This is a genomic window from Streptomyces sp. G45, from assembly GCF_049542095.1.
Lineage (GTDB): Bacteria > Actinomycetota > Actinomycetes > Streptomycetales > Streptomycetaceae > Streptomyces.
In genome coordinates this window covers 1,141,224-1,256,566 of record NZ_JBMUZU010000001.1, presented here as the reverse complement: position 1 = coordinate 1,256,566, position 115,343 = coordinate 1,141,224, and the positions used below count along the sequence as shown (strand labels likewise).

The window sequence follows — 115,343 nt, the reverse complement described above, 5'->3', positions numbered from 1 at the left end:
TCGCGGGCGTCCTCGACCTGGCGGACGCCGCCCGGCTCGTCGTGGCGCGCGGCAAGCTGATGCAGGCGCTGCCCGAGGGCGGCGCGATGATGGCCATCGAGGCCACCGAGGACGAGATCACTCCCCTGCTCACCGACCAGGCGGGCCTCGCCGCGGTCAACGGGCCCACCTCCGTGGTCGTGTCCGGCACCGAGGACGCCGTCGCCCAGGTCGCCGCGCACTTCACGGGCCGCAGGACCACCCAGCTCAAGGTGTCCCACGCCTTCCACTCTCCGCTGATGGACCCCATGCTCGACGACTTCCGCGAAGTCGCCGAGTCCGTCACCTACCACCAGCCGACGATCCGGTTCGTGAAGGACGTCGCGAACGCCGAGTACTGGGTGCGGCACGTGCGCGACGCCGTGCGGTTCGCCGACGACGTCCAGCGCCTGTACGAGGACGGGGCGACCCGCTTCCTGGAGATCGGACCCGACGGCGTCCTCACCGCCATGGCCCGGCAGACCGTGCCGGACGTCACGACGGCCGCCGCGCGGCGCCGCGAGCGCCCCGAGGTGGCGAGCCTGTTCACGGCGGTGGGACGGCTGTTCGTCACCGGCGTGCGCGTCGACTGGGCGGCCGTCCTCGGCGGGCGCGGTGCCCGCCGCGTCGACCTGCCGACCTACCCGTTCGAGCGGCAGTCGTTCTGGCTGGAGTCGGGGCGCGACGCGCAGGGCGCGGGGCACCCGCTGCTCGACGACGTCGTGTCCGTCGCCGGTGCGGACCAGACCGTCCTGACCGGGCGGCTCTCGGTGGGGGCGCAGCCGTGGCTCGCCGACCACGTGGTGGCCGACGCGATCGTCTTCCCCGGCGCCGGGTTCGTGGAACTCGCCGTGCGCGCGGGTGACGAGGTCGGGTGCGGGCGCGTCGAGGAGCTGACCATCGAGGCGCCGCTGGTCCTCAGCGAGCGGACCGCGACGGCCGTGCAGATCGTCGTCGGCGCGGACGACGGGTCGGGCCGCCGACCGGTCGAGGTGTACGCGCGCGGCGACGGCGAGTCGTACCAGGCCTGGATCCGGCACGCCGCGGGCCTGCTGGCCCCCGCCACCGGCGGCGCGACGGCGACGGCCGGGCAGTGGCCGCCGGTGGACGCGGAACCCGTCGACGTCACGGGCCTGTACGGGGGCCTGGCCCAGGCCGGAGTGGAGTACGGGCCGGTGTTCCAGGGCCTGAAGGCCGCCTGGCGGCGCGGCGACGAGGTGTTCGCCGAGGTCGAACTGCCCGGCGGCGCCGACCAGTTCGGCATCCACCCGGCGCTCCTCGACGCGGCCCTGCATGCCATCCCGCTGCTCCTCGACGGCGAGCGCGTGGTCCTGCCGTTCTCGTGGGCGGGCGTCGAACTGCACGCCACCGGCGCGACCGCCGTGCGCGTACGGGTGGCGGCGAGCGGCCACGACCAGGTGACGCTCGACCTGCTCGACCTCGCGGGGCAGCCCGTGGCGTCCGTGGAGACGCTGGCGCTGCGCGAGCTGTCGGCGCGGTCGCTGGCCCGCGTCGACTCGCTGTTCCAGGTCGACTGGACGGTGACCGCGGCCACCGGCACCCCGGCCCGCGACGTGACGGTGTGGCGCGCCGAGGGCGGCGACGTGCTCCCCCGGCTCACCTCCCTGCTTGAAGCGCTCCAGACCAGCGGCGGCACGCTGGCCGTGGTGACGCGCGGCGCGGTGTCCGTGGCCGGGGAGGACGTCACCGACCTCGCCGGAGCCGCCGCGTGGGGCCTGGCCCGCAGCGCCCAGTCGGAGGACCCGTCCAGCGTCGTCCTGATCGACCTGGGCGCCGACGGCGACGAGACCGCCGTCAAGCTGGCCCTGGCCACCGGCGAACCCCAGGTCGCGGTCCGCGACGGCAGGTGCCATGTGCCGCGGCTGCGGCCCGCCGCGGTCACCGAGGCCGAGCCGTCGACCGTGTTCGGCGACGAGGTGCTGGTCACCGGCGCGTCCGGCGCGCTCGGCGGGCTCGTCGCCCGCCACCTGGTGACCGCGCACGGCGTGAAGAGGCTGCTCCTCGCCAGCCGCCGGGGCCCCGACGCGCCCGGCGCCACCGAACTGGCCGACGAACTGACCGGCCTGGGCGCCCAGGTGGAGCTGGCGGCCTGCGACGTCGCCGACCGCGACGCGCTGGCGGCACTCCTCACGGGACGCACCCTGACCGGTGTCGTCCACGCGGCGGGAGTGCTCGACGACGGCGTGATCGCCTCCCTGACACCGGAGCGCCTGGAGAAGGTCCTCGCCCCGAAGGCGCTCGCCGCCCTGCACCTGCACGAGCTGACGCGCGACATGGACCTGTCGGCGTTCGTGCTGTTCTCGTCCATCGCCGGTGTGCTCGGCGGCCCCGGCCAGGGCAACTACGCCGCGGCCAACGCCGTCCTGGACGGCCTCGCCGTCCACCGCCGCGCCCAGGGCCTCGCCGCGCAGTCCCTGGCCTGGGGCCTGTGGGCCACCGCCGACGGCATGGGCGGCGCCCTGGACGACGGCGACCGGGAGCGCATGAGCCGCGCGGGCATCGAAGGGCTCACGCCCGAGCACGGCCTGGAGCTGCTGGACGCGGCGGGCGCGCTCGGCGCCCCGGTCCTCGTACCGATGAACCTGGACGTCACGGCCGCCCAGACGGGCGAGGTGCCGCCGCTGCTGCGGGGCCTCGTGCGCGGGCCCGCCGCCCGGCGCGTGGCGTCGGCCGTGGCCGACGGCGGCGCGGACGCGCTGCGCCAGCGCCTGTCCGCACTCACGGCCGACGAGCGCCTTGAGGAACTCCTCACGCTCGTACGGGCGCACGCCGCCGCCGTCCTCGGCCACGCCGGCCCGGAAGCCGTCGAGCCGGACCGGGCCTTCAAGGACCTGGGCTTCGACTCGCTCGGCGCGGTGGAGTTCCGCAACACCCTGAACGCCGCCACGGGCCTGCGCCTGCCGCCCACCCTCATCTTCGACTACCCCAACGCCCGGGGCCTCGCCGACCACCTGGCCGCCGAAGTCGCCCCCGCCGACGGAGACGGCTCCACCGGCGACGACGAGGACACCATCCGCCGCCTGCTGACGAGGATCCCGCTGACCCGACTGCGCGACGCGGGCGTCATGGACACCCTGCTCTCCCTCGCCGGGGTCGCCCCCGCCGAGGCCGACGCCGCGCCCGCGGCGGAGCCGGACTCCATCGACGAGATGGACGCCGACGCGTTGATCAGCATGGCCCTGCACGACACCGACCCGGACGACGCCGCGCGAAACGCCTGAGGACACGATGCCGGACACCGACCAGAAACTCGTGGCGGCGCTGCGCGCGTCGCTCAAGGAGACCGAGAGCCTCCGCGCGCGCAACCGCGCCCTGCAGGCCGCCGCCAGCGAGCCCATCGCGATCGTCGCGATGAGCTGCCGCTACCCCGGTGCGACATCACCGGAGGAGCTGTGGCGCCTGGTCGCCGACGGCGTCGACGCCATCTCCTGGTTCCCCACCAACCGGGGCTGGGACGAGGCGAACATCTACGACCCCGAGCCCGGAACGTTCGGCAAGACGTACGCCCGCGAGGGCGGATTCCTCTACGACGCTGACCAGTTCGACCCCGGCTTCTTCGGGATCGCGCCCAACGAGGCGCTGGTCATGGACCCCCAGCAGCGCCTCCTCCTCCAGATGTCGTGGGAGGTCCTGGAGCGCGCCGGGATCGACCCGGCGACGCTGAAGGGCAGCGCCACCGGCGTGTTCGCCGGGATGATGTACCACGACTACACGTACAACAACAGCACCGGCGCCATCGCCTCCGGCCGGGTGGCCTACACCCTCGGCCTCGAAGGCCCGGCCGTCACCGTCGACACCGCCTGCTCCTCCTCGCTGGTCGCGCTCCAGCAGGCCATCCAGGCCCTGCGGTCCGGCGAGTGCACCCTCGCCCTCGCGGGCGGCGTGACCGTGATGGCCACGCCCGAGGCGCTGATCGAGATGAGCCACCAGCGCGGCCTGTCCGCCGACGGCCGCTGCAAGTCGTACGCCGCCGCCGCGGACGGCACCGGCTGGGGCGAGGGCGTCGGCATGCTGCTCGTCGAACGGCTCTCCGACGCCCGCCGCAACGGCCACCCCGTGCTCGCCGTGGTGCGGGGTATCGCCGTCAACCAGGACGGCGCCAGCAACGGCCTCACCGCGCCCAACGGGCCCGCCCAGCGCCGCGTGATCCGCCAGGCCCTCGCCAACGCCCGCGTGTCCGCCGACCAGATCGACCTCGTCGAGGGCCACGGCACCGGCACCACCCTCGGCGACCCCATCGAGGCGCAGGCCCTCCTCGCCACCTACGGCCAGGACCGCTCGGACGGCCGACCCCTGTGGCTGGGCTCGATCAAGTCGAACATCGGGCACACGCAGGCCGCCGCCGGTGTCGCGGGCATCATCAAGGTCGTGGAGGCGATGCGCCACGGCGTGATGCCGCGCACCCTGCACGTGGACGAGCCGACGCCGCAGGTGGACTGGGAGGCGGGCGAGGTCCGCCTGCTCACCGAGCCCCGCCAGTGGCCCAGCGACGGCGGCCCGCGCCGGGCGGCGGTCTCGTCGTTCGGGATCAGCGGCACCAACGCCCACGTCATCATCGAGGAGGCGCCGCCCGCCGAGGACGAGACGCCCGAGGAGCGGCGCGAACTGCCGGTCGTCCCGCTGGTCGTGTCGGCCCGGACGCGCACCGCGCTGGACGCCCAGATCGAGCAGTACGCGTCCCTGGACCTGGACCCGCTGGACGTGGCGTACTCGGCCGCGACCGGCCGCGCCGCCCTGGAGCACCGGGCCGTGGTCGTCGGCACCGAGACCGTCACCGGCTCCGTCGCCGAGGGCAAGGCCGCGTTCCTCTTCACCGGCCAGGGCAGTCAGCGCCTGGGCATGGGCCGTGAGCTGTACGAGCACTTCCCCGTCTTCGCGGCGGCCCTCGACGAGGCCTGCGAGGCGACCGGGCTGCCCCTGAGGGACGTCATGTGGGGCGACGAAGACGCCCTGCACCGCACCGAGTTCACCCAGCCCGCCCTCTTCGCCCTGGAAGTCGCCCTGTTCCGGCTCGTCGAGAGCTGGGGCGTGAAGCCGGACTTCGTCGCCGGGCACTCGATCGGCGAGCTGGCCGCCGCGCACGTCGCGGGCGTGCTCAGCCTCGCGGACGCCGGTCGGCTCGTGGCCGCGCGCGGGAAGCTGATGCAGGCCCTGCCGGAAGGCGGGGCGATGCTGGCCCTCCAGGCGACCGAGGACGAGGTCGCGCCGCTGCTGACGGCCGACGTCAGCGTCGCAGCCGTCAACACGCCCACCTCCGTGGTGGTGTCGGGAGCCGAGGCCGCTGTTGAGGCCGTCGCGGAGCACTTCGGGGACCGTAAGAAGACCCGGTTGAAGGTGTCGCACGCCTTCCACTCGCCGCTGATGGACCCGATGCTCGACGACTTCCGCAAGGTCGCGGAGTCCGTCACCTACCAGCAGCCGACGATCCGGTTCGCGAAGGACGTGACGAACGCCGAGTACTGGGTGCGGCATGTGCGCGAGGCCGTGCGGTTCGCCGACGATGTACAGCGTCTGTACGAGGACGGGGTGACCCGCTTCCTGGAGATCGGGCCCGACGGCGTCCTCACCGGCATGGTGCGGCAGTTCGCCGAGGACGCGGTGGCCGCCCCCACGCTGCGGCGCGAGCGCCCCGAGACGGCGAGCCTGTTCGCGGGCGTGGGGCGGCTGCACGTCGCGGGCGTGCGCGTCGACTGGGCGGCCGTGCTCGGCGGGCGCGGCGCCCGCCGGGTCGACCTGCCGACCTACCCGTTCGAGCGGCAGTCGTTCTGGCTGGAGTCGGCGCGCGACGGGCAGGGCGCGGGGCACCCGCTGCTCGACGACGTGGTGGCGGTGGCCGGGACGGACCAGGTCGTGCTGTCCGGGCGGCTGTCCGTGGGGGCGCAGCCGTGGCTCGCCGACCACGTGGTGGCGGGCGCGGTCGTCTTCCCCGGCGCCGGGTTCGTCGACCTGGCCGTGCGCGCGGGTGACGAGGTCGGGTGCGGGCGCGTCGAGGAGCTGACCATCGAGGCGCCGCTGGTCCTGGCGGAGCGCGGGGCCACGCTCGTCCAGGTCGTCGTCGGCACGGACGACGGGACCGGGCGGCGGCCGGTGGAGGTGTACGCGCGCGGCGAGCACGAGCTGTACCAGTCCTGGGTGCGGCACGCGGCCGGAACGCTCACGGCGAGCACCGGCGCCGCCCCCGCAGGCGACGCGGCGCAGTGGCCGCCCACGGGCGCCGAGGCCGTCGACCTGGACGGCTACTACGACCTGCTCGGCGGCGCGGGCCTGGCCTACGGGCCGGTGTTCCAGGGCCTGAAGGCCGCCTGGCGGCGCGGCGACGAGGTGTTCGCCGAGGTCGAACTCCCCGAGCAGCCCGGGACGTTCGGCATCCACCCGGCACTCCTGGACGCCGCCCTGCACACGATTCCGCTGCTGCTCGACGGCGAGCGCGTGGTGCTTCCGTTCTCGTGGACGGGCGTCGAACTGCACGCCACCGGCGCCGCCGCCCTGCGGGTGCGGGCGGCCTCCGTGGGCCGCGACCAGGTGTCCCTCGACCTGATGGACGGCGCGGGGCAGCCCGTGGTGTCCGTGGGGGCGCTGGCGCTGCGCGAGCTGTCGGCGCGGTCGCTGGCCCGCGTCGACGCGCTGTTCCAGGTCGACTGGACGCCGGTGCCCGCGACGGGCGCCCCCGCGCGGGACGCGAAGGTGTGGCACGCCGAGGGCGACGAGGCGCTGCCCGCGCTGACGTCCCTCCTCGAAGAACTCCAGGCGGACAGCGGCCCGTTGGTCGTGGTCACGCGCGGCGCGGTGTCGATCGCGGGGGAGGACGTCACCGACCTGGCGGGCGCCGCCCTGTGGGGCCTGGCGCGCAGCGCCCAGTCGGAGGACCCGGGGCGGGTCGTGCTGGTGGACCTGCCCGACGCCGACGCGGATGCCGCCGAGGGCGTGGCGCGGGCCTTGGCGACCGGCGAGCCGCAGGTCGCCGTGCGCGGCGGGGAGTGCTTCGCACCGCGCCTCGCCCGGTTCGCGACCCCGGACGCGGAGTCCGAGCCGTCGACCGTGTTCGGTGACAGCGTGCTGGTGACGGGCGCGTCCGGTGCGCTCGGCGGGCTGGTCGCCCGCCACCTGGTCACCGCTCACGGCGTGCGGGAGCTGCTGCTGGTGAGCCGTCGTGGCGCGGACGCGCCCGGCGCCGCCGACCTGGTGGACGAACTCACCGCTCTGGGTGCCCAGGTGGAGCTGGCGGCCTGCGACGTCGCCGACCGTGACGCGCTGGCCGCGCTGCTCGCCGACCGGCGGCTCACCGGTGTCGTGCACGCCGCCGGTGTCCTCGACGACGCGCTGATCGGCTCGCTGACGCCCGACCGCCTCGCGAAGGTGTTCACACCGAAGGCGCTGGCCGCCCGGCACCTGCACGAGCTGACGCGCGACATGGACCTGACCGCGTTCGTGCTGTTCTCCTCGGCCGCCGGAGTCATCGGCGGCCCCGGCCAGGGCAACTACGCGGCCGCCAACACCTACCTCGACGCGCTCGCCGCGCACCGCCGCGCCCAGGGTCTCGCCGCGCAGTCCCTGGCCTGGGGCCTGTGGGCCACCGCCGACGGCATGGGCGGCGACCTGGTCGACGGCGACCGGCAGCGGCTGGACCGCGCGGGCATCGCGGGCCTCACGCCCAGCCAGGGCCTCGAACTGCTCGACGTGGCGGCCGCGTCCGCCACGCCCCTCCTGATCCCGATGCACCTGGACGCCGGGGCGTTCCACGGCGACGACGTGCCGCCGCTGCTGCGCGGCCTGGTGCGCGGCGCCACGCGGCGCACCGCGTCGGCGGCGCGCGGCGACGGCGCGGACGCGCTGCGCCAGCGCCTCGCCGGGCTGTCCGCCGCCGAGCGGCACGAGGAACTCCTCACGCTCGTACGGACGCACGCGGCAGCCGTGCTCGGCCACGCGGGCCCGGAGGCGATCGAACCCGAGCGGGCCTTCAGGGACCTGGGCTTCGACTCGCTCGGCGCGGTGGAGTTCCGCAACACCCTGAACGCCGCCACGGGTCTGCGCCTGCCGCCCACCCTCATCTTCGACTACCCCAACGCCCGGGGCCTCGCCGACCACCTGGTCACCGAGGTCGCCCCCGAGCCCCAGCGCTCCGCGACCGCCGCCCTCGACCGGCGCGCGCCGCAGGCCGCCGCCGACGAGCCGATCGCGATCGTCGCGATGAGCTGCCGCTACCCGGGAGCCGCCTCTCCGGAGGAGCTGTGGCGCCTTGTCGCGGACGGCGTCGACGCCGTCTCCTGGTTCCCCACCGACCGGGGCTGGGACGAGGCCGCCCTCTACGACCCCGAGCCCGGACGCCTCGGCAAGACGTACACGCGAGAGGGCGGATTCCTCTACGACGCCGCCGAGTTCGACCCCGCCTTCTTCGGGATCGCGCCCAACGAGGCCCTGGTCATGGACCCCCAGCAGCGCCTCCTCCTGGAAGCGTCCTGGGAGGTCCTGGAGCGGGCCGGGATCGACCCGACGACCCTCAGGGGCACCCCCACCGGTGTCTTCGCGGGGATGATGTACCACGACTACACGTACAACAGCGCCACCGGCGCCATCGCCTCCGGCCGGGTGTCGTACACCCTCGGCCTCGAAGGCCCGGCCGTCACCGTCGACACCGCCTGCTCGTCGTCGCTTGTCGCCCTGCACCAGGCCGTCCAGGCCCTGCGGTCGGGGGAGTGCACCCTCGCCCTCGCCGGTGGTGTGACCGTGATGGCCACGCCCGAGACGCTCATAGAGTTCAGCCGCCAGCGCGGCCTCGCGGCAGACGGCCGCTGCAAGTCGTACGCCGCCGCCGCGGACGGCACCGGCTGGGGCGAGGGCGTCGGCATGCTGCTCGTGGAGCGCCTGTCGGACGCCCGCCGCAACGGCCACCCGGTGCTCGCGGTCGTGCGGGGCATGGCCGTCAACCAGGACGGCGCCAGCAACGGCCTCACCGCGCCGAACGGGCCCGCCCAGCAGCGTGTCATCCGCCAGGCCCTCGCCAACGCCCGCCTGTCCGCCGACCAGATCGACCTCGTCGAGGGCCACGGCACCGGCACCACCCTCGGCGACCCCATCGAAGCGCAGGCCCTCCTCGCCACGTACGGCCAGGAGCGCCCCGCCGACCGGCCGCTGTGGCTCGGCTCCATCAAGTCCAACATCGGGCACACCCAGGCCGCCGCCGGGGTCGCGGGCATCATCAAACTCGTCCAGGCCATGCGCCACGGCGAGATGCCCCGCACGCTCCACGTCGACGAGCCCACCCCGCAGGTGGACTGGGAGGCGGGCGAGGTCCGCCTCCTCACCGAGCCCCGCCAGTGGCCGAGCGACGGCGGCCCGCGCCGCGCCGCCGTGTCGTCGTTCGGCATCAGCGGCACCAACGCCCACGTCATCCTCGAAGAGGCCCCACCCGCCGAGGCCACCGCCAAGGACGACGAGCCCACGCCACCGGCCGCACCCACCGGCGCCCCCGTGCTGTGGCCCCTGTCCGCCAGGACCCCGGAGGCGCTCCGCGCCCAGGCCGCACGGCTCCGCTCCCACCTCGCGGACACCCCGGACACCAGCGCCGTGGACGTGGCCCTGTCCCTGGCGACCGGACGCGCCCTCCTGGAGCACCGCGCGGTGATCGTCGGCGACGACCGCACGACCCTCGACGCGGGCCTCGCCGCCCTGGCCGAGGGCGGCGACTCCCCGGCACTCGTGACCGGCGAACGCCGCGAGGGCAAGCTCGCCTTCCTCTTCACGGGTCAGGGCAGTCAGCGCCTGGGCATGGGCCGTGAGTTGTACGAGCAGTTCCCCGTGTTCGCGGCGGCTTTTGACGAGGTGTGTGCTGAGCTGGATGTGCGTGAGGTCATGTGGGGTGATGAGGACGCCCTGAACCGGACGGAGTTCACGCAGCCCGCGATCTTCGCGCTTGAGGTGGCGTTGTTCCGGCTGGTGGAGAGCTGGGGTGTGACACCGGACTTCGTCGCCGGGCACTCGATTGGTGAGTTGGCTGCCGCGCATGTGGCGGGGGTGCTCAGCTTGGCGGATGCGTCGCGGTTGATCGCGGCGCGGGGAAGCTGATGCAGGCCCTGCCGGAAGGCGGGGCGATGGTGGCGATCCAAGCGACCGAGGACGAGGTCACCCCGCTGCTGAGCGCAGACGTCAGTATCGCCGCCGTCAACACGCCCACGTCGGTGGTGGTTTCGGGTGCGGAGGACGCTGTTGAGGCGATCGTTGAGCACTTCGGGGACCGTAAGAAGACGCGTCTGAAGGTGTCGCACGCCTTCCACTCGCCGCTGATGGACCCGATGCTGGACGACTTCCGGAAGGTCGCCGAGTCCGTCACCTACCACCAGCCGTCGATCCGGTTCGTCAAGGACGTGGCGAACGCGGAGTACTGGGTGCGGCATGTGCGCGACGCCGTGCGGTTCGCCGATGACGTTCAGCGTCTGTACGACGACGGGGTGACGCGTTTCCTGGAGATCGGGCCCGACGGTGTCCTCGCCGCCATGGCCCGGCAGACCGTCGGTGACGTCACCGCCGCCGCCGCGCTGCGCCGGGAGCGGGCGGAGGGCGTCACGCTGTTCACGGCGGTGGCGCGGCTGCACGTCGCCGGGGTCTCGCCGGACTGGGCGGCCGTCTTCGCCGGGCGCGGGGCCCGCCGGGTCGACCTGCCGACGTACCCCTTCCAGCGCAAGCGGTTCTGGCTGTCGGGGCCGGTGACCGGGACCGGCGGCGACGCCGCGTCCATGGGGCTCGCCGCGCTCGAACACCCGCTGCTGAGCGCGGAGATCGCGGTGCCCGGCGCGGAGACGGTCGTGTTCGCGGGCCGTCTGTCGACGGATACCCAGCCGTGGCTCGCCGACCACGCGGTGCTCGGCGCGACGCTGCTGCCCGGCACGGCCTTCGTCGAACTCGCCGTCAGCGCCGGTGACCGGCTCGGCTGCCCCGTCCTGGACGAACTGACGCTGCGCGCGCCACTGGTGCTGCCCGAAGCGGGCGGCGTACGGCTGCGCCTGACCGTCGACGCCCCGGCCGACGACACCGGCCGCCGCCCCCTCGCGCTGCACTCGCGCCCCGAGAACGCCGCCGACGACACTCCCTGGACCCTGCACGCCGAGGGCCTGCTGGCGCCCGGGGAGCCCGGCGCGGACACGCCGTTCGACCTGGCGGCGTGGCCGCCGCCGGAGTCGGCGCGGATCGCCACCGACGGCGCGTACGCGCACCTGCGGGACCTCGGCTACCTGTACGGCCCGGCGTTCCAGGGGCTCAGGGCGGCCTGGCGGGTCGGTGAGGAGACGTTCGCGGAGCTGGCGCTCGACGAGGCCGCCGGTGCCGACGGCTTCGCCCTGCACCCGGCGCTGCTCGACTCCGCCCTGCACGCCACGATGCTCGGTGCGAGTGACGACGACACGGCGGCGCTGCCGTTCGCCTGGAAGGGCGTACGCCTGCACGCCCACGGCGCCACCGCCGCGCGCGTCCGGCTCGCCCCGGCGGACGGCGGCGGCCTGGAGATCCGCCTCGCCGACGCCCAGGGGCGGCCGGTGGCGTCCGTGCAGTCGCTCATCAGCCGGGAGGTGTCCGCCGCGCACCTCGCGGCGGCGCGCACCGGCCTGGACGACTTCCTGTTCCACGTCGCGTGGCGGCCCGCCGAGGAACCCGCCGCGCCCGCCGCCGACACCGACTGGACCCTGGTCGGCGACCTCGCCGAGCTGGCCGACCTGGGCGGCCCGGTGCCCGCGACCGTCGTACTGCGGCTGCCCGCCGGAAGCGGCGACACCGCCGCGGACGTCAGTGCCGTCACCGGCCGGGCGCTGCGGGCCCTCCAGGCGTGGCTCGCCGACGAGCGGTTCGCCGACCGCAGGCTCATGGTGGTCACCCGCGACGACGAACTGGCGCACGCCGCCGTATGGGGGCTGATCCGCGCCGCCCAGACCGAGGTGCCCGGACGGTTCGCCACGCTCGGCGTGGACGGCGCCGACATCGACCCGCGGGACCTGGCCCGGGCCGTCGCGCACGGCGAACCCGAACTGCGGATCGCCGACGGGCGGCTCCTGGTGCGCCGCGTGGGACGCACCCCCGCCGTGCCGGAAGGACCCTCCCCGTGGGGACGGCCCGGAACCGTGCTGATCACCGGCGGCACCGGCGGCCTCGGCGCGCTCTTCGCCCGCCACCTGATCACCGAGCACGGCGTCCGCGACCTGCTCCTCACCGGCCGCCGCGGCATGGCCGCGCCCGGCGCCACCGCACTCCACGCCGAGCTGACCGGCCTCGGCGCACACGTCGAGATCGCCGCCTGCGACGTCACCGACCGGGACGCGCTGCGGGCCCTGCTCGACGGCCGGACGCTCAGCGCGGTCGTGCACACCGCCGGAGTGCTCGCCGACGGCAGCATCGCCCACCTGACACAGGACCAGCTCGACCGGGTCCTGCGCCCCAAGGTCGCCGGAGCGGTGCACCTGCACGAGCTGACCCGCGGCCACGACCTCGGCGCCTTCGTGCTGTTCTCGTCGGCGGCCGGTGTCTCCGGCGCACCCGGGCAGGGCAACTATGCCGCCGCCAACACGTTCCTCGACGCGCTCGCCGAGCGGCGCCGCGCCGAAGGGCTGCCCGGACAGTCCCTCGCGTGGGGGCTGTGGGACGTCGGCGGCATGGCGGACAACCTGACCGAGGCCGACCTGCTGCGGCTGCGCCGCCAGGGCACCCTCGCCCTGACCGCCGACGACGGGCGCGCCCTGTTCGACGCCGCGACCGCCCGCACCGAACCGCTGCTCGCCCCCATGGGCCTGGACCTCAAGGCGCTGCGGAACACCCTGGGCGGCCAGCTGCCGCCGCTGCTGCACGACCTGATGCCGCCCGCCCGCGGCGGCGCGCCGAGCCGCGGCGCCAGCGTCGACCCGGGGGCGCTGCGCCGGAACCTCGCGGCACTGCCCGCCGAGCGGCGCGAGGACACCGTGCGCGACCTCGTGCTGCGCCTCGCCGCCACCCAGCTCGGCTACGAGAGCCTCGACGAGGTCGACGCCGAACGGGACTTCCTGGAGTCCGGATTCGACTCGCTGTCCGCGATGGAGCTGCGTACGGCGCTGAACGCCGCCACCGGCCTGACGCTGCCCACCATGGCGGTGTTCGACAGCAAGAACCCGGCGAACCTGGCCCGGCTCATCACGGCCGACCTCGAAGCGGACCTCGCCGCGGCACCCGCCGCGGACGGCGCCACCGACCCCGCCGACCCCGCCCAGGACCCGGCGCGGTCGGCGCGGGACGAGACCGTCACCGAGCTGTTCCGGCAGGCCGTGCGGGCCGACGACTCGACCGGCGCGCTGCGGCTGATGTCGGCGGTCGCCGCGCTGCGGCCCCGGTTCACCTCGCCCGCCGACCTCGACCGCGCCCCGCGCGCGGTACGGCTCGCCGACGGACCCGGCCGCCCCCGGCTGATCTGCCTCGCCACGCCCATGGCGGGCGGCGGAGTGCACCAGCACGCCCGGCTCGGCTCCGAGTTCCGCGACCTGCGGCACGTGGCGGCGCTGCCGCTGCCCGGCTTCCAGCGCGGCGAGGCCCTGCCCGACACCGTCGACGCGCTCACCCAGGTCCTCGCCGACGCCGTGCTCACCGCGGCCGAGGGCGAGCCGTTCGCGCTGCTCGGCTACTCCTCCGGCGGGCTCATCGGCCACGTCCTCGCCCGGCACCTGGAGGCGGCCGGGACCCCGGCCGCCGGGCTTGTCCTCGTCGACACCTTCCGCGTCGACGACACCGCGATGGACGTCGGCTTCGGCCGCCTCATGGGCGAGGTCATGGCGATGGAGACGACGTTCGGCCGCTACGACGCGGCCCGCCTGTCCGCCATGCCGCACTACTTCGACGTACTCGAAGGCTTCACCCCGGTGCCGCTGGCCGCGCCCACCCTGTTCCTCCAGGCGGCCGAGCCGTTCGTCGAACCGCCCGAGGGCGTCGACCCGGCGACGATGCTCGCCCGGCCCTGGGACCCCGCGCACACCCTGCGCACCGTGCCGGGCCACCACTTCACGCTCGGCATGGAGCACGCCCCGACCACGGCACGGGCCATCGAGGAGTGGCTGGTGAGCATCGCATGACCAGCTGACCGACGTGACAGCTCCCCCACCCATCCCCTCGGATGTGCACGCCGCGCGCGGGGGACGCGGCACCGCAGTGAGAACGACCTGAAACTGAGGCGGTTGAGAAATGGCGTCCACGCCCACGGCCAAGGGAACCGTTCCCTTCCGGGAGTACAAGACCTGGTACCGCGTCACGGGGCGGCCGGGAACGGGCCGCCCGGCGCTCGTCGTCGTGCACGGCGGCCCCGGCTCCACCCACGACTACCTGCTCGGCCTGACCGCCTTCGCCGAGCAGGGCTGGCCCGTGGTGCACTACGACCAGATCGGCAACGGCGGCTCCACCCACCTGCCCGACGCCGACCCCGGCTTCTGGACCCCCGAGCTGTTCCGCGACGAACTGGACAACCTGCTCAACCGGCTCGGCATCGCCGACGACTACGTTCTGTTCGGGCAGTCCTGGGGCGGGATGCTCGCCGCGTGGCACGCCTCCGACCGGCCCGCGGGCCTGCGCGGCCTGGTCATCGCCAACTCCCCGGCCTCCTACCCGCTGTGGCTCGCCGAGATGGACGTGCTGCGCGCCCAACTGCCGCCCGGCGTCGACGAGACGCTGCGCAAGCACGAGGCCGCGGGCACCACCGACAGCGACGAGTACATCCAGGCGATGCTCGTCTTCTACGCCCGCCACGTCTGCCGCCTCGACCCCTGGCCCGGCGAGCTGATGGCCTCGTACATGGAGGCCGTCACCGACCCGACGGTCTACCACACCATGAACGGGCCCAACGAGTTCCACGTCATCGGCAGCCTGCGCGACTGGTCCGTGATCGACGGGCTGCCCCGCATCGACGTGCCCACCCTGATCCTGTCGGGCCGCCACGACGAGGCCACCCCCGTCACCGTGCAGCCCTTCCAGGACCTGATCCCCGGCGCCCGCTGGGAGATCTTCGAGGAGTCGAGCCACTCCCCGCACTTCGAGGAGCCGGAGCGGTTCTACGAGGTGCTCGGCGGGTTCCTCGACACGCTCCGCGCGACCGGCGCGCGGACCACGACGGTGAGCGGAGGCTGAGACGACCGTGGATGCCAAGGTCGAGGAGATCGTCGAGGCGCTGCGCGGCTCGCTCATCGAGAACGAGAAGCTGCGCCAGGACAACGAACAGCTGCGGGCCACCGCGGACGCGGCCGCCGAACCCATCGCCATCGTCGGCATGGCCTGCCGCTACCCCGGCGGCGTCACCACCCCCGAGGGCCTGTGGGCCCTGGTCGACGAGGGGCGCGACGCCATCGGCCCGTTCCCCGCCGACCGCGGCTGGGACCTGAGCGCGCTGTACGACCCCGAGCCGGGCAAGCCCGGCAAAACGTACGTCCGCGACGGCGGGTTCCTGCACGACGCGGCACAGTTCGACCCCGAGTTCTTCGGGATCAGCCCGCGCGAGGCCCTCACCATGGACCCCCAGCAGCGGATCCTCCTGGAGATCACCTGGGAGGCCCTGGAGCGGGCGGGCCTCGACCCGGTGGCGCTGCGCGGCAGCCGCACCGGCGTGTTCGCCGGGGCCATGTACCACGACTACGGCATCACCAGCAGCGACGGCAGCCTGGTGTCCGGCCGCGTCGCCTACACCCTCGGCCTTGAGGGCCCGGCCGTCACCGTCGACACCGCCTGCTCGTCGTCGCTCGTCGCGCTCCAGTTCGCCGCGCAGGCCCTGCGCACGGGGGAGTGCACGCTGGCGCTGGCCGGGGGCGTCAGCGTCATGGCGACACCCGAGACGTTCATCGAGTTCAGCGAGCAGCGCGGCCTGTCGCCCGACGGCCGCTGCCGCTCCTTCGCCGCGTCCGCCGACGGCACCGGCTGGAGCGAGGGCGCGGGCGTCCTGCTCCTGGAGAAACTGTCCGACGCCCGCCGCAACGGCCACCCGGTCCTCGCCGTCGTCCGCGGTACGGCGGTCAACCAGGACGGCGCGTCCAACGGGTTCAGCGCGCCCAACGGCCCCTCCCAGCGCCGCGTGATCCAGCAGGCCCTCGCCGCCGCCGGGCTCACCCCCGCCGACGTCGACGCCATGGAGGGCCACGGCACCGGCACCTCGCTCGGCGACCCCATCGAGGCGCAGGCCCTCCTCGCCACGTACGGACAGGGCCGCACCGAGCCGCTGTGGCTCGGCTCCGTCAAGTCGAACCTCGGGCACACCCAGGCCGCCGCCGGTGTCGCGGGCATCATCAAGATGGTCGAGGCCATGCGGCACGGCACGCTGCCCCGCACCCTGCACGTCGACGCGGCGTCCCCGCAGGTCGACTGGGACGCCGGGAACGTACGGCTGCTCACCGAGGCCCGGGCCTGGCCCGACACCGGCAGGCCGCGCCGCGCCGCGGTGTCGTCGTTCGGCGTCAGCGGCACCAACGCCCACGTGATCATCGAGCAGGCGGAGCCCCTTGAGACCACCGGGACCGACGACGACGCCGGGCCCGCCGCGCGCACGTCACCGGACGTGCCCGTGCCCCTGCCGCTGTCCGCGAAGTCCGAGGCCGCGCTGCGCGCCCAGGCCCGGCAGGTGGCCGACCACCTGCGGGCGGCGCCCGGCCTCGACCCCGTGGACGTCGGCTACTCCCTCGCCGTGTCCCGGGCCGCGCTCACCCGCCGCGCCGTCGTCGTCGGCCACGACCGCGACGAACTCCTCGGCCAGCTCGACGCGCTGGCCGCCGACGCGCCCCTCGGCGGCGCCGCCCGGTCCAGCGGCCTGACCGCGTTCCTGTTCACCGGGCAGGGCAGCCAGCGCCTCGGCATGGGCCGCGAGCTGCACGCGGCGTTCCCCGTGTTCGCGCGCGCCTTCGACGAGGTGTGCGCGCTGCTCGACCCGGACGTGCGCCGCGTCGTGTGGGAGGACGAACCGGCCCTGATGCGCACGGAGTTCACTCAGCCCGCGATCTTCGCGGTGCAGGTGGCGCTGTTCCGGCTGTGGGAGTCCTGGGGCGTCGCGCCGGACTTCGTCGCCGGGCACTCCATCGGCGAGGTGGCCGCCGCCCACGTCGCCGGGGTGTTCTCCCTGGAGGACGCCGCCGCGCTCATCACGGCCCGGGGGCGCCTGATGGGGGCGCTGCCGCCCGGCGGCGCCATGGTGGCCGTCGAGGCCACCGAGGACGAGGTGACGCCGCTGCTCGGCGACGGCGTCGGCATCGCCGCCGTCAACGGCCCCTCCGCCGTGGTGCTCTCCGGCACTGAGGACGCCGTCACCGCCGCCGTGGAGCGCCTGCCCGGGCGCAGGACGAGCCGCCTGAAGGTGTCCCACGCCTTCCACTCGCCGCTGATGGACCCCATGCTCGACGACTTCCGCCGCGTCGCGCGCACCGTGGCGTACGCCGAGCCCCGCGTCCCCGTCGTCGCGGCGGGCGACGTGACGGACCCCGAGCACTGGGTGCGGCACGTCCGCGAGCCCGTGCGGTTCCTGGACGCCGTGACCCGCCTGGAGGCCGAGGGCGTCACCCGCTACCTGGAGCTGGGCCCCGACGGCGTCCTGACCGCCATGGCCCGCGGCTGCCTCACCACCACCGCCGACACCGCGACCCTCGCCCCGACGCTGCGCCGCCGCGAGCCGGAGCCCGCCGCCGCCCTCGCCGCCCTCGGCCAGCTGCACGCGGCGGGCCTGCGCGTCGACTGGGCGGGTGTCTTCGACGGGCGCGGCGCCCGCCGCGTCGACCTGCCCACCTACCCCTTCCAGCGGGCCCGCTACTGGCTGGACAAGCGCGGACTCGGCGGCGACGTCGGCACCGCCGGGCTCGACCGGGCCGACCACCCGCTGCTGGGCGCGCTGGTGCCGCTGCCCGGCTCCGACGGCGTCGTGTTCACCGGCCGCCTGTCCACCGGGGCCCAGCCCTGGCTGGCCGACCACACCGTGGCCGGGACCGTCCTGCTGCCCGGCACCGCCTACGTGGAACTCGCCGTCCGCGCCGGTGACCAGGTGGGCTGCCGCCGCGTCGAAGACCTCGTCCTCGGCGTGCCGCTGATCCTGCCCGCGCACGGCGGCGTGCACATCCAGGTGGCCGTCGACGCCCCCGACGCCTCCGGGCGCCGCCCCGTCGCCGTCTACTCCCGCGCCGACGACGCCCCCCTCGACCGCGAGTGGATCCAGCACGCCGAGGGCACCCTCGCCCCCGACGCCACCACCCCCTCCGGCGACCTCACCGCCTGGCCGCCGCGCGACGCGACGCCGCTTCCGGCCGACGCGCTGTACGAGCGCCTGGAGTACGGGCCGACGTTCCGCGGCCTGCGCGCGGCCTGGCGGCGCGGCGACGAGCTGTTCGCCGAGATCAGCCTCCCCGAGGGCGTCGACGCCGGGGGCTTCGGCCTGCACCCGGCGCTGCTCGACGCCGCGCTGCACGCCCTGGACCTGACCGAGCAGGACGCCACGGTCCTGCCGTTCTCCTGGTCGGACGTCACGCTGCACGCCGAGGGCGCGACGGCCGCCCGGGTGCGCCTCGCGGTCCGCGCCGACGGCTCCGTCGCCCTGGACCTCGCCGACGCCCTGGGGCGGCCCGTGGCGTCGGTCGGCTCGGTGACGCTGCGGCCGGTCACCGCGGACGCGCTGGCGTCGGCGTCGGCCCGCGCGGCGGACGCCCTGTACCGCGTGGAGTGGGTCCCCGCCACCGACGGGCGGCCCGCGGCCGGTGCCGCCGCGGTGAGCGTCCACCACTGCCCGCCCACCACCGGCGCCACGCCGTCCGCGGTGCGCGCGGTGACCGCCGACGCGCTGGCGGCGGCGCAGGCCGCGCTCGACGGGGACGCGACGCTCGTCGTCGTCACCCGCGGCGCCACCGACGGCACCGACCTGGGCCACGCCGCCGTGCAGGGCCTGATCCGCGCCGCCGAGAGCGAGAACCCCGGGCGCTTCGTCCTGGTCGACACCGACGCCCCCGACGGTGACCCGGACAGCGGCCCCGACGGCGCGTTCGACGCCGAGGCCCTGCTGGCGTACGGCGAGCCCGAACTGCGGGTCCGGGGCGGCGAGGTGCTGGTGCCGCGCCTGGCGCGGGCGGACACCCCGCCCGGCGGCCCCGAGACCCCCGCCTGGGGCCCCGACCGCCCCGTCCTCATCACCGGCGGCACCGGCGCCCTCGGCGCCCTCGTCGCCCGGCACCTCGCCACTCGGCACGGCGTCCGCCGCCTGCTGCTGACCAGCCGCCGCGGCCCCCAGGCGCCCGGAGCGGCCGAACTCGTCGAGGAACTGGACGCGTCGGGCGCCCAGGCCGAGGTCGTCGCCTGCGACGCCGCGGACCGCGACGCGCTCGCCGCGCTCCTCGACGGACGGGACATCGGCGCCGTCGTGCACGCCGCGGGCGTCCTCGACGACGGCGTGCTGGCGTCGCAGACCCCCGAGCGGATCGAGGCGGTGCTGCGCGCCAAGGCCGACGCCGCCTGGCACCTGCACGAGCTGACCCGCGGCCTCGACCTCGGCGCGTTCGTGCTCTTCTCGTCCGTCGCCGGAGTCATCGGCGCCCCCGGACAGGCCAACTACGCCGCCGCCAACGCCTTCCTCGACGCCCTCGCCCGCCACCGGCACGCCCAGGGGCTGCCCGCCCAGGCCCTCGCCTGGGGCCCGTGGGCCGGGGCGGGGATGGCCGAGGGGCTCGACCAGGGCGGCCTTCGCGCCCTGACGGCGGAGGACGGCCTCGCGCTGCTGGACGCCGCCGTCGCAGCCGCCGCCGAACCCGCCCTCGTACCCGCCCGGTTCGACACGGCCGCCCTGGAGACGCCCCCGGCGATCCTGCGCGGCATCGTGCGCGGCCGGGCCCGCCGCGTCGTCGACGCCACCGCGTCCACCACCGACGCGCTGCTGGCCCGCCTCACCGGGCTCAGCGACGAGGAGCGCGCCGCCGAACTCGTCGCCCTGGTCCGCACCCAGGCCGCCGCCGTCCTGCGGCACACCGGCGCCGACGCCGTCGACGCCGACCGGGCCTTCCGGGACCTCGGCTTCGACTCGCTGACCGCGATCGAGCTGCGCAACCTCCTCGGCTCCGTCACCGGCCTGCGCCTGCCCGCCACCCTCGTCTTCGACTACCCGACCCCCAACGACCTGGCCCGGCACCTCCTGGACGAGCTGTCCGGCGCCGTCGGCGCCGCGCCCGCCGCCGCCGTCGCGGCCCCGGCCGACGACGAGCCCCTCGCCATCGTCGCCATGGCCTGCCGCTACCCCGGCGGCGTCGACTCGCCCGAAGCGCTGTGGAAGCTGGTCGCCGACGGCGTCGACGCCATCTCCGAGTTCCCCACCGACCGCGGCTGGGACGTCGAGGGCATCTACGACCCCGAGCCGGGCGCGCCCGGCAAGTCGTACGTGCGCGACGGCGGGTTCCTGCACGAGGCCGCCGCGTTCGACGCGGACTTCTTCGGCATCAGCCCCCGCGAGGCCAAGGACATGGACCCGCAGCAGCGGCTCCTCCTGGAAGTGTCCTGGGAGGCCCTGGAGCGGGCCGGGATCGTCCCCGCCACCCTCAAGGGCAGCCCGACCGGCGTGTTCGCCGGAGTGATGTACCACGACTACCCGGGCGGCACCGGCGGCGGCAGCCTCGTCTCCGGCCGCGTCGCCTACACCCTCGGCCTTGAGGGCCCCGCGGTCACCGTGGACACCGCCTGCTCGTCGTCCCTGGTGGCGCTGCACTGGGCGGCGCAGGCGCTGCGCACCGGCGAGTGCTCCCTCGCCCTCGTCGGCGGCGTCACCGTCATGGGAACCCCGCAGACGTTCATCGACTTCAGCGCCCAGCGGGGCCTCGCCCCCGACGGCCGCTGCAAGTCCTTCTCCGACACCACCGACGGCACCGCCTGGGGCGAGGGCGTCGGCGTCCTCGTCGTCGAGCGCCTCTCCCAGGCGCGGCGCGCCGGGCACCCCGTCCTCGCCGTGCTGCGCGGCAGCGCCCTGAACCAGGACGGCGCCAGCAACGGCCTCACCGCGCCCAACGGCCCCTCCCAGCAGCGCGTCATCCGCCAGGCCCTCGCCAACGCGGGCCTCACCGCCGCCGACGTGGACGCCGTCGAGGCCCACGGCACGGGCACCACCCTCGGCGACCCCATCGAGGCGCAGGCGCTGCTCGCCACGTACGGCCAGGACCGGCCCGAGGGACGGCCGCTGTGGCTCGGGTCGATCAAGTCGAACATGGGCCACACCCAGGCCGCGGCCGGGGTGGCGGGCGTCATCAAGATGGTCGAGGCCATGCGGCACGGCACGCTCCCCAGGACCCTGCACGTCGACGAGCCCACCCGGCAGGTCGACTGGGCGGCGGGCGACGTCCGGCTGCTCACCGAGGCGCTTGACTGGCCGCGCGACGGCCGCCCGCGCCGCGCGGGCGTCTCCTCGTTCGGCATCAGCGGCACCAACGCCCACGTGATCATCGAGGAGGCACCGGAGTTCGAGGCGCCCGCCGAGGAGCGGCGCGAGCTGCCCGTCGTCCCGATCGCCGTGTCCGCGAGGACGCCCGCGGCGCTCCAGGCCCAGATCCGCCGGATCGGCGCGCTCGTCGACGGCGGCAACGCCCTCGACGTGGCGTACACGGCGGCCACCGGCCGCGCCGCCCTGGAGCGCCGCGCCGTGCTCCTCGGCCCGGAGACGGTCACGGGGGAGCCCGGCACCGGAAAGGTCGGCTTCCTCTTCACCGGCCAGGGCAGCCAGCGCCTCGGCATGGGCCGCGAGCTGTACGAGCACTTCCCCGCCTTCGCGGCGGCCTTCGACGAGGTGTGCGCGGCCACCGGGCTGCCCCTGAAGGACGTCATGTGGGGCGACGAACAGGCCCTGAACCGCACCGAGTTCACCCAGCCCGCGATCTTCGCCCTGGAGGTGGCCCTCTTCCGCCTCGTCCGCTCGTGGGGCATCGCCCCCGACATGCTGGCCGGGCACTCCATCGGCGAACTCGCCGCCGCCCACGCCGCGGGCGTCCTCGACCTCGCGGACGCCGCGCACCTCGTCGTGGAGCGCGGACGGCTCATGCAGACGCTGCCCGAGGGCGGGGCGATGGTGGCCCTCCAGGCCACCGAGGAGGAGGTCGCGCCGCTGCTCACCGACGGCGTGGGCATCGCCGCCGTCAACGGCCCCTCCGCCGTGGTCGTCTCCGGTGCCGAGGACGCGGTGACGGCCCTCGTCGCGCACTTCGCCGACCGCAAGACGAGCCGCCTCACCGTGTCGCACGCCTTCCACTCGCCCCTGATGGACCCGATCCTCGACGACTTCCGCAAGGTCGCCGAGTCCGTCACCTACCACGAGCCCCGCATCCGGCTCACCAAGGACATGGGGTCGGCCGACTACTGGGTGCGGCACGTCCGCGACGCGGTCCGTTTCGCCGACGACGTACGCCGGTTGGCCGACGACGGCGTGACCCGCTTCCTGGAGATCGGCCCCGACGGTGTCCTGACCGCGATGGCGCAGCAGACCGCCGACGGCACCATGGCCGCCACCCTGCGGCGGGCGCACCCGGAGACGGAGAGCCTGTTCACCGGGGTCGCGCGGCTGTACGCCGCGGGCGTGCCGGTCGCCTGGGACGCGGTCCTCGCCGGGCGCGGCGCGCACCGCGTCGACCTGCCCACCTACCCCTTCCAGCACACCTCGTACTGGATGGCGGAGCAGCCCAGGGACGTCGCCGGGCTCGACCTGGTGGAGCACCCGCTGCTCACCGCGCACGTCGCGCTGCCCGACACCGGCGGCGCCGTGTTCACCGGACGCCTGTCCACCGACGCGCAGCCCTGGCTCGCCGACCACGACGTCCTCGGGACGCTGCTGCTGCCCGGCACCGGCCTGGTCGAACTGGCGCTGCGGGCCGCCGAGCGGGTGGGCTGCGCGACGGTCGACGAACTGACCCTCCAGGCGCCCCTCGTGGTGCCCGAGAAGGGCGGCGTCGCCGTCCGCGTCGTCGTCGGCGGCCCCGACGACTCCGGCGCGCGCACCGTCGAGATCTACTCCGCCCCCGACGACGGAGCGGACGACCCGGCCTGGGCGCGGCACGCCACCGGAACCCTCACCCCGGCGGCCGCCCCGGCGCCGTCCGACCTGACCGCCTGGCCGCCCAGCGACGCCACACCGCTGCCCGTCGAGGGCGCCTACGAGCGGCTGCTCGCCCGCGGCTACGACTACGGGCCGGTCTTCCAGGGCCTGACGGCGGCCTGGCGGCGCGGCGCCGACGAGGTGTTCGCCGAGGTCGCCCTCCCCGAGGGCGCGGAGGCCGCCCCGTACGGCATCCACCCGGCGCTGCTCGACGCGGCCATGCACGCGGGCCTCATCGAAGACGGCGGCGACGGCGAGGGCGGCGAGGCGGGCGGCGCGGTCCTGCCGTTCTCCTGGAACGGGGTGACGCTCCATCAGGCCGGTGCGTCCGCGCTGCGGGTACGGCTGACGCGCCGCGACGGCGAGGACGGCTCCTCGGTGCTGGTCGCCGACGAGACCGGCGCGCCCGTCCTGACCGTCGACACCCTCGCCGCCCGGCCCGTCTCGCCCGAGCAGCTGCGCTCCGGCGGCGACCGCGAGTCGCTGTTCACCCTCGACTGGACCCCGGCCCCGGCCGGTTCCGCGCCGCGGGCGCCCCTCACGGTGTACGAGGTGCCGCGGGCCGAGGGCGCCACGCCCGACGCCGTGCGCGCCGTCGTCGACCAGGTCCTGGCCCGCCTCCAGGCGGGGCTCGCCGAGGACGGCAAGGGCGAGGGCGGGCTCCTGGTGGTCACCCGCGGCGCGGTGCCGGTCGGCGGCAGCGGTGTCGACCTCGGGCAGGCACCCGTGTGGGGCCTGGTGCGGGCCGCCGCCGCGGAGAACCCCGGCCGGTTCGCGCTGCTCGACCTCGACGCCGACACCGCCGTCGCGGACCTGCCCGACCTGCCGGACGAGCCCGAACTCGCCCTGAGGGGCGGTGAGTTGTACGTGCCGCGGCTCGCCCGCGTGCCCGCGGCGGCCGTCGACACGGACCGCGCCCCCTGGGACCCGGCGGCCACGGTGCTCGTCACCGGCGGCACCAGCGGCCTGGGCGCCCTGGTCGCCCGGTACCTGGTGACCGCCCACGGCGTCCGGCGGCTCGTCCTGACCAGCCGCCGCGGCGAGGCCGCCCCGGGCGCCGCCGACCTGCGTGCCGAACTGGCGGCGCACGGGGCCCGCGTCGACGTCGAGGCGTGCGACGTGGCCGACCGCGCCGCCCTCGCCCGGGTCCTCGACCGGCACCCCGTGGACGCGGTCGTGCACGCCGCCGGAGTCGTCGACAACGGCCTGGTGCGGGGCCTCACCCCGGAGCGCCTGGCGACGGTCCTGAAGCCCAAGGTGGACGGCGCCTGGCACCTGCACGAGCTGACGGCCGACCGCGACCTGTCGGCGTTCGTGCTGTTCTCCTCCATCGGCGGCCATCTGCTGGCCGCGGGGCAGGGCAACTACGCGGCCGCCAACGTCTACCTGGACGCGCTCGCCGAGCACCGCCACCGCGCCGGACTGCCCGCGACGTCCCTGGCGTTCGGCCTGTGGGCCGCCCGCACCGGGCTCGGGGAGCTGGACGAGGCCGACCTGCGCCGCATGCGCCGCATGGGCCTGCCCGCGCTCGACGAGGACGAGGGCCTGGCCCTCCTGGACGACGCGCTGCGCACCGGCGCCCCCGCCCTCGCGCCGTTCCGCCTGGACACCGCCGCCCTGCGCGGCCGCGACGCCGCCAAGCTGCCCGCCGTCCTGCGCGGCCTGGTGCCGACGCCGCGCCGCCGCACCGGCGGCCCCGGCACGGCCGCCGCCCAGGACGGCGGCGCGGAGCTGCGGCGGCGCCTCGCGGCCGAGGCCGACGCCGCCGCCCGCGAACGCCTGCTGCTCGACCTGGTGCGGGCGCAGGTCGCGGCGGTCCTCGGGCACGACGACGTGGACGCCGTCCGGCCCGACCGGGCGTTCAAGGACCTCGGCTTCGACTCGCTCACCGCCGTGGAACTGCGCAACGGCCTGCGCGCGGCGACCGGCCTCAAGCTGCCCGCCACCCTCGTCTTCGACCACCCGACGCCCGTCGCGGTGACCGGGGAACTGCGGGACCTCCTGGGCGCCGACGACCAGCGGCCGACGGGGGCGTCCGTCGAGGCGGAACTGTCCCGCCTGGAGGCGGCGCTGGCCGCGGCGGCGCCCGACGCGGAGGCGTACACGCGCGTGGCCGACCGGCTGCGCGCCCTGACGGCCGGATGGATCGAGACCCACCGGCCCCATGAGAGCGACGGCGACGAGAGCGACGCGACCGACCTGGACGCGCTCTCCGCCGACGAGCTGTTCGACGTCCTCGACGGCGAACTCGATCCGCGGTCCACGCCCTGACGGCGACCGGTCCGCACCCGCGGCACACCGACACCCTGCCGATGACACACCGATTAATACCTGCCAAGAACCGACGGAAGACGACAAGGGGGGCCACCTCATGGCCACCGACACATCTGGCATAGACGACGCGAACCAGCGGGCGGAGGACGCGCTGATGGCGCTCCTCATGCCGCCGCACCCCATCGACCCGTTCCCGCACTACGAGACGCTGCGGTCGGTGAACCGGGTGCACCAGAGCAAGACCCTCGGGGTGTGGGCGCTGAGCGGGCACGCCGAGGCCACCGAGTTCCTGAAGCGGCCCGACGTGCACAGCGGCGCCCGCGTCGCGGGCCAGATGCGCCCCGACTGGGCCGACCACTCGTCCCTGCGCCTGTACCTGAACTCGATGGTCGCCCTGAACCAGCCCGACCACAGCCGGGTCCGCGTCCTGGCCAGCCGGGTCTTTACGCCCAGCAAGATCAAGTCGATGCAGCCCGTGGTGGAGCGCCTCACCCGCGGTCTCGTCGACGGCCTCGCCGAGAAGGCCGCCGGTGGCGAGCCGGTCGACCTCGTGGAGGCGCTGGCCACGCCGTTCCCCGTCGCCGTCATCTGCGAGATGCTCGGCATGCCGTTCTCGGACGGCGAGCGCCTGTGGGAGCTGTCCGACGACTGGTCCCGGGTGTTCGCGGGGATGTTCTCCGACGAGGACCTGGAGCGCGCCAACACCGCGGCCGACGAGCTGTCCTCGTACTTCAAGAACGCCATCCACGAGCGCCGCGCCACCCCGCGCGAGGACCTGCTGACCTCGTTCGTCAAGGAGGCCGACGGCGGCCGCCTCGACGAGGAGGAGCTGATCGCGCTCATCCTGTTCCTGTTCACGGCGGGCTTCTCGGCCACCACCAACCTCATCGCCGCGGGCATGGCCGCGCTCCTCGACCACCCCGACGAGCTGGCCCTGTGGCGCAAGGACAAGAGCATCACCGCGTCGGCCGTCGAGGAACTGCTGCGCTACAGCACCCACAACACCGCCTCCAGCCGCCTCACCACCCAGCCCGTCACCGTCGGCGGCACCGAGATCCCCGAGGGCGTCCTCGTGCTCGCCCTGCTCGCCGCCGCCAACCGCGACCCGGAGCGGTTCCCCGACCCGCACCGCCTGATCCTCACCCGCGACGACGGCCCGCACCTGAGCCTCAGCGCGGGGGCGCACTTCTGCTTCGGCGGCACCCTCGCCCGCATGGAGGCCGCCGAGCTGTTCCCGGCGCTGATCGACACGTTCTCCGAGATCGAACTGGCCAAGGAGCCCGAGCGCCGCGGCGTGATGGGCATCACCAGCTACGCCACGCTGCCGCTCGCCTTGCGGCGCTGACTCACCGCGCGATCAGCGAGGGTCCCCGTGCTGACACCAGCACGGGGACCCTCGTCATAGGCGGTACGGGTAGCGCCCCGAAGGGGCGCGGGGAACTGCGCGACAAGCCACGCCGAACCGGCAGCCCCGAAACGACGTCGTGGGGCAGGAGGTCGGGGTGGTGACCCTCAGTCCGAGGAGCCGACGGCGGTCTGCTCCGGCTCGGGCGCCAGGGTGTCCGCCGGGGCAGCCGTCGCACCCGGCGGTGCGATGTGCCGCATGAGCGCCGCCGCCACGACCGCGCTGACCAGCATCAGCGCGCCGCCGACCACCGCGGCGACGTTCATGCCGCGGGTGAACGCCTCCGCCGCGCTGTCGAGCAGCGGGCGGCTGACGTCGGCGGGCAGATGGCGGGCCACCTCCGCCGCGCCGCCGAGCGACCCCTCGGCGGCCTCGGCGGCCTCCGGCTTCAGGCCGCCCGTCGCGTCGGAGACGTCACGGGTGTAGACGGCGGCACCGATGCTGCCGAGGACGGCGACGCCCAGCGCGCCGCCCAGCTGGTTGCTGGTCTCCGGGAGCGCGGCGGCCGCGCCCACGCTCTCCGGCGGTGCCGAGGACACGATCAGGTCGGCCGTCAGCGGCATCGCGAGACCCACCCCGGCCGACAGCACCGAGGAGCCCACGATGGCGACGGCCAGGGGGGAGTCGGGGCGCAGCTGCGTCATGATCGCGAAGCCCGCCGCGGCGATGACGAGGCCGGTCGCGATGAGGTAGCCGGGGCGGACCGTCTTGGCGAGCACGGCGGCGGTCGACGATGTCACCGCCACCGCCAGCGGCGCGGGCAGCGTCCACAGACCGGCCTCCAACGGGCTGAGCCCGTGCACGATCTGCACCCACTGGGTGGCGAACAGCAGGATGCCGACCAGCGCGAACAGCGCCACCAGGTTGACGCCGACGGACGCGCTGAAGCCCCGGTCGCGGAACATGCCGAGGTCGATCAGCGGGCTGGCGGCGGCGCGCTGCCGCAGCAGGAACAGCACGCCGACGGCGACCCCGGCCGCCGTGACGCCCACGTACGTCCAGGCGAACCCGTCGTCGGCCAGCTCCTTGACGCCGTAGATGACCGGGATCACGGCACCGAGCGAGAGCACCGCGCCGAGCAGGTCGAAGCGGCCGGGCTTCGGGGCCCGGTACTCCGGCAGCAGCCAGGGCCCCAGGAAGAGGATCAGCACCGCCATCGGCACGTTGATCAGGAAGACGGAGCCCCACCAGAACTTCTCCAACAGCAGCCCCGACACGATCGGCCCGAGGGCGGCGCCGCCGGACAGCCCGGCCGTCCACACCGCGATGGCGGTGCGGCGCTGGCCGGGGTCGTGGAACATGTCGCGGATCAGCGCCAGCGTCGACGGCGCGAGCACGGCACCGGACACCCCCAGCACGGCCCGCGCCACGATCAGCAGCTCGGAGCTGTCGGCGTAGGCCGCCGCCAGCGACGAGGCACCGAACACGCCCGCGCCGATCATCAGCAGCAGCCGACGGCCGATGCGGTCGCCGAGCGTGCCCATCGTGATCAGCAGCCCGGCGAGCATGAACGCGTAGATGTCCACGATCCACAACTGCTGGGTGGCGCTCGGCTCCAGGGTCGCGCTGAGGAACGGCAGCGCGAAGTACAGCACGGTCATGTCCATCGACATCAACAGGACCGGCAGGACGAGGACGGCGAGGCCGATCCACTCCTTCAGGCCCGCGCGGTCGTGACGCATGGTCTCGGCTCCCAGCTCTCGTCAGGCGTCGGTCTGTATCGCCTCGCGGGCAAGCCGCGCCCGGTCGACCTTGTGGTTGGCGTTCAACGGGAACTCGTTCACGTGCCGGAACGCCTTGGGCACCATCGGGTCGGGCAGGTGCGCGGACAGCTCGCGGCGCAGCGCCGCCGCGGGGATCCGCTCGCCCGTGTAGTACAGGACGAGTTCGAGGCCGCCGCCGGGCGCCGGGCGGGTCACGGTTGCGGCGTTCTGGACGCCCGTGCACTGCCGTACGACGTGGTCGACCTCGGCCAGCTCGACGCGGAAGCCCTGGATCTGCACCTGGGCGTCCAGGCGGCCCAGGTAGACCAGTTCGCCGTCGTCCAGGCGCCGCACCCGGTCGCCGGTGCGGTACCAGCGGCGGCCGTCGCGCTCCAGGAAGCGGCCGTCGTTGTCGGCGGGATCCAGGTAGCCGGGCGTCATCTGCGGCCCGGCGACGCACAGTTCGCCCTCCGTCGGCGACACGGCGCCCGTGCCGTCCGCACCGCCCTCGTCGAGCAGCAGGTGGTCGTGGCCCGGGTGCACCCGGCCGATGGGCACGACGCCGTTGACGGCCTGCTTCGGCGAGGTCTCCGGGGACCAGCGGTGGCCGGTGATGGTGACGGTCAGCTCGGTCGGCCCGTACAGGTTCTCGATCTTCGACTGGGGTGCCGCGGCCGCCCAGTCGGCGGCGTCGTCGCACAGCAGCGCCTCACCCGCGAAGAAGCTCCACCGCAGCGTGGGCATCGAACCCGGCGTCAGACCGCCCATCTTGCGGATGAACGAGATGCCGCTCGGCGTGGAGAACCACACCGTCATGCCCCGCTCGGCGAAGAACGCGGGCAGGTCCCGGTGGGCGGCGGGCGGGATCGCGTGCACCGGCGCGCCCCGGCCCCAGGCGCAGAACAGCTCGAACATCGCGCAGTCGAAGTTCAGGCCGACGTTCTGGCAGAACACGTCGGCGGGCCCGAAGTCATAGCGCCGGTCGAGCAGCGTGAAGTAGTGCCGGTTGGCCTCGTGGGTGATCGGCACGCCCTTGGGTCGGCCCGTCGACCCCGAGGTGAACAGCACATACGCGACGTCCGACGGCCGCACCGCGACCGGCGCGGCCAGTGCGGGCCCGGCCGCGTCCTCGTCCAGGACCGGCAGGTCCAGCTCGGTCGCCGCGAGCGCGGCCCGGCCCACCGGGTCGGCGATGACCGTGGAGACGCCCGCGGCGGTCAGCATGCGGCGGGTGCGCTCCGCCGGGAAGCGGGGGTTGAGCGGGACGACGGTGGCGCCCGCGTACAGCGCCGCGAGGATGCCGACGTACGCCGTGAGGCTCTTGTCGGCGAGGACGGCCACCGCGTGCGGCCCCCGCGGGGCCCGGGCGAGCAGCGCGCCCGCCCGGCGCAGCGCCAGGTCGTGCATCTCCTCGTACGTCAGGGTGTCGGCGTCCACCCGCACCGCGGGCCGGTTCGGGGACAGGGCGAGACCGCGCAGAAAGCGTTCGTGCAGACCCGGTCCTGGGGCGGTGGTTTCGATCATTTGCGGTCCTCCGCGGAGAGAAGAAGGGGTGGATAGGGGTGGCCGGTCCACGGGGTGGGGGATTTAGGGTGGCGGCGACGCCGACTATTGGGTAAACGCCGGAAAACACGGGAGCGCGCCATGTGGGACGAGTCCTTCGAGAACCTTGTCAGGAAGCACCTTCCCTTGCTGGAATCGGGCGACGAGCTCACCACTGACCTGAGCCTCGGCGATCACGGCCTGGATTCCATGGGAATGGTCGCGCTGCTGTCGTCACTGGAGAGCGAGTACGACGTCCGGTTCGTCGACGACGCGCTCGACCTCGCCAACTTCGCCACCCCCGGGACCCTCTGGAAGACCCTGTCGGCCATGCGCTGACCCGCTCCCGCCCGCTATGCGATCGTGCTGCGCCGGCGCGGTCGCATAGCCGTGTCCGGCTTCACCGCCACCACGTCGAACGCCTCGGTCATCACGTCCACCCGGCCCCACAGCGCGTCAAGCCCGGTCACGTGCACCCGCTCGACCCCCAGCTCCCGCAGCGAGCCGACCACCGCGGGCCAGGACACCGGGCGCGTCACCGCGTCGAGCAGCATCGTCCGCACGCCGTCCGCCGTACGCACCAACGACCCGTCGTGGTCGGACACGACGGGGATCTCCGGGTCGAGGAACGGCACGTCCGCGGCGACCTCGGCGGCCAGCTCCGCGCGCAGCGGCGCGAAGAGCGGCGCGTGCATCGGCGGGCGCATCACATACAGCGGGAGGCCACCGGCCGAGCGCAGCCGCGCCTGGAGGTGCTCCACACTGCTCTCGCGCACCGACAGCATGTGGAAGTCGTGGTCGACCTGGCAGCCCAGCTCGTTCCACTCGCCGCGCTCGTCCAGCTCCGCGCGGATCTCGGCGAGCCGGTCGGCGGGCACGCGGGCGAAGGACTGGGTGACGACGTCCTGGTGCTCGCGGGCGAAGTAGGCGTCCACCCGGCGGCCCCACCGCGCGGTCATCGTCACGGCGTCGGCGAACGGCAGCGCGCCCGCCCGCACCGCCGCCGCGGTGCCGCCGAAGCTGGCACCGGCGCAGGCCACCGGCGTCAGCCCGTACTCGGTGACCGCGTAGTCGGCGAGCGCCACGCAGGAGACCAGGAAGGCGAGCCGGATCGGCTCGGGGAAGGCCCCCTGGTCGTCCCGGGCCTCGGCCTCGCGGCACGCGTCGACCAGGGAGTGGCCAAGGGCCCGGTCCGCCTCGGCGACGTAGCGGCGCCCCACCGGGTGCACCGTCAGGAATCGCGCCAGGTCCGCGAAACGCGTCGGGCCGATTCCGGGAAAGACAATCGCCGACATATTCTCGCTCTCCGTTTTCGCCGCACCCACCGAGAGGCCTTTGCGGGCACGGAAGTTCGATCCTAGTGTTTCCCGTCAGTCTGGTTGTGGCCGAGCAGGTGGCAATACCCCTAGTACCCCCTAGTTCAGGGGTCGTGGGGCAGGGGTTCTTGTGGGCGGTAAAAGCCCCCTGTTAGAAACAGCCTGGTATTGGCTGGGAAAGCCGAATGGGGAGGGTGGCGCATGAGCCTGAATGGAGCGCGTCCGGCTCGGGCGCACGCATCGGTGGACAACCTGCGGACGTATCTGCTGGCCGCGGCCCGGCGGGCCCCTCAGCGGCCCGCGGTCATCCAGGCCGCACCGGGCGGCGGCATCGAGACCGTGACCTACGGGGAGCTGGAGCGGCGCGTCGACCACATCGCCGAGGCCCTTGACGCGCTCGGCCTTGAGGTCGGCGACCGGGTCATCCTGGAGTCCGACACCAACGCCGACGCCATCGCGACGCTCCTGGCCTGCGCCACGCTCGGCCTGCCGTTCGTGCCGACCAGCCCCGAAGTCCCCGACGAGCGGCTCCAGACGATCATCTCGCTCGCCGAGCCCGCGCTGCACCTGCAGTCCGCGCACGGCAAGCGCACCGGCATCCCCGAGACGGTCGGCACCGCCCGGTTCGGCCCCGACGGACTCACCGTGGAGCGCGCGCCCGCCGCGCGGGTGCGCCGCCGCCGCACGGTGACGCCCACCGACACCGCGTACATCACCTTCACCTCGGGCACCACCGGCAGGCCCAAGGGCGTGGTGATGAGCCACCGCGGCGTCATCGCGTTCCTGCGCGGCGCCGAGGCCGAGGAGCTGATCACCGCCGACGACCGCGTCGCGGGCACCTCCCCGCTCCAGTTCGACTTCGCCCTGTTCGACATCGGGTTCGCCCTCAGCCACGGCGCCGCCCTCGTGCCCGTGCCGCGCGACCGGCTCGGCTGGCCCCGCCGCTTCCTGTCGTTCCTGCGCGAGACCGGCGCCACCCAGGTCGACGCCGTCCCCTCCGCCTGGCGCCCCGCGCTGCGCCACGAGCCGGAACTGCTCGCTGAGATCGGCGACGAGGGCACCCTGCGCCGCGTCACGTTCTCCGGCGAGAACTTCCCCCTGGACGAGCTGCGGCGCCTCCAGGAACTGCTGCCGAAGGCCCGCTTCACCAACGGCTACGGCGCCACCGAGACCATGGCCGCGTCCATCACCGACGTACCCAACCCGCTGCCCGCCGACGTCGAGCGGCTGTCCATCGGGCACGCCGTCGCGGGCGCCGAGATGATGCTCATCGGACCCGACGGCACCCCCGTCGACGAGCCCGGCGTCCTCGGCGAGATCTATCTGCGCACCCCCTCGCTGTTCTCCGGCTACTGGGGCGACCCGGAGGCCACCCGCGCCGTCGTCGTGCCCGACCCGCTGAACCCCCGGTCGGGGCAGGTGGTCTTCAAGACCGGCGACCTGGCCACCATGGGACCCGAGGGCGAGCTGTACTTCCACGGCCGCGTCGACCACCAGGTGCAGATCCGCGGCAACCGCGTCGAGCTGGGCGAAGTGGAGCGCCGCGTCGGCGAGTTCCCCGGCATCACCGGCGCGGTCGCGCTGCTGCTGCCGCGGCCCGACGACGACCCGCTGCTGCACGCCTTCGTCACCGTCGCCCCCGACGGCCCCGAGCCGGACGCCAAGGAGGTCGCCGCCTTCTGCCGCGCCGCGCTGCCCGCCTACATGGTCCCCCGCCACGTGCACGTGGTGGACGAGTTCCCGCTGACCGTCAACGGCAAGGTCGACCGCGCCGCCTTGACCGCCCTCGCGACGTCCTGACCCACCCGATGGCCTCCGAGCCCCTTCTTCGTTGCGGAGTATGCACATGACCGAGCAGTCCAGGGCCGCGATGCTGGAACTGGTCCTCGCGCAGGCCGCCGCCGTGCTGCGGGACGCCGACCCCGACGCCTACGCGGAAGGGGCGGGCGGCGTCGCGGCCGACCAGCCGTTCCTCGCCGGTGGCCTGGACTCGCTGGGCCTGGTCCGGCTGCACCGGCGGCTCACCGCCGAGCTGGGCGTGGACCTGCCCGTCACCATCGGCTTCGACCACCCGACGCCGCGGGCCCTGGCCCGCCACCTCGCCGCCGTCGTGCACGGCGCGGACGGCGGCGCCGACCCGGCGGAGGCTGCCGCGCCCGCCACCACGGGCGCCGGGCTCACCGAGCCCATCGCCATCGTCGGCATCGGCTGCCGCTTCCCCGGCGGCGTCACCTCGCCCGAGGACCTGTGGCGCGTCCTGGCCGACGACACCCACGTCCTCACCGACTTCCCCGACGACCGGGGCTGGGACCTCGACCGCCTCTACGACCCGGACGCGGCCACCCCCGGCACCAGCTATGTGCGGCGCGGCGGATTCCTGCCGGACGCCGCCGAGTTCGACGCCGACTTCTTCCAGATCAACCCCAAAGAAGCCCTGGCCATGGACCCCCAGCAGCGCCTCCTGTTGGAGACCTGCTGGGAGGCGCTGGAGCGCGCGGGCATCGACCCCGGCACGCTGCGCGGCACCCCCTCGGGCGTGTTCATCGGCGTCGAGCCCCACGAGTACGGGCCCCGCACCCACGAGGCGCCCGACGGCCTCGACGGCTACGTCCTCGGCGGCAGCCTGCCCAGCGTCGTCTCCGGCCGCGTCGCCTACACGCTCGGCCTCGAAGGCCCCACGCTGACCGTCGACACCGCCTGCTCCGGCTCCCTGACCGCCCTGCACCTCGCGGTCCGCACCCTCCAGCGCGGCGAGTGCGCACTCGCCCTCGCGGGCGGCGTCACCGTGATCTCCAGCCCCGGTACGTTCACCACGTTCAGCCGCCAGCGGGGCCTCGCCCCCGACGGGCGCGTCAAGGCCTTCGCCGCGGCGGCCGACGGCACCTCCTTCTCCGAGGGCGTCGGCGTGTTCGTGCTGGCCCGGCTCTCGGACGCGCTGCGCGCCGGACACCAGGTGCTCGCCGTCGTCCGGGGCAGCGCCATCAACCAGGACGGCGCCAGCAACGGCCTCACCGCGCCCAACGGCCTGGCCCAGCAGCGCGTCATCCGCCAGGCCCTCGCCGACGCGGGCCTCACCCCCGACGAGGTCGACGCCGTCGAGGCGCACGGCACCGGCACCACCCTCGGCGACCCCATCGAGGGCCAGGCCCTGGTCGCCGCCTACGGCCGCGGCCGCCCCGCCGACAAGCCCCTGTGGCTGGGCTCGGTGAAGTCCAACATCGGACACACCGGTGCCGCCGCGGGCGCCGCGGGCATCATCAAGATGGTGCAGGCGCTGCGCCACGGCACGCTGCCGCGCACCCTGCACGTGGACGCGCCCACCCCGCACGTCGACTGGTCCGACGGCACCGTGCGGCTGCTCACCGAGCCGGTGCCGTGGGAGGCCGCCGGTGCCCCCCGCCGGGCGGGCGTGTCCTCGTTCGGCGCGAGCGGCACCAACGCGCACGTCATCATCGAGGAACCCCCGCCACCGCGCCCGCCACTCCCGAGACCCCCGAGCCCGCCCCGGCGGCCGAACGCCCCGTACCGGTCGTCCTGTCCGCCCAGGGCGAGGCCGCGCTGCGCGCCGCCGCCGGGCGGCTGCTCACGCGGGTGGACGACACCACGCCGCTCGACCTCGCGTACGCCGCCGCCACCACCCGCGCCCAGCTGCGCGACCGCGCCGCCGTCATCGCCGCGGACCGCGACGAGCTGCGCCGCGCCCTGACCGCCCTCGCCGACGGCACCACCGCGTCCGGACTAGTCACCGGCACCACCCTGGCGACGGGTCGCACCGCGTTCCTGTTCACCGGGCAGGGCAGCCAACGCCCCGGCATGTGCCGCGAACTGGCCCGCGCCTTCCCGGTGTTCGCGGGCGCCCTCCAGGACGCCGCCGACCACCTCGACCTGCACCTCGACGAGCCGCTGGGCGACGTCCTGTTCGCCGCCGACGGCACCCCGCAGGCGGAGCTGCTGCACCAGACGCGGTACGCGCAGGCCGCCCTGTTCGCCGTCGAGACCGCCCTGTTCCGGCTCCTGGAGTCATGGGGCGTCACGCCCGCCCTGGTCGCCGGGCACTCCATCGGCGAGATCGCCGCCGCGCACTGCGCCGGGGCCATGTCCCTGGCCGACGCCGCCCTGCTCGTCGGGGCGCGCGGCACCCTGATGCAGGAGCTGCCCGAAGGCGGCGCCATGACCGCCGTGCAGGCCAGCGAGGCGGAGGTCACCCCGTACCTCACCGACCACGTGAGCCTCGCCGCCGTCAACGGTCCCACCGCCGTCGTGCTGTCCGGCGCCGCCGACGCCGTGCGGGCCGTCGCCGCCCGCTTCGCCGAACAGGGCCGCAAGACCCGGCAGCTGCGCGTCTCGCACGCCTTCCACTCGCCGCTGATGGAGCCCATGCTCGACGACTTCCGCCGGGTCGCCGAGAGCCTGACGTACGCACCGGCGCGCATCCCCGTGGTGTCCAACCTCACCGGCGAGCCCGTCACCGCGTTCGACGCCGACTACTGGGTGCGGCACGTGCGCGAGCCCGTCCGGTTCGCCGACGCCGTACGCCGCCTGGAGGCCGACGGCGTCACCACGTACCTCGAACTGGGCCCGGACCCCGTCCTGTCGGCGATGGGCCGCGACTGCCTCACCGACGCCGACGCCGATGTCGCGCTGGTGCCGCTGCTCCGCAAGGGGCACGACGAGGAGCGCCAGGTCGTCACCGCCCTCGGCCAGGCCCACGCCCGCGGCGTCAGCGTCGACTGGGAGGGGTTCTTCGCGGGCCGGGGCGCCCGCCGTGTGGAGCTGCCCACCTACCCGTTCCAGCGCAAGCGGTACTGGCTGAGCGCCGGGACCTCGCCCGGCACCCTCGGGCACCCGCTGCTCGACACCTCCGTCAGCCTCGCGGGCGCCGACGGCGTCGTCCTGACGGGCCGCCTGTCCACCCGCGCGCAGCCGTGGCTCGCCGACCACGTCATCGCGGGCTCCGTCCTCGTCCCCGGCACCGCCCTCGTCGAACTGGCCGTGCGCGCCGCGGACGAGGCGGGCTGCGCCCTGGTGGAGGAACTCACCCTGGAGGCGCCGCTGGTGCTGACCGCGGACGCCACAGTGGAGGTCCAGGCCGTCGTCGGCGCCCCCGACACGGCGGGCCGCCGCGGCGTCGAGCTGTACGCGCGCCCCGCCGGGAGCGAGGAGGACTGGACCCGCCACGCCAGCGGCGTCCTCGCCGAGCACGGCGAGGGCCCCGCGGCCGACCCGGAGGCGTTCGGCACCTGGCCGCCCACCGACGCCGACCCCGTCGACGTCGACGACCTGTACGCGCGCCACGCCGTGCAGGGCTACGGCTACGGCCCCGCGTTCCGCCGCGTCCGGGCCGCCTGGCGCCGCGGCGACGAGGTGTTCGCCGAGGTCGCGCTCGACGACCCGGGCGCCGACCGGTTCGGCCTGCACCCGGCGCTCCTCGACGCCGCCCTGCACGCCTCCGAAGGCCCCCAGGACGACGACCAGGTACGGCTCCCGTTCGCCTGGCGCGGCGTCGAACTGCACGCCGTCGGCGCCACCGCCGTACGCGTCCACATCCGCCAGACCGCGCCGGACGAGGTGACCTTCGCCCTCGCCGACACCGCCGGGGCGCCGGTCGCCACCGTCCGCTCCCTCGTGCAGCGGCCCCTGCCCACGGGCGCCGCCCGGACGTCCGGCTCGCTGCTGCGCGTGGAGTGGACCGCGCTCCAGGCCCCGGCCCAACCGGACGCCGAGGCAGGCGAGTTCACCCTCCTCCACCTCCCGGAGGTCTTCCCCGGCACCCCCGCCGACGCCGCCCGCGCCGCCACCCTGCACACCCTGGAGCTGATCCAGGGCGCGGTCCGCGACGACACCCGCGTGGCCTTCGTCACCCGCGACGCCACCGACGACCTGGTGCTCGCGCCGCTGCTCGCCCTGGTGCGCTCCGCGCAGGCCGAACACCCCGGGCGCTTCGCCCTGATCGACACCGACCGCGACGTGCCCGAGCCCGAGCTGCGCGCCGCCCTGGCCACCGGAGAGCCCCAACTCGCCCTGCGCGACGGCTCCCTGCTCATCCCGCGCCTGACCAAGGCGCAGCTCCCCGACGCCCCCGAGCCCACCGCCTGGCGCCCCGAGGGCACCGTCCTCATCACCGGCGGCACCGGCGGCCTCGGCGGCCTGCTCGCCCGGCACCTCGTCCGCGCGCACGGCGTCAGGCGCCTGCTGCTCACCGGGCGCCGCGGCCCCGAAAGCCCCGGCGCCGCCGAACTGGTCGCCGAACTCGCCGAGCTGGGCGCCGAAGCCACGGTCGCCGCCTGCGACGTCGCCGACCGCGCCGCCGTGGCCGCACTCCTGGAGTCCATCCCCGACGCGCACCCCCTGACCGCCGTCGTGCACAGCGCCGGGGTCATCGACGACGGCCTGGCCGCCGATCTCACCCCCGAGCAGGTCGCCGCCGTCTTCCACGGCAAGGCCGACGGCGCCTGGCACCTGCACGAGCTGACGCGCGAGCACGACCTCGCGGCGTTCGTGCTGTTCTCGTCCGCCTCCGCGCCCTTCGGCTCGCCCGGACAGGGCAACTACGCCGCCGCCAACGCCTTCCTCGACGCGCTCGCCGCGCACCGCGCCGCCCAGGGCCTCGTGGCCACGTCCCTGGCGTGGAACCTGTGGGCGGGCGACGCGGGCATGGGCGCCCGCCTCGACGAGGTGACGCTGCGCCGCGCCGAGCGCTCCGGCCTGCCCGCCCTCACCGCCGAGGACAACCTCGCCCTCTTCGACCAGGCCCTCACCGCGGGCGTGCCCGCCCTGGTGCCGCTGCGCCTCGACGCCGCCGCGCTGCGTGCCCGCGCCGACGGCGTGCCGCCGCTGCTGCGCGGCCTGGTCCGCGCGCCCGCCCGCAGGGCCGCCACCACCGCAGCCCAGGGCGCCCCGGGCACCAGCGGCGCCACCCTCGCCGACCGGCTTGCGGGCAAGCCCGACGCCGAGCGCGACCGCATCGTCCTCGACCTGGTCCGCACGCAGATCGCGGGCGTCCTCGGCCACGACGGCGGCACCGCCATCGACCCGCGGCGCGCCTTCACGGAGCTGGGCTTCGACTCCCTGGCCGCCGTCGAGCTGCGCAACGCGCTCACCGCCGCCACCGGCCTGCGGCTCACCTCCACGCTGATCTTCGACCACCCCACGCCGCGCGCCCTCACCGACCACGTGCTCGACAAGGTCCGCGGCACCACCCCGGCCGCCGCGCCCCAGGCCCCCGCGCCCGCGCCCGCCGCGGCCGACGAGCCCATCGCCATCGTCGCCATGGCCTGCCGCTACCCCGGCGGGGTCACCTCCCCCGAGGACCTGTGGCGCCTGGTCGCCGACGGCACCGACGCGGTCTCCGGCTTCCCCGAGGACCGCGGCTGGAACATCGAGGAGATCTACGACCCCGAGCCCGGCAAGCACGGCACCACCTACACCCGCCAGGGCGGCTTCCTCTACGACGCCGCCGAGTTCGACCCCACCTTCTTCGGCATCAGCCCGAAGGAGGCCCAGGCCATGGACCCGCAGCAGCGGCTGCTCCTCGAAGTCGCCTGGGAGGCCGCCGAGCGCGCGGGCATCGACCCGCACTCCCTCAAGGGCAGCGCCACCGGCGTCTACGCCGGGCTCATGTACCACGACTGGGCGGCCCGCTCCCAGGACGCGCCCGAGGACCTCGCGGGCTTCACCGCCGGGGGCGGCCTCGGCAGCGTCGCCACCGGCCGCGTCTCCTACACCCTCGGCCTCCAGGGCCCCGCGGTCACCATCGACACCGCCTGCTCGTCCTCGCTCGTCGCGATGCACTGGGCCATGCAGGCGCTGCGGCAGGGCGACTGCTCCCTGGCCCTCGCCGGTGGCGTCACCGTGATGGCCACGCCCGAGACGTTCATCGGCATGAGCCTCCAGAAGGGCCTGTCCGCCGACGGCCGCTGCCGGGCGTACGGCGCGGGCGCCGACGGCACCGGCTGGGCCGAGGGCGCGGGACTCCTCCTCCTGGAGCGCCTGTCGGACGCCCGCCGCAACGGCCACCCGGTGCTCGCGGTGATCCGCGGCTCCGCCGTCAACCAGGACGGCGCCTCCAACGGCCTGTCCGCGCCCAACGGCCCCGCGCAGGAGCGGGTCATCCGGCAGGCCGTGGCCGCCGCGGGCCTCACCCTCGCCGACATCGACGCCGTCGAGGGCCACGGCACCGGCACCGCCCTCGGCGACCCCATCGAGGCGCAGGCCCTGATGGCCACGTACGGACAGGAGCGCGCCGACGGCGACCCGCTGTGGCTCGGCTCCATCAAGTCCAACTTCGGGCACGCCCAGGCCGCCGCCGGTGTCGCGGGCGTCGTCAAGATGGTGATGGCGATGCGCAACGGCACGCTGCCGCGCACCCTGCACGCCGACCCGCCGTCCCCGCACATCGACTGGACCGCGGGCGACGTCGAACTGCTCACCGAGGCCCGGGACTGGGAGACCGGCGGCCGCCCCCGCCGCGCCGCGGTGTCCTCCTTCGGCGTCAGCGGCACCAACGCCCACGTCGTCATCGAGGAGGCGCCGCCGACCGGCCCGCGGGAGCCCCGCGGCGAACGGCCCCCCGCCGTGCCGCTGACCGTGTCCGCGTCGACCGCCGACGCGCTGCGCGCCCAGGCCGCCCAGGTCGCCGCGCACCTGCGCGCCGACGCCGACCTCGACGCCCTGGACGTCGCCGCCTCGCTCGCCCGGGGCCGCGCCGCCCTGGAGCACCGCGCCGTCGTCGTCGACACCGACCGCGACGGACTGCTCGCCGGGCTCGACGCGCTGGCCACGGACACCACCGCCGCCTCCGTCGTCCGCGGCGTCCAGCGCGGCGACTCCCGCGCCGTGTTCGTCTTCCCCGGCCAGGGCTCGCAGTGGCAGGGCATGGGCGTGGAACTCCTGGAGCACTCGCCCGCCTTCGCCACCCGCCTCGGCGAGTGCGCCAAGGCCCTGGAGCCGTACGTCGAGTGGAACCTGCTCGACGTGCTGCGCGGCACCCCCGGCGCCCCCGCCTGGACGCCGTCGACGTCGTGCAGCCCGCGCTGTGGGCGATGATGGTGTCCCTCGCCGAGGCCTGGCGCGCCGTCGGCGTCGAACCGGCCGCCGTCGTCGGCCACTCCCAGGGCGAGATCGCCGCCGCCTGCGTCGCCGGAGCGCTGTCCCTGGAGGACGGGGCCCGCGTCGTGGCCCTGCGCAGCCAGATCATCCGCGAGGACCTGGCGGGCCAGGGCGGCATGATGTCGGTCGCCCTGTCCGCCGCCGACGCCGCCACCCACCTGGCCGCCTGGGACGGCCGCCTCCAGCTCGCCGTCGTCAACGGCCCCTCCTCCGTCGTCGTGTGCGGCGACGGCGACGCCCTGGACGAGCTGCGGGCCAAGCTGGTCGCCGACGGCGTCCAGGCCCGCCGCATCCCCGTGGACTACGCCTCCCACTCGGTGTTCGTCGAGGACATCCGCGAGCGGATCCTCACCGAACTCACCGGCCTGACGCCGCGCACGGCGACCGTGCCGTTCTACTCCACCGTCACCGCCGAGCTCCTCGACACCGCCGGGCTCGACGCCGAGTACTGGTACACCAACCTGCGGCGCACCGTCCGCTTCGAGGAGACCACGCGGGCGCTGCTCGCCGACGGCTTCGAGATCTTCGTCGAGGCCAGCCCGCACCCGGGCCTGCTCACCGGGCTCGGCGAGACCGCCGAGTCGGCCGGGGTCGCCGCCGCGCTCGTCGGCACGCTGCGCCGCGACGCCGGAGGCCCGCGCCAGTTCCTCACCTCGCTCGCCGAGGCGTATGTGCGGGGCGCGAGCGTCGACTGGGAGACCCAGTTCGCCGGGACCGGAGCCCGCCGCGTCGACCTGCCCACGTACCCGTTCCAGCGCAAGCGGTACTGGATGGACGTCATCGAGCACTCCGGCGACGCCCGCAGCGTCGGCCAGACGCCCGCCGACCACCCGCTGCTCGGCGCGGCCGTGCCGGTCGCCGGGGCCGGGGGAGTGCTGCTCACCGGCCGCCTGGCGCGCTCCGCCCAGCCGTGGCTGGCCGACCACGTCGTCGGCGGCACCGTCCTGTTCCCCGGCACCGGCTTCGTCGAACTGGCCGTCCGCGCCGGAGACGAGGTCGGCCGGGGCCGGGTGGAGGACCTCACCCTGGAGGCGCCCCTCGTGCTGCCCGAGCGCGGCGGCGTGGCGATCCAGGTGGTCGTCGACGCCGACCTGCGCACCGTCTCCATCCACTCCCGGCCCGACGACGCCCCCGCCGACGTGCCCTGGACCCGGCACGCCCAGGGCACCCTCGCCGAGGCGGGCCCCGAACCGGCGCACGAGTCCGCCGCCTGGCCGCCGCCGGGCGCCGAACCCGTCGACCTGAGCGGCTTCTACGAGCCGTCCGGCGCCGACGGCCTGGCGTACGGGCCGGTGTTCCAGGGCCTGCGCGCCGCCTGGCGCTCCGGTGACGACGTGTACGCCGACATCGCGCTGCCCGAGCAGGCCGCCGCCGACGCCGCCCGCTACGGCCTGCACCCGGCCGCCCTCGACGCGGCGCTGCACGCCACCGCGCTGCTGGCCACCGACGCCGGACGCGTCACGCTGCCGTTCGCGTGGACCGGCGTCGACCTGCACGCCTCCGGGGCCGCCGCGCTCAGGCTGCGCATGACCCGGCTCGGCGAGGACGAGGTCGCGCTGCGCCTCACCGACACCGGTGACCGGCCCGTCGCGTCCGTCGCCTCGCTCGCCCTGCGTCCGGTCGCCGCGGGCAGCCTGACCCGCGCGGACACGCCCCACGACGCGCTGTTCGACCTCACGTGGACGCCCGCCGTGCCGGGCGACGCCGCGCCCCGCACGGTCCTGCACCAGTGCGCGGGCGGCACCACCGCCGAGGCCGTCCACGCCGAGACCGCCTCCGCGCTCACCACCCTCGCGTCCTGGCTGGACGAGCAGCCCGAGGACGACGCCGTCCTCGCGGTCGTCACCCGCGGCGCGGTGTCGGTGGCCGGGGAGGACGTCACCGACCTCGCCGGGGCGGCCGTGTGGGGCCTGGTCCGCAGCGCCCAGACGGAGAACCCGGGGCGCGTCGTCCTCGTCGACCTGGAACCCGGCGACCCCACACCGCTCGCCGCCCGGGTCGGCGCGGCCGTCGCCACCGGCGAGGCGCAGGTCGCGGTGCGCTCCGGCACCCCGCACCGCCCGCGCCTGACCCGCGTGACCGGCGCCCCCGTCGAAGCCCCCGCCACCGTCTTCGGCGACCGGCCCGGCACCGTCCTCGTCACCGGCGGCACCGGCACCCTCGGCGCCCTGGTCGCCCGCCACCTGGTCACCGCCCACGGCGTCAAGGACCTGCTCCTGACCAGCCGCCGCGGCCCCGCCGCGCCCGGCGCCGCCGAGCTGACCGCCGAACTCACCGCGCTCGGCGCCCGCGTCGACGTGGCCGCCTGCGACGCCGCCGACCGGGACGCCCTGGCCGCCGTACTCACCGGCCGCACCCTCGCCGGAGTCGTGCACACCGCGGGCGTCCTCGACGACGGCGTCATCTCCTCGCTCACCCCGCAGAAGATGACCGCGGTGCTGCGGCCCAAGGTCGACGCCGCCCTCAATCTGCACGAGCTGACCGCCGGTCAGGACCTGTCCGCGTTCGTCCTGTTCTCGTCCGCCGCCGGGGTCACCGGCGGCGCGGGCCAGGGCAACTACGCCGCCGCCAACACCTTCCTCGACGGCCTCGCCGCGCACCGCCGCGCCCACGGCCTGCCCGCGCAGTCCCTGGCCTGGGGGCTGTGGGAGGAGGCCAGCGGCATGACCGGCGCCCTGGACGAGGCCGACGTCGCCGACATGCGCCGCGGCGGCGTCCTGCCCATCGCCTCCGCCGACGGCCTGGCGCTGCTCGACGCCGCGGGCGCCCTCGACCGGTCGCTCCTGGTGCCCGCCCGGATCGACCTGACCGGACAGCGCCGCGCCGACGTGCCGTACCTGCTGCGCGACCTGGTACGGGGCCCCGCGCGCCGCACCGTGGAGCCCGCCGCGGCGAGCGGCGCGACCGCCGAGAGCCTGCGCGACCGGCTGGCCCGGCTCACCCCGGCCCGCCGCGAACAGGCGCTGCTCGATGTGGTGCGCGCGCAGACCGCCGCCATCCTCGGCTTCGCCGACGCCGACGAGGTGGACGCCGAGCGGTCGTTCCGCGACATGGGCTTCGACTCGCTGGCCGCCGTGAGGTTCCGCAACGGCCTCGGCGAGGCCGTCGGCGAGCGCCTGCCCGCCACCCTCGTCTTCGACCACCCCACCGCGCTGGACCTCACCCGGCACCTGCTGGCGGAGCTGGCGCTGGGCGAGCCGGACACGGCGGCGGACCAGGAACCCGCCCAGGACACCGAGGACACCGCGGGCACCGAGGACCGCACCGCCGCGATCCAGAACATGAGCCTCGCGGACCTCCTCCGCACCGCGCGACGATCAGGAGACCAGTCATGACCCAGTTGCTCGACGACACCGACCAGCGCGTCTTCCCCACGGACGAGGAACTGCTGCACCGCGTGCTCACCCCGTACCGGGCCAAGCGGTGCGAGTACCTCACCTCGGCCACGGTCACGATGCGCGGCGACTCCCTGGACGACGGCGGGACGCTCAGCGCCGCCTGCACCTTCCTGATCCCCGAGTCCTGCTACATCGACGACACCGGGCACTTCAACTCCGTCGAGTTCAACATCTGCTTCAACCAGATGGCGTACTACCTGATGGCCAAGGCCGTGAAGGAGTCCCTGATCGAGCCGTTCTCCCGGTGGACGCTCGAACAGTTCTGGGACCGGCAGCTCGCGGACGTGTTCATCACCGACTTCAAGAGCACCTTCCGCAACGCCATGAGCGGCCGTCACTTCCGGGGCGAGATCGACATCGTCGACATCGCCGACTGGGACGGCAACGACCTGCGCGACGCCCTGGTGATGCTGCGCACGCGGTGCCGCTACTGGGACGAGAAGGGCGGCGAGAGCCACGGCGAGGTCGCCGCCGCCATCACCAACCCGCCCGTGAACTGACCCGCCCCGCCCCGCGGAGGACGCGACGATGAGCACAACGCAACAGCACGCGCTTCCCGAGGAAGCGCGCCAGGTCGACATCGACGACTTCTACGGCAGGCTCGCCGACCGCGGCCTGCGCTACGGGCCCGCCTTCCGGCGGCTGCGCGGCGTGTGGGCGCACGGGGACGAGGTGTACGCCGAGGCCGAACTCGACGGCGCCCCCAGCGGCTCCGGCGACCCGGACGACACCCCCGGCACCACCCCCGCCGCCGCCCCCGGAGGCGACGGCTACCTGCTGCACCCCGCCCTGCTCGACGCCGCCCTCCAGGCCGCCCTCGTCCCGGACCTCGACCGCGACGACAGCACCTTCCTGCCGTACGCGCTGCGCGGGGTGCGCCTGCACAAGGCGGGCGCCCGCGCCATCAACGTGCACGCCGTGCCCGGCCAGGACGGCACCGCCCTCGCGCTCACCGGCGCCGACGGCGAACCCGTCGCCACCATCGGCACCCTCGTCCGCCGGGCCGTCACCCCCGACCAGCTGGACGCGGCGGCACAGCGCACCCGGCTGCTGCGCCTGGCCTGGAAGGCCGTCGAGGCGCCGCCGTCCGCCACGGACCAGCAGCACTGGGCGTTCCTCGGCACCGACCACATCGGCGTGACCGGCGCCCTGAAGTCCGCCCGCAGCTCCTTCGACTCCTACCCGTCGCTGGCCGCGCTCGACGCGGCGCTGCGGCAGGGCGCCACCGTGCCCGACGTGGTCGTCGTCTCCTGCACCGACCAGGACGCCCCGGTGCGCTCGGCCGCGCAGCGCGCCCTGATGCTCGTCCAGGAGTGGACGGCCGACCCGCGCCTCGCCTCGGCCCGGCTGCTGCTCGTCAGCACTGGCGCCGTCGCGGCCCGCGCCCGGGAGGACGCCCCCGACCTGCCGGGCGCCGCCGTGTGGGGGCTGCTGCGCAGCGCCCAGTCCGAGCACCCGGGCCGCTTCGTCCTGGTCGACGTCGACGACGCGCAGGACTCCGGGCGCGCCCTGGTCGCCGCCGCGGCCAGTGAGGAGCCCCAACTCGCCGTGCGCAACGGCACGTTGCTGCGGCCGCGCCTGGTGCGCTGCCCGCCGCCGCCCCGCGCCGCCCGGCTCACCGGAACCGTCGTGATCACCGGCGGCACCGGTGCCCTCGGCCGACTGCTCGCCCGGCACCTGGTCACCCGCCACCAGGTCCGGCACCTCGTCCTGCTCAGCCGCCGCGGCCCGGACGCGCCCGGCGCCGCCGAACTGAGCGACGAACTCGGCGCGCTCGGCGCCCGCGTCGACCTGGTGGCCTGCGACGCCGCCGACCGGCAGGCCCTGGAGCGCGCCCTCGCGGACGTCCCCGCGCCGTCCGCCGTCATCCACACCGCGGGCGTGCTGTCCGACGCCGCCACCGACACGCTGACCCCGCGCAGGCTCGACAAGGCGCTGCGCCCCAAGGCCGACGCCGCGCTGCACCTGCACGAGCTGGTCCGCGACCCGGACTGCGCGCTCGTGCTGTTCTCGTCCGTCGCCGGGCTCGTCGGCAACTCCGGGCAGGGCAGCTACGCCGCCGCCAACTCCGTCCTCGACGCCCTCGCCTACCACCGGCGCGCCCTCGGCCTGCGCGGCCTCTCCCTGGCCTGGGGCCTGTGGGACGGCGACGACGGCATGGGCTCGGGGCTCACCGCCGCCGACCTCACCCGCATCAAGCGCACCGGCTTCGCCCCGCTCGGCCGCGAGCAGGGCCTGGCCCTGTTCGACGCGGCGCTCGCGGGCGACGAGGCGGTCCTCGCCCCCGTACGCCTGAACGAGTCGGCCCTCACCGACGACGTCCCGCCGGTCCTGGCCGACCTGGCGCCCGCGGCGTCCGGCAAGCACACCGACACGCTGCTCACCCGCCTCGCGGAGCTGCCCGACGCGGAGCGCGAGCAGGCCGTCCTGGAGTTCGTGCGGGCCACGGCCGCCGCGGTCCTCGGCTACGAGGGCCCCGACGACATCGCCCCGGACCGGGAGTTCGGCGCGCTCGGCCTCGACTCCATCGGCAACCTCGACCTGAGCCGCAGGCTGTCGGCCGCGACCGGGCTACGGCTCCCCGCGACCCTTGTGTTCGACCACCCGACCCCCGTGGATCTCACCTCTCATCTGCGGCGACTGCTCCAGGAGAACCCATCGTGAATACCGTTGTCGTCGGCGGCGGCGTCATCGGCCTCGCCACCGCGTGGCAGGCCATCCGCCAGGGCGTCACCGTGACCGTGATCGACCCGGCCCCGGCCACGAAGGCGTCCCATGTCTCGGCGGGCATGCTCCCGCCCGGCAACGAGCAGCTGTACGGCCAGGACGACCTGCTGCGGCTGTGTCTGGCCTCCCGCGCGCTGTACCCGTCCTTCGTGGCCGAGCTGGAGGAGTTCGCGTCCGCGGGCTTCCGCCGCGACGGCGTGCTCGACGCCGCCTTCGACGACGACGCCCTTGCCGCCCTGGACCACCAGCAGTCCTTCCAGGAGGCCCTCGGCATCCGCACCGAGCGGCTCACCGCCGCGGAGTGCGCCAAGCTCCAGCCCGCCTTCGCCCCGGCGCTCGGCGGCCTGCTGTCGCCCGACGACGGCGCCGTCGACCCGCGCGTCCTCAACGAGGCGCTGATCACCGCCATCGAGGCCCTGGGCGGCACCGTCGTGCGGCGCCGCGTCGTCCGCGTCGCCGACCACGCCGTCACCCTCGACAACGGCGACGCGGTGCCCTTCGACCGCCTGGTGCTCGCCGCGGGCTGCTGGACCCACCACATCGAGGGCCTGCCCCACGACGCCGTCCCGGAGATCCGCCCCGTCAAGGGCCAGATCCTGCGCCTGCACTCCGACCGGCCGCTGCTCGACGTCACGGCCCGCGCCCTGCACAAGGGCTCGTCCCTGTACCTGGTGCCCCGCCCCGGCGGCGAACTGGTCATCGGCGCCACCTACGAGGAGCGCGGCTACGACGAGACCGTCACCGCCGACGGCACCCGCGAGCTGCTGAACCGCGCCGCCGCGGTCATGCCCGACGTCGGCGCCCTGCGCTTCGCGGAGATCAGCGCGGGCCTGCGCCCGGCCGCCCCCGACGACCTGCCCGTCATCGGCCCCACCGACGTCCCCGACGTCTACCTGGCCACCGGGCACTTCCGCATGGGCGTCCAGCTCGCCCCCGTCACCGCCGTCGCCATGGCCGCCTACCTCACCGACACCACCCCGCACCCCTCGGTGGTGCCCTTCACGCCGCTGCGCTTCTCCTCCTGACGCGTAGGGACACACGAAATCCGCCCCCGGCCGGAAGGCCGGGGGCGGATTTCGTGTGCCGTACGTCCGGGTGTCAGGCGACCGGCACCGGGGCGGCGGTCAGCCTGCCGGTGGCGTTCTCCGTCCAGGAGTGGTCCTGCTCCGAGCGGGACCGGATGGTCAGGGAGCGGCCCGCGGCCGGGTCGTCGGGGCCGACGACGACCTGGAGCAGCGCGGCGTCCTGGGCGCCGAACGCGACGGGCGCGTTCAGGACCAGCTCCGCGACCTCGTCGACGCCCACCGTCTGCGCGGCGTGCAGAGCCAGCTCGACGAACGCGGTGCCCGGCAGGATCACCGTCCCCATGACGACGTGGTCGCCGAGCCAGGCGTGGCTGGTCAGGCTGACCCGCCCGGTGAACAGGCGGCTGCCGTCGGGGAGTTCGGTGGCCGTGGCCAGCAGCGGGTGCGCGGCCGCCTCCAGGCCGAGCGCGGCGGGCGAACCCGCGGCCTCGGGCGCGCTCAGCCAGTAGCGGCGCCGCTGGAAGGCGTACGTGGGCAGGGCGACCGCCCGGCCCCCGCGCCCCGCCAGGTGACCGGCCCAGTCGACGGCGGCGCCGCCCGCCTGCGCCTGCACCAGCCCGTCGAGCAGCGCGTTCGGCTCGGCGAGCGCCGGGCGCAGCAGCGCCACCGCGGTGGCCTCGGGCAGCGCCTCACGGGCGAGCCCGGCCAGGACGGCGTCGGGGCCCAGCTCCACGTACGTGCTGACGCCGTGCTCGTGCAGCGTGGTCAGCGCGGCGTGGAAGCGGGTGGTGGCGCGGACGTGCTCGGTCCAGTAGGCGGCGGTGGTGACCTCCGCCCCGGCGGGCCGCCCGGTCACCGTGGAGATCAACGGGATCCGCGGCCGGTGGTAGGTGAGTTCCGAGGCGACGCGTTCGAACTCCGCCAGCATGGGGTCCATGTGCGGGGAGTGAAACGCGTGCGACACCGTGAGGCGCTTGGTCTTGACGCCGCGCTCGGCGAGTGCGGCGGCGATCCGCGTGGTGGCCTCCTCGTCGCCGGAGACCACCAGCGAGGTGGGGCTGTTGACGGCCGCGATGGACACGTGGTGCTCGTGCCCTTCGAGCAGCGGCCGCAGCTCCTCCTCGGTGGTGCGTACGGCGATCATGGCGCCCCGGGCGGGCAGGTCCTGCATGAGGGAGCCGCGGGCGGCGACCAGGCGGCAGGCGTCGTCCAGGGAGAACACGCCCGCCGTGCGGGCCGCGGCGATCTCGCCGATGGAGTGGCCGACGACGTGCGTGGGGGAGACCCCGAAGTCGTCGGCGAGCAGCCGGGTCAGGGCCGTCTCCAGGGCGAAGAGCCCCGCCTGCGTGTACCGGGTCTGGTTCAGCAGGGCCGGGTCGTCGGCGAACACGACGTCCTTGATGGCGTGCTCGGCCTTCAGGTGCCGGTCCAGGGTGGCGCAGACCTCGTCGAACGCCTCCCGGTACACGGGGTACGTGTCGTACAGCTGACGGCCCATGCCCGCGCGCTGCGCGCCCTGCCCGGTGTAGAGGAAGCCGAGCTTCTTGCCGCGGGCCCCGGCCTGGAGCGTGAGCGTGACCGCGTCCGGGTCCTGGGCGAGCGACCCCAGCTGGGCGAGCAGCTCGTCCCGGGTGGTGCCCACGGCGGCGGCCCGGTGCTCGAAGAGGGTCCGGGACGTGGCCAGGGTGTGCGCGACGTCGACGGGGCGCAGCTCGGGGTGGTCGGTGACGTGGTCGAGGAGCCGCTGGGCCTGCTCGCGCAGCGCGGCCGTGGACTTGGCGGACAGGATCCACGGCACGGGCGTGGTGCCCGGCACGGCGCCGGTGTCCTCGCGGTCCGGCGCGGCGGGGGCCTGCTCCAGGATCAGGTGGGCGTTGGTGCCGCTGATCCCGAACGAGGACACCGCCGCGCGCCGCGGATGGCCGGTCTTCGGCCAGGCCCGTGCCTCGGTGAGGAGCTGGACGGTGCCGCTGCTCCAGTCGATGTGCGGGCTGGGCTCGTCGACGTGCAGGGTCTGCGGCAGGGCGCCGTGGCGCAGCGCCTGGATCATCTTGATGACGCCGCCGATGCCCGCCGCGGCTTGGGAGTGCCCGATGTTGGACTTGAACGAGCCCAGCCACAAGGGCTGTTCGGGGGAGTGGTGGCGCCCGTACGTGGCGATCAGGGCCTGCGCCTCGATGGGGTCGCCGAGCGGGGTGCCGGTGCCGTGCGCCTCGACGGCGTCGACCTCGTCGGCGGTGAGTCCCGCGTTGTCGAGGGCGGCGTTGATGACCCGCTGCTGCGAGGGCCCGTTCGGCGCGCTCAGCTGGCTGCTCTTGCCGTCCTGGTTGACGGCCGAGCCGCGGATCACGGCCAGCACCTGGTGGCCGTTGGCCTCGGCGTCGGAGAGCCGCTCCAGCAGGAGCATGCCCGCGCCCTCGGCCCAGATGGTGCCGTCGGCGGCGGCCGAGAACGACTTGGCCCGCGCGTCGGCGGCGAGCCCGCGCTGACGGCTGAACTCCAGGAACATCCCCGGCGTCGGCATCACCGCCGCGCCGCCGGCGAGCGCCATGGACGACTCGCCCTCCCGCAGCGATTGGCACGCCAGGTGCAGCGCCACCAGCGACGACGAGCAGGCCGTGTCGACGGTGACCGCCGGGCCCTCCAGGCCGAAGGTGTACGAGATCCGCCCCGACGCCACGCTGAGCGTGGTGCCGGTCAGCAGATGCCCCCCGACGTCCTCCGGGCCCTGGTGCATCAGCGAGGCGTACTCGTGCCCGGACACCCCGCTGAACACGCCGGTGCGGCTGCCGCGCAGCTCGCCCGGCGTCACCCCGGCGCTCTCCAGGCTCTCCCACACCACTTCCAGCAGCAGCCGCTGCTGCGGGTCGAGCGCGAGGGCCTCGCGGGGGCTGATCCCGAAGAACTCCGGGTCGAAGCGGTCCGCGTCGTACAGGAAGCCGCCCTCACGGGCGTACGTCTTCCCGGGCACCGTGGCGTCCGGGTCGTACAGGCCCTCCAGGTCCCAGCCCCGGTTGTCCGGGAACGGCCCCACGGCGTCCCGGCCCTCGGCCACCAGCTCCCACAGCCCCTCGGGCGTGGTGGCCCCGCCGGGGAACCGGCAGGCCATGCCCACGACCGCGATCGGCTCGCGCCTGCGGGACTCCGCGTCGGCGAGGCGCTGCCGGGTCCGCTGGAGGTCGGCGGTCACCCGCTTCAAGTAGTCCCGTAGCTTGTCGGCGTTCATGCTGTTGGTGGCGTTCATGGTGCGACGTCGCCCCTCCTCGGCTGCCGGGTCGTCACAGACCGAGCTCGTTGTCGATGAAGTCGAAGATCTCGTCGTCGGTCGCGGCGTCCAGCTCCACTCCGGCTCCCTCCGGCTTCGCCCCCGCGCCCTCGGGGACGTCGAGCGTCAGCAGCAGCTCCCGCATGCGGGCCGCCACCGCCGTCCGGACCCCGGGCACGGCCGACCGCAGCCCGCTCTCCAGCCGGTCCAGCTCGGCCACCAGCGGGTCGGGGCCCGCGTCCGCGGCCGTCTGCTCCGGCGCCAGCTCGGCCCGCAGCATCGCGGCCAGCTGGACGGGCGTCGGGTGGTCGAACAGCGTGGTCGGCGGCAGCCGCAGACCGGTGGCCTGGTTGAGGTTGTTGCGGAACTCGACGCTGGTGAGCGAGTCGAGGCCCATCTCAAGGAAGCCGCTGTCGACGTCGATGGCGTCCGGCGAGCCGTGTCCGAGGATCGCGGCGACCTGCCCCTGGATGTAGCTGAGCAGGATCTCCAGCTGAGTGGCCTCGTCGTGCGGGGCGAGCCGCTGCCGCAGCGTGTCCGGGTCGGCCGCGCCGCCCTGGGCCGCCGCCTTGCGGGTGCGCGACCGCACCAGGCCCTGGAGCACGGGCGGCACCGGAGCGCCGCCCTCGCCGAGCCGGGCCAGGTTGAGCCGGGCGGGCACCAGCAGCGCCTTGGCCGAGCCGAGGGCCGCGTCGAGCAGGCCGAGCCCCTGCGCCGTCGGCATCGCGGCGATGCCGCCGCGGTCGAGGCGGGCCCGGCCGACCGGGTCGAGGCCCGCCGTCAGCTCGCTGGTCTGCGCCCACAGGCCCCACGCGAGGGACAGCGCCGGAAGGCCGCGCCCCCTGCGGTGCCAGGCCAGGCCGTCGAGGTAGGTGTTGGCGGCGGCGTAGTTGGCCTGCCCGGCGTTGCCGATCGCCCCGGCCACCGAGGAGAACAGCACGAACGCGGCCAGGTCCAGGTCCTCGGTCAGCCGGTGCAGGTGGTGCGCGGCGTCGGCCTTGGGCCGCAGCACCGCCGAGAGCCGCTCCGGCGTCAGCGAGGACACGGCGGCGTCGTCGAGCACCCCGGCCGTGTGGAACACGCCCGTCAGCGGATGCGCCTCGGGCACCGAAGCGAGCAGCGCGGCCAGCGCGTCGGCGTCCGCGATGTCGCAGGAGGCGACGGTGACGTCCGCGCCGAGCGCCTCCAGCTCCGCGGTGAGCTGCGCGGCGCCGTCCGCGGCCGGGCCGCGCCGACTGGCGAGCAGCAGGTGCCGCACGCCGTGCCGCGTCACCAGGTGCCGGGCGAGCAGACTGCCGAGGGTGCCGGTGCCGCCGGTGACGAGCACGGTCCCCTCCGGGTCGAGCCCGGCGCCGCCGTCGCCGTCCTGCGGCGCGGGCAGCGTCGCCCGCTCCAGGCGCGGCACCCGCAACTCGCCTTCACGGATGGCCAGTTGGGGCTCGCCGCTGGCGAGCGCCGCCGGGAGCGCGCGGCGCGAGGCGTCCGAGCCGTCCAGGTCGACCAGCACGATCCGGCCGGGGTACTCCGCCTCCGCGGTGCGCACCAGGCCCCACACCGCGGTCGCGGCCGGGTCCGGCACCTGCTCGCCGTCCGCGGCGGCCACGGCCCCGTGGGTCAGGACGACCAGGCGGGCGTCGGCGAGGACATCGTCGGAGACGAACTCCTTGACCAGCGCCAGGATGTCGGTGACCACGGTGTGCGCGTGCGCGGCCGGGTCGCCGCCGCTGGCCCGGGCGGGCCCCGCGAGGACGATCTGCGGCGGCTTCACGCCGTCCGCCTCCCGCTCGCTGAGCGCGACGAGGGACGTGAGCGACGCGTGGTCCACCGCGTCGACGCCGATGGCGCGCAGCGCGGCGGTCACCTCCGTCACACCGACCCCGGCCCACTGGCCGCCGCCCTGCGCCGCGGGTGCGGGCAGCGGGTTCCAGGCCAGCTCGTACAGGGCGTTGCTCTGCTGAGCCCGCGCCGCCGACAGGTGCTCCGGGGCCACCTCGCGCATGGCGAGGCCGGTCACGGTGAGCACCGGGGCGCCCGTCGGGTCGGCCACCGCGAGCGACAGGACGTCCCGCTCGGAGCGCGACACCCGCACCCGCACCCGCCGCGGCCCGACGGCGTGCAGGGCCGCGCCGCTCCAGGAGAACGGCAGCCGCACGCGCTCGGAGTCGGCCCAGAGCACCATCAGCGGGTGCAGCGCCGAGTCGAACAGGGCCGGGTGGACGCCATACGTCTCGGCGTCGGCGTCGTCGGGCAGCGCGATCTCCGCGTACACGGTGTCACCGGCGCGCCAGCCCGCCTTGAAGCCCTGGAACAGCGGCCCGTACTCGTAGCCCCGCTCGATGAACGTCCGGTAGAACTCCTCGACGTCGACGGACTCCCCGCCCGGCGGGGGCCACGCCGTGAGGTCGAACGCGGGCTCCGGAGCGCCGTCGGTGAGGAAGCCGCTGGCGTGCCGGGTCCACTCGGCGCTCTCCGCGCCCCCCTCGCCCTGGGGCGACGAGTGCAGGGAGAACGGCCGCCGTCCGGCATCGTCGGCGGCGCCGACGGTGACGCGCAGCTCGCGGGCGCCCTGGTCCGGCACGGCGAGGAACGCGTGGTGGGTCAGCTCCTCGATCTGGTCGCAGCCGACGTACCCGCCCGCGTGCAGCAGCAGGTCCACGAACGCCACGCCGGGCAGCACGACCGTGCCGTGCACCACGTGGTCCCGCAGCCACGGCTGGGCCTTGAGCGAGACCTCGCCGGTGAAGACGGCGCCTTCCCCGTCGGGCAGCGTGATGGCCGCCGTGAGCAGGGGGTGCGCGGCCGTGTTCGCGGCCGGGGCGGCGGGCCTGGCGGTGTCCAGCCAGTAGCGCTCGCGCTGGAAGGCGTACGTGGGCAGCGCGGGCGCGGGCACCGGGGCCGCGCCGATGAGCGGCGCCCAGTCGACGGCGGTGCCGAGGACGTGCGCGGCGCCCAGGGCGGCGACGAAGGTGTGGCGCTCGTCCCGGTCCCGGTGCAGCAGGCAGGTCCGCCTGGCGTCTGTGTTCTCGGGGTCCTCGGGCAGACCGTCCTGGACCAGCGCGGTCAGGACCGGGTCGGGGCCCAGCTCCAGGAAGTGGTGCACGCCCTGGGCGTGGAGGGTGGTGACGGCGTCGGCGAAGCGGACGGCTTCGCGGATGTGGCGGGTCCAGTAGCTGGGCGTGGTGATGTGGCCGGGGTCGGCGAGGTCGCCGGTGAGGTTGGAGACCACGGGGACGTTCGGCTGGTGGTAGGTCAGCTCGCCCGCGACGCGTTCGAACTCCGCCAGCATGGGGTCCATGTGGGGGGAGTGGAACGCGTGCGACACGGTCAGGCGGCGGGTGCGCCGCCCCTGGCCGGAGAACTCCCCGGCGAGCGCGGTGACCGCGTCCTCGTCACCGGAGACGACCAGCGCGCGCGGCCCGTTGACGGCCGCGATCGCCGTGCGCTCCGTGAGGTGCGCGACGACCTCGTCCTCGGTCGCCTCGACGGCGATCATGGCGCCGCCGGTGGGGAGGTTCTGCATGAGGGTGCCGCGGGCGGCGACCAGGCGGCAGGCGTCGTCCAGGGAGAACACCCCTGCCGCGTGGGCGGCGGTGATCTCGCCGATGGAGTGGCCGGTGAGGTAGTCGGCGGTGACGCCGTGGGCGGTGACCAGGCGGTGCAGGGCCGTTTCCACGGCGAACAGGGCGGCCTGGGTGTAGCGGGTCTGGTTCAGCAGAGTCGGGTCGTCGTCGAACACGACGTCCTTGACGGTGTGTTCGGCGTTCAGGTGCCGGTCCAGGGTGGCGCAGACCTCGTCGAACGCCTCCCGGTACACGGGATACGTGTCGTACAACTCACGGCCCATGCCCGCACGCTGCGCGCCCTGCCCGGTGAACAGGAACGCGGTCCTGCCCGGCTTCGGGCTGCCCTGGACGACGGCCGGTGAGGGCTCGCCGCGCGTGAGGGCGCCCAGGGCCCGGGAGAACGCCTCGCGGTCGTCGCCGACGAGCACCGCCCGGTGGGTGAACAGCGACCGGCCGGTGACCAGCGCGTGCGCGACGTCCTCCGGGCGCAGCTCGGGGCGGTCGGTGACGTGGTCGAGGAGGCGCTGGGCCTGCTCGCGCAGCGCGGCGGCCGACTTGGCCGACAGGACCCACGGGACAGTGGTGCCCGCGGGGGCGTCCTGGGCGCGCGCCGGGGTCGGCCGCGTCGTGGCCGGGGCCTGCTCCAGGATCAGGTGGGCGTTGGTGCCGCTGATGCCGAACGAGGACACCGCCGCGCGCCGCGGGTGCCCGGTCTTCGGCCAGGCCCGCGCCTGCGTCAGCAGGCGCATCGTGCCCGTGCTCCAGTCGATGTGCGGGCTCGGCTCGTCGACGTGCAGTGTCCGCGGCAGCGCGCCGTGGCGCATGGCCTGCACCATCTTGATGACGCCGCCGATACCGGCCGCGGCCTGCGCGTGCCCGATGTTCGACTTGAACGAGCCCAGCCACAGCGGCTGTTCCGGCGTGTGGTGGTGGCCGTACGTGGCCAGCAGGGCCTGCGCCTCGATGGGGTCGCCGAGCCGGGTGCCGGTGCCGTGCGCCTCGACGGCGTCGACCTCGTCGGCGGTCAGCCCGGCGCTGGCCAGGGCGGCGTTGATGACCCGCTGCTGGGAGGGCCCGTTCGGCGCGGTCAGGCCGTTGGAGGCGCCGTCCTGGTTGACGGCCGAGCCGCGGATCACCGCCAGCACCGGGTGGCCGTTGGCCTGCGCGTCGGACAGGCGCTCCAGGAGGACCATGCCCGCGCCCTCGGCCCAGATGGTGCCGTCGGCGGCGGCCGAGAACGACTTGGCCCGCGAGTCGGGGGCGAGGCCGCGCTGGCGGCTGAACTCCAGGAACATACCGGCGTTCGCCATGAGCGTGGCGCCGCCCGCGAGGGCCATGGACGACTCGCCGTTGCGCAGCGACTGGCACGCCAGGTGCAGCGCCACCAGCGACGACGAGCAGGCCGTGTCGACGGTGACCGCCGGGCCCTCCAGGCCGAAGGTGTACGCGACGCGCCCGGACGCGACGCTCGCCGTCGTACCCGTCAGCAGATAGCCCTCGACGGGGTCCTCTCCCGTGTGCGTGAGGGACACGTACTCCTGCGTGACCACTCCGGCGAACACGCCGGTGGCGCTGCCGCGCACCGTCTCGGGGCGGATGCCCGCGGACTCGAAGGCCTCCCAGGCGGTCTCCAGGAGCAGCCGCTGCTGCGGGTCGAGCGCCAGGGCCTCGCGGGGCGTGATGCCGAAGAAGTCGGCGTCGAAGCGGTCCGCGTCGTACAGGAAGCCGCCCTCGCGGGCATAGGTCTTCCCGGCCGCGTCCGGGTCGGAGTCGAAGAGGTTCTCCAGGTCCCAGCCGCGGTTGTCGGGGAAGGCGCCGACCGCGTCGCGCCCCTCCTCCACGAGCCGCCACAGCTCCTCCGGCGTGCTCGCGCCGCCGGGGAAGCGGCAGCCCATGCCGACGATCGCGATGGGCTCGTCCGTGGTGCCCCGCGCCACCGCCCGGGCCGCGCGCCGGGCGGTCTGCGCGTCGGCCTCCGCCTGCCCGCTGCCCACCAGCTCGCCCCGCAGGTACGCGGCGAGCGCCTGCGGCGTCGGGTAGTCGAAGAGCAGCGTGGACGGCAGCCGCATCCCGGACGCCTTGTTCAGGGAGTTGCGCAGCTCCACCGAGCTGAGCGAGTCGAAGCCCAGCTCCTTGAACGACTGGTCGATGCCGATCGCGTCGGACGAGCCGTGGCCGAGGACCGCCGCCACATGGCCGCGCAGGAAGTCCAGGAGGATCCGCTCCTGCTCGGCCTCCGGGCGGCCCGCGAGGGACTGCCGCAGCCCCCCGGCGTCGCCACCGGCACCGGCCGCCTGCGCGGCGGTGCGCAAGGGCGCGCGGACCAGGCCGCGGAACACCGGCGGCACCGGCGCGGACGCGGCACGGGAGCGCAGGCCCGCCAGGTCGAGCTTGGCCGGGACCACCACGGCCCGGTCCGCGAGGACCGCCGCGTCGAAGTGCGCGAGCGCCTGCTCGGCGGGCATCGGAAGCAGCCCGCCCCGGCTCATGCGGGCCCGGTCCTGCTCGTCGAGGGTGTCGGCCATGCCGCCCTCCCACAGGCCCCAGGCCAGCGACGTCGCCGGAAGCCCGGCGGCGCGGCGCTGCCCGGCGAGCGCGTCGAGGAAGGCGTTGGCGGCGGCGTAGTTGGCCTGCCCGGGCGAGCCCAGGACGCCCACCGCGGAGGAGAACATCACGAACGCGTCCAGGGCCGCGCCCCGCGTCGCCTCGTGCAGGTACCAGGCGCCGTCGGCCTTGGGCCGCAGCACCCGGTCGAACCGCTCGGGGGTCAGCGCCGTGACGATGCCGTCGTCGAGCGCCCCGGCGCAGTGCACCACCGCACCGAGGGGGTGCTCCGGCGGCAGGCCCGCGAGCAGCGCGTCGAGCGCCGCCCGGTTGGCCATGTCGCAGGCCGCGTACGTCACGTCGGCGCCCAGCTCGGCGAGTTCCGCGGCGAGGTCGTCGCCCGCCTGGCGGCCTCGGCGGCTGACCAGCAGCAGCTTCCTGACGCCGTGCGTGCGGACCAGGTGCCGGGCGAGGAGCGTGCCGAGGGCGCCGGTGCCGCCGGTGATGAGGACCGTCTTGTCCGGGTCGAACGGCGCGGGCGCGGCCGTCTCGGCGGTGTCACCGCTGACGCGGGCCAGGCGCGGCGCGTGCAGCCGCCCCTCGCGCAGGGCGAGCTGCGACTCCGAGGTGGCGAGGGCGGCCGGGATCGCCCGCAGCGACGCGTCCGTGCCGTCGACGTCGATGAGCACGAACCGGTCGGGGTGCTCCGTCTGGGCGGTGCGCAGCAGGCCCCACACGGCCGCCGCGGCCAGGTCGGTCGGCGCGTCGCCCGCGCCGACGGACACGGCCCCCTGCGTGAGGACCACGAGCCGCGCCTCGGGCCGGGCGTCGGACACCACCGACTGCGCCAGGCCGAGCACGTGCTCCGTCAGCACCCGCGCGGCCCGCGCCGGGTCGGCGTCCCCGGAGGCGCACCAGGTGACGAACACGTCCGGGCCGTCGTCGCCGTCCTGCGCGGACGCGAGCCCGTCGGCCGGGACCGCCACGGTGTCGGCGAGCGCGGACAGCGACGCCACCAGGTCCCGCTCGTCGCCGGGAGCGGCGATGACGCCCCAGGTGCCCGGGGCCACGGCCCCGTCCTGCGGCTCGGGGACGTCGATCCAGTCGACCTCGTACAGCTCACCGGCCTCGGCGGCCCGCGCGGCGGCGAGCTGGTCGGGGCCCACGGACCGCATGACGAGGGACTCGATCGTCATCACCGGCGCGCCCGTGCGGTCGGCGATGACCAGCGACACGGTGTCCTGCGCGGGCCAGGTCAGCCGGATGCGCAGCGACCGCGCCCGCGTCGCGTGCAGCGAGACGCCCGACCACGAGAACGGCACCCGGATGGAGTCGTTCGCCGCCTCGTCCGCCGCGATCAGCGCGGCGGGCTGGAGCGTGGAGTCGAGCAGACCGGGGTGGATGCCGTACGCGCCGGGGTCCGCGTCGTCGGGCAGCGACACCTCGGCGTACGTGGTGTCGCCGTCCCGCCAGGCCGCGCGCAGCCCGCGGAACAGCGGCCCGTAGCCGAAGCCCGCGTCGGTGATGCGCTGGTAGAACTCCGTCATGTCCAGCGGGTTGTCGGTGGTCGGCGGCCAGACGCCGTCCCCGAACGCCTCCGCCGTCGCGGGCGCCTCCCGGCGCTCGGCGGCGAGGGCGCCGGTGGCGTGGCAGGTCCAGTCCGCGTCGGCCGGGGCGTCCTCCGGCCGCGAGTACACCGCGAAGGGCCGCCGTCCGGCGCCGTCCGCCGCCTCGATCAGCAGCCGCAGCTGGAGCGCGCCCCGGTCCGGCACGGCGAGGAACACATGGTGGGTGAGCTCCTCGATGTGCTCGCAGCCCACGTGCCCCGCCGCGTGCAGCAGCAGGTCGACGAAGGCCACACCCGGCACGATCTTGGTGCCGAAGATGATGTGCTCGGCCACCCACGCCGGGGTGGACCCGGAGACCCGCCCGGTGAACAGGTGCCCGCCGCCGCCCGGCAGTTCGGCCAGGGTGGTGAGCACCGGGTGGCCCGTGGCGGAGAGACCCGCGGACGTCACGTCGCCCGCGGTGGTCGCCGTGAACCAGTGCCGCTCCGCCTGGAACGCGTACGTCGGCAGGTCGGTACGGGTGCGGGGCGCGCCGAGGTGCGCGGTCAGGTCGGCCGGGGCGCCGTCGGCGTGGACCTGGGCCACGGCCGTGAGGAACGTGACGGGCTCGGCGTGCCCGGCGCGCAGCGCGGCGCTGCCGCTGGCCTCGCCGTCGCTGGCGTCCCTGACGAGCGCGGTCAGGACCGGGTCGGGGCCCAGCTCCAGGAAGTGGTGCACGCCCTCGGCGCGCAGCGTGGCGACGGCGTCGGCGAAGCGGACGGCTTCGCGGATGTGGCGGGTCCAGTAGCCGGGCGTGGTGATGTGGTCGGGGTCGGCGAGGTCGCCGGTGAGGTTGGAGACCACGGGGACGCGCGGCTGGTGGTACGTCAGCTCGCCCGCGACGCGTTCGAACTCCGCCAGCATGGGGTCCATGTGGGGGGAGTGGAACGCGTGCGACACCGTGAGGCGCTTGGTCTTGACGCCCCGCTCGGCGAGCGCGGCCGCGATCTCGCCCGCGGCGTCCTCGTCACCGGAGATGACCAGCGACGCGGGCCCGTTGACGGCCGCGATGGACACGCGCTCCTCATGGCCTTCGAGCAGCGGCCGCAGCTCCTCCTCGGTGGTGCGTACGGCGATCATGGCGCCGCCGGTGGGGAGGTTCTGCATGAGGGTGCCGCGGGCGGCGACCAGGCGGCAGGCGTCGTCCAGGGAGAGCACCCCTGCCGCGTGGGCGGCGGTGATCTCGCCGATGGAGTGGCCGGTGAGGTAGTCGGCGGTGACGCCGTGGGCGGTGACCAGGCGGTGCAGCGCGGTCTCCACGGCGAACAGGGCGGCCTGGGTGTAACGGGTCTGGTTCAGCAGAGTCGGGTCGTCGCTGAACACGACGTCCTTGACGGTGCGTTCGGCGTTCAGGTGCCGGTCCAGGGTGGCGCAGACCTCGTCGAACGCCTCCCGATACACGGCGGAGGTCTCGTACAGCTCACGGCCCATGCCCGCACGCTGCGCGCCCTGGCCGGTGAACAGGAACGCCGTGGCGCCGTCGCGGGCCGTGCCCGTGACCACCGAACGGGACGTCTCCTGGCGGGCCAGCGCCCGCAGCCCGTCGAGCAGCGCCTCACGCTCCGTGCCGAGGACCACGGCCCGCTGCCCGAAGCGCGCCCGGGTACCGGCGAGCGCGTGCGCGACGTCCTCCGGGCGCAGTTCGGGGTGGTCGGTGACGTGGTCGAGGAGGCGCTGGGCCTGCTCGCGCAGCGCGGCGGCCGACTTGGCCGACAGGACCCACGGCACGACGGCGCCCTCGGGGGCACCCGGCTCCGGGTCGCCGTCCGTCTGCTGCGGCGCGGCGGGGGCCTGCTCCAGGATCAGGTGGGCGTTGGTGCCGCTGATGCCGAACGAGGACACCGCGGCGCGCCGCGGGTGACCGGTCTCGGGCCAGGCCCGCGCCTCGGTGAGGAGCTGGATGGTGCCGCTGGTCCAGTCGATGTGCGGGCTGGGCTCGTCGACGTGCAGGGTGCGGGGCAGCTCGCCGTGGTGCATGGCCTGCACCATCTTGATGACGCCGCCGATACCGGCCGCGGCCTGGGCGTGCCCGATGTTGGACTTCAACGAGCCGAGCAGCAGGGGCTGTTCGGGCGTGTGGTGACGTCCGTACGTGGCGAGGAGCGCGTCGGCCTCGATGGGGTCGCCGAGCCGGGTGCCGGTGCCGTGCGCCTCGACGGCGTCGACCTCGTCGGCGGTGAGCCCGGCGCTGGCCAGGGCGGCGTTGATGACCCGCTGCTGGGAGGGCCCGTTCGGCGCGGTCAGGCCGTTGGAGGCGCCGTCCTGGTTGACGGCCGAGCCGCGCAGCACGGCGAGCACGGGGTGGCCGTTGGCCTGCGCGTCGGACAGGCGCTCCAGGAGGACCATGCCCGCGCCCTCGGCCCAGATGGTGCCGTCGGCGGCGGCCGAGAACGACTTGCAGCGGCCGTCCGACGCCAGGCCCCGCTGCTGCCCGAACTCGACGAACATGCCGGGGGTCGCCATGACCGCGACACCGCCCGCGAGGGCGAGCGAGCAGTCACCGGTGCGCAGCGCCTGCGCCGCCTGGTGCAGCGCGACGAGCGACGACGAGCACGCCGTGTCGATCGTCACCGCCGGGCCCTCCAGGCCGAAGGCGTACGCGATGCGGCCCGAGGTGACGGACGCCGTGGTGCCGGTCAGCAGATAGCCGCCGAGGCCGTCGTCGCCCTCGTGCAGCCGCGGGCCGTACTCCTGGGACATCGCGCCCACGAACACGCCGGTGCTGGTGCCGTGCAGCGCCCCCGGGTCGATCCCGGCACGCTCAAGGGTCTCCCAGGTGACCTGGAGCAGCACCCGCTGCTGCGGGTCCATCGCCGTGGCCTCGCGCGGGCTGATGCCGAAGAACTCCGCGTCGAACTCGGCGGCGTCGTCGAGGAAGCCGCCGTGCCGCGTGTACGTCTTGCCGCGGACGCCGGGCTCCGGGTCGTACAGGCGCTCCAGGTCCCAGCCGCGGTCGGTGGGGAACTCCGAGATCGCGTCCACGCCGCCGTCGACGAGCCGCCACAGCTCCTCCGGGGAGCGGGCGCCGCCGGGGTAGCGGCAGGCCATGCCGACGATCACGATCGGGTCGTCGGCGTCCACCGCCGACGCCCCCGTGGGCGCCGGGGCCCCGGCCGTCGACGCGTCGCCCAGGGCCAGCTCGCACAGCAGCCGGGCCAGCCGGGACGGGCTCGGGTGGTCGAAGACCACGGCCTCCGGAAGCGTCAGACCCGTGATGCCCGCGAGGTCCTGGCGCAGCTGGACCGCCATCGTGGAGTCCATGCCCAGCTCGCGGAAGGCCCGGCCCGCGTCGACCGTGTCCGTGCTCAGGTGGCCGAGCACGATGGCCGTGCGCAGCCGCACCAGCTTCAGCGCCTCGCGCTGCCGCTCGTCCTCGGAGAGCGCGGCCAGGCGCTCGCTCCACGTCGCGGCGGCCGTGGGCGCCTCGTCCCGCGCGCCCTGCCCGGCCTCGACGGCGGCCCGCGCCACCGGCGTGAAGTCGGCGGCGCCCTCGGGCCAGTAGCGCTCCCGCTGGAACGCGTACGTGGGCAGCGCCACCCGGCGCGGCTCGCGCCCGGCGAACACCGCGGTCCAGTCCACGTCCAGGCCGCGCACGTGCAGCTCCGCGAGGGACGTGAGCAGCTGCGGCCACGGCTCCTCGTTGCGCCGCAGCGACGCCACCACCAGCGCCTCGGGCAGCGTCTCGCGCAGGCCGAGCGTCAGCACCGGGTGCGGGCTCGACTCCACGAACGTGCCGTACCCGGCCTCCTCCAGCGCCTTCAGGGTCGCCGAGAACAGCACGGGCTGACGCAGGTTGGCGTACCAGTACGCGGCGTCGAGCCCGGCCGTGTCGACGACGCCGCCGGTGACCGTCGAGAAGAACGCGACGTCGGACGAGCGCGGCGTCACCCCGTCGAGCTGGTCGAGCAGCCGCTCGCGCACCGCCTCCACGTGCGGCGAGTGCGAGGCGAAGTCCACCGCGGGCACCGCCTTGGCGCGCACGCCGTCCGCCTCGCAGCGGGCGATCAGCGCGGCCACGGCGTCGGGGGCGCCCGCGACGACCGTGCTGCGGGGCCCGTTGACCGCCGCGACGCTCAACTCGCCGTCGACCGCCTCCAGATACGCGGTGACCTCGTCGGCGCCCAGCGGCACCGACGCCATCGCGCCCGTGCCCGCCAGCGTCATCACCGTCTGGCTGCGCAGCGCCACGATCCGGGCGGCGTCCGCCAGGTCGAGCGCCCCCGCGATGTGCGCGGCCGCGACCTCGCCCTGCGAGTGGCCCACCACCGCGTCCGGCCGCACGCCGAGGGACTCCCACAGCCGGGCGAGGGAGACCATCACGGCGAACAGCACCGGCTGCACGACGTCCGCGCGGTCCAGGGACGGCGCGCCGGGCTCTCCGGTCAGCGTGTCGAGCAGCGACCAGTCGACGTACGGAGCCAGGGCCTCCTGGCAGGCCTCGATCGAGCCGCGGAACACCGTGGAGGTGCGCAGGAGTTCACGCGCCATGCCCTCCCACTGCGAGCCCTGCCCGGGGAACACCAGGGCGACCTTGCCGTGGTCGCCGGTGACGCCCGTGACCAGGCCCGGCAGCTCAGAGCCCGCGGCCAGCGCCGCCAACTGCGCGTCGTGGTCGAGTCCGAGGGCGACGGCGCGGTGCTCGAAGTGGGTGCGGGTCGCGGCGAGCGACCAGCCCACGTCGAACGCGTCGGCGTCCGCCGCCCGGTGCTCGCGCAGCCGCTCGGCCTGGGCGCGCAGCGCCGCCGGGGTGCGGCCCGACACCAGCCACGGCGTCAGCGGGACCTCCGGCTCACCGGCCGCGGGCGCGTCCTCGTCGGACGCGGGCGCGCCGGGGGCCTCGGCGAGGACGACGTGGCAGTTGGTGCCGCCGACGCCGAAGGAGCTGACGCCCGCCACCAGGGGCGCGTCCGGCCACGGCCCGGACGCGGTCTGCACGCGCAGGTTCAGGGCGTCGGGGTCGATGCGCGGGTTGGGCGTCTCGTAGTTGAGGCTCGCCGGTATCTCGCGGTGGCGGATGCTCAGCGCCGTCTTGATGAGGCCGACGATGCCCGCCGCGCCCTCCAGGTGGCCGACGTTGGTCTTGGCCGAGCCCACCAGGACCGGCTCGCCCGCGGGGCGCGCGCTGCCGTACGCGGCGCCCACACCGGACGCCTCCAGCGGGTCGCCGGTCGGCGTGCCGGTGCCGTGCAGCTCCACGTAGCGCACCTGCGCCGGGTCCACGCCCGCGTCCTCGCACGCCTGCCGCGCCACGCTCGCCTGCGCCTCGGCGCTGGGCACGGTCAGGCCCTCGGTGGCGCCGTCGTTGTTGACCGCGCTGCCGAGGATCACCCCGTACACCGTGTCCCCGTCGCGCACCGCGTCCGCGAGCGGCTTCAGGACGACGACGCCGCCGCCCTCACCGCGTACGTAGCCGTTGGCACGGGCGTCGAAGGTGAAGCAGCGGCCGTCCGGGGAGAGCCCGCCGAACCGCCCGGCGACCTCCGCGCTCTCGGGCGCGAAGTTGAGCGCCACACCGCCCGCGAGCGCGAGCGTGCACTCGCCCTTGCGCAGGCTGTCCACGGCCAGGTGCACCGCGACGAGGGACGACGACTGCGCCGAGTCGACCGTGAGGCTCGGGCCGCGCAGGCCGAGCGCGTACGACACGCGGTTGGCGATGACGCCGCGGTTCAGGCCCGGCAGGGAGTGCTGGGTGATGGCGCCGCCGCGCTGGGCGAGCGCCGCGTAGTCACCGGCGATCGCGCCGACGATGACGCCAGTCGCGGAGGACCGCAGCGTCTCCGGGACGATGCCCGCGTCCTCCAGGGCCTCCCAGGCCAGTTCGGCGAAGAGCCGCTGCTGCGGGTCGATCGCGAGGGCCTCGCGCGGCGAGATCCCGAAGAACGCCGGGTCGAAGGCGTCGACCCGGTCGAGGAAGCCGCCGCGCCGCAGTCCGGCGCGGTGCCGCTCCGGGGCGTCGGGCAGCACCTGGTCCGGATCCCAGCGGTCCGGGGTACGTCGGTGATCGCACTCCGTCCGGCACGCAGCAGCTCCCAGAAGGCGTCGGCGTCGGAAGCCTGGGGGAGACGGCATGACATGCCGGTGATTGCGATGGCATCGGTACCGTGGACAAGATCACTCGTCATGGTGGCGAGTGCCTCCCTCATCGCGCGCTCCGAAAACGCCGGGCTGGCGTTCGTCCTGAGAGAACGATCGTCGGCTCCGCGCTCCGTCCCGAGCTACCCGTAGAGCCCCCTAGGACGACCGCGACAGGGGTGCCTTAGGGGGCCGGGTGCGCGTAGGGGGCAGGGGGCGGGGCTCGTCCGGGTGCCGAAACGCGTCGTCCGCCTGCCCCCGGGCACGGGGACGGGCGGACGACAACGGCCGCGCGGGGCCTTGGTGGTGGCCCCGCGCGGGGTGCTGCGGGTGGTGCGGACGTGGGGGTCAGACCGTCGTCAGGTCGCCGGTGGGGGCGCCCTGGAGCAGCTGCTCGCGGTTCCTGATGCCCATCTTGCGATAGACACGAGTCAGGTGCTGCTCGACGGTGCTGACGGTGATGAACAGCCGTTCCGCTATCTCGCGGTTGGCGTACCCCTGGGTGGCGAGGACCGCGACGCGGCGCTCGGACTGACTGAGCCGGTCGAAGCTGTCGCGGCCCGCCCGCTCGCCGCCGCGGGCCTGCGCGCTCTGGGGTGGGGTGGCGCGGGGCGCGGACGTCGGCAGCAGCGCCTGGCACAGGGACTCCGCCTGGCAGCTCTTGGCCAGCCGCCAGGCGCGCCGCGCGGTGGGCCGGGCCCGTTTGTCGCCCAGCTGCTGGTAGGCGCGGCTGAGGTCGGCGAGGACGGTGGCCGCCTCGTAGCGGGCGCCGCTGGCCTCCAGGAGCCGGAACGCGTCCGCGAGCACGGGCGGCTGCTGGGCGGTGTCCTGGACCAGCGCCAGCCGGTGCAGGATCATGCCGCGCGACCGGGCGAGCCCGGCGTCCGGCAGTGCCCGCTGCTCCTCCACCAGGCGCGCCGCCCGCTCCCGGTCGCCCTGCCGCAGCCAGGCCTCGGCCTCCCCGAGCCGCCAGGGCGCCACGGCGGGCGTGTCCTGGTTCCAGCGCCGCATCAGCCTGCCGCACTCCTGGAAGTCGGACAGCGCCAGGTGCGTGTTGCCCGTCGCCAGGTAGTGGCGGCCCCGCGCGTACAGGTAGTGCAGGCCCGCGCGGGTGAGGAACAGCTCGGGCGGCGGCTCCGGCCGCAGGTACCCGGCCGCCGCCTGGTGGTCGCCCCGTGCGGTGTGGGCCTCCACGAGGATCGCGAGGGCCAGCGCGCTGCTGACGTTCCAGCGCGGCCCGGAGAGCCGGGCGTGCGCCAGCTCCGCGCGGCGCACGGCGTCCCCGAGCCGCCCGCGGCGCAGCGAGATCAGCGCCCCCACGCCCTCGATCTGCGCCCGCCAGCCGGGCGCGTCCTGCTCCCCGGCGTCGGCGGCCAGCAACGCGTACCACTGGTCGGCGGCGTCGAGCTGATCGGCGTACGCCAGCGCCAGCAGGGCCTTGGGCAGCCCGCTGAGCTTGGTGGTGGGCTGGCTCTTGCTGCCCTGGAAGACCTGCTCGGCCAGGGCGATCGCGTACGGGTCCGCGCCGCGCTCCAGGACGCGGGCCAGGGCGTGCCGGGCCCGCACCTCGGAGTGGGAGGTGGGCGGGGCGGTGGTGGGCGGCAGCGGGCGGCGCAGCCGGTCGAGCACGCCCGGCACCTCGGAGAGCATCAGCATCCGGGTGGCCTGGAGCGCGGGCGCGAGGTCGTCGTCGCCCTCGTCGTCGAGGTGGTCGACGACCTCCACGGCCTCGTCGAACCGCAGGTGGAACAGCATGCCCTCGGCGACCCACAGCGCGTCGGGGCCGGTGAGCTTCCCCTCCAGGATGGGGTCCTTCAGGCCGAGGAAGTGCAGCGCGGAGTCGGCGGGGCTGAGCACCCACTGGCCGTAGGCGTACTGCGACTTCACCGACAGGCGCTGGGTCTCGTCCAGGGAACACTCGCGCGCCAGCTCCAGGTACCGCACGGTCTGCGGCGCGTCGCCGTCGGCCAGCGCCTCCTGGGCGGCCTCCCGCAGCACGGGCAGCACCCAGTCCTCGTACAGCGGACCGACGCCGAGCAGGTGTGAGGCGACGGCCTGCGGGGGAGCGCCGTTGTCGCACAGCAGCCGGGCGGCGCGGTAGCGCAGGTGGGTCGCCCGGTCGTGCGGCATCTCGGCGAGGACCGCCTGCCGTACGCCCGCGTGCCGCAGCCGGGACCCGTCGACGACGCCGATGTCGGTGAACAGGCGCAGGTAGCGCTTGAGCAGTTCGGTGTCGATGCCGCTGAACCGGCTGAGCAGCAGCGGCGTCGCCGCCTCGTCCAACAGGGCGACGCAGCGGGCGAGATGGACGGCGCGGGGCCCCAGCCGATGCAGATAGGCCAGCACCGCCCGGTGGTAGGCGGCGCCGATCGCGGGCTCCTCATCGGCGGCCGGTCGCGGGGCGGCGGACGCTTCGGTCCCGTCGGCCACCGGCCGTACGGCGCGCAGCCGGTGGTCCTCGATGAGGGCCTGGGCCAGCAGCGGGTTGCCGCCGCTGAGGCGGTGGATCTCGGTGAGGAGTGCCTCCGGCGGGCGGGGCGCGGGGCGACCGGCGGCCAGCTCCGCGACGCCCGCGCGGGTCAGCGGGGCCAGGTCGAAGCGGCGCACGCTGGTGCGGTACAGCAGGTCGTGCAGGATGCGCGGCGGCTCGTCGTCGACGCAGACGCCGTGCGTGAACACCAGGACCAGCGAGAGCTGCCCCAGGCGGTGGGCCAGGTAGCGCAGGCAGGACAGGGTGGCCAGGTCCGTGTGCTGGATGTCGTCCACCGCGATCAGCACCGGGCGCCGGGCCGCGAGGTCGGCGATGAGCTGGTGCGTCTGGAGGGCGATCGTCAGCGGGTCGTCCTGGGCGGTGGGCAGGGCGAGGGCGGCGGCGACGTCCGCGGCCCCGCCGGGTCGTTCGGTGTCCGTGCTGTCGTCCGGTGCGTCCGTGACCGGGAAGTGCGCGTCGATCGCGTGCACGAGCTGGGCCAGCGCGCTGTAGGGAACATGACGCTCCTGGGGCGAACTCACCACGTTGAGCACCACGCTGCCCGCCTCGGCCGCCCGCTCCGCCAGCGCGTTGAGCAGCGTGGTCTTGCCCAGCGCCGTCCCGCCGCTGATTGCGGCAATGGCCCCCCGGCCCCGTGCGGACTCCAGCACTAGGTCATTAAGACGTTCCAGTAACGTGCTTCGTTCCCCCAACACTTCCTGAGTTCTCCCTGGTCCGTTGATCATGAAACTAGCCGGAGTCCAGCATGGCCGGAAAGGCGAGCGCTGCAAGTTTGTGTCATGGATTCGAGAACTGTCCAGCAGTCGATCTTTGGGCGTGGCGCGCCAGCGGTGCCGAGGCGTCACGCCGTGCCCCCTGGCGGCCTGACCTGCGGGTTTGCTGCTGTGGCGGCCGGATCGGCCGCGTTGGGGGCCCTTCCGGGGCCCCGGATCGCTGTGAAAATGACGCGCCGAGACACGTTCTGTTGCCCTTTTTAGACCGGGAAAGAGAGGAACCGTAACTTCCGGCGCGGTAACAAATTTGCCACGTGTTCAGCCAGCTGAAATGCCGTCGCATCGATGGTCATTTCTATTTGCAATTAAAGAGGGCGAGTGGCGCCCGGACGCGGGTTACCGGCGGTTTCACTGGAGGTTTCGGCCTGGCGCGGGGGTGGTGCGACGCCCGCTCTGGGAGCGCTCTCCAAGATCAACTTTGCAGCAGCAGGCCCCTTCCGATCATGTCGCCGCCCTGGCCGCCGCCGTGGCGGGGTGCCGCGAGGAACGGAGACCGGGTCGTACCGGAATGTGACGGACGCCATGCGCGGGGGGACGAGTACGTCCGTTGTGTGACCGCTTTCCGGCCATCTGGGACGGCATGTGCCGTACCGCGCTCCAGCGGCACGGTTCGGGCGCGCCCCGCGCCCGGGTCGCCCCGGCTAGTCGGCATCCGCCGCGGAGTAGCGCTGCCCCAGCGGCCAGCCCGCGCTGCGCCCGGCGGCCGTGACCAGGAGGTGCTGGTACTGCGGGGCGGCGACGACGTTCTGCGTCAGCGAGGGGCACAGCACCGCGCACCCCGCGGCGGTCATGGTGCCCAGGCGCCGCTGCCCGCCGTCGAAGAAGACGTACTCGACGTCCGCCGGGGCCTCGGCCGTGTCCACGCTCACCGACGCCGGGACCGGCGTGGGCAGCCGGAACAGCACGCCGCCCACGCCCGCGGCGCGGAGCTGGCGGGCGCCGATGCCCAGGGTGCTCCACCGGGGCTGCGGACGCGGTACGTCGAGTACGGCGACGCGCAGCAAGGCGGCTCCGGGGCCGTGCAGGACCGCTCGGGGCGCGCGCTCCAGGAGCGCGCTGACGCCCGAGCCGTCCGGTGCCGCTCCGCCACCGCCGCCTCCCGCGGCCGACTCGTCTCCCCTGTCGTCCCCGTCGTCGTCCTTGGTCCCGCCGCTCGCGCCGTCGCCGCCTGAATCCGAGGGCATGGGTGTGGGCGTCGGCGTGTCGCTGGGGGAGGGGCCGGTGGCGGAGGGCGAGGCGGACGTCGGGGTCGCCGTCGGCGCGGTGGTCGTGACGGGCGGCGGCACGACGACGCACTTGTTGTGATGGCCCATGCAGGCGATGTTGTCGCCGTTCTCGTTGCCCTGCTCCTGCGCGGGCCCCCGGTCGCCGCTACAGGCGGCGACGGGCAGCAGCAGGCACAGCAGCAGCACCCCGGGGGCGCGCAGCGCCACCCTCATCCGCCCGAACTCCCGTGTGGCGTCGGCAGGTCGGGGCCGGACACGCGGGCCGTCGCGCCGGGAGCGCACACCAGGTGCTCGCCGACGCAGGCCACGTTGTCGCCGTTCCTGTTGGTCTGGACGACCGACCCCGGGCCGCCCCCGCCACCGTTGCCATCGCTTCCCCACACCGTGATCAGCGCCGCCACGATCACCCCGATCGCGCCGACGACCGCCGCCGCCACGGCGCCCGCGGCCATGCCCTGCACCCCCATGTGCCCCCCTGACCGGCCCGCACCGTGCGAGTGCCGATGCGCCGGGAGGTCAGCGTAGGGGCGTCGTGGCCGGTAGCGAAGGTGCTGGCGGCCCGGCTACGCCAGACGTCCGGGGGGCTCGCCTGTGTGCGCGGGGGGCGTTCTACGGCGGCCCGTGCGCCCCGGCGACCGGCTGGCGCCCCCGGTGGGAGCCGCGGAGCCGCCGACCGGGGCGGGCGGGACGGGAAGGCCCGCCCCGGCCGACGGGCAGGGGCGCGAGCGCGGTGGGGTCACGCGGTCTCGCGCAGGTCGCCGCTCTCCTCGCTGCCGTCGTCCGCCCACTCCACGAACGACGCCAGCTGCTCGTCGCGCCGGACGCCGCGCAGGCGGTCGACGATGCGCTGGCTGCGCCAGGCGAGCAGGCTCAGGTTCTTGTCGGCGAGGCCGCGCTGGGCCGGGGTCGCGTTCTGTACGAAGATGTTGCGGTCGGCGGGGCCGTCCCAGCGCACCGCGTAGTCCCGGTCGACCAGGTACTCGCCGCCGTCGTGCTCCAGGCGGTCCGCCAGGGGCGCGAGCAGGTCGAGGGGGCCGGTGCGGAACCCGGTCGCCCAGATGACCACGTCGGCCGTGGTCTCCCGGGGCTCACCGGGGAAGTCGTTGTTGGCCACCGTCAGTGTCCAGCCCTGCCCGGCCGGGACCACCCGCGTGACCTCGCGGTTGGGCCACATCCTGATGAGGCCGGGCGCGCGGGCGATGAACCGGCGGTGGTAGGTCTGCTGGTAGATGGCGCGCAGCGTCGACTCCGAGATGCCGTCGCTGGTGAGGACGTTCTCCCGGTTGATCTGCTCGCGGGCGCCTCGCGCCAGGTCGTAGAAGTACTCCGAATAGCTCGGCATGTAGTAGTCGTTGGTGAACGGCGAGTCGTCGATGGGCGCGAAGTTGCGGCGCCGGGACACCCAGGCCACCCGGCTGGGCAGCTCGTCGCCCTCGCGCGAGATCAGGTCGAGGAACGCCTCGGCGCCGGACTGGCCGCCGCCCACCACCACGACCCGCTTGCCGCCGAGGCCCACGGCCCGGTCCACGAAGTCGCAGACGTGGAACTGGCCGACGGCGTCGATGCCGCGCGCGGCCGGGGGCAGCCACGGCTCGTTGCCGACGCCGAGGGCGATGTTCTCCGCGGCGAAGACCTGCTCGTCGGTGTGCACCCGGAACACGCCGTCGAACTCGATCGTCCGCACCTCCTGCCCGAACACCACGTTCTTCATCCGCCAGCTCGCCCACTCCAGGTAGTTGCGGAACTCCTGCCGGGGCACGGCGTCGAACTGCGCGTTGATGAAGTGGTAGATGCGGCCCTGGTCGTGCAGATAGTTCAGGAACGAGAAGGGGTTGGTCGGGTCGGCCAGGCTGACCAGGTCCTTCAGCATCGAGACCTGGAGCGAGGTGCCGGGTATCTGCTGGCTGTCGTGCCAGCCGAAGGATTCCTTCCGGTCCAGGAACAGACTGGTGAACTCCCGGTGCGGACTGAGCAGCGCGGCCAGGCTGAGATTGGCGGGTCCGACACCGATTCCGATCACGCCGAAGTGCTGTTCGGTCATTGGGAAATACCCCCGTCTCGGGTTAGGGCTCCGTGGATGCGGCGGCGATCCCGCGCGGGAGAGCGGGGAGTTCAGCGGCGGCGGGGCGCAATCGGCCCCGCGGGGCGTTCGCTGTGTCGGCCGCCGGGTGAAAGGGGATCAGCGGAACACGGGTCAATTGTTGGCCGCCGGATGCCCTTGTCAAGAAGCGGGAAGACGCCCGGAAACGCCGGAATAAGCCATCCCTTCACGGCGGCCGTTCCCCCTTTCGGGCGCCCGAAGGAGCCGCCGAAGGCCCGGCTCGGGTGATGCCCGCACGCCTGCCGCTCCTGCCCCGGCCGTGGTGGCGCCCCGCGGCCCTGACCCGCTCGGAACGGAAGAATGGCCGCTCACACGGGTGACGCGGCGGCGATCCACAGCGGTCGACGGCCCGTCCCGTACGGCTTCTGGGATCGCGTCGGCGCTTGAGCGGCGGCCGCTTCCGCCGTACGCGGTATCGCTTCCCGCTCCGCGTTTTCCGCGGCGCGTCAAGAATTCGCTAGGAGTTCGGGAACGGTCTTTTCCAGCAGGCTCACGACTGCTTCGGATGAGTCCGGGGCAACGCGTGCGTGCGGGAATAGGGGAGAGCGCTCCCGCACGCTTGCGAGGCGTGTTGATCGGCGGCCAGGATGAGTGCTCCGTAACGGTCGGGATGGGTTCCGGGGCTAGATCCGGGCCGGTTTCGGACCGGTTTCGCGGCGGTCGGCGAGACGGCCGCGAACGGACGCTCGCCTTTGGGGTTCTTCTTCCGGGGGATCGTCAGGGGAGCGAAGGGGGAGCGTCGGGAAGCGTCGGGGGAGCGCCTTCGCAAGTCCGGGGCGCGGTGCCCCCGGAGTCGCGGCGCGGTGCCCCTCGGAGTCGGGGCTCCGCGTCCCCGCGGTGCCCCTCGTACTACCGCGCGGCACGAGAAGGCGCGCGGCCGCCCGACCCGCTGGTCCCGACTCCGGTTGCCAGTTGTCCTGTCGACGGGACAGGACAGCGCTCCGGGGGCGAGCGGTTAGGTATGTTCCGCCCGAATTCCTGACGACTACGGGGTTGATCGCTTTGTCTTTTCCTGAGCTGAGTTCCCTTCAGGGCGGGGGCACAGAGAAGGAAGCGGAGGTTCCGATACCGATCGGTACGATCCCGGAGCTGTTCGAGCGGCAGGTCGCGGCGGCTCCGGACGCGGCGGCCGTGCTCTTCGACGGGACGTCCCTGACCTACCGGGAGCTGAACGCGCGGGCCGACCACCTGGCGCGGGTCCTGGTGCGGCACGGAGTCCGGCGGGAGAGCGTCGTCGGCGTGGCGCTCGGGCGGTCGCCGCAGTGGTGCGTGGCCGTCCTCGCCGTGATGAAGGCGGGCGGCGCCTATCTGCCCGTCGACCCCTCCTACCCCGTGGACCGGATCGCCTTCATGGTGAAGGACTCCGGCGCCGGACTGCTCCTGACGGACGCCACCACCGACCGCCAGCTGCCCGCACTGCCCACGCCCGCGCTGAACCTGGACGACCTGGGCCCCGCCGACGACACCCCCGGCCCCGCCGACGCCGCGGCGGCACCCGCGCGCGAACAGTCCGTGTCCGACGCCGCGTACGTCATCTACACCTCGGGTTCCACGGGCCGCCCCAAGGGCGTCACGGTCACCCACACCGGCATCGCCAACCTCGTCGGCGCCCTGGTGGAGCGCATGAAGGTGGGCGCCGAGAGCCGCGTCCTGCAGTTCGCCTCGCCGAGCTTCGACGTCTCCGTCGGCGAGATGTGCATGTCCCTGTTCACCGGCGGCACGCTGGTGATGGCCGACAAGGAGCGGCTCGCCCCCGGCGCGCCGCTCGCCGCGACTGTCGCCGCGCACGGCGTGACCCACCTGGTCATGCCGCCCGCGGTCCTCGCCACGATGCCCGCCGACTCCCTGCGCTCGGTGCGGTCCATGGCGGTCGCCGGGGAGGCCACCCCGCCCGAACTGGTCGCCCAGTGGTCCGTCGGCCGTCGGCTGCTCAACGGCTACGGCCCCACCGAGACCACCGTCGCCGTCACCCTCAGCGCCCCGCTGTCCGGAGACGGCCGCGTCCCCATCGGCGGCGCCCTGCCCAACACCGATCTGTACGTCCTCGACGACCGGCTCCAGCCGGTGGCCGACGGCACCGAAGGCGAGCTGTACATCGCGGGCGCGCCCCTCGCCCGCGGCTACCTGGGCCGCCCCGCGCTCACCGGCGAACGCTTCGTCGCCTGCCCCTTCGGCGCCCCCGGGCGGCGCATGTACCGCTCCGGGGACCTGGTGCGGCGGGCCGACGACGGGCAGCTGGAGTTCGTCGGGCGCGTCGACACCCAGGTCAAGATCCGCGGGCTGCGCATCGAACTCCAGGAGATCGAGGCGGCGCTGACCGCCCACCCCCTGGTCGCCCACGCCGTGGTGGTCGCCCACGAGTCCAGCGGCCGCGGCAAGCAGCTCGTCGGCTATGTGGTCCCGGCGGCCGGTGACGGTGCCCGCGACGAGGACGCCGCCCGCGACGAGGACGCCGCCCGCGACGAGGGCGGCGCCACCGGGTCCGTCGCCTTCGACGCCGGGTTCGCGGCCGGGGAGCTGCGCGCGTTCGTGGCGCGCCGCCTGCCGGACTTCATGGTGCCCGCGCTCGTCATGGTCCTCGACCAGCTCCCGCTGACGCCCAACGGCAAGGTGGACCGGAAGCGGCTCCCCGAGCCGGAGTTCACGGGCGGCACCTACCGGGCGCCGCGCACCCCCGAGGAGGAGGCCCTGGCGGAGGCGTTCGCCGCGGTCCTCGCGGTGGACCGGGTCGGCATCGACGACGACTTCTTCGCCATCGGCGGCGACAGCATCCAGTCCATCCAGGTGGTGTCCCGGGCCCGCGCGGCCGGGATCGAGATCAGCGCCCGGGACGTGTTCACCTCCCGCACGGTGGCCGACCTCGCCGAGGTCGCCGCGGCCAACGCGGCGTCCGGCGCCGGAGCCCCCGTCCTTGAGGAGCTGCCCGGCGGCGGCGAGGGCTGGATGCCGCTGCTGCCCGTCGCGCGGATGCTGCGCGAGTACGGCCCCGGCTTCGACCGGTTCCTCCAGGCCATGGCGCTGGACCTGCCCGCGGGCATCGACCGGGCGGGCCTGGCGGCGACCCTCCAAGCGGTGCTCGACCGGCACGACCTGCTGCGCGCCCGCCTGGTGACCGAGGGCGGCGAGGGCCTGCTCGTGGGGCCGCCCGGCTCGGTCGACGCGGCGGCGCTGCTCACGCGCGTGGAGTGCGACGGCCGCTGGGGCGGCGCCTGGGAGCGGTCCCTGCACGACGCGCTCGACGCGGCGGCCGCCCGCCTCGACCCGGCCGGGGGCGTCGTCGCGCAGTTCGTCTGGTACGACCCGGCAGCGGCCCCGAAGTCCACGGCCGAGGGCGGCGCGGCGGACGGCGGCGCGCCCCGGCAGGGCGGGGCACCCGCCGGGCGCCTGCTGGTCGTCCTGCACCACCTCGTCGTCGACGGCGTGTCCTGGCGCATCCTCATGCCCGACCTCGCCGCCGCCTGGGAGCAGGTGCGGGCCGGGCGCGCGCCCGTGCTCGAACCGGTCGCCACCTCGGTGCGGCGCTGGGCGCACGCCCTTGCCGACGAGGCGCGCGGCGCGCGGCGGACCGCCGAACTGGACCTGTGGCGGTCCATCGTGGAAGGGCCCGACCCGCTGCTCGGCGCCCGCCGCCTGGACCGGTCCGTGGACGTGATCGCGACGGTCACCGAGACCCGGGTCGACCTGCCCGTGTCCGTCACCGAGTCCCTCCTGTCGACGGTGCCCGCGGCCTTCCACGGCGAGGTCAACGACGGCCTCCTGACCGGCCTGGCGCTCGCCCTCGCCCGGTGGCGGCGCGACCGCGGCGTCGAGGAGCCCTCGGCGCTCATCCGGCTCGAAGGCCACGGCCGCGAGGAGGCGGCCGCGCCGGGCGCGGACCTGTCCCGCACCGTCGGCTGGTTCACCAGCGTCTTCCCCGTGCGCCTCGACGTGGCGGGCACGGACCTCGACGACGCCTTCGCGGGCGGGCCCGCGGCGGCCCGCGCCCTGAAGGCCGTCAAGGAGCAGCTGCGGGCCGTCCCCGACAAGGGCATCGGCTACGGCCTGCTCCGCCACCTCAACCCGGAGACCGCCGCCCGGCTCGCGCCGTACCCGCTCGGCCAGGTCGGGTTCAACTACCTGGGCCGGTTCTCGGCGGCGGCGGACATGCCGGAACGGCTGCGCGGCCTCGGCTTCACCCAGGTCGAGGTCGCCGAGCTGGCGTCCCTCGACGCGGGCCAGGACCCGGACATGCCCGCCCCCGCGGAGGTGGACATCAACGCCAGCGTCACGGACACCCCCGAGGGGCCCCGGCTGAGCGCCGTGTTCACCGCGCCCTCCGGCGTGCTCGCCCAGGCCGAGGTGCGCCAGCTCGCCGACCTGTGGTGCGCGGCCCTCGAAGGCCTGGCCCGGCACGCCGCCGAACCCGGCGCGGGCGGCCTCACCCCGTCCGACGTGCCGCTGGTGCGGGTGGCGCAGGAGCACATCGACGCCTGGCAGGAGCGCTACCCCGGCCTGTCGGACGTCTGGCCGACCACCCCGCTCCAGTCCGGCCTGCTGTTCCACTCGCTGATGCGGGGCGCCGCCACCTTCGACGCCTACCAGGTGCAGTACACCCTGCACCTGTCCGGGCCGGTGGACCCGGACCGGATGCGGGCCGCCGGGCAGGCCACCCTCGACCGGCACCCCAGCCTGCGGACCGCCTTCGTGCCCGGCGCCGACGGCGACCACCTCCAGCTCGTCGTCGACGGCGTCGAACTGCATTGGAAGCAAGCCGACTTGAGCGAGGTACCGGCCAGCGGCCGGGCGGAGGCCTTCGAGCGGTTCCTCGCCGACGACCTGGCGGACAACTTCGACCTGGCGACGCCACCGCTGCTGCGCCTGGCCCTCGTCACCCTGTCCGACGGCAGACACGAACTGGTCCTGACGGCCCATCATCTGCTGTTCGACGGCTGGTCGCTGCCGCTGATCATCCAGGACGTGCTGCGCCTGTACGGCTCGGGCGGCGACGCCTCGGCGCTGCCGCGCCCGCGCGGCTACCGGGACTTCCTGGCCTGGCGGGCGCGGCAGGACCCCGAGGAGTCCACGGCGGCCTGGGCCAGGGAGCTGGCCGGGCTCGACGAGCCCACGATGCTGGCCCCCGGCGACGAGTCGGACGCGGCCAGCCCCGGCATCGGGCAGGTCGACGTGGACCTCACCACGGAGGAGTTCCACGCCCTGGCCCGGCGCGCCACCGGCCTGGGGATCACCCTCAACACGGTCGTGCAGGGCGCCTGGGCCGTCCTGCTCGGACAGTTGACGGGCCGTCAGGACGTGGTGACCGCCGCCACGGTGGCCGGGCGGCCGCCCGCGGTGCCGGGCGTCGACTCCATCGTCGGGCTCTTCCTGAGCACCATCCCCGTACGCGTGGGCTGCGCCCCCGGAGCCACCTTCACCGAACTGCTCACTGGTCTCCAGGAGCGGCAGGCGGCACTGCTCGACCACCACCACGTGGGGCTGCCCAAGCTGCTCGACCTGACCGGTCTGAAGGCGCTGTTCGACACCCTCGTCGTCTTCGAGTCCTTCCCGCTGGACCGCTCGGGCATCGCCGAGGCGAGCGCGGCGGCCGGGGTCACCGTGACGGGCATCCGCTCCTTCACGGCCAGCCACTATCCGGTGACCGTGTTCGTCTACCCCGACGGCGCCCGCCCGCGCGTGACCATCCAGTACCAGCGGCACGTGTTCGACGCGGCGGGCGCCGAGGTGCTCGCCGGGCGGCTCGGGCGGGTGCTGCGGCAGATCGCGGCCGACCCCGGGAGCAAGGTCGGCCAGGTGGACGTCCTGGAGCCCGCGGAGCGCGAGCGGCTGCTCGTCGGCCTGAACGACACGCGCGTGCCGGTGCCCGCCACCACGCTTCCGGAGCTGTTCGACCGGCAGGTCGCGCAGTCGCCGGACGCGATCGCCGTGACCAGCGGCGACGTCGCGTACACCTACCGGGACCTTGACGAGCGGGCCAACCGCCTCGCGCGGGAGCTGATCCGGCGCGGCGCGGGCCCCGACGGCGTGGTGGGCGTCGCCCTGCCCCGCTCGGCCGAGCTGATCGTGGGCGTGGTCGCCGTCGTCAAGACGGGCGCCGCCTATCTGCCGGTCGACCCCAAGTACCCGAGCGACCGCCTGGACCTCGTCCTGTCGCAGGCCGAGCCGGAGCTGATCGTCACCGACGCGCCGACCGCCCGGGCCCTCCTCGGCCCGGACCAGCGGTGCGTCTTCGTCGACCAGGAGTACGGCACGGACGGCGGCCCCCTCACCGACGCGGACCGGACGACACCGCTGCGCCCCGACCACCTGGCGTACGTCATCTACACCTCGGGCTCCACGGGCGTGCCGAAGGGCGTGATGGAGACCCAGCTCACGGTGGCCGCCGACGCGGCGGAGATGGCCGCGCGCATGGGCGGCGGCACGGGCAAGAAGCTGCTCGCGGGCACGTCGATCAACTTCGACGTCTCCGCGTTCGAGATGTTCGCCACGCTCGGCAGCGGCTCCACCCTGGAGGTGATCCGCGACGCGCTGGCCATGGGGGAGCTGCCGGAGCTCTCGGCCACGGTCCTGAGCACCGTGCCGTCGGTCTTCGACGAACTGCTCGCCCTGGTCAAGGAGAAGAAGGGCACCGAGGGCGTGGAGACGCTCGCGCTCGGCGGCGAGCCGCTGCCCGTGTCGCTCGCCCGGCGGGTGCGCGAGGTGCTGCCCAACGCGCGCGTCGTCAACTGCTACGGCCCGAGCGAGTCGTTCTACACCACGGCGTTCTCGCTGGAGGCCGACGACGCCCTCCAGGGCGCGGGCAGCCTGCCGATCGGCACCCCCATCGGGAACGTGCGCGCCTACGTCCTCGGCCCCGGCCTGACGCCCGCGCCGCGCGGCGTGGTGGGCGAGCTGTATGTCTCCGGGCACATCGGGCGCGGCTACCACCGGCGCCCGGGCCTGACCGCCGAACGGTTCGTGGCCAACCCCTTCGAGGGCGGCGGCGCGCGCATGTACCGCACCGGCGACCTGGTCCGCTGGACCGAGGACGACCAGCTGGAGTACCTGGGCCGCGACGACCATCAGGTCAAGGTGCGCGGCTTCCGCATCGAGCCGGGCGAGGTCGAGGCGGCCCTGACCGCGCACCCCGGCGTCGCCCAGGCGGCCGTCATCGCCCGGGAGGCGGGCGGCGGCACCAAGCGCCTGGTCGGCTATGTGGTGCCCGCGCCGCGGGAGGACGCGGACGGCCCCGGCGCCGTCGACGTGACGGAGCTGCGCGCCCACGCGAACGAGAAGCTGCCGGACTTCATGGTGCCGGACGCCTTCGTGGTCCTCGACCGGCTGCCGCTGTCGCCGAACGGCAAGCTGGACCGCGGGCGGCTGCCGGAGCCGGAGTTCGGCGGCGCCGCGTACGCGGCGCCGCGCACCCCGCAGGAGCGGACGCTCTGCGACCTGTTCGCGGAGGTGCTCGGCGCCGAACGGGTCGGCATCCACGACGACTTCTTCGCCTCGGGCGGCAACTCCCTGCTCGCGACGCGGCTGACCAGCCGCATCCGCGCGGAACTCGGCGTGGACGTGCCGATCCGGGCGGTCTTCGAGGCGCACACCGTCGCCGATCTCGCGCCGCGCACCACGGGGTCGACGAAGACCAGCAGGCCCCGGCTGCGCAGGATGAACAGGGAGGCGTACACCGGCCGTTGAGCAGGCCGTGAGCAGGCCACCGGGCACGCGGCGCGCGCCGCGTGCCCGGCGCGCGGACGGGCCCCCGCCGGTGTGGCGGGGGCCCGCTGCCCGTACAAAGACCCCACCGCGACGGGGGAGCGCGGTGGGGTCCACGTCTCAGGTACCCGCCGGGTCGCGGGTCATGCGGGCGGATGCGCGCTTTCCGGGTTTCTCCGGAGAGAACCACGAGACGTGGATGTCTGGTTATGGCTCTTGGAGGCAGTGTGAAGGACGTGAAGAATCCTCGACCGGTGCCACCGGTATCGCCGGTGTCACTGGTACGCCTCGGTTCACGCCCGTACACCCCGGCACACCAGGGGATCCATCCAGCATCAGCCGTGAGGAGAACGCCTTGCGCTCGATCAAGCTGTCCCGGTCCGTGGCCACCCTGGCCTCCGCCGCACTCGCCGCCGTGGCGCTCGCCGCGGGCACCGCGGCCCCGGCGGCCGCCGCCCCCTCGGGCGCCACCAACACCAAGGCCATGACCTGGACCTTCCTCGCCGACGGGCCCAGCGGCACCGTCCGCGTCGGCGGCGGCCCGCTCAGCAACCCCTACCAGGGCGACACGGACACCAGCACGGCGCTGCCCGTCCTGTGTCTGAAGGTCGACGGCCGCCCCGTGCCCGCCGGGATCACCCCGGACTTCTACGCGGGCTGGGCCAAGGGCACCGTCGCCGCTACCAACCCGGTGCGCGGGACCCGGCTGACGAGCCTGGCCGCCGCCGACGGCATCTGCGCCAACACCTTCGGCGCGGGCTGGCGCATGGCCGAGTTCCACGACGGCAAGTACGGCCCCAACCTGCAGAGTTCGGGCGGCTGGAGCTTCTGGGCCCACGGCGACGTGCCGGTGGGCACACGCTTCTGGACGTACATCAACGACCAGCCCGCCAACCCCTGGAACTGACCCGCCGCCCGGCCACTGAGACGGTGCACCGACCGCCGCCCCGCCGCCCCGGCCGCTGACCCGGCGCCCGACCGCTGAGCGAGCGCACCGCACACACCCGGGCGGGCGGCCCCCCGCAGGGGAACCGCCCGCCCGGACCCGTACGCTCCGCCCCGGACTATGTCCGGTTGGCGCGCACCGTGCCGGTGAACACCGGGCCCGGGTGCTCCTGCCACTGCTCGTCGTACGTGTACTGCTTCAGGCGCACCGACTCCGCGCCCTCCCGCAGCCCGTCCTTGACGGTGGGCACGCTCAGCTCCACGCCGCGCTTGCCGGGCGGGACCAGGACGGTGAAGTACGGCTCCCCGTTGACCTTGGACAGCGGGCGGCCCCGGCCGGGCGTGGCGCCGAAGGTCTCCTTCAGCCACCGCTTGGTGACGTCCTTGGTGGACAGCTCTCCGCCGCCGCGGACCGGCAGGACGCGGAACGCGGCCCCCAGCTCCGTGTCGGCGACCGCCGACAGGGACACGCGCCACTTCAGGGCCTTGCCCTCGGTGACCTTGGCGGCGACCGGCTTCACCGTGATCTTCGGCATCGGGTCGTCCTCGCGCACGGCGAGCCCACCGTGGTAGGAGCCGACGACCGCGCCGCGCACCGCCTTGGCGAAGAGGTCGTACGACACCTGCGTGCCGTACCGCTTGTTGCCCTTGACCTCGAACGGCACGCTCAGGGACGTGTCGCCGGGGCGCACCGTGACCTTCTTGGCGACGAGCTTGTCCGGCACGGCCGGGTCGGGCAGCAGCAGCCGCACCGTGCCGGTGCCGTCACCGCTCACCCGGACCGGGGCGCGGTAGGTGCGCACCCCGGAGTCGCCCTCGTCGACGGTGAGGCGGCCGAGGTCGACGCGGGCCAGCGGCGACGCGGTGACCTCCGGCGTGCCGGGGCGCCAGCCCCAGGCGTCCATCAGCCACGCCTTGCCGGACCGGGTGGCCGAGGTCAGCTCCACCGACCGCACCCGCGTCAGGTCGAGGCCCGCGCCGGTCGCGGCCGTCAGCGGCACCCGCACCTCACGGCCCCAGTACGACGAGGTCATCTCGCTGCCGGGCAGCCCGTCGAGGGTGACCCGGCCGAGCTTGGCGCGGCGCCCCGACGCGTCGGCGACGGTCACGTCCAGCTTGGTGCCCTTGGTGTTCGGCGGCACGATCACGCGCAGCGCGAGCGCCTTGGCGTCCGCGAGGGACACCGGCTTCTTGGGGCGTACGGCCATGGTGGCGCCGGTGCGCGACCAGTTCATCGCGTACGCGTAGCGGCCGGGGTCGGGGGAGGCCTCCCAGCGCGCGAAGTGCGGCGACGAGCCCTGGCGTCCGGTCAGACAGCCGCGGGGGGCGCTGGAGGAGACCTGCGAGCACAGGCGTCCGCCGGTCACCGCGGCGCTGGTGTCCGCGGTGACGGCGGGCGTGCGGTGGCCGCCGACCGCGTGCGTGAGCACCCGCGCCGGGCCCGCCGAGGGGGCGCCGCGGCCGGAGCCGTCGAGCAGCGGGCGGACCTTGTCGTCACCGGCGAGGAACAGCCGGGCGGCCGCGGCGATGTACGTGGAGCCCGCGGTCTGCTGCTGCGTGGCCTTCAGACGCGGGCCGCGGCCCGGCGAGCACACCGGGTCCGGGCGCTCGCCGCCGGAGAAGTCGTCGACGGACGGGGCCTGGGACTGGCCGGGCGTCCACTCGCGGTTGAAGAAGTTGTGGTTCGCGCCGACCATGTAGACCGCGCTGTGCAGGGCGCTGCCGCCGCTGACGCCACGGGTGGCGTCCACGTAGAGCTGGCCCTGGAGGTCGGAGACGTCGCCGTCGCAGCCCGGCAGGATCGTCATCGAGGGCACGTCCGGGTCGGGGTTGTGCCCGAAGAGGGTCGGGCCGATCAGGACCGTGCCGCGGACCTGCCAGCGGGCCTTGCCCGGGGCGCCGTCCTCGTCGGCGGGCGGCGCGTAACGGCTGTCGAGCGCCGCGCGGTTGACGCCCTCGCCGCCGCGCGAGTGGCCCACGAGCAGCACCTTGGACAGGTCAGCGGGGGCGGTGGCGCGCACGGCGTCCGGTGCCTTCGACGGGTCGGCGGCCCAGTCGGCCCAGCGGCCGAGGTGCTGGCGCACCAGCGAGGAGCGGGCCTGCGCGCCGCCGTCGTCGGCGACGTCGTCCTGGCCGTTGATCCCGTTCGCGGCGATCGACACCGTGACGTACCCCTGGGAGGCCAGGAGCTTCTGGTCGTGCACATAGCCCTGCTCGCTCGGCACCGGCTTGAGGCCCGACGGGCAGGGCCAGGTCATGTCCTCCTTGCCGCGGTCGTTGTAGCAGGTGTAGTGGCGGCCGTGCAGGAACAGCGCCAGCGGGCGCTTGCCCGGGGCGTTCGTCGGGCCGAGGACCGTGGCGCGCATCTCCACCGGCTTGGGGAAGCCGGGCAGCTTGACCGCCTTCAGGTCGTAGCTGCCGCGGGTGGTGCGGTACGGGCCCGGGCGGCCCGGGTCGACCTCGTTCGCGGGAGCCTGCCGCGGGGTGTCGGCGGGCGGCGGCGCCAGGCGCGGGCCCCGCCCGGCGGCGGGCGCGTCCAGACGGCGGCCGCCCGCGAGCACCTTCAGGCCGGTCAGGCGGTCCGTGGGGCGTACGCCGTTCTCGGACAGGCCCAGGCGGAAGGTGCGCTGGTCGTTCGCGGCCCTGGGGCGGCCGAGCAGCCGGTCGCCCGCGTAGAACTCCACGCGGGCGTCCCCCATGGGCACCCGCTCCGGGGAACGCCAGACCAACTCCTGGTCGGCGCCCTCGCCGGTGAGGTCCCACCCCTGGGGGAGCTGGTCGGGGCTCCCCACCGGGGCGGTGGATATGGGGTCGTCGGCGGGCGGCCCGGACGGCAGCCCCGGCGCGGCGTGCGCCAGCTCCGGCAACCCCACCGCCAGCGCGAGCGCCGCACACGCGGCGGTCGCCAAGCGCGGGACACGGATCAAGACAGTTCTCCTCGTCATCGGATTCCCCCGAGGCCCGGTGCGTCACGGGCCCTGCGGCGGGGAGGATGCGAACGGACGTCCGGGGGTTGCCTGTTGCTGTGCGGGACCTGTGCGACGGGTGGGGCAGAAGGGGCGAAAGGGGTGTTACGGGTCTGTGAGTCCCGTAACACCCCTGGTCAAGAGCGCGGCCCGGCCGCTCCGATGACGGCCCCTCAGGCACCCGCCTCCGCCGTACCGGCCGTCTCGGCCGTCCCCGACGCCCCGGCCGTGCCCGCCGTACCGGCCGTCCCCGACGCCTCGGCGGCCACCGGCTTCCAGCGGATCCTCGTGGCGCACAGCGACACCAGGACCGCCGACGCGGCGACCGCCGCCATGCCCCACACCAGGCTGCTGCCGCTCGCGATGAAGCCGATCACCGGCGGCCCGGCGAGCAGCCCCGTCGTCCCCATCGCGGCCACCAGGGCGAGGGCGTCCGAGCCCTGGTTCGCCGCCGCCACGTACACGCACGGCGTGACGGCCGCGAGGCCGAGTCCCATGAGCGCGAAGCCGATCAGGGCCGGGACCACGCCGCCCACCAGCAGCGCGAACGCCAGGCCCGCGGCGGCCAGGACGCTGCCCAGGCGCACCACGCGGCCGTCGCCCCAGCGGGTGCGCCAGCCGTCGGCGAAGAGCCGCGCGAGCACCATCATCACGGAGACCACGGCGATGCCCAGCGGCGCGACGCGGGCCGACGCGTCGGCGACGTCCTTGAGATAGAGCGCCGACCAGTCGTTCATGGCGCCCTCCGCCACGGTGCCGAACACCATGGCGCCGCCCATCCACAGCGTGACGCTCGCGGGCAGCGCCCACGACCGCCGGGCCTTCTTCTTCGCCCCGTCCCCGTCGGCGCCGTCGGCGTCGGGCGCGGCCTCCTCCTCGGTCAGCAGCGCCGGTTCGGCGAACATGGCGAGGAGCAGCACGAGCACCGCGGCCACGCCGAAGTGCAGCGCCACGGACGAGGTCAGCGCGCTCGTGCCGGAGGCGAGGAGGGCGGCGCCGAGGGAGCCGCCGCTGAACGTGGCGTGCAGCTTGGCCATGGCGGTGCGCCCGTAGCGGGACTCCAGGGCGGCGCCCTGCGCGTTCATGGCGACGTTCAGACAGCCGACGCCGACGCCGTCGGCGCACATCACGGCGAGCGCGACCGGATAGTTCGGCGCCGCCGCGAGGGCGAGCAGCAGCAGGCCGAGGAACAGCGCCGAGAGGAAGGCCAGGCGCCGCGAGCCCCAGCGCCGGGTGAGGGCGGCGACGAGCGGGAACGACGCCGCCGCGCCGACCCCGGCGGCCATCAGGAGCAGCCCGACCTCGGCCTCGCTCAGGTCGAGCTTGGACTTCAGCGCGGGAATCCGCGCGGCCCAGGTGGCGTACTGGAAGCCCAGGACGCAGAACAACGCCGCGATGGCGAGCTGCGCTCGCCGGAACTCATCGCGGACACGCAAGGTGTGCATCAGCTCGTCAGCCTCTTCGTCTTTCCGGCACCGCTCTGCCTTTCGGGGACTGGCGCGGACATGTACACCGCGTCCGCGCCGTAACTGGCCGGGAGCGGGACCTCCCGGTGGGCCGTGAATCCCCGCGCCGACCAGAAGGTCTCGCTGCCCGCCACGGCGACCAGGGAGATCCGCTCGTAGCGCTGGGCGCGGGCCGTCGCCGTGAGGTGGCGCAGCAGTCGGCGGGCCAGGCCGCGGCCGCGGAAGTCCTCGGCGACGACCAGGTCGTGCAGGTGCAGGTTGGCCGAGGCGAAGGCGGACCGCTCCGCCCGCTCCAGGTCGGGGCTCTGGAACGCCGGGTAGGGCAGCGTGAGGACGTAGCCCGCGGTCCGGTGTCCGCTAGTGAGCACGAAGCAGGTGCTGGGCGAGACCCGGGCCCGGGATTCGAGCGCCGCCCGGCCCTCGGACAGGCCGAGGGGGGTGTAGACGCCCGCTTCGAGGGCCGCGATGCCGTCCCAGTCGTGGTCGGTGACGGGCCGTATGTGCAGGGGGCCGAGGGTGTCGGACACTCAGTGCGCTCCTTCCGGCGCGGCGCCCGCCCGCTCCTGCTCGCCGCGCACCCAGGTGAGCGGCAGCGGGCCGAAGCCGTTGAAGCCCCGCGTGGTGTAGCTCGTGGCGTACGCGCCCGTGGACAGGATCCACACCGGGTCCCCGGACGCCGCCGCCTCGGGCACCCGGACCAGGCTGCCCTCGTGGCTGTAGGCGTCGTCGCTGTCGCAGGTGGGTCCGGCGACCACAGCGGGGACGTACGTTGCTGGGGGCGCCGGGGGCGCGGGGTGGGTCGGGAACAGCAGCGGGTACTGGAGCGCGTCCATCTCGTACAGGCCGTTGAACTTGCCGCAGCTCAGATACAGCCAGTGCTGCCGCCGCCCGTCGGCGCCCCGCCGGGCGGACAGGCGCGACACGTGGGCGCGCACCGCGCCGTGGTCGGCGACCAGGTGGCGGCCGGGTTCGATGACGAAGTCCAGCGGCACGGGGGTGAGGGCGGACAGGCGCTGCATCCCCTCGCGGAGCACCGCGAAGATCTTGTCGAGGGGCGGGTCGAGCGGGTTGCCCCGCCGGTCGCGGTAGCCGAGCGCGGGCAGCCCGCCGCCCAGGTTGACGTGGTCGGGGTGGATGCCGCGGCGGCCCAGGGCCACCAGGACCTCGGCGATGCGGTCGAGGGCGGCGCGCCACGCCTCGGCCGTCATCTGCTGGGAGCCCACGTGCACGGACAGGCCCGCCGGGACCAGACCCGAGGCGTGCGCGGTCGCCAGGACGTGCACGGCGTCGGCGGGGAGCAGCCGAACTTGTGGCTGAGCCCCCACAGGGCGCCGTCGCCGTCGGTGGCGAGGCGGCAGAAGACCCGGGAGCCGGGCGCGATGGCCGCGATGGCCCGCACGTCCTCGACGCTGTCGGTGGCGAAGTCCCGGATGCCGCGGGCGCGGGCGTCGGCGATGTGCCGGTCGGACTTGATGGTGTTGCCGTAGTGGACGCGCTCGGCGGGCGCGCCGACGGCCAGGGCCTGGGCGATCTCCTGCGGGCTGGCCGCGTCGAAGCCGCAGCCGCGGTCGGCGAGCCGGGTGAGCACCTCGTCCACCGGGCAGGCCTTCATCGCGAACCGGACGGCGACGCCGGGCAGTTCCCGCAGCAGCGCGTCGTAGCGCTCCTCGATGCCGGGCAGGTCGTAGACCAGGGTGTCCTCCGTGGCGGCCGCGAGGGCCGCCCGCAGGCGTGACGTGACGTACATGAAAGGCCGCTACCCGAGGCTCGACGCGTCGGCCGCACGCGCGGCCCGGATCAGTGCCGCCCAGGCCTCGATGAGCAGGGCGAAGTCTTCCATGTCGTGCCGCGCCTCGGCGAGCAGCCGCTCGCGGCGCGCGGGCAGGGCGTCGGCGAACGCGGCGTACTTGCCGCCGAGCTTGCGGTACGAGCGCTCCAGGACGTCGAGCCGGTGGACGTTCTCCGCGGTGTCCAGCCGCGCGCTGTCCCGCACCAGCCGGGCGATCTGGTCGGCGCGGACGTCGTGGCGCTCGTCCAGGAGCGCGCTCCCGGCCCGCTCCATCTCCGCGTAGACGTGGTTGAGGTAGAGCATGGACAGGAAGAACTTCGTGAACCGGTTCTGGTACGCCGTGAAGCCGGAGTCGGTCCTGCGCTCGCCCGTGTAGTAGTTCACGATGGTGCGGTTGTGCAGGACGCCGGGCAGCGTGGCGTCGTACACCACGTGCAGCAGGAAGTAGTCGCTGCCGATGGTGTCGGTGGCGGGCGGCAGCGGGATCTGCTCGTGCACGCGGTGGAAGCTGATGTTGCACATGTCGACGCGCATCGGGTCGACGTGGGTGAGCACGGCGCGGTCCTCGGTGAACGGGTCGAGGCCCGCGCCCCTGAAGGACTCGTCGACCAGGTCCCGCTTGCGCGCCTCGGGCCAGTCCTGCGGCGCCCACAGGCTGACGACGTCGTAGTAGACCTCGCGGTCGAGGTCGTGGATCTCGCCGATGTCCACGGAGAGTTCACCGATGAAGGAGCTGCCGACGAGGACCACCGGCTTGTCGTGGTGCGCCGGGTCCAGGTCGGTTCCGGTCACCGCGGCCGTGGCGTCGGCGGCGCGCCTGCCCAGGGAGGCCAGCTCGTGGTGGATGGGGTAGACCGGCTCGCCGTCCAGGACCTGGTAGGCGCTGTCGGAGTCCCTGCGGTGCACCGACGCGCAGCCGAGCGCCGCCGCGATCAGGAACGCCCGGTTGGTGCAGGCGCCGTACGACAGCGCCGACGGCAGCATCAGGTCGAGCAGCAGGTCGGGCTTGAGGACGTCGGCGGCGTGCACGACCCGGCGCAGGAAGTCCCGCTGCCGGTCCTCGTCGAGGTGGTGGACGACGACGCCCGGCACGTCCCGGAACTCCGCCAGGGCCTGGGCGTGCGCGGTGAGGTCGTCCGGCGCGGAGGAGTCGAGGACGAGCAGGTGCACCTCGACGCCGAAGTGCGCGGCGGCGTACCGGGCCTCCCCGCCGAGCGCGGTGACCACCGGGGCGCAGGCCCGGTTGGTGGGCAGGGCCAGGCAGACCCTGCGCGCGGTGTCCGCCCCGCTCACCGGTCGGAGGCTTCCGTGTGCCAGGACGTCAGGCCGAGCAGCTTCTCGCCGAGGTCGGTGAGGCTGGCGGTGCCGTAGCGCTCGGACTCGTGCTGGCGGGCGTCGCCGAGCAGGGTCACGTTCCAGTCCGGCGTCGACAGGTGGCGCCAGGACTCCACGCGGGACTTGCGCAGCGCGTGGTGCTCTTCGAGGGCGGGCATCATCGACAGGTACTGCACGGCCCGCACGCCGCGCTCGGAGGTGTTGGGCGCCACTCCGTGCGCCAGCATGCCGTTCCAGATCAGCAGGTCGCCCGCCTTCAGCTCGGGGCGTACGACGGGGAACTCGGACCGGTCGACGGCCGGGCGCACCGGGTCGCGGTCGGCGGGCTGGTCGAGCTTCCAGCGGTCGAACTGCCGGAACAGCTCGGGGCAGCACTGGAAGCCGCCGAGTTCCGCCTCGGTGTCGTGCAGCGCGATGATGCCCTGGACGCGCTGCGGCAGGACGCTGCGGGTGGAGTCCACGTCCCAGTGCAGCTCGATGTCGAAGCCCCGCTCGGTGGGCTCGATCAGGGAGCGGGAGCGGTTCTTGACGTTCGGCGGGTTGAGGTTGAGCCGGTCCAGGGTGACCCACAGCTCCTCGCAGTCCCACACGTCGACGAAGGCGTCGTAGACGCGCCGCGTCTGGCGGCTGTCCCAGATGAGCTGGTGGTGGTACGCCTCGACGAAGCCGTAGACGTACAGGTCCCGCTCCAGGTCCGTACGGAACTCCCGCTCCTCGTACCAGGTGTCCGGGCGTTCGCGGTCCAGGCCCTGGAAGTCCCAGGTGAAGTCGAGGAGGCGGCGGGCGTGGTCGGCGGGTATCGCCTCGCTGACCACGACGTAGCCCTGGGTCTGCCACTGGGTGAACTGCTCGTCCGTCAGGACCCGCAGCGGACGGGTCTTCTGAAGGTCCCTCAGGGGGAACTGCGCCAGGTAGGTGTCGGCGTCGGAGCTGAAGTAGGGCAGCTCGCAGGCGGCTCGGTACAGATGGGGCGGTGTGGACACAGGACTCCTCCAGGGCTCGGGTGCGCGGTGGACGGTCAGTGGACGGTCACGGGAGCGGTCGGGGGTGGGGACGGAAGGGGAGCGACCGCTCCTGCGCGGTTCCGTGCGTGGGGGAGGCCTCGACGGGCGGCGACGACGGGAACGGCGAGGGCGCGGCCGTCGTCGCGGGCCGGGAAGGGCACGAGGAACGAGGTGCGGTGCGAGTGAGGGGTGTCGGCGGGCGTCCGCGCGCCGCACGCGCCATGGGGGTGGTCTCGCGTGCGGGCGGCGGATCGCGGTGGGCGGGGGCGTGTCGGCGCCCCGGCGGGGACGGGCGAGGGGTCGGCGTGAACTCCCGAAGGACTAGACCAGGTTCGGGTGGAACCAAGATGGACTAGACCATCAGCGAAGTCAACCGGTGTCCGCGGGTCGCGTGTTGGGGCGTCGCGGTGCGTCAGCGAGCGGTGCCGCTTGGGTGACGACTCGTCCGGAAGGGACCGGACAAGATCGGATAACCGCTGGAGAACGGGGGTGCCGCGGCGCTCAGTCGGTGCCGACGAGGACTTCCGCGGCGGCGATGCCGGAGACGCGCGTCGCACCGTGCGTGATCAGGTGGACCGCCCCGAGCTGTTCGCCCGCGGGCACGCCCATCTCCACGACGAGCGCGTCCGGGCGGCGGCGCACCAGGCCCGTGAGCGCCTGCGACATCCAGGGGTGGCGGGCCGCGTCCCGTACGACGACGACCAGTTGACGCCCGGTCGCGGGCGTCAGGGCGACCCGGTCGAGCAGGCCGGGCTCGGCGGTGAGGTCGGCCTCCGACACGCGCACGGACGTCGTGCCGGGGCGCAGCGCGCGCAGCGGCTCGGCCACGCCCCAGGGGGTCGCGCCGTCGACGGCCAGGCTCATCGTGGCGGACAGCTCGACGACGTGCGGGTCGGCGGTGAGCGGCAGCGCGGCGCCGGTGTCCGCCTTGTGCACGCGCACGGCGCGGCGCGCGGCCTCCAGGCCGATGTCGGCGGCGTCGGCGGCGGGCTCCGGCTGCCGCGTGAGCGTGGCCGACCAGGCGGCGAACTCCCGTACGCGGGTCGCGGCGTCGGCCAGGCGCTCCTCGGGCAGGGTGCCGTCGAGCACGGCGCGCACGAGGGCGTCGGCGAGGTCGACGGTGGTGGCCTCCTCGGCGCTCTCGCCGCCGACGCACACCGCGTCCACGCCCGCGGCGACGGCCCGCACGGTGGCGCCGCCGATGCCGTAGGGGCCGGAGACGGCGCTCATCTCGATGCCGTCGGTGACGACCAGGCCGGTGAAGCCGAGCTGGCCACGCAGCAGGTCGTGGACGATGGGGCGGCTGAGCGTCGCGGGCAGTTCGCCGTCGTGCGCCGGGACCAGCATGTGGGCGGTCATCACGGCGCGCACGCCCGCCTCCATGGCGGCGGTGAACGGTGGCAGCGCGGTGCGCGCGATCTCCTCGGCGTCGGCGGTGAAGCGGGGCAGGCCGTGGTGGGAGTCCACGCTGGTGTCCCCGTGGCCGGGGAAGTGCTTGGCGCAGGCGGCCACTCCGGCGGACTGCAGGCCGCGGACCCAGGCGGCGGTCTGCCGGGCGACGACGTCCGTGCGCGCGCCGAAGGAGCGCACGCCGATCACCGGGTTCATGGGGTTGGAGTTGACGTCGGCGCTCGGCGCGTAGTCCAGGGAGACGCCGATCTCGCGCAGCTGGCGGCCGATGTCGCGGGCGACGCGCTCGGTCAGGGCCGTGTCGTCGATGGCGCCGAGCGCCAGGTTGCCGGGCCAGGAGGCGCCGGTGCGCGCGTCGATGCGGGTGACGTCGCCCGCCTCCTCGTCGATGGCGACGATCAGGTCGGGGTTCTCGGCGCGCAGGGACGCGGTGAGCGCGGCGACCTGCTCGGGGCTTTCGATGTTGCGCCCGAACAGCACGACCGAGGCGAGTCCGTCGGCGATCCTGCGGCGCACCCAGTCCGGCGCGGTGGTCCCCACGAACCCCGGCTGGAGCACGGAGTTGGCAAGGCGGGTGAGCTGCGGGTGGCTGGTGCTTGCCATGGTGCTTGCCATGAGGGACCTCCGGAGGGACGGGGCGCGGCGGCTCGGCCGGGGCGGCGGAGCACTGCGAACGTGCCGGATATTGGCCTATACCAATCCGGGGTGTCAAGAAGTCCCTGTGTGTTGACTTGTGCCCAATTGGCCTGAATGCGCGCGGGCTTGGGGCCGGGGGATACCGGAGTGGCCGCAGTGGCGTCGCCGGATGGCCGGAGGGCGACGCCCCGGGCGGGGCGTGGGCCGCGGGGCGCGGACGCGCCGTCGGGGCCCCGGACGGTCAGCTGCCATGCCGTCAGCTGACGGAGTGTCGGGTGACGGTCCGTCGGGCCGCCTTCCGGTGAGCCGTCGCGCCGTCAGCCCCGCACGCGGCGCCACTTGCGCAGGCTCACCAGCTCGCGCGGCGGGTCCAGCTTGCTGCCGACCTCGACGTAGGACACCTCCGCCGCGTACACGCTCCCCTCGGAGTCCACGGCCACGCCGTGCGGCCAGTTGAACTGGTCCGGGGCCTCGCCGGGCAGCGGCGCCCCGAACCGGGTCACGAGGCGCCCGTCCCGGTCAAATACCTGGATCCGGTGGCCGAGTCCGGGGACGCCCGTCTGCACCGGCGGCGGCCCCTGCTCGGCGACGTAGACGTTGGTGTCCGGGCCGCGGCCCGCGCAGACGGCGGCGGGGCGGTGGGAGTGCCAGGTCGCGCGGAACTCGCCGTCGAGGGAGAAGACCTGGACGCGGTGGTTCTCGCGGTCGCAGACGATCACGGCGTCGTCGCCGAACATCGCGATGTTGTGCGGCAGGCTGAACTGCCCCTCGTCGCTGCCGGGTCCGCCCCACGAGGTGAGGTGCCGCCCGTCCGCGGTGAAGCGGTGCACCCGCGAGTTGCCGTAGCCGTCGGTCACGAAGACGTCGCCCGACGCGGGGTCGACGGCCACGTCGGTGGGGCGGCTGAAGGGCTCACCGCTCTGGAAGGCGGCCGGACGGCCGGTGCCGAGGGTGAGCAGGGTGTTGCCCTCGCGGTCCGTCTTGGTGATGCGGTTGCCGAGGTCGTCCACGAGCCACAGGTGGTCCTCGTGGTCCACGGTGACGGCGTGCGGGTGCAGGAAGCGGGAGCCCTTCCAGCGCGGCGTGGTCGTGCCGTACGCGTTGTCGATCAGCTCCGTGCCGCCGAACGGCGTGTCGTTGCCCCACATGTCCACGACGTTCCCGTCCCGGTCGAAGACCAGCACCGGCATGGTGCCCCGGTTGAACACGTGGACGCGGTCCGCCGAGTCGACGGCGACGGAGGTGGCCTCCTGGAGCCAGATGCCGTGCGGGATCCTGGCCCAGAACGGCACGGGTTCGTAGACGGTCTCACTGGTCGCGGGTCCGACAGCCACGATGGTCCTCCCCGGACGAGTGGGCCCGCCCCGGATCGTACGACCGCGGGACCCGCCGCGACAGACCGCGCCGCCTGGCACCGACCCCGCGCCGCCGGGTACGCGGCCCCGCACCGGCGGGTAACGCGGCCTCGCACCGCCGGGTGCGCGGCCTCGCACCGGCTGGTGCCCGGCATCGCGTCGGCAGGCGTCCGGCCTGGCACCGGCGGGTGTCCGACCTCGGGCCGCCGGGGGACCGGCCCCGGCCCGGCTGGGATACCGGCCTGCTTCGCGCCGGGCCATCGGGTGACCGGTCCCACCCTGGCGGGACACCGGCGGGGCGTCGCCCCCGGCACCGCTGGGGAGCGGCCTGGCCCCGCCCCGGGGGAGCTGGCTCCGCGCTGCGGGCTTCCGACCCTGGGTCGTCCCGTCGGGCGACCAACCCCGGCCCGGCGGGACACCGGCGGGGCGTCGGCCCCGCACCGCCGCGGACCGGCCTGGCCCCGCCTCGCGTCCGGTCTCGCGCCGCCGAGGGATCGGCGCCGTACCACCCCGGCGGGGGACCGGCGTCGCGCCGGTGGGGGCGAGTCGTCCCGCACGGACCGGACACGGCCCCGGGCTCATCCAGGAACCCCCGGGCCGCGCCCGGCGACCCCCGCCCCGCGCGTACCCCCGTACGGCCCACCCCGACGCGCCCCCGCCCGCTCCCGCCGGTGGAATGGACGGGTGACCGCGCCCCCGGACGACTGCCTCGCGCGCAACGAATGGATCTGCGGCGAGTATCTGAGCACGCGTCGGCACATCCTCACCGACGCCGTGCTCCAGCACCTGGAGCTGACCGCCGTCGCCGTCCTGATCGCGCTGGCCGTGGCGCTGCCGCTCGCCGTCGCCGCCCGGCGCTGGCGCCTCGCCGCCGGGCCCGTGCTGGCCGTCACCACCGTCCTGTACACGATCCCGTCGCTCGCGATGTTCTCGCTGCTGCTGCCCGTCTACGGGCTCTCCGCGTCCCTCGTCGTCGCCGGGCTCGTCCTGTACTCGCTCACCCTCCTCGTCCGCAACATCCTCGCGGGGCTGCGCGCCGTCCCCGAGGAGACCCGGCAGGCCGCACGCGGCATGGGCTACGGACCCGTCCGGCTGCTGCTCACCGTCGAACTGCCGCTCGCCCTGCCCGCCGCCATGGCGGGCCTGCGCATCGCGACGGTCTCGGCGATCTCCCTGCTCACCGTCGGCGCCATCGTCGGCTTCGGCGGGCTCGGCAACCTCATCTACGCGGGCATGAACACCTACTTCAAGGCCCAGGTCCTCACCGCGTCCGTGCTGTGCGTGCTCCTCGCCGTCCTCGCCGACCTGCTGCTGCTCGGCGTCCAGCGGCTGCTCACGCCCTGGACGAGGGCGGCCCGCGCATGACGACCCTCGCCGACGCCTGGCGCTGGCTCACCGACCCCGCCCACTGGTCCGGCGACGGCGGCATCGGCCAGCGGCTCCTGGAGCACCTCGTCCTGACGGCGGTCTGCCTGCTGATCAGCTGCCTCGTCGCGCTGCCCGTGGCGCTCGCCCTCGGCCACCTCGGCAGGGGCGGGGCGCTCGCCGTGAACCTCGCCAACGTGGGCCGCGCCGTGCCGACCTTCGCGGTGCTCGTCCTGCTGCTGCTCACCCCGGTCGGCAGGTGGGGCGAGGGGCCGACGGTCGTCGCCCTCGTCCTGTTCGCCGTGCCGCCGCTGCTCACCAACGCCTACGTCGGGATGCGCGAGGTCGACCGGGGCGTCGTACGGGCGGCGCGGGGCATGGGCATGACCGGCTGGCAGATGCTGTGGCGGGTCGAGGCCCCGCTGGCGCTTCCGCTGATCATGAGCGGCGTACGGCTCGCCGCGGTCCAGCTCGTCGCCACCGCCACCATCGCCGCCCTCGCGGGCGGCGGCGGCCTCGGCCGGATCATCACCGCGGGCTTCAACCTGGCCAGCACGCCGCAGGTCGTCGCGGGCGCGGCCCTCGTCGCCGCCTTCGCGCTCGTCGTCGAGGGCGCCTTCGAACTCGCCGAGCGGTACGCGCCGGGCCTGGCCCGCGCCGTGCGCACCCGGGGCGCGGCATGAGGCGGCGCGCCCGGTGCGGGGGGCTCCTCGCGGTGCTCGTGCTGGCCGCGGGCTGTGCCACGGGCCCCTCCCTGGAGACGCGGGACGAGGTCACCGGCGCGCCCGGCGACAGCAAGCACCTCGTCGTCGGCTCCGCGGGCTTCACGGAGAGCGACCTGCTGGCGCACATGTACGCGCTGCTGCTCCACAAGGCGGGATACGGCACGGAGTTCCTCTCCGTGGCCAACCGCGAGCTGTACGAACCCGCCCTGGAGGCCGGGCAGATCGACGTCGTACCCGAGTACGCGGCGACGTTCGCGGACTGGCTGAACGCCAAGGCCCACGGCGCCGACGCCGAGCCCGTCGGCTCGCCCGACCTCGGCCGCACCATGAAGGCCCTGCGCGCCCTCGCCGCGCCCCGCGGCCTGACCGTCCTCGACCCGGGCCGGGCCGTCGACCAGAACGCGTTCGCGGTCGCCGCGTCCTACGCCCGCGAACACCGCCTGAAGACCCTCTCCGACCTGGGCAGGTCCGGCCTGAAGGTGCGGCTCGCCGCGGGCGACGAGTGCGTGCGCCGCCCGTACTGCGCACCGGGCCTGAAGTCCGTGTACGGCATCGACATCACCGGTGTCGACCCCAAGGGCGTGGGCACCACCCAGGCCAAGAAGGCGGTGCAGAGCGGCCAGGACCAGATGGTGCTCACCACGTCCACCGACGCCACCCTCGACGAGTTCGGCCTGGTCCTGCTGGCCGACGACCAGCACCTCCAGAACGCCGACTACGTCGTCCCGGTCGTCAACCGCTCCCGCGCGGGCAGCGAGCCCGTGGCCCGCGCCCTCGGCCGCCTCAACACCGTCCTGACCACCGCGGACCTGGCGGACCTGAACCGCCAGGTGGACAGCTGGCGGCGCCTGCCCGAGGACGTGGCGAGGAACTACCTCCAGGACAAGGGCCTGCTGTGAACCCCCGGCCCGCGCGGGTGCCATGCTGGCCCGCATGGCCGACCACGGGGACCACGACGCCGTACGACGCAGCTACGACACCGTCGCGGGGGAGTACGCCACCCGCCTGCACGCCGAACTCGACGCCAAGCCCCTCGACCGGGCGCTCCTGTCCAGCCTGGCGGAACGCGCCCCCCGGGGCGCGCCCATCGCGGACCTCGGCTGCGGCCCGGGCCACGTGGCGGCACACCTCGCCGGGCACGGCGCCCGAGCCGTCGGCGTCGACCTGTCCGCGGGCATGCTCGCCGAGGGCCGCCGCCGCTACCCCCAGGTGGAGTTCCGCCAGGGCGACCTGCTCGCGCTGCCCGCCGAGGACGGCGAGTTCGGCGCGGCCGTCGCCCTCTACACGATCATCCACCTCGCCCCCGGCGAACTGCTCCCCGCCTTCCACGAGGCCCACCGCGTGCTGCGCCCCGCCGGGCTGCTGCTCGTGTCCTTCCACATCGGCACGGAGACCCGCCACCTGGACGAGTGGTGGGGCCACGACGTGAACCTGGACTTCCGCTTCCTGCCGGTCCAGGAGGTCACCGCCCTCCTGGAACAGGCGGGCTTCACACTGGAAATGCGCCTGGAACGCGCCCCCGTCCCGGCCGAGGCCCAAACCCACCGCGCGTACGTCCTGGCACACCGCGCCTAACTGCCGCGCCCCAAAGGGCCACAGGGACCGGCACGAGCAACCACAACCCACCCGCAGAGAGGGACGGGCCCCGAAGGGGCGCGGGGAACGGCGCGAGCAACCACGACGCACCCGCAGAGAGGGGCGGGCCCCGAAGGGGCGCGGGGAACGGCGCGAGCAACCACGACGCACCCGCAGAGAGGGGGCGGGCCCCGAAGGGGCGCGGGGAACGGCGCGAGCAACCACGACGCACCCGCAGAGAGGGGGCGGGCCCCGAAGGGGCGCGGGGAACGGCGCGAGCAACCACGACGCACCCGCAGAGAGGGGCGGGCCCCGAAGGGGCGCGGGGAACGGCGCGAGCAACCACGACGCACCCGCAGAGAGGGACGGGCCCTGAAGAGCCGCGGGGAACGGCGCAGGCAACCGCAACGCACCCGCGGAGGGGGGCGGGCCCCGAAGGGGCGCGGGGAACGGCGCGAGCAACCACGACGCACCCGCGGCAAGAAGCACACCCGCGGCGAGGAACTGCTCAAGCACAGCGCAGCGACTACGCGTCGGCGACCGAGTCGAACTCCACCTCCCCCCGCCCCACCCCCTGGGCGTCCGCGTCCACCGACCGCCGCAGCGCCTCGTGCAGCTTCGCCGGGGTGAGCACCCCCACGAAGCGGGCCCCGTCCAGGACCGCGACCCAGCCCGCGTCGTGCTGGAGCATCACCCCGAACGCCTGCTTCAGCGGGGCGCCCACCGGCACCCAGGAGTTCATGCGGTGCGCGAGGTCGCCGACCGCGGCGCCGTCACCGGCGAGCGCCACCTCGTCGACGCCGACCCAGCCGTGCAGCGCGCCCTCGGCGTCCACGACCACCGCCCAGCGGGCGGCGTCGGCGCGCAGCCGGGCCGCGGCCTGCGCCGCGGGCTCGTCCAGGCGGGCGACGGGCGGCTGCTCCAGGTCGTCGGCCTCGACCGCGGTCACCGAAAGCCGCTTCAGTCCCCGGTCGGCGCCGACGAACTCGGCGACGTACGGCGACGCGGGCGTGCCCAGGACCGCGCCCGGCGTGTCGAACTGCTCGATGCGCCCCTGCCCGTACACCGCGACCCGGTCCCCCATGCGCACCGCCTCCTCGATGTCGTGCGTGACCATCAGGACGGTCTTGCGCACGGTCCGCTGGAGGCTCAGGAACTCGTTCTGCAGCTTCTCCCGCACCACCGGGTCGACCGCGCCGAACGGCTCGTCCATCAGGAGCACCGGCGGGTCCGCGGCGAGCGCGCGGGCCACGCCGACGCGCTGGCGCTGGCCGCCGGAGAGCTGCTCGGGGTAGCGCGGCCCGTACGTGGCCGGGTCAAGGCCCACCAGGTCGAGGAGTTCGGCGGCCCGGGCGCGGGCCCTGGACCGCTTCCAGCCGACCAGGGCGGGCACGGTCGCCGTGTTGTCGAGGACGGTGCGGTGCGGGAACAGGCCGACCTGCTGGATGACGTACCCGATGCGGCGGCGCAGCCGCACCGGGTCGACGGCCGAGACGTCCTGGCCGTTCACGTACACGCGGCCCGCCGTGGGCTCGATCAGCCGGTTCACCATCATCATCGTGGTGGTCTTGCCGCAGCCCGAGGGGCCCACGAGCGTGACCAGCTCGCCCTCGGCGACCTCGAACGACAGGTCGTCCACGGCCGTCGTGCCGTCCGGGTAGCGCTTGGTCACCTGCTCGAACCGGATCATTCCCTCACGCTAACCGCGCCCGTCACACCCCGCTCACCAGCACCACCTCCAGGGTGCGCGGCCCGTGCACGCCCTCGACCCGGTCCAGCTCGATGTCGCTGGTCGCGGACGGGCCGGAGATCCAGGTGAGCGGCCGGACCGGGTCGAGCCGTTCGAGGGCCACCGGGACCGACGCGACGACCTGGTCGGGGACGCGTACGACGCAGACGTGGTGGTCGGGCACGAGCGTGATGCGGCGGCGGCCCTGGTCGGGCGAGCCGTCCAGGACCAGCGTGCCGGTCTCGGCGATGGCCAGCGCGCAGCCCGTGACGACGCTGTCGGCCTCGTCCAGTTCCCGCGCGGTGGTGGCGGCGCGGTCGTGGACGCGGACCGGGTCGGCGTCCCTCAGCCACCACGGCGGCAGGCCGGGCGGCACGACCACCGTCCGCGCGCCCCGCTCGGCGAGCCGTCGCGCCAGCAGCCCCGGGAGGCCGTCCGCGTCCGTGCGGTGCACCAAGGCCCGGTAGTCGGCGAGGTTCCCGGCGAGCAGGTCGACGGTCTGCTCGGGGGTGCGCGTGCCGTGCTCGCGCAGATAGTCCCGGGGCACAGCGTCCTCGTACGCCTCCCGCGCACCGCTGGCCGTGGGGGCGAGGGCCCGTCTGATCCGGCCGAGGACCACCTCCCTGCCGCTCATGCCCCGCTCCCTTCGCCGCGGGTGCGCCGCCACCAGTCCCGGAACGGCTCGGCGGGCACCGGCGGCAGGTCCCGCGTCGCGGTCCACGCCCGGCCGGGGCCCGGCAGGGTGCGCGGGTGCAGGGCGCGGGTGCGCGCGGCGGCGCGCTGCCCGGCCCGCAGCACCCCCGGCCGCCGCAGCGCCCAGCGCGCCGCCCGCATGGCCGCCCGCTCCACCGCGTGCCCCTTCGCGGGCCGCACTGTCACCTTCACGCCGCGCCGCGTCACCTCGCCGCCCTGCACGACCCGCTCCCGCAGGTGCACCAGGACCTCCGGGATGTCGATGGCCACGGGGCACACGTCGTAGCAGGCGCCGCACAGGCTCGACGCGTACGGCAGGGACGCGTCGACCTCGCTGCCCGTGCCCCGCAGCTGCGGGGTGAGGATCGCCCCGATCGGGCCCGGGTACACCGAGCCGTACGCGTGGCCGCCCGCCCGCTCGTACACCGGGCACACGTTCAGGCAGGCGGAGCAGCGGATGCAGCGCAGGGCCTGCCGTCCCACCTCGTCGGCGAGGGCGTCGGTGCGGCCGTTGTCGAGCAGCACCAGGTGGAAGGCGCGGGGCCCGTCGGAGTCGGAGGTGCCGGTCCACATCGACGTGTACGGGTTCATGCGCTCGGCCGTCGACGAGCGGGGCAGCGTCTGGAGGAACACCTCCAGGTCCCGCCAGGTCGGCACCACCTTCTCGATACCGACGACGGAGATCAGGGTCTCGGGCAGCGTCAGGCACATCCGGCCGTTGCCCTCGGACTCGACGACCACGAGCGTGCCGGTCTCGGCGACCATGAAGTTCGCGCCCGAGATGCCGACCTTGGCGCGCAGGAACTTCTCCCGCAGATGCAGCCGCGCGGCCTCGGCGAGGTCGGCGGGCGCGTCGGAGAGGCCGTCGGGGGCGGGGCGGCCCCAGGCGGCCATCCGGTCGCGGAAGACGGCCTGGATCTCGCCGCGGTTGCGGTGGATGGCGGGGACCAGGATGTGGCTGGGCCGGTCCTCGCCCAACTGCACGATCAGCTCGGCCAGATCGGTCTCGTACGCGCGGATGCCCTCCGCCTCCAGGGCCTCGTTGAGGCCGATCTCCTGCGTCGCCATCGACTTGACCTTGACGGCCTCCCGCTCCCCGGTCGCCTTGACCAGGTCGGCGACGATCCGGTTGGCCTCGGCGGCGTCCCGCGCCCAGTGCACGGTGCCGCCCGCCGCGGTGACCGACTCCTCCAGGCGCAGCAGATGCCGGTCGAGGTGGCGCAGCGTCTCGTCCTTGATGCGTTTGCCCGCCTCGCGCAGCCGCGCCCAGCCGTCGAGTTCGGCGACGGCCCGGGCGCGCTTGTCGCGGATGGTGTGCGTGGCGTGGCGCAGATTGGCCCGCAGGGTCGCGTTCCCCACGGCCTCGCGGGCCGCCTCGGGGAACGCGGGGCGGCGGGGCGGGCCGGAGCCCGGCATGCCGAGGAAGGTGCCGCTCATGACCAGGGTTCCTCCTCGGTGCTCGCCAGGATCTCCGCGAGGTGCACGGGCCGCATCCGGGTGCGCAGCCGCGCCATGGTGCCGCCGATGTGGGTGAGGCAGGAGTTGTCGGCCGCGCACAGCACGTCGGCGCCGGTCGACTCCGCGGCGCGCACCTTGTCCGCGCCCATCGCGGCGGAGACGGCGGCGTTCTTCACCGCGAACGTGCCGCCGAACCCGCAGCACTCCTCCGCGCCGGGCAGCTCCACCAGCTCAAGCCCCCTGACCGCGCGCAGCAGCCGCGTCGGCCGCTCACCGAGGCCGAGGGCGCGCAGTCCGTGACACGTGGGGTGGTAGGTCACCCGGTGCGGGAAGTACGCGCCGACGTCCCCGACGCCGAGGACGTCCACCAGGAACTCCGTCAGCTCGTACGTCCTCGGCACCACCGGCGCCACGGCCGCCGCGAGGGAGCCGCCCCGCCCCTCCGCCCCGGCCCGCTCGCCCATGCGCGGATACAGCTCCCGCACCATCGCGGCGCACGACCCGGACGGCGTCACGATCGCCTCGTACTCCCCGAAGACATCGGAGAAATGCCGGGCCAGCGGCTCCGCCTCACGGCGGTATCCGGTGTTGTAGTGCGCCTGCCCGCAGCAGGTCTGCGCCATCGGGAAGTCGACGTCGACACCCAGCCTGGTCAGGAGTTTCACCACGGCACGGCCGGTGTCCGGGTAGAGCGTGTCGTTGACGCAGGTCAGGAACAGGGCGACACGCATCGCCGATCCCTCCTCACTCGGTCATCGGGTGGCTGCGAGGTACGCAGGGTACGTCGGCGCGAGGGGGTTGCGATACGTTGCCCGCACGGCCCACCCGGCCCGTCCCCCTGTCGCCGCCCTCCACCCCGGGAGCCCCGTTGACCGTCACCTACCGCCAGCCCGGAGTCGTCCTCACCGACCGCAGGTTCACCGTGCCGCTCGACCACGCCGACCCGGCGGGGGAGCGGATCGAGCTGTTCGCGCGGGAGTGCGTGGCGGCGGGCAAGGCCGACGCGGAGCTGCCCTGGCTGGTGTACCTCCAGGGCGGCCCGGGCTTCGGGGCGAACCGGTTCAGCGGCACCCAGGCCTGGCTCGGCCGCGCCCTGCGCGACTACCGCGTCCTGCTGCTCGACCAGCGCGGCACCGGCGCCTCCACCCCCGCCAACCGGCAGACCCTGCCGCTGCGCGGCGGCCCCCGCGAACAGGCCGACTACCTGGCGCACTTCCGCGCCGACGCCATCGTGCGGGACTGCGAGGCGATCCGCCGCGAGGTGACCGGCGGCGCGCCCTGGACCGTGCTCGGCCAGAGCTTCGGCGGCTTCTGCGCCACGCGCTACCTGTCGTCCGCGCCCGAGGGCCTGAGCGCGGCACTGATCACCGGCGGCCTGCCGACCCTGGACGGCCACGCCGACGACGTGTACCGCGCCGCGTACCCGCGCATGGAGCGCAAGTCCCTCGCGCACTACGCCCGTTACCCCCAGGACGTCGAGCGCGCCCGGCGGATCGCCGAGTACGTCGCCGAGCACGAGCCGGTCCTGCCCGGCGGCTACCGCTTCACCGTCGAGGCCTTCCAGTCCTTCGGCATCCTGCTCGGCGCGGGCGACGGCAGCGACCGGCTGCACTACCTCCTGGAGGACGCCTTCGTCCGCACGCCGTCGGGCCACGAGCTGTCCGACGCCTTCCAGGAGCAGGCCCACGCCCTCCTGTCGTACGCGGGCCATCCGCTGTACGCCCTGCTGCACGAGGCGTGCTACGCGCAGGGCGACCGGCCCACCGCGTGGTCGGCCGAGCGGGTGCGCGCCGAGTTCCCGCGCTTCGACGCGGGCAAGAGCCTCGCGGAGGGCGGGGCGCCGCTGTTCACCGGCGAGGCCGTGCAGCGCTGGATGTTCGACTGCGACCCGGCCCTGCGCCCGCTGCGCGAGACCGCGGACCTGCTCGCCGCCCGCGCCGACTGGGCCCCGCTGTACGACGCCGGGCGCCTCGCCGCGAACGAGGTGCCGGTGGCCGCGGCCGTCTACCACGACGACCTGTACGTCGACACCGCCGACGCGCTGCGCACCGCGCGCGCCATCCGGGGTCTGCGCACCTGGATCACCGACGAGTACGAGCACGACGGGCTGCGGGCCAGCGGGCCGCGGGTGCTCGACAAGCTGCTCGGCCTGGTGCGCGGAGAGGCCTGACGCCCCGGCCCGCTCAGGGGGCGGGCACGAAGGCGCGGCCCAGGTGGGCGGTGGCGAGCAGCGCCCGCCGCCGCCGTGCCGCCGCGAACAGCTCGTGGCGGCTGCGGCGGGCCCGCTCCCGGTCCCCCTCCAGGGCGTACCCCACGTCGGGCGCGACCAGCTGCACGGCGTGCACCAGGGCGTCCCCGGTGATCACCACGTCCCGGCGGCCGCCCTCGACGAGCACCGACTGGTGGCCCGGCGTGTGCCCGGGCGTGGGCAGCAGCGTCAGCCGCCCCCGGCCGCGCCGCAGCACATGGCGGCCGTCGACCTCGTGGAGCTGCCCGGCGCGGCGCAGCGGCTCGACGACGTACCCCCACGCGGAGTCGTCGGCGGCGAGCGCCGCAAGCTCCGCGCGCTGCACCAGATAGCGGGCGTCGGGGAAGAACGGTTCGCCGTCGGGCCCCACCGACCAGCCGTAGTGGTCCTCGTGGAGGTGGGTGAGGACGACGGTGTCGACGTCGCGCACGTCGATGCCCGCCGCGTCCAGCACCCGCGGCAGCCTGCCCGGCACCGGCGCCCACGGCGCCGCCGGGCTGCCGCTGGGCCCGACGCCGGTGTCGACGAGCGTGACCCGGCCGCCGGGGCGGCGCACCGCGAACACCCTAAAGGCCAGGCGCCAGCCGGTGTCCCCGTCGAACGCGCCCGGGTCGGCGCGCCGGGCCCGCTCCCACTGCTCGGGCGTGGCGTCGGGGAAGGCCCGCTCGCGGGGCAGCGGGAAGGGGCCCGCGGCGTCGAGCAGCGCCAGGACGTCGAGGTCGCCCGCGCTCCGGGCGCCCCGTGCCACGGCGGGGGCGCTCAGGGCGCCGAGCGCCGTGGCTGAGAGTGCCGCCGCCGCGCCGGTGAGGGCGCGCCGCCGGGGCGTCCGCGGGGACCACGTCATGGTCGTCTCCATCCCGTCTCCATCCTGTCTCCAGCCCAAGGGCCCGGTAGGTCCGAGGCGTCCGGTGGGGACGCACGGCCGATGCTCCCCGCGCCGCGGCGGCCCGGTCTTGTACTTTCTTGCGCGAGGGCGAGCGGGCCGCGCGACACCGTCGCGCGGAGGCCCGGTTGGGAGGCAGGGGCGTGGAGCGGCGGACACTGCTGAGCGACGACGACCTGTACCTCGCCGACGTGCGCTGCGAGGGCGCCCCGCACGGCTGGACGGCCCCCAGGCCCGCGGCCGTGTTCGGCCTCGTGCTGGTGCGCACGGGCGTCGTACGGGCCCGGGTGGACGGCGTCGAGCAGGTCATGGACCCGACGACCGTATTCGTGGAACGCCCCGGCGGGGAGCAGCAGTTCGCGCACCCGCACGGCGGCGACCGCTACACCGAGATCGTCGTCTCCGCACCGGCGCTCGCCGACCTGCTCGGCGGCGACCCCACCGTCCCGCAGGGCCTGGTCCGCGCCACCCCCGAGGCCGCGCTCGCCCACCGGCGCCTCCTCGCCGCCGCCGACCCCTTCGAACGCGCCGAGCGCACCGCCCTGTTCACCGGCGCCGCCCTCGCCCAGCTCGCCCCGGCCCGCGTCGCCCACGGCGTCCCGGCCGCGCCCGCCGCCCGGCGGCGCCTCGCCGACGCCGCCCGCGAGGCCCTCGCCGCCGACGCCCGCCTCAGCCTCGGCGACCTGGCGCGGCTGCTGCACTGCTCGCCGTACCACCTCAGCCGGGTCTTCCACGCCGTCACCGGCACCACGCTCGCCCGCCACCGCGGCCAGTTGCGCACCGCCGCGGCCCTGGACCGGCTGCTCGCCGGGGACACCGAACTCGCCGCGCTCGCCGCCGACCTGGGCTTCACCGACCAGGCCCATATGACGCGCGTGCTGCGCGCCCACACCGGCCTCGCCCCCGGGCGGCTGCGCGCCCTGCTGGGCGGCCCCGGGGCCGGGCGGGCGCGGCGCGGCTAGGCTGCGGGCATGACCGAGCCGCAGAACAGCGCCACCGCGCCCGTCCAGCTCCAGCCGATGCCCGAGGACTGGCAGCGGGCCCTGGCCGTCGTCGCCCACCCCGACGACCTGGAGTACGGCTGCTCCGGCGCCATCGCCTCCTGGACGGACGCCGGACGCGAGGTGACGTACCTGCTCGCCACCCGGGGCGAGGCAGGGATCGACACCCTGCCGCCCGCCGAGGCCGGGCCGCTGCGCGAGCGCGAACAGCGCGCCAGCGCCGCCGTCGTCGGCGTGGACACCGTCGAGTTCCTCGACCACAGGGACGGCGTCATCGAGTACGGCACGGCGCTGCGCCGCGACATCGCCGCCGCCATCCGCAGGCACCGGCCCGAGCTGCTCATCACGCTCAACTACCAGGAGACCTGGGCCGGGACGCACTGGAACACCCCGGACCACGTCGCCGTGGGCCGCGCCACCCTCGACGCCGCCGCCGACGCGGGCAACCGCTGGATCTTCCCCGAACTCGCCGAGCGGGGCCTGGAGCCGTGGGGCGGGGTGCGCTGGGTCGCCGTGGCCGGGTCGGACACGCCGACGCACGCGGTGGACGCGCGGCCCGGCATGGAGCGCGCCATCCGGTCGCTGCTCGAACACCGCGCCTACCTGGAGGCCCTGACCGACGAGGACCCGGAGAAGTACTGCCGGGGCTTCCTCACCGGGTTCGCCGAGGAACTGGCGCCGCGCTTCGGCGGGACGCCCGCGGTGACCTTCCAGCTGTTCGCCCGCTGACGCCGTCACGGCCACGGGCCGGGGTGCGGGTTTGACATCACGCGTTGCCGATTCTGCAATGGGCGCATGGCACCCCGAAGCAGTCACGGAAACCGTCACGAAGGCAGTCAGGAAGACAGTCAGGAAGACCGTCACACCCCCGAGGGGGACGGCGGCGAGACCGACAAGGTGCTGACCGCCGTCGGCCCCCGCCTGCGGAAGATCCGCAAGGAGCGCGGCGCGACGCTCGCCGAGCTGTCCGCCGCCACCGGGATCTCCGTCAGCACCCTCTCCCGCCTGGAGTCCGGCGGCCGCAGGCCCAGCCTCGAACTGCTGCTGCCCATCGCCCGCGCCCACCAGGTGCCGCTCGACGAACTGGTCGGCGCCCCGCCCGTGGGCGACCCGCGGGTGCGGGCCAAGCCCATCGTCCGCTACGGCCGCACCATGGTGCCGCTGACCCGGCAGCCCGGCGGCCTCCAGGCGTACAAGGTCATCGAGCCGCAGCGCTCGGTGGAGCCCGACCCCCGCACCCACGAGGGGTACGAGTGGCTGTACGTCCTGTCCGGGAAGCTGCGCCTCGTCCTCGGCGAGCACGACGTGGTCCTGTCCGCGGGCGAGGCCGCCGAGTTCGACACGCGCGTACCGCACTGGTTCGGCTCGACCGGCGAGGGGCCCGCGGAGTTCCTGAGCCTGTTCGGGCCGCAGGGGGAGCGGATGCACGTGCGGGCCAAGCCGCGGGCGAGGTCCGCGGCCCGCGACTGACGAGGCGGCCGAGGGCCGGGCGGGGGCCCCGACGCGAGGTTCCCCTGGGGCAAGCGACCGCTTAGTATGCATCGCGGTACGGTCCGCTACACCCCGTGGAGGCCCCGCATGCGCGCATGGCAGGTACACCGGAACGGCGAACCGGGGGAGGTGATGCGGCTCGTCGAGGCGCCCCGGCCGGTGCCCGGCGACGGCCAGGTGCTGCTCAGGGTCCGCGCCGCGAACGTCAACTTCCCGGACGCGCTGCTGTGCCGGGGCCAGTACCAGGTCACCCCGCCGCTGCCGTTCACCCCGGGCGTGGAGATCTGCGGGGAGACCGAGGACGGGCGGCGCGTGATCGCCAACCCGGCGCTGCCGCACGGGGGGTTCGCCGAGTACGCCGTCGCGGACGCCGCCGGGCTGCTGCCCGCGCCGGACGCCCTCGACGACGCGGAGGCCGCCGCGCTGCACATCGGCTACCAGACCGGCTGGTTCGGACTGCACCGCCGGGCCGGGCTCCGGGAGGGCGAGACCCTGCTTGTGCACGCGGCGGCGGGCGGCGTCGGCAGCGCGGCCGTGCAGCTCGGCAAGGCGGCGGGCGCCCGCGTCATCGGCGTGGTGGGCGGCGCCGACAAGGCCCGCGTCGCCCGCGCGCTCGGCTGCGACGTGGTCGTGGACCGGCGCGCGGCCGATGTCGTCGCGGCCGTGAAGGAGGCCACCGGGGGCCGCGGCGCCGACGTGGTCTACGACCCCGTGGGCGGCGCCGCGTACGCCCAGTCCGCCAAGTGCGTGGCCTTCGAGGGCCGTATCCTCGTCGTCGGCTTCGCGAGCGGCAGCATCCCGTCGCCCGCGCTCAACCACGCCCTGGTGAAGAACTACTCCATCGTCGGGCTGCACTGGGGCCTGTACGCGACCAAGGACCCGGCGTCCCTCGCGGACTGCCACGAGCGGCTCACCGAACTCGCCGCCAAGGGCGCCATCAAGCCACTCGTCAGCGAGCGGGCGCCCCTCGCCGACGCGGCCGCCGCCGTCCAGCGCGTCGCCGACGGCACCACCACCGGCCGCGTGGTCGTCGTACCCGAGGGAGCCGCCGCGTGAGCGTCGACGCCACCGAACTCGTCATCCGCGCCCAGGAACTGCTGCGCGCGCACCCGCCCGCCGAGACCCCGCGCACCGAGTTCCTGCGCGCCCGCTTCGACGCCGGGCTCGCCTGGGTGCACTACCCCGAAGGGCTCGGCGGCCTCGGCGCGCCCCGCTCCCTCCAGGCCGTCGTGGACGCCGAACTGGAGGCCGCGGGCGCCCCCGACAACGACCCGCGGCGCATCGGCATCGGGCTCGGCATGGCGGCGCCCACGCTCCTCGCGTACGGCACCGACGAGCAGCAGCGGCGCTTCCTGAGGCCCCTGTGGACCGGCGAGGAGGTGTGGTGCCAGCTGTTCAGCGAGCCCGGCGCGGGCTCCGACCTCGCCGCCCTCGGCACCCGCGCGGTACGCGACGGCGACACCTGGGTGGTCGACGGGCAGAAGGTGTGGACGTCCAGCGCCCACGTCGCCCGCTGGGGCATCCTCATCGCCCGCACCGACCCGGACGCCCCCAAGCACCGCGGCATCACCTACTTCGTGTGCGACCTGACCGACCCGGGCGTCGAGGTGCGGCCGCTGCGCCAGATCACCGGCGAGGCCGAGTTCAACGAGGTCTTCCTCACCGGCGTCCGCGTCCCCGACAGCCACCGCGTCGGACCGGTCGGCGAGGGCTGGAAGGTCGCGCAGACCACCCTGATGAACGAGCGCGTGTCCATCGGCGGCATGCGCCTGCCGCGCGAGGGCGGCATGATCGGGCCGGTCGCCCGGGCCTGGCGCGAGCGGCCCGAGCTGCGCACCCACGACCTGCACCAGCGCCTGCTCACGCTGTGGGTCGAGGCCGAGGTCGCCCGGCTCACCGGCGAGCGGCTGCGCCAGCAGCTCGCCGCGGGCCAGCCGGGCCCCGAGGGCTCCGCCGTGAAGCTCGGCTTCGCCCGGCTCAACCAGGAGATCAGCGCCCTGGAGGTGGAACTCCTCGGCGAGGATGGCCTGTTGTACGACGACTGGACGATGCGGCGGCCCGACCTGGTCGACTTCGTGGGGCGCGAGGCGGGCTACCGCTATCTGCGCGCCAAGGGCAACAGCATCGAGGGCGGCACCAGCGAGGTGCTGCTGAACATCGTCGCCGAGCGCGTGCTCGGCCTGCCGCCGGAGCCCCGCACCGACAAGGACGTCCCCTGGAAGGAACTGAGCCGATGACGGCGCCGAGCGCACTGCTCTACACCGAGGAGGAAGAGGCGCTGCGCGCCGCCGTGCGCGCCCTCCTCACCGACCGCTGCGACGCCGCCGCCGTCCTCGCGCACACCGAGTCCGACCGGCCCCACGACCGCGAGCTGTGGAAGGCGCTCACGGACGGCATGGGGCTCGCGGGCCTGCTGGTCCCCGAGGCGCTCGGCGGACAGGGCGCCACGCACCGCGAGGCCGCCGTGGTCCTGGAGGAGCTGGGGCGCGCGGTCGCGCCGGTGCCGTACCTGACGAGCGCGGTCATCGCGACCGAGACCCTGCTGGCCTGCGCCGCCGGGACGGGCGCGGGCGCGCACGACGTGGCCGACGCGGCCTCCGGGCTGCTCGCCGAGCTGGCGTCGGGCCGGGTCGTCGGCGCCCTCGCGGTGGGCTTCGCCACGGCGCCCGGCGCCCCCTTCACCGTCGTGCGCCACGAGGGCGGCGCCGTGCACGGCGAGATCACCGGCGTCGCGGACGCGGCCGCCGCCGACGTGCTGCTGGTCCCCGCCGACGGCGGCCTGTACGCCGTGGACACCGCCCAGGACGGCGTCCGCGTCACCGCCCGCACGTCCCTGGACCGCACCCGGCCGCTCGCCGCGGTCGCCTTCGACGGGGCCGCCGCCCGGCTGCTCACCGCGGACGCGGACGGCGCCGTGCGCCTGGGGCTGCGCGCCGGGGCGGGGCTGCTCGCCTCCGAGCAGCTGGGCCTCGCCGAGTGGTGCCTGACCGAGACCGTCCGCTTCACCAAGGAGCGCCACCAGTTCAACCGGCCCGTCGGCTCCTTCCAGGCGCTCAAGCACCGGCTCGCCCAGGTCTGGCTGGACGTCGTCCGCACCCGCGCCGCCGCCCGCCACGCCGCCGACGCCCTGGCCACCGGCAGCGACGAGCCGGACCTCGCCGCCGCCCTCGCCCAGGCCCACGCCGCCCCCGTCGCCGTACGCGCCGCCGAGGAGGCGCTCCAGCTGCACGGCGGCATCGGCATGACCTGGGAGCACCCCGTCCATCTGTATCTCAAGCGCGCCAAGGCCGACTCGATCGCCCTCGGCACCGCCGGGCGGCACAAGGAGGCCCTGGCCCGGCTGCTGGCCCTGCCGATGCCCTGACCTGCTACGAGGCCGAAAGCCGTAGGGCACCCCAGGCTTACGCACCCATTACTTGAGGCATAATTGCGAGCTGTTCGCAATAAGGACTGATCTTCAGTAGGGGTGTGGAGCATGAGGGCCCGATCCATACGGACCACGGGCGCGGTCGCGGCGACCGCCGCACTGGCGGTCGCCGCCTCGGCCTGTTCGAAGCCGGACGACGGCAAGGGCGCGGACGGCGCCAGAGACTCCGCGGTCGTCGGCATCGCCTACGAGCCCGAGACCCTCAGCCCGCTCCTCGGCTACGGCAAGGACGGCAACTCCAAGATCTTCGACGGGCTGCTCACCCACGACGCCGATATGAAGCTGAAGCCCGCGCTCGCGGCGAAGCTGCCCCAGGTCGGCGACGGCGGCAGGACCTACACCTTCGAGCTGCGCAAGGGCGTCAAGTTCAGCGACGGCAAGCCCTTCACCGCCAAGGACGTCGTCTTCACGTACGAGACGATCCTCGACAAGAAGACCAACAACGCCTCCAAGACCGAGCTGGACGCCCTCAAGAGCGTCGAGGCCAAGGGCGACGACCGCGTCGTCTTCCACCTCAAGTACCCCTACGCGCCGTTCGCCGAGCGCACCGTGCTGCCCATCGCCCCCGAGCACATCGCGGGCAAGCAGGACGTGAACACCGGCGACTTCTCCACCAAGCCCGTCGGCACCGGCCCGTACGAGCTGGTCAAGTGGTCCAAGGGCGAGAAGATCGTCTTCAAGGCGAACCCGGACTACTGGGGCGGCGCGCCGAAGATCAAGAAGTTCACCATGGCGATCATCAAGGACGACGACGTGCGCGCCACCCGGCTGCGCTCCGGCGACCTCGACGGCGCCATCCTGCCGCCCAACCTCGCCAAGACCTTCGCCTCCGACGGCGACAAGAAGACCTACGCTGCCAAGACCTTCGACTACCGCGTGGTGACCCTGCCGACCGGCAACAAGGTCGCGGGCGACACCGCCGTGCGCCGCGCCCTGGACATCGGCGTGGACCGCAAGACCATGGTCGACTCCATCCTCGACGGCGCGGGCAAGGAGGCCTACGGGCCCGTCCCGACGGACAGCCCCTGGTTCACCAAGGGCACCGAGCGGAAGTTCGACGCCGCCAGGGCCAAGAAGATCCTCGACGACGCGGGCTGGAAGCCCGGCAAGGACGGCGTCCGCGAGAAGGACGGCGTCAAGGCCAGCTTCCCGCTGTGGTACCTCACCGGCGACAAGCTCCGCCAGGAGCACGCGCTCGCCTACGCCTCCGACGCCAAGAAGCTCGGCATCAAGATCGAGGTGCAGTCCGGCACCTGGGAGGTCATCGAGCCGCGCATGGCCAAGGACGCCGTCCTCGCGGGCGGCGGCTCCCCGGCCGACCCCGACTTCGACCAGTACACGCTCCTGAAGTCCTCCCTCGCCGGGGACGGCTTCAACAACATGGCGCACTACGACAACCCCAAGGTCGACCGGGCCCTGGAGGACGCCCGCAAGAGCGGCGACCGCGCCGAGCGCAAGGCCGCGTACGACATCGTCCAGCGCGAACTGGTGAAGAACCCCGGCTACACCTTCCTCACCCACATCGACCACCTGTACGTGGTGAACACCTCCTTCGGCGACCTCACCACCCAGGTCGAGCCGCACGACCACGGCCTGGCCTCCGGCCCGTGGTGGAACGTCGAGGACTGGCAGCCGAAGAAGTGACGACCGCGCTCGACAAGCGGCGCTCCCAGGGGACCCGCGCCCGGCGGGTCCCCTGGGGGCCGATGGCGCGGCTCGTGGCACGGCGGGCGCTGTTCGCCGTGCCCGTGCTGCTCGTCGTCACCTTCGGCGTGTTCGCCGTCGCCGAGGCCTCGCCCTTCGACCCCGTCAAGGCGTACGCGGGCACGGCCGGGCTCACCGCCTCCCAGGAGAACCTGGACCAGCTGCGCGCCAACCTCGGCGTCGACAAGCCGCTCGTCGGCCGCTGGTGGGACTGGCTGACCTCCGCGGTCCAGGGCGACCTCGGCGACTCCAGCACCCTGCGCCAGCCCGTCGCCGACGCCATCGGCGAGCGCATCGGCTGGTCCGTGCTGCTCGCCGCCACCGCGTTCGTCCTCGCGATCCTCGTCGGCACCGCCCTCGGCGTGCTCGCCGCGCGCCGCCCCGGCGGCTGGCTCGACCGGGGCGTCACCTCCCTCGCGTACACCCTCGAAGCCGCCCCGCCGTTCTGGCTCGGGCTGCTCGCCATGTGGCTGTTCGCCCTGAAGCTCGACGTGCTGCCCGCGGGCGGGCTCACCGACACCGCCAGCACCACCATCACCTTCGACCAGGTCATCAGCCATCTGGCGCTGCCCGCCGCGGTCCTCGCGGTCTCCCAGCTGCCCTGGTTCGTGCTGTACGTGCGCCAGGGCGTCGGCGACGCGCTCGGCGACGACCCGGTGCGCGGCGCCCGCGCGCGCGGCCTGGCCGAGCGGACCGTCCTGCTGAAGCACGCCTTCCGCTCCGGGCTGCTCCCGGTGCTCACGCTCATCGGCTCCCGCGTGCCCGAACTCATCACCGGGGCGCTGCTCGTGGAGACCGTCTTCAGCTGGCCCGGCATCGCCGCCGCCACCGTGGGCGCCGCCACCTCCGTGGACTTCCCGCTGCTCGCCGCGCTCACCGCGCTCGCGACGGCCGCGGTGCTCCTCGGCAACCTCCTCGCGGACCTGCTGTACGGGCTCGCCGACCCGAGGGTGGGATTCGATGGCTGAGACCACTTGGCGCCCGGCCTCCGCACGGGGGGCGGGGAAGGCCAGCACGTCGAGGGCGGCCACGCGCGCCTGGCGGGTGTGGAGCTCCGCCGCGATCGTCGCGGCGGTCGTCCTCGCCGTCCTGATCGTGCCGCCCGTCGTCGACCTCGACGAGCAGGCAGTGCACCTCGCCGACAAGCTTCTGCCGCCGTCCCTCGACCACCCCTTCGGCACCGACGACGTCGGCCGCGACCTGCTGGTCCGCTGCGTGTACGGGCTGCGCGTGTCGCTGCTCGTGGGTGTGGTCGCCGCCGTCGTGGCCACCGTCGTCGGCACCGCCGTGGGCGCGCTCGCCGCCGCGTCCGGCGGCTGGGTGGACCGGATCGTGATGCGCCTGGTCGACGTGTTCTCCTCGGTGCCGCACCTGCTGCTCGGCATCTTCATCGTCGCCATGTTCCGGCCCGGGGTGTGGCCCGTGGTGATCTCCGTGGGGCTCACCCACTGGCTGTCCACGGCCCGCATCGTCCGCGCCGAAGTGCTGTCCCTGCGCTCACGGCCCTTCGTCGACGCGGCGATCTCCGGCGGCGCCTCGCGCTGGCGCGTCACCGTGCGCCACCTGCTGCCCGCCGTGCTGCCGCAGGCCGGGCTCGCCGCCGTCCTGATGGTGCCGCACGCCATCTGGCACGAGTCCGCCCTGTCCTTCCTCGGCCTCGGCCTGCCCTCGCACCAGGCGAGCCTCGGCACGCTCGTGCAGGGCGCCCGCGGCTCGCTGCTCGCGGGCGACTGGTGGCCGACGCTGTTCCCCGGCCTGTTCATCATCGTGCCCACCCTGGCGATCGCGGGCCTCGCGGGCGCCTGGCGCGAGCGGATCAACCCCCGCCGCCGATCGGAGCTGATGCTGTGACCTCTGGGAGCCCCGTCCTTTCCGTACGCGGTCTTTCCGTGCGCTTCCGCATGCGCGGCGGCGCCCACGTCGCCGCCGTCACCGACGCCCGCTTCGACCTCGCCGCCGGGGAGTGCCTGGCCCTCGTCGGCGAGAGCGGCTGCGGCAAGTCCGTGCTCGCCTCCGCGCTGCTCGGCCTGCTGCCCGACAACGCCGAGACCGCCGGGTCCGCGCTGCTCGGCGACCTCGACCTGCTCACCGCCGACGAGCGCACCCTGGCCCGCACCGTGCGCGGGCGGCGCGTCGGTCTCGTACCGCAGAGCCCCGCCGCGCACCTGACGCCCGTGCGCACGGTGCGCTCCCAGCTGGAGGAGACCCTGCGGGAGCTGACGGGCGTGCGCCGCCCCCAGGTCCGCGCGGCGGCCGAGGCCGCCGCCGAGCGCGCCGCCTTCCCCCTCGGCCACCTCGACCGCTACCCGCACGAACTCTCCGGCGGCCTCGCCCAGCGCGCCGCCACCGCGCTCGCCCTCGTCGGCGACGCGCCCCTGCTGCTCGCCGACGAGCCCACCACCGGACTCGACCGCGACCTGGTCGACCGCACCGTCGACGAGCTGCGCCGCCACGTCGGCGACGACCGCGCGCTGCTGCTGATCACCCACGACCTGGCGGCCGCCCGGCGCATCGCCGACCGCGTCGCCGTGATGTACGCCAGCCGCGTCGTGGAGATCGCCGACGCGGACGAGTTCTTCGGCGAGGCGGGCCCCCGGCACCCGTACGCGCGCGGGCTCCTGAACGCCCTGCCCGAGCGGGAGTTCACCCCCATCCCCGGCATGCCGCCGGAGCTGTCCGCGCTCCCGGAGGGCTGCGCCTTCGCGGCGCGCTGCGACCGCGCCGACGCGGCCTGCGCGCGCGTGCCCGCCCTCGACGGCACGGGCGCCGCCTGCCACCACCCGGTCACCGCCGCGCTGGAGGCCCCCCGTGCTTGAACTGCGCTCCCTGACCGCCGGGTACGACCGCCGCGACCCCGTCGTCCGCGACGTCAGCCTCACCGTCGCGCCCGGTGAGGCGGTCGGCCTGCTCGGGCCCAGCGGCTGCGGCAAGTCGACGCTCGCCCGCGTCGCGGCGCTGCTGCACCAGCCCGACCGGGGCCAGGTCGTCATCGACGGCGAACCCGCGCGCGGCTGGCGCCACCGCGCGCCGCGCGCCCAGCGCACCGCGTTCGGCGTCGTCTTCCAGCAGCCGCGCCTGTCCGCGGACCCGCGCCTGACCCTCGCCCAGATCGTCGCCGAGCCCCTGCGGGCCACGGGCCGCGCCGCGGACGTCCCCGCCCGCACCGCCGAACTCGCCCGCGCCGTCGGCCTCGGCGACGACCTGCTCGGCCGCCGCCCCCACGAGGTCAGCGACGGCCAGCTCCAGCGCGCCTGCCTGGCCCGCGCCCTGGTGCTGCGCCCGCGCTGGCTGATCTGCGACGAGATGACGGCGATGCTGGACGCCTCCACGACGGCGGCCCTGGTGGCGGCCGTGGAGCGGTACCGCGCCGACAGCGGCGCGGGGCTCCTCGCGGTGGGCCACGACAAGGTGCTGCTTGAGCGGTGGTGCGACCGGACGGTGCACTGGGAGGAGTTGGGCGCCGCCGCGTGAGGCCGGGGCGCGGCACGGACAACCGTCTGCGGGGCACGGGCCGAGGCACCGGCAACTCCGTGGGGGGGGCACGGGCCGCGGCACGGAAATCCCGGTGCGGTGCACGGGCCGCGCTCGCTACGGTGGGACGCGTCCAGGTGCGAAGGAGCGGGCTACTTCGTTTCGGGAACGGGTGGTCGCGGGTTCGAGTCCCGTCGTCGGCTTCGGGTCGGCGTAGCTCAGTGGCAGAGCGCCATGTCGCCCGCACCGGCTCTGACCTCTGGACACCGGACGCGAGCCGTCCGCCCGCGGGGGACGTCGGGGCGGGCGGCTTCGTCGTACCGCGGCCCGCCACGGCGGGTTCGTGCGCGCGGACGCTCCCCTCCACCACGAGCCCGGCTGTCCTCGCCTGAGGCAGGGCGGTCGCCCGCGCCCGGCACCGTGACGTCGCCTCCGTTAACTCCCCGGCCACTCGGGTTTCCCGGGACGGTCGTAGCCTCACTGTCCAACGAGGCCACGACCGCGCGCCCGCCGTGCGGAGACGCCCACCGACACGACTTGGGGAGATGACCCATGGCCAGTGTGTCCCGCCGCAGAGCCCTGACCGCGCTGGGCGCGGCCGTCGCGGCCACCGCCGTCGCGCCCGGCCCGGCGCACGCCGCCGAACCGGCCCCGCACGCGCGGCCCGCTCGGCCCGCCAGGCCCCTGGCCCAGGCCCACGCGCACAACGACTACGAGCACCGGCGCCCCCTCCTCGACGCCCTCGACCACCGCTTCACCAGCGTCGAGGCCGACATCTACCTGGTCGACGGCGACCTGCTGGTCGCCCACGACCCGCAGGACCTCGACCCGGCCCGCACCCTCCGGACGCTGTACCTGGACCCCCTCGCTCAGCGCGTGCGCGCCCACGGCGGCGCTGTGTACCCGCGCTGGAAGGGCGAGTTCCAGCTCCTCGTCGACATCAAGGCCGACGGCGAGGCGGCCTACCAGGAGCTGGACCGCGAACTGCGGGCCTACCCGGACCTGTTCACCTCCTACCGACGGGGCCGGGTGCGCCGCTCCGCCGTCACCGTCGTGGTCTCCGGCGACCGCGCGGCCCGCGGGCCGATGGAGGCGCAGACCGAGCGCCGCGCCTTCTACGACGGCCGCCTCTCCGACCTCGGCTCCGCGGCGCCCGCCTCCCTCATCCCGCTGATCAGCGACAACTGGTCGAACAACTTCGGCTGGCAGGGCGTCGGCGCGATCCCGGCGGCGCAGCGCGCCAAGCTGCGCCGCATCGTCTCCGACGCGCACGGGTGCGGGCAGCGCGTCCGCTTCTGGAGCACGCCCGACACGCCGGGCCGCGCCCGCGAGGCCGTGTGGAACGAACTCCTCGCGGCGGGCGTCGACCACCTGAACACCGACGACCTCGCCGGGCTCCGGACGTTCCTCGACGCCCGCCGCCGGTAACGGCCCGGAGGTCAACTCACCGCCAGGACCACCCGTCCGGCGGACACGCCCCTCACTCGGACAAACCCTTCGCTACGCCACACTTGCGGCCGAAAGCCGCGGTGTGGACGTGGCGGAGGAGGTCCGTGATGGCCATTTCGATTTCCGTGGGACTGCTGCTGCTGATCATCGCGGTGGTCCTGCTGCGCAGCGGAGGCATGAAGGTGTCGCACGCCGTGGTGTGCGGCCTGCTCGGCTTCTATCTGGCGGGCACCAGCGTGGCGCCCACCATTCACGACGGCCTGACGGCCACGGCGGACATCGTCAGCG

The 115,343-nt window shown here is 74.9% G+C and carries 49 protein-coding genes and 5 pseudogenes (2 of these 54 cut by a window edge); 32 read left to right on the top strand and 22 right to left on the bottom strand.

The window, feature by feature from the left end:
* The 5 genes and pseudogenes from ACOBQU_RS05030 to ACOBQU_RS05010 form a co-directional block, all read left to right on the top strand.
* Positions 1-3,260, top strand: the end of a protein-coding gene (locus ACOBQU_RS05030; protein WP_423624693.1) for an SDR family NAD(P)-dependent oxidoreductase. 4,198 nt of this gene lie to the left of the window's left edge; 3,260 of the gene's 7,458 nt are visible here — the last part of the coding sequence; the start codon falls outside the window, past its left edge; it ends in the stop codon at positions 3,258-3,260.
* 31 nt (positions 3,261-3,291) lie between these two features.
* A pseudogene (locus ACOBQU_RS05025) lies at positions 3,292-14,111 on the top strand (SDR family NAD(P)-dependent oxidoreductase).
* 109 nt (positions 14,112-14,220) lie between these two features.
* Entirely contained in the window at positions 14,221-15,156 is a 936-nt protein-coding gene (locus ACOBQU_RS05020) for a proline iminopeptidase-family hydrolase (RefSeq protein ID WP_423624692.1), read from the top strand.
* Positions 15,157-15,250: 94 nt separating this feature from the next.
* A pseudogene (locus ACOBQU_RS05015) lies at positions 15,251-25,369 on the top strand (SDR family NAD(P)-dependent oxidoreductase); the annotation flags it as partial.
* Between the two features lie 100 nt (positions 25,370-25,469).
* Positions 25,470-26,717 (top strand): cytochrome P450, encoded by a 1,248-nt coding sequence (locus ACOBQU_RS05010; RefSeq protein ID WP_423624691.1) that lies wholly within the window; start codon positions 25,470-25,472, stop codon positions 26,715-26,717.
* A gap of 167 nt (positions 26,718-26,884) precedes the next feature.
* Here the strand turns inward: ACOBQU_RS05010 and ACOBQU_RS05005 are convergent, their stop codons facing one another.
* Together ACOBQU_RS05005 and ACOBQU_RS05000 are read right to left on the bottom strand one after the other, a co-directional pair.
* Positions 26,885-28,459 carry an MFS transporter gene (locus tag ACOBQU_RS05005; protein ID WP_423624690.1) on the bottom strand — a complete coding sequence of 525 codons (1,575 nt, stop codon included), beginning with the start codon at positions 28,457-28,459 and terminating at the stop codon, positions 26,885-26,887.
* A 21-nt stretch (positions 28,460-28,480) separates the two neighbouring features.
* A complete protein-coding gene (locus ACOBQU_RS05000; protein WP_423624689.1) occupies positions 28,481-30,004 on the bottom strand; it encodes an AMP-binding protein in 1,524 nt (507 codons plus the stop codon).
* Positions 30,005-30,124: 120 nt separating this feature from the next.
* On the opposite strand from ACOBQU_RS05000, the gene ACOBQU_RS04995 reads away from it, so the two are divergent.
* Positions 30,125-30,361, top strand: a complete 237-nt coding sequence (locus tag ACOBQU_RS04995) for an acyl carrier protein (RefSeq protein WP_423624688.1) — start codon at positions 30,125-30,127, stop codon at positions 30,359-30,361.
* Between the two features lie 14 nt (positions 30,362-30,375).
* Here the strand turns inward: ACOBQU_RS04995 and ACOBQU_RS04990 are convergent, their stop codons facing one another.
* Positions 30,376-31,317 carry an ACP S-malonyltransferase gene (locus ACOBQU_RS04990; RefSeq protein ID WP_423624687.1) on the bottom strand — a complete coding sequence of 314 codons (942 nt, stop codon included), beginning with the start codon at positions 31,315-31,317 and terminating at the stop codon, positions 30,376-30,378.
* Positions 31,318-31,539: 222 nt separating this feature from the next.
* Between ACOBQU_RS04990 and ACOBQU_RS04985 the strand changes: the two genes are divergently transcribed.
* From ACOBQU_RS04985 to thiO, 6 genes and pseudogenes are all read left to right on the top strand, one after another.
* Complete coding sequence (locus tag ACOBQU_RS04985; protein WP_423624686.1) at positions 31,540-33,138, top strand: AMP-binding protein; 1,599 nt, start codon at positions 31,540-31,542, stop codon at positions 33,136-33,138.
* Between the two features lie 46 nt (positions 33,139-33,184).
* A complete protein-coding gene (locus ACOBQU_RS04980) occupies positions 33,185-35,044 on the top strand; it encodes a type I polyketide synthase (RefSeq protein ID WP_423624685.1) in 1,860 nt (619 codons plus the stop codon).
* A gap of 109 nt (positions 35,045-35,153) precedes the next feature.
* Positions 35,154-43,781, top strand: a pseudogene (locus ACOBQU_RS04975) (SDR family NAD(P)-dependent oxidoreductase); the annotation flags it as partial.
* On the top strand, positions 43,778-44,344 hold the full coding sequence (locus tag ACOBQU_RS04970) for an FcoT family thioesterase (protein ID WP_423624684.1): 567 nt from the start codon (positions 43,778-43,780) through the stop codon (positions 44,342-44,344). The pseudogene ACOBQU_RS04975 and the gene ACOBQU_RS04970, both read left to right, overlap by 4 nt.
* Before the next feature lie 28 nt (positions 44,345-44,372).
* Positions 44,373-46,508, top strand: coding sequence for a type I polyketide synthase (locus tag ACOBQU_RS04965; protein WP_423624683.1), 2,136 nt, complete (start codon positions 44,373-44,375; stop codon positions 46,506-46,508).
* Complete coding sequence (gene thiO / locus ACOBQU_RS04960) at positions 46,505-47,596, top strand: glycine oxidase ThiO (protein WP_423624682.1); 1,092 nt, start codon at positions 46,505-46,507, stop codon at positions 47,594-47,596. The genes ACOBQU_RS04965 and thiO overlap by 4 nt, the downstream gene beginning before the upstream one ends.
* A gap of 73 nt (positions 47,597-47,669) precedes the next feature.
* Here the strand turns inward: thiO and ACOBQU_RS04955 are convergent.
* From ACOBQU_RS04955 to ACOBQU_RS04930, 6 genes and pseudogenes are all read right to left on the bottom strand, one after another.
* Positions 47,670-50,789 (bottom strand): annotated as a pseudogene (locus tag ACOBQU_RS04955) (type I polyketide synthase); the annotation flags it as partial.
* Between the two features lie 85 nt (positions 50,790-50,874).
* A complete protein-coding gene (locus ACOBQU_RS04950; RefSeq protein ID WP_423624681.1) occupies positions 50,875-64,539 on the bottom strand; it encodes an SDR family NAD(P)-dependent oxidoreductase in 13,665 nt (4,554 codons plus the stop codon).
* 456 nt (positions 64,540-64,995) lie between these two features.
* Positions 64,996-67,788, bottom strand: a complete 2,793-nt coding sequence (locus ACOBQU_RS04945) for a LuxR C-terminal-related transcriptional regulator (protein ID WP_423624680.1) — start codon at positions 67,786-67,788, stop codon at positions 64,996-64,998.
* A 764-nt stretch (positions 67,789-68,552) separates the two neighbouring features.
* Positions 68,553-69,350: a hypothetical protein gene (locus tag ACOBQU_RS04940; protein WP_423624679.1), complete on the bottom strand. Its 798-nt coding sequence runs from the start codon at positions 69,348-69,350 to the stop codon at positions 68,553-68,555.
* On the bottom strand, positions 69,347-69,604 hold the full coding sequence (locus tag ACOBQU_RS04935; protein ID WP_423624678.1) for a hypothetical protein: 258 nt from the start codon (positions 69,602-69,604) through the stop codon (positions 69,347-69,349). The genes ACOBQU_RS04940 and ACOBQU_RS04935 overlap by 4 nt, the downstream gene beginning before the upstream one ends.
* 269 nt (positions 69,605-69,873) lie before the next feature.
* Positions 69,874-71,178: a lysine N(6)-hydroxylase/L-ornithine N(5)-oxygenase family protein gene (locus ACOBQU_RS04930; RefSeq protein WP_423624677.1), complete on the bottom strand. Its 1,305-nt coding sequence runs from the start codon at positions 71,176-71,178 to the stop codon at positions 69,874-69,876.
* A 1,053-nt stretch (positions 71,179-72,231) separates the two neighbouring features.
* Here ACOBQU_RS04930 and ACOBQU_RS04925 point away from each other — a divergent pair.
* Together ACOBQU_RS04925 and ACOBQU_RS04920 are read left to right on the top strand one after the other, a co-directional pair.
* The gene (locus ACOBQU_RS04925) at positions 72,232-78,912 is read left to right on the top strand and encodes an amino acid adenylation domain-containing protein (RefSeq protein WP_423624676.1); all 6,681 of its coding nucleotides are present in this window, start codon (positions 72,232-72,234) and stop codon (positions 78,910-78,912) included.
* 373 nt (positions 78,913-79,285) lie between these two features.
* Positions 79,286-79,837 (top strand): hypothetical protein, encoded by a 552-nt coding sequence (locus tag ACOBQU_RS04920; RefSeq protein ID WP_423624675.1) that lies wholly within the window; start codon positions 79,286-79,288, stop codon positions 79,835-79,837.
* A gap of 157 nt (positions 79,838-79,994) precedes the next feature.
* On the opposite strand, the gene ACOBQU_RS04915 is transcribed toward ACOBQU_RS04920, so the two are convergent.
* From ACOBQU_RS04915 to ACOBQU_RS04880, 8 genes and pseudogenes are all read right to left on the bottom strand, one after another.
* On the bottom strand, positions 79,995-82,802 hold the full coding sequence (locus ACOBQU_RS04915) for a hypothetical protein (protein WP_423624674.1): 2,808 nt from the start codon (positions 82,800-82,802) through the stop codon (positions 79,995-79,997).
* A gap of 212 nt (positions 82,803-83,014) precedes the next feature.
* Entirely contained in the window at positions 83,015-84,286 is a 1,272-nt protein-coding gene (locus ACOBQU_RS04910) for an MFS transporter (RefSeq protein ID WP_423624673.1), read from the bottom strand.
* Entirely contained in the window at positions 84,286-84,834 is a 549-nt protein-coding gene (locus ACOBQU_RS04905) for a GNAT family N-acetyltransferase (RefSeq protein WP_423624672.1), read from the bottom strand. The genes ACOBQU_RS04910 and ACOBQU_RS04905 overlap by 1 nt, the downstream gene beginning before the upstream one ends.
* Positions 84,835-86,054: pseudogene (locus ACOBQU_RS04900) on the bottom strand (type III PLP-dependent enzyme).
* A 9-nt stretch (positions 86,055-86,063) separates the two neighbouring features.
* On the bottom strand, positions 86,064-87,389 hold the full coding sequence (locus ACOBQU_RS04895) for a DUF6271 family protein (protein ID WP_423624671.1): 1,326 nt from the start codon (positions 87,387-87,389) through the stop codon (positions 86,064-86,066).
* Positions 87,386-88,414, bottom strand: coding sequence for a phytanoyl-CoA dioxygenase family protein (locus tag ACOBQU_RS04890; protein ID WP_423624670.1), 1,029 nt, complete (start codon positions 88,412-88,414; stop codon positions 87,386-87,388). The genes ACOBQU_RS04895 and ACOBQU_RS04890 overlap by 4 nt, the downstream gene beginning before the upstream one ends.
* 522 nt (positions 88,415-88,936) lie before the next feature.
* Positions 88,937-90,448 carry a glycoside hydrolase family 3 protein gene (locus ACOBQU_RS04885; RefSeq protein WP_423624669.1) on the bottom strand — a complete coding sequence of 504 codons (1,512 nt, stop codon included), beginning with the start codon at positions 90,446-90,448 and terminating at the stop codon, positions 88,937-88,939.
* Between the two features lie 350 nt (positions 90,449-90,798).
* Positions 90,799-91,815, bottom strand: coding sequence for a peptidyl-alpha-hydroxyglycine alpha-amidating lyase family protein (locus ACOBQU_RS04880; protein ID WP_423624668.1), 1,017 nt, complete (start codon positions 91,813-91,815; stop codon positions 90,799-90,801).
* A gap of 705 nt (positions 91,816-92,520) precedes the next feature.
* On the opposite strand from ACOBQU_RS04880, the gene ACOBQU_RS04875 reads away from it, so the two are divergent.
* The 4 genes from ACOBQU_RS04875 to ACOBQU_RS04860 are packed head-to-tail and all read left to right on the top strand — an operon-like array spanning position 92,521 to position 95,501.
* Complete coding sequence (locus tag ACOBQU_RS04875) at positions 92,521-93,201, top strand: ABC transporter permease (protein WP_423624667.1); 681 nt, start codon at positions 92,521-92,523, stop codon at positions 93,199-93,201.
* Positions 93,198-93,884 carry an ABC transporter permease gene (locus ACOBQU_RS04870; RefSeq protein ID WP_423624666.1) on the top strand — a complete coding sequence of 229 codons (687 nt, stop codon included), beginning with the start codon at positions 93,198-93,200 and terminating at the stop codon, positions 93,882-93,884. The genes ACOBQU_RS04875 and ACOBQU_RS04870 overlap by 4 nt, the downstream gene beginning before the upstream one ends.
* Positions 93,881-94,825: an ABC transporter substrate-binding protein gene (locus ACOBQU_RS04865; RefSeq protein WP_423624665.1), complete on the top strand. Its 945-nt coding sequence runs from the start codon at positions 93,881-93,883 to the stop codon at positions 94,823-94,825. The genes ACOBQU_RS04870 and ACOBQU_RS04865 overlap by 4 nt, the downstream gene beginning before the upstream one ends.
* Before the next feature lie 34 nt (positions 94,826-94,859).
* On the top strand, positions 94,860-95,501 hold the full coding sequence (locus ACOBQU_RS04860; RefSeq protein WP_423624664.1) for a class I SAM-dependent methyltransferase: 642 nt from the start codon (positions 94,860-94,862) through the stop codon (positions 95,499-95,501).
* A 526-nt stretch (positions 95,502-96,027) separates the two neighbouring features.
* On the opposite strand, the gene ACOBQU_RS04855 is transcribed toward ACOBQU_RS04860, so the two are convergent.
* The 4 genes from ACOBQU_RS04855 to ACOBQU_RS04840 are packed head-to-tail and all read right to left on the bottom strand — an operon-like array spanning position 96,028 to position 100,112.
* Positions 96,028-97,191 carry an ABC transporter ATP-binding protein gene (locus ACOBQU_RS04855; protein ID WP_423624663.1) on the bottom strand — a complete coding sequence of 388 codons (1,164 nt, stop codon included), beginning with the start codon at positions 97,189-97,191 and terminating at the stop codon, positions 96,028-96,030.
* Positions 97,192-97,213: 22 nt separating this feature from the next.
* Entirely contained in the window at positions 97,214-97,864 is a 651-nt protein-coding gene (locus tag ACOBQU_RS04850; protein ID WP_423624662.1) for a LutC/YkgG family protein, read from the bottom strand.
* Positions 97,861-99,360, bottom strand: coding sequence for a lactate utilization protein B (locus ACOBQU_RS04845; protein ID WP_423624661.1), 1,500 nt, complete (start codon positions 99,358-99,360; stop codon positions 97,861-97,863). Before ACOBQU_RS04845 ends, ACOBQU_RS04850 begins: the two co-directional genes overlap by 4 nt.
* Positions 99,357-100,112: a (Fe-S)-binding protein gene (locus tag ACOBQU_RS04840; RefSeq protein WP_423624660.1), complete on the bottom strand. Its 756-nt coding sequence runs from the start codon at positions 100,110-100,112 to the stop codon at positions 99,357-99,359. Before ACOBQU_RS04840 ends, ACOBQU_RS04845 begins: the two co-directional genes overlap by 4 nt.
* A gap of 137 nt (positions 100,113-100,249) precedes the next feature.
* Here ACOBQU_RS04840 and ACOBQU_RS04835 point away from each other — a divergent pair, with 137 nt between their 5' ends.
* On the top strand, positions 100,250-101,551 hold the full coding sequence (locus ACOBQU_RS04835; RefSeq protein ID WP_423624659.1) for an alpha/beta fold hydrolase: 1,302 nt from the start codon (positions 100,250-100,252) through the stop codon (positions 101,549-101,551).
* A 13-nt stretch (positions 101,552-101,564) separates the two neighbouring features.
* On the opposite strand, the gene ACOBQU_RS04830 is transcribed toward ACOBQU_RS04835, so the two are convergent.
* Entirely contained in the window at positions 101,565-102,473 is a 909-nt protein-coding gene (locus ACOBQU_RS04830) for an MBL fold metallo-hydrolase (RefSeq protein WP_423624658.1), read from the bottom strand.
* Positions 102,474-102,655: 182 nt separating this feature from the next.
* Between ACOBQU_RS04830 and ACOBQU_RS04825 the strand changes: the two genes are divergently transcribed.
* From ACOBQU_RS04825 to ACOBQU_RS04765, 13 genes are all read left to right on the top strand, one after another.
* Positions 102,656-103,474, top strand: a complete 819-nt coding sequence (locus ACOBQU_RS04825; RefSeq protein WP_423624657.1) for a helix-turn-helix transcriptional regulator — start codon at positions 102,656-102,658, stop codon at positions 103,472-103,474.
* Between the two features lie 9 nt (positions 103,475-103,483).
* On the top strand, positions 103,484-104,242 hold the full coding sequence (locus ACOBQU_RS04820; protein WP_423624656.1) for a PIG-L deacetylase family protein: 759 nt from the start codon (positions 103,484-103,486) through the stop codon (positions 104,240-104,242).
* A gap of 66 nt (positions 104,243-104,308) precedes the next feature.
* Positions 104,309-104,983 carry a helix-turn-helix domain-containing protein gene (locus tag ACOBQU_RS04815; RefSeq protein ID WP_423624655.1) on the top strand — a complete coding sequence of 225 codons (675 nt, stop codon included), beginning with the start codon at positions 104,309-104,311 and terminating at the stop codon, positions 104,981-104,983.
* Between the two features lie 108 nt (positions 104,984-105,091).
* Entirely contained in the window at positions 105,092-106,060 is a 969-nt protein-coding gene (locus ACOBQU_RS04810) for an NADPH:quinone oxidoreductase family protein (protein WP_423624654.1), read from the top strand.
* On the top strand, positions 106,057-107,241 hold the full coding sequence (locus tag ACOBQU_RS04805) for an acyl-CoA dehydrogenase family protein (RefSeq protein WP_423624653.1): 1,185 nt from the start codon (positions 106,057-106,059) through the stop codon (positions 107,239-107,241). Before ACOBQU_RS04810 ends, ACOBQU_RS04805 begins: the two co-directional genes overlap by 4 nt.
* Positions 107,238-108,368: an acyl-CoA dehydrogenase family protein gene (locus ACOBQU_RS04800; protein ID WP_423624652.1), complete on the top strand. Its 1,131-nt coding sequence runs from the start codon at positions 107,238-107,240 to the stop codon at positions 108,366-108,368. The genes ACOBQU_RS04805 and ACOBQU_RS04800 overlap by 4 nt, the downstream gene beginning before the upstream one ends.
* Before the next feature lie 111 nt (positions 108,369-108,479).
* On the top strand, positions 108,480-110,075 hold the full coding sequence (locus ACOBQU_RS04795) for an ABC transporter substrate-binding protein (protein WP_423624651.1): 1,596 nt from the start codon (positions 108,480-108,482) through the stop codon (positions 110,073-110,075).
* 62 nt (positions 110,076-110,137) lie between these two features.
* The gene (locus ACOBQU_RS04790; protein WP_423634254.1) at positions 110,138-111,103 is read left to right on the top strand and encodes an ABC transporter permease; all 966 of its coding nucleotides are present in this window, start codon (positions 110,138-110,140) and stop codon (positions 111,101-111,103) included.
* Complete coding sequence (locus tag ACOBQU_RS04785; protein WP_423624650.1) at positions 111,096-111,986, top strand: ABC transporter permease; 891 nt, start codon at positions 111,096-111,098, stop codon at positions 111,984-111,986. The genes ACOBQU_RS04790 and ACOBQU_RS04785 overlap by 8 nt, the downstream gene beginning before the upstream one ends.
* A complete protein-coding gene (locus ACOBQU_RS04780; RefSeq protein ID WP_423624649.1) occupies positions 111,983-112,951 on the top strand; it encodes an ABC transporter ATP-binding protein in 969 nt (322 codons plus the stop codon). Before ACOBQU_RS04785 ends, ACOBQU_RS04780 begins: the two co-directional genes overlap by 4 nt.
* Positions 112,944-113,606, top strand: a complete 663-nt coding sequence (locus ACOBQU_RS04775; protein ID WP_423624648.1) for an ABC transporter ATP-binding protein — start codon at positions 112,944-112,946, stop codon at positions 113,604-113,606. The genes ACOBQU_RS04780 and ACOBQU_RS04775 overlap by 8 nt, the downstream gene beginning before the upstream one ends.
* A 552-nt stretch (positions 113,607-114,158) precedes the next feature.
* Positions 114,159-115,034 carry a phosphatidylinositol-specific phospholipase C/glycerophosphodiester phosphodiesterase family protein gene (locus ACOBQU_RS04770; protein WP_423624647.1) on the top strand — a complete coding sequence of 292 codons (876 nt, stop codon included), beginning with the start codon at positions 114,159-114,161 and terminating at the stop codon, positions 115,032-115,034.
* A gap of 128 nt (positions 115,035-115,162) precedes the next feature.
* Positions 115,163-115,343: the 5' portion of a hypothetical protein gene (locus tag ACOBQU_RS04765; RefSeq protein WP_423624646.1), read on the top strand. 14 nt of this gene lie beyond the right edge of the window; the window shows 181 of its 195 coding nt (coding positions 1-181); it begins with the start codon at positions 115,163-115,165; the stop codon falls past the right edge of the window.

What these genes read in the sequence shown, in the direction of transcription:
- ACOBQU_RS04845 (WP_423624661.1), bottom strand. Translation starts at nt 99,360, where the DNA reads ATGAGCGGCACCTTCCTCGGCATGCCGGGCTCCGGCCCGCCCCGCCGC.
- ACOBQU_RS04940 (WP_423624679.1), bottom strand. Translation starts at nt 69,350, where the DNA reads ATGAGGGTGGCGCTGCGCGCCCCCGGGGTGCTGCTGCTGTGCCTGCTG.
- ACOBQU_RS05005 (WP_423624690.1), bottom strand. Translation starts at nt 28,459, where the DNA reads ATGCGTCACGACCGCGCGGGCCTGAAGGAGTGGATCGGCCTCGCCGTC.
- ACOBQU_RS04785 (WP_423624650.1), top strand. Translation starts at nt 111,096, where the DNA reads ATGGCTGAGACCACTTGGCGCCCGGCCTCCGCACGGGGGGCGGGGAAG.
- ACOBQU_RS04800 (WP_423624652.1), top strand. Translation starts at nt 107,238, where the DNA reads ATGACGGCGCCGAGCGCACTGCTCTACACCGAGGAGGAAGAGGCGCTG.
- ACOBQU_RS04865 (WP_423624665.1), top strand. Translation starts at nt 93,881, where the DNA reads ATGAGGCGGCGCGCCCGGTGCGGGGGGCTCCTCGCGGTGCTCGTGCTG.
- ACOBQU_RS05010 (WP_423624691.1), top strand. Translation starts at nt 25,470, where the DNA reads ATGGCCACCGACACATCTGGCATAGACGACGCGAACCAGCGGGCGGAG.
- ACOBQU_RS04810 (WP_423624654.1), top strand. Translation starts at nt 105,092, where the DNA reads ATGCGCGCATGGCAGGTACACCGGAACGGCGAACCGGGGGAGGTGATG.
- ACOBQU_RS05000 (WP_423624689.1), bottom strand. Translation starts at nt 30,004, where the DNA reads ATGATCGAAACCACCGCCCCAGGACCGGGTCTGCACGAACGCTTTCTG.
- ACOBQU_RS04870 (WP_423624666.1), top strand. Translation starts at nt 93,198, where the DNA reads ATGACGACCCTCGCCGACGCCTGGCGCTGGCTCACCGACCCCGCCCAC.
- ACOBQU_RS04850 (WP_423624662.1), bottom strand. Translation starts at nt 97,864, where the DNA reads ATGAGCGGCAGGGAGGTGGTCCTCGGCCGGATCAGACGGGCCCTCGCC.
- ACOBQU_RS04860 (WP_423624664.1), top strand. Translation starts at nt 94,860, where the DNA reads ATGGCCGACCACGGGGACCACGACGCCGTACGACGCAGCTACGACACC.
- ACOBQU_RS04910 (WP_423624673.1), bottom strand. Translation starts at nt 84,286, where the DNA reads ATGCACACCTTGCGTGTCCGCGATGAGTTCCGGCGAGCGCAGCTCGCC.
- ACOBQU_RS04830 (WP_423624658.1), bottom strand. Translation starts at nt 102,473, where the DNA reads ATGACGTGGTCCCCGCGGACGCCCCGGCGGCGCGCCCTCACCGGCGCG.
- ACOBQU_RS04840 (WP_423624660.1), bottom strand. Translation starts at nt 100,112, where the DNA reads ATGCGTGTCGCCCTGTTCCTGACCTGCGTCAACGACACGCTCTACCCG.
- ACOBQU_RS04935 (WP_423624678.1), bottom strand. Translation starts at nt 69,604, where the DNA reads ATGGGGGTGCAGGGCATGGCCGCGGGCGCCGTGGCGGCGGCGGTCGTC.
- ACOBQU_RS04885 (WP_423624669.1), bottom strand. Translation starts at nt 90,448, where the DNA reads ATGGCAAGCACCAGCCACCCGCAGCTCACCCGCCTTGCCAACTCCGTG.
- ACOBQU_RS04985 (WP_423624686.1), top strand. Translation starts at nt 31,540, where the DNA reads ATGAGCCTGAATGGAGCGCGTCCGGCTCGGGCGCACGCATCGGTGGAC.
- ACOBQU_RS04795 (WP_423624651.1), top strand. Translation starts at nt 108,480, where the DNA reads ATGAGGGCCCGATCCATACGGACCACGGGCGCGGTCGCGGCGACCGCC.
- ACOBQU_RS04855 (WP_423624663.1), bottom strand. Translation starts at nt 97,191, where the DNA reads ATGATCCGGTTCGAGCAGGTGACCAAGCGCTACCCGGACGGCACGACG.
- ACOBQU_RS04930 (WP_423624677.1), bottom strand. Translation starts at nt 71,178, where the DNA reads ATGACCGAACAGCACTTCGGCGTGATCGGAATCGGTGTCGGACCCGCC.
- ACOBQU_RS04770 (WP_423624647.1), top strand. Translation starts at nt 114,159, where the DNA reads ATGGCCAGTGTGTCCCGCCGCAGAGCCCTGACCGCGCTGGGCGCGGCC.
- ACOBQU_RS04815 (WP_423624655.1), top strand. Translation starts at nt 104,309, where the DNA reads ATGGCACCCCGAAGCAGTCACGGAAACCGTCACGAAGGCAGTCAGGAA.
- ACOBQU_RS04965 (WP_423624683.1), top strand. Translation starts at nt 44,373, where the DNA reads ATGAGCACAACGCAACAGCACGCGCTTCCCGAGGAAGCGCGCCAGGTC.
- ACOBQU_RS04980 (WP_423624685.1), top strand. Translation starts at nt 33,185, where the DNA reads ATGACCGAGCAGTCCAGGGCCGCGATGCTGGAACTGGTCCTCGCGCAG.
- ACOBQU_RS04790 (WP_423634254.1), top strand. Translation starts at nt 110,138, where the DNA reads ATGGCGCGGCTCGTGGCACGGCGGGCGCTGTTCGCCGTGCCCGTGCTG.
- ACOBQU_RS05020 (WP_423624692.1), top strand. Translation starts at nt 14,221, where the DNA reads ATGGCGTCCACGCCCACGGCCAAGGGAACCGTTCCCTTCCGGGAGTAC.
- ACOBQU_RS04990 (WP_423624687.1), bottom strand. Translation starts at nt 31,317, where the DNA reads ATGTCGGCGATTGTCTTTCCCGGAATCGGCCCGACGCGTTTCGCGGAC.
- ACOBQU_RS04820 (WP_423624656.1), top strand. Translation starts at nt 103,484, where the DNA reads ATGACCGAGCCGCAGAACAGCGCCACCGCGCCCGTCCAGCTCCAGCCG.
- ACOBQU_RS04970 (WP_423624684.1), top strand. Translation starts at nt 43,778, where the DNA reads ATGACCCAGTTGCTCGACGACACCGACCAGCGCGTCTTCCCCACGGAC.
- ACOBQU_RS04995 (WP_423624688.1), top strand. Translation starts at nt 30,125, where the DNA reads ATGTGGGACGAGTCCTTCGAGAACCTTGTCAGGAAGCACCTTCCCTTG.